Below are 115,063 nucleotides of genomic sequence, written 5' to 3'. Positions count from 1 at the left end.
GATCTGGCCGGCGCTGCTGCTGGGCCACAACGGCGCCGGTGACAAGGGCGGCGAGCCGGGGCCCTACGGCGTGCTGAACCTGCCGACCGAGATCGCCTCCAGCGAGTTCCTGAAGATGAGCGGCGCGAAGTTCTCCACCTCGCGCGGCACGGTGATCTACCTGGGCGACTTCCTGCGTGAGTTCGGCCCGGACACGCTGCGGTACTTCATCTCGGCGGCCGGCCCGGAGACCCAGGACGTCGACTTCACCTGGGACGAGTTCGTCCGGCGGATCAACTTCGAGCTGGCCAACGAGTGGGGCAACCTGGTCAACCGCGCGGTGTCGATGGCGCACAAGAACGTCGGCGCGGTGCCCCGGCCCGGCACGCCGACCGCCGAGGACGAGGCGCTCAAGCGGCAGGCGGCCGACGCGTTCGCCACGGTCGGCGAGCACCTGTCGCGTTCGCGGTTCCGTGCGGGGATCACCGAGGCGATGCGGGTGGTCGGCGCGGCGAACAAGTACATCTCCGACCAGGAGCCGTGGAAGAAGAAGGACGACGTGGAGCGGCGGGACACCATCCTGCACACCGCGTTGCAGGTCGTGCAGGACGCGAACACGCTGCTCACGCCGTTCCTGCCGCACAGTGCGCAGAAGGTGCACGAGGCGCTGGGCGGGACCGGGACCTGGGCGTCGCAGCCCGAGTTGGTCGACGTCGAGGACCTGGATGTCGCCGGCAAGGTCAACCCGATCCTGACCGGCGACTACACCGCCGAGGCCGCTCGCTGGGAGTCGACGCCGATCGAGGTCGGCCGCCCGCTGGCCAAGCCGACGCCGCTGTTCGCCAAGCTCGACCCGAAGCTCGGCGAGACCGGCCCGGAGTGGGCGCCGATCGAGCCTGCCTGAACCGACCCACTCTCGCCGCACCGGATCCTCTCCGGTGCGGCGAGCTGCTTTCTGGACGAGGAGAGGCCGTGAACAGGTCGAAACCGAAGGCGCCGGCGCCCGACGAGCCGTTGCCGGTCGAGATCGTGGACGCGCACACGCACCTGGACGCGTGCGGGGCGAAGGACGCGGCCGACGTGACCGCCATGCTGGACCGGGCGGCGGCCGTGGGCGTCGGGCGGGTCGTGACGGTCGCCAACGACCTCACGGCGGCGCGGTGGGCCGCCGAGGCGGCCACCTGGGACGAGCGGGTGTTCGCGGCCGTGGCGGTGCATCCGACGCGCACGGCGGTGTTCTCCGAGCAGGACCGGGCCGTGGTGGCGGAGCTGGCGGGGCGGGACCGGGTGGTGGCGGTCGGCGAGACCGGGCTGGACTTCTACTGGGACTACTCGCCGCCGGCCGCGCAGGAGGAGGCGTTCCGGTGGCACATCGACCTCGCCAAGCGGGTCGGCAAGCCGCTGATGATCCACGACCGGGACGCGCACGAGGACATCTGGCGGGTTCTGGAGGCCGAGGGGCCGCCGGAGACGGTGGTGTTCCACTGCTTCTCCGGGGACCTCGAGTTCGCCCGGCGGTGTGTGGACCGCGGGTACGTCCTGTCGCTCGCCGGAACCGTGACATTTCGCAACGCGCGGGCGCTGCGTGAGGCCGCGGTTCACATTCCCACTTACCAGTTGCTGGTGGAGACCGACGCGCCGTTCCTCACCCCGCACCCGTTCCGGGGCCGGCCGGGCGAGCCGTACTGCGCCGCCTACACCCTCCGCGACCTTGCGCAGCTCAGAGGCGCGGATGTCGCCGAACTCGGAGCAGCTGTCGCGGCGAACGCGCAACGGGTTTTCCGTCTGCCGGCCGTCACGGCGCGTGAACTGAGGGGTCGCGAGGGGTGAGCATTGGTATGAACAGGGGCCCCGGACTACTCCATTCGTGGACGTGAGCGGGCTCACCTCGTTCCTCGAAGTGTTTGCGCAACCTGCCCGTCGCCGTTACTGTCCCGTGACCGTAGCCAGGACGAGGCGGTCCTGGGGAACCTGAACGAGAGGTTGTCGGGTTCTCCCACGGCCATTCTCTGGAGGTAACGACCCTGTGAGCGGATACAGATCCGGCGACCACGACGGATTCGGCAACGGTTTCGCCGACACCGACTGGTTCACCCCCGTCGAGGCACCGGCGGCCACCGCGACCGCTGTCCTGGACGAGGACTTCCGGGCCTGGCGCTCGGAGTTCCCGGACTTCTACCAGCAGGGCAGCGCCGCCTACGGGCAGCTCCCCGAGGCTGATCTCGACGCCTACTCCGGCTCGATCGCCATCACCCCCGACGACGTGCGCGTCGCCCTCGGCCCCCAGGCCGACGAGCTGATGGCCGTCGCGAACGTCGACGTCGACGAGCTCATCCGGCTGATCAACGCCGAGACGACCGTCCTGCCCGTCATCCCGGACGACCTGTCCGAGGTCCCCGGGCTGCCCCGGGTCCGCCGGCTGCCCGACACCGTCGAACCGGAGGACGACCAACCGGGTCTGGCCACCGGCATCAAGCGGTGGAAGAAGACCGTTCTGAAGGCCACGCTGGCCTCGATCCTGGTCTCGATGATCGGCGGCGGTGCCGCGGCGATCACGATGAACAAGTCGGTCACCGTCGACATCGACGGCAAGTCGCACGAGGTCAACACCTACGCGGCGACCGTCGGCGAGGTGCTGGAGGACGAGGGCCTCGCTGTCGGCAGCCACGACGCGCTGTCCCCATCGCCGCAGGCCAGCATCAACGACGGCGGCACGATCGTGCTGCAGCGCGGCCGTCAGCTGCACGTGACGGTCGACGGCGAGAAGCGCGAGTTCTGGGTGCGCGCCACGACCGTCGAGGAGGCCCTCAAGGCCGCCAACGTGTCGGTCGACGGCGCGTGGATGTCCCACGAGATGAACAGCTCGGTCCCGCTGTCCGGGCTCTCGATGGAGATCAAGACCCTCAAGAACATCACCCTGTTCGACGGCGGCAACAAGCCCCGGCCGATGGAGACCACTGCGGTCACCGTCGACGAACTGCTCGCCGAGCTGAACATCAAGCTGGGCAAGGACGACACCGTCACCCCCGGCGGCAACCTCACGATCACCACCGGCGCCGAGGTGCGGATCACCCGCAACGGCGTGACCGTGGTCAACAAGACCGAGAAGGTGCCGGCGCCGGTCCAGGAGGTCGAGGACCCCAACGCCGAGAAGGGCACCGAGGTCGTCCTCGACGAGGGTGCCCCGGGCGAGCGCATTGCCACCTACCGGATCACGGTGAAGAACGGCAAGGAGATCGCCCGCGAGGAGATCGGCTCCAAGGTCACCAAGAAGCCGAAGCCGAAGATCATCCGCATCGGCACCAAGCAGCCCCCGCAGCCGGTGATCTCCGACGGCGAGGTCTGGGACGCGCTCGCGCAGTGCGAGTCGACCGGCAACTGGGCGATCAACACCGGCAACGGCTTCTACGGCGGCCTGCAGTTCAGCGACGGCACCTGGGACGCCTACGGCGGCGAGCAGTATGCCCCCTACGCCCACCAGGCCACCCGCGAGCAGCAGATCGCCATCGCCACCAAGCTGCGCGACGCCAACGGCGGCAGCTACGCCTCCTGGCCGCACTGCTCCCAGAAGCTCGGCCTGCCCCAGTAGGGCACTAAGCTCGCCCGGTGGCGCGCGGCGGAACGGACAGCAGCTCCCTGCTCGGGCCGGCTGACGTGCGCCGGTTGGCGAGCGAGCTGGACATCCGGCCGACCAAACGACTCGGCCAGAACTTCGTGCACGACCCGAACACGGTTCGCCGGATCGTGTCGAGCGCCGGGCTGGACCCGGACGACGTCGTGATCGAGGTCGGTCCCGGTCTCGGTTCGCTGACCCTGGCGCTGCTGCCGGCCTGCGCGACGGTGCTCGCGGTCGAGATCGACCCGGTGCTCGCCGCCCGCCTCCCGCGGACCGTCGCCGACCGTGCCCCTGGCCTCGCCGACCGGCTGCGGGTGGTCGAGGACGACGCCGTGCGGGTCAGCGCGCGGCGCCTGGGTGCCGCGCCGGACGCCCTGGTGGCCAACCTGCCCTACAACGTCTCGGTGCCGGTGGTGCTGCACCTGCTGGAGGAGCTGCCGAGCCTGTCCAGGGCGCTGGTGATGGTCCAGGCCGAGGTCGCCGACCGGATGGCCGCCGGCCCCGGCTCCCGCACCTATGGCGTGCCCAGCGCCAAGATCGCCTGGTACGCCTGCGCCCGCCGGGTGGCGACCGTGCCGCGTGCGGTGTTCTGGCCGGTGCCCAACGTCGACTCCGCGCTGGTCCTGCTGACCAGGCGGGAGCCGCCGCCCGGTGACCGGCGGGCGGTGTTCGCCGTGGTCGACGCGGCCTTCGCGCAGCGGCGCAAGACCCTGCGGGCGGCCCTGGCCGGCTGGGCGGGCTCGGCGGCGCGCGCGGGGGAGCTGCTGGAGGCGGCCGGCATCGACCCGTCGACCAGGGGCGAGCAGCTCACGGTGGCCGACTTCGCGCGGCTCGCGGCGGTCGCCGGCTGAGTTCCGGTGCAGCTTCGGTGTGACGCCGCACGCGATCCACCGGATGGACGTTGCGATCTGCACCCACCGTCAGGTTGACTGGGTGCGGTTATCCATCCCGAGCGGCCGAGAGACCTGGCTCACAGACGCCGCAGCAACCACTCGCCGAGAGCAGGTGCTACCGCCAGGAACGATGGAGGAGTGAGAGCGATGGTCATGCTCACGACCAGGCGGGTCATCGACCAGTGCCGGCGCACGGTCACGGGCTGTCGTCCCGGGTGCTCAACCAGCTGATTCAGCACCACCCGGACCTCCCGACATCCCCCCAGCCCTTCACCGGGCTCACCTGGCATGCGAGTTTCCGCTCGCGCCTGACTGGAGCGCATCGTGATCACCCTGGAGAACCTCAGCAAGTCCTTCCGAAGTACTTCCGGCTCGGTCGTGGCCCTCGACGACGTCACCCTCGACGTACCGGCCGGTGTCGTGGCCGGCGTGGTCGGCCCGGCCGGTGCCGGCAAGTCGACCCTCGCGCGGGTGCTGTCGCTGCGCGAACGCCCGGACAGCGGCGTGTTCCGTTTCGACGGCCGCAACACCGGCATGCTCGACGAGCGCAGCCTGCGGGTCGCGCGGTCGCGGATCGGTGTCGTGCCGACCGGCGAGTCGCTGCTGGGGCAGCGCACGGCCGCCGGCAACATCGCGGTGCCGCTGGAGCAGGCCGGCATGGACGGCCCGGCGCGCCGTGAGCGCGTCGGCAAGGTGCTGGACCTGGTCGGGCTGACCGACCGGGCGGGGACCTATCCGGCGGAGCTGAGCGCCGGCCAGCGCCAGCGGGTGGCGGTGGCGCGGGCGCTGGTCGGTGACCCGACCGTCGTGCTCGCCGACGACCCGACCGCCGGGCTGGACGCCGACGGCGCCGCCGGGGTGCTCGCGGTGCTCGACCGGGCCCGCGCGGAGCTGGGCGCGACCGTGCTGGTCGCCACCCAGGACACCAGCGTGGTGCGGCGGATCGCCGACGACGTGGCGGTGCTCGAACACGGCCGGCTGGTGGAGAGCGGGCGGCTGCTGGAGCTGGTCGGCGACCAGGACAGCCTGGTCGCGCGGGCGGTGCTGCCGGCGATCGACGAGCCGGTACCGGGCGGGTACGCGGGTGTGGCGGACGTGGTGCTGATCGGGTTCGCGGCGGTCGGTTCGCTGCTGCCCGAGGCGACCAGCCGCTACGGCACCGACATCGCGGTGGTCGGCGGCGGGGTCACCAAGATCGGTGAGACGCCGGTGGCCCGGTTCCGGCTCGGCCTGCACGGCTTCGGGGCCGACGCGGCGCTGGGCTGGCTGGCCGAGCGCGGCGCGTCGGTGCACCGGCAGTCGGTCCGGGAGCTGGCGGTCGCCTGACCTGTGGTGGCCGGGCACGGGCGCCGTAGGCTGGGCTCGTGCTCGCTGTCGTGCCTCGCCCGGTCACCGTTCGCGTCCCGTCCAAGGTGAATCTCCACCTCGCGGTCGGTGAGGTACGCAAGGACGGCTTCCACGAGCTGGCGACGATCTTCCAGTCGTTGTCGCTGACCGACGACGTGACGGTGGCGATCGCCGACGAGCCGGGGGTCGAGGTCCAGGGCGAGGGCGCGGCGGCGGTGCCGACCGACGGCGCGAACCTGGCGTGGCGGGCGGTGGAGGAGCTGGCCCGCTACGCCGGCAAGGACGCCGACGAGCCCAAGGTGCGGGTGCTGATCCGCAAGGGCATTCCGGTGTCGGGCGGTATGGCCGGCGGCAGCGCGGACGCGGCGGCGACCCTGGTCGGCCTGGCGAACCTGTGGAAGCTGGAGATCAGCCGCGACGAGCTGGGCACGGTCGCCGCGGCCCTGGGCAGCGACGTGCCGTTCATGCTGCACGGTGGCACCGCGCTGGGCACCGGCCGGGGCGAGCGGATCGTGCCGGTGCTCAGCCGGCACACCTTCCACTGGGTGCTGGCCTTCGCCAGGGGCGGGCTGGCCACGCCGAAGGTGTACGGCGAGCTGGACCGGCTGCGGGGGGCCGGCGAGCCGCCGAGGGTGGGCGCGGTCGAGCCGGTGCTGGAGGCGCTGGCCTCCGGCGACGCCCGCCAGCTGGCGTTGCTGCTGGGCAACGATCTGCAGGCGGCGGCGGTGTCGCTGCGGCCGGGGCTGCGCCGCACGCTGCGCGCCGGGGTGAGCGCCGGTGCGCTGGCCGGCATCGTGTCCGGGTCAGGGCCGACGTGTGCGTTCCTGTGCGCGGACGCCGACGACGCCGTGCGGGTGGCGGCGGAGCTGTCCGGGGCGGGCGTGTGCCGCACGGTGCGGGTGGTGCACGGGCCGGTGCCGGGTGCGCGCGTGGTGAACGACGACGAGCCGCGTCCCCTCCCGCCGCAGGTGCACGCCTGAGCCGCCGGTAGCGTGGACGCGTCATGGTCAACCTGGTCAACCTCGAAGCGGTCGGCAAGAGCTACGGCATGCGACCGCTGCTTGACGGCGTGTCACTCGGTGTCGGGGTCGGGGACCGGATCGGTGTCGTCGGGCTCAACGGCGGCGGCAAGACGACGTTGCTGGAGATCCTCGCCGGCCTCGTGCCGCCGGACAATGGCCGGGTGAGTCGCGGCCGCAACCTGCGGCAGGCCGTCGTCACCCAGCGCACCGAGCTGCCCGAGGGGTCAACCGTTCGTGGCGCGGTGCTTGACCCGTTGGGGGTGACCGCCGATCACGAGTGGGCCTCCGACGCGCGGACACGCGGAATCATGGACGGCCTGGGGATCACCGCGCTGGGCGTGGACAGCCCGGTCGGCTCGATGTCCGGCGGCGAACGGCGCCGGGTGGCGCTGGCGGCGGCCCTGGTGCGCGAGCTGGACCTGCTGATCCTCGACGAGCCGACCAACCACCTCGACCTGGAGGGCGTGCGGTGGCTCGCCGACCACCTGGTCGCGCGGCGCACGGCGCTGGTCGTGGTCACCCACGACCGCTGGTTCCTGGACACGGTCGCCACTCGCACCTGGGAGGTCGTCGGCGGCCAGGTCGAGCAGTACGAGGGCGGCTATGCCGACTGGGTCTTCGCCAGGGCCGAACGCGCCCGGCTGGCGGCGACGCTGGAGGAGAAGCGGCGCAACCTGGCCCGCAAGGAGCTGGCGTGGCTGCGGCGCGGCCCGCCGGCCCGCACGTCCAAGCCGCGGTACCGGATCGAGGCGGCCGAGACGCTGATCGCCGACGTACCGCCGCCGAGGGACTCGGTGGAGCTGCTGGCCTTCGCCAAGCGCCGCCTCGGCCGCACGGTCCTCGAACTGGAGGACGTGTCCGTCCGCCTCGGCACCCGCACCCTGATCGACGACCTGACCTGGCGGATCGGTCCCGGCGACCGGATCGGCCTGGTCGGCGTGAACGGCTCGGGCAAGACGACGCTGCTCAAGTTGCTGGCCGGCGCCCTGGAGCCCGATTCCGGCAAGCGGATCGAGGGGCAGAGCGTGCGGCTGGCGTACCTGAGCCAGGAACTGCACGACCTGCCCGGCTCGCTGCGCGTGCTGGAGGCGGTGGAGGAGGTCGCGCGGCGGGTCACGCTCGGCAAGCAGGAGATGTCGGCCTCGCAGCTGGCCGAACGGTTCGGCTTCCCGGCGGCCAAGCAGTGGACGCCGGTGTCCGACCTGTCCGGCGGTGAACGCCGCCGGTTGCAGCTGGCGCGGCTGCTGATGGCCGAGCCGAACGTGCTGCTGCTCGACGAGCCGACCAACGACCTGGACATCGACACCCTCCAGCAGTTGGAGGACCTGCTCGACGGCTGGGCCGGCACGATGGTCGTCGTCTCGCACGACCGGTACCTGGTCGAGCGGGTCTGTGACTCGGTGTACGCGCTGCTCGGCGGGGGCGGGGTCACCCACCTGCCGGGCGGCATCGACGAGTATCTCGCGCGGCGCGACGCGGCCCTGGCCGTCCCGGCCCCGCCGGCCGCCGCGCCGCCCCCGGCCACGCGGTCCTCGGCGGCGCAGCGGCGGGCCGCGCAGAAGGAACTGGCCCGGCTCGAACGGCGGCTCGACACCCTCACCAAGCAGGAGGAGTCGCTGCACGCGGCGCTGGCCGAGGCGGCCACCGACCCCGAGCGGCTGCTGAAGCTGGACGCCGAACTGCGCACGGTGCTGGCCGAGAAGGCGAGCGTGGAGGAACTCTGGCTCGACGTGGCGGATACCGCCGAGTAACTCCATCTAGAGTTGATGTCATGAGTCGTTTCGTCGACAGGCTGGTCGAAACCGCGAACGGCGGTGGTCGGCAGCGCGGCGTCACCACCGGTGAGCCGAACGAGCCCGTGCACACCACGTGGGCACAGATCCACGAACAGGCGCGGGCCATGGCGGGCGCACTGGTCGTCGGCGGCCTGGCCAGGCACGACGCGGTCGCGGTGCTGGCCGCGGAGCCGGCGGTCATCGGCCCGGCGGTGCAGGCGGTGTGGCTCGGCGGCGGCAGCGTCACGATGCTGCACCAGCCGACTCCGCGTTCGGACCTCGCGGTCTGGGCCGAGGACACCCTGCGCGTGCTGAACATGATCGGCTCGAAGCTGGTGCTGCTCGGCGCGCCGTTCGACCAGCTCGCGCCCGTGCTCGAACAGCACGGCATCGGCTACCGGCTGATCAGCGACCTGGCCGGCGGCACCCCGCTGGCGTCGATCGTCGACGTCGACGACGCGGCGCCCGCGCTGCTCCAGCTGACCAGCGGGTCCACCGCCGACCCGAAGGCCGTGCGGATCACCCACGGCAACCTGCTGGCGAACATCACCGCGATGGCGACCCGCGCGGAACTCGACGAGAGCGGCGACATCATGGTGTCGTGGCTGCCGATGTTCCACGACATGGGCATGGTCGGCTTCTACACGGTGCCGATGATGATGGGCATCGAGCTGGTGAAGGTCACGCCGGTCGACTTCCTGAGCGCGCCGCTGCTGTGGGCGCGGCTGATCTCGAAGTACGGCGGGACGATCACCGCCGCACCGAACTTCGCCTACGCGCTGCTGGGCCGGCGGCTGGGCGGGGCGAGCGAGGAGTTCGACCTGTCGACGCTGCGGATCGCGCTCAACGGCGCCGAGCCGATCGACGAGAAGGCGGTGGCGTCGTTCGTGGCGTCCGGCGCGCGGTTCGGCATGCCGGCCGAGTGCGTGTTCCCGGCGTACGGCATGGCTGAGGGCACGCTGGCGATCTCGTTCGCGCGGCCGTTCATCGGGCTGCGGCTGGACCACGTCGACGCCGAGCGGCTGGAGGGCGAGAACCGTGCGGTGCCGGTCGACCCGGCGGAGGCGACCCGCTCGTTCGCGTTACTGGGCCCGCCGCTGGACGGTTTCGAGGTGTCGATCGTGTCGGCGTCCGGTGAGGTCCTCGGTGAGCGTGAGGTCGGTGAGATCCGGGTTCGCGGCGAGTCGGTGACCCCCGGGTACCTGACGGTCGACGGTCCGCTGGCGACCCAGGACGACGCCGGCTGGCTCGCCACCGGCGACATCGGGTACACAGTGGACGGTGAGATCGTCATCTGTGGCCGGGCGAAGGACGTGATCATCCTGGCCGGCCGCAACATCTACCCGACCGACATCGAACGCGCCGCGTCCACTGTGGAAGGTGTGCGGGCGGGGAACGCGGTCGCCGTCCGGCTCGACGCCGGCACCCGCCGCGAGCGGTTCGCCGTGGTCGTCGAGTCCAAACTGGCCGGTGAGGTGGCGGCGGAGAAGGTACTGCGCAAGGACATCGGCGCCAGGGTGTTCGAGGCGGTGAACGCGCGCCCGGTGGCCGTGGTGGTGCTGCGCCCGGGGACGCTGCCCAAGACCCCGTCCGGCAAACTCCGCCGCGCGGCCGCCGGCGAGCAGGTGGCCGACCAGATCAGAGTTCGCGCCGCCGAAGCTCAGTGACCCACGCCAGCCGGATCGCCTCGACCACCCCGGCGTGCAACCCCTGGCCGATGAAGAAGGTCCTGGCCAGCCGGAACCCGGCGACCTCGTCGGCCCGGGGCCCGTCCGGGTCGGTCGCGGCCCGGGTGAGCAGGGTCATCAGCCGCTCGACGTCGCCCGGACGGTAACCCCGCTCCCCGGGCGGCGCCGGCGGCAACGGCAACGCCAGCAGATCGACGTCGAGCACCCGCCGAACGGTCCCCGACCCCTCGCTGATCACCTCGGTCCCGATCACCAGCCCGCCTTCGGAAGCGGGGACATCCGGCGGGGTGACGGTGGCCGGCGCCTCGGCAGCCGTTCCGGAGGCCGACGGTGTGGGCGCGCTGGCTACTGGGGCGGCGGCTGGTGCGCTGGGCGCGGGAGCGCCGCCGGCTGTCGCTCTGGTGTCGGTGGTGGGCGCTGACGCACCGGGTTCGGGGGCGGCGCTGGTCGGGACGGCTCGGGTCGGGGTGGCGGCGGGTGCTTCGGTTGCCGCGTGCGTCCCGGTGGTCGGTTGGGTGATGACCGGCGGCGCGCTGGAGATGGGGGCACTGCCCGGTGTGGTGTTCGGGACGGCTGGGGCTGGTGCGGTGGTGGGTGCTTCGCGTGTCGCGCCGGTTCGGGCCGCCGGTGTTGGTGCGCCGGGTGCGGTGCTTCGGGTCGCGGGTGTCGGGGCGGTGACTGGGGCTTGGGCTGCGGTGGCCGGTGGTGGGGTGCGGACCGTCGGCGCGCTGGGGCCGTGAGCGGGGATGGCTGCTGGGACTGCCGAGTTGGTGTCGACGGCCGACACTGGCGCGCTGGTGTCGGCGGCCGCGCGGGTGGTGGGCGCTGGCGCACCGGTTTCGGGGGCCGTGTTGCCTGGGGCCGGGGTGGTGACCGGTACTTCGGTCGAGGCGGTGGTTCCGGTGAACGTTGGTAGGGAGTGGACCGCTGGCGCACCGGGAGTGGGGATCGCTTCGCCCGGTGCGGTGCTGGGGATCGCCGGAGCGGTGGTTGGTGCTTGGGTGGCGCCGGCCTCGGTGGCCGGCAGGGTGGCCGGTGCGCTGGGTGCGGTGCTGGCTGGCGCGCTGGTGTCGGTGGCCGGGCGGGTGGCGGGCGCTGACGCACCAGGTGCGGGCGGGGCCGGGGCGGTGCCTGGTGCCTGGGCTGTGCCGACCGGTGGGATCGGGACCGCTGTCGTCCTGGTTCCGGCAGCGGCAGCCATTGGCGTGGCGGCTGTTGGCGTGGCCGGCGGGGCGCTTCCCGGTGCGGTGTCGCGGACCGGTTCTGCCGTCGCGCTCGTCTCGGTGACCGTTGGCGCGTCGGTTTCGATGGCGGTTGTCGCGGCGGGCGCCGCCGGCGTGGGATCGGCGGCGGGCGCCGGGCGAACGGGGAACGGGGTGGGCCGAGGCCGGGGCTCGCTCACCTCGCTCACCTCGGCCGGCGCGGCCGTGCGGGTCGGCGCGGGGACGGAGGTCGCCGTGGTGGGTTGGGCGATCGCGGGGGAGGGGCGGGTGTAGTCGACCGGCGAGGACGGGGGGCGGCGGGTCGGGGCCGGAGCGGGAGTCGGGACCGGGACCGGCTCCGGGGGGACCGGGCGCAGCAGGGGGCTGGTGGTCTCCACCCGCGAACGCCGGACCAGCTCCGCCTCCACCAGGTCCAGGAAGTTGTCGACCTGGTCCTCGTGGTACCCACGCTTGAGCAGCGGCGCGGCGTCGAACACCACCTCGCGCACGTCCTGGGCGCTCAGGGTGTCGTCACCGAGCAGGGTGGACTGGACGCGGTCCAGGAAGTCGTCGACCTGGTCCTCGTGGTAGCCGCGGCGGCCAAGCGGCGCGCGGTCGAACGTCACGCAGTCGACGACCATCGGGGTCAGCGGGACCTCGTCCGGCTGCTGCATGTGCGCCTCCCGCGTCAGCGCGTGTGGAACAGGTTCTGTGCCGCTTCCAAACCCTTGCCGACCAGCGCCTCGGTCGCGTCGGCGCAGTGGTCCACCTGGAACGCCAGATCCTTGCGCTCGGTGGGCGAGAAGTCCCGCAGCACGAAGTCGGCCGGGTCCATCCGGCCGGGCGGTCGGCCGATGCCGAACCGTACCCGCAGGTAGTCCCGGGTTCCGAGCGACTTGGTGATCGAGCGCAGACCGTTGTGGCCGTTCTCGCCACCGCCCAGCTTGAGGCGGACGCCGCCGTAGGGCAGGTCCAGCTCATCGTGCACGACGACCAGCCGCTCGGGGGGGACTTTGAAGAAACGGGCGGTGCCCACCACGGGCCCGCCGGACAGGTTCATGAACGACCTCGGCTTGGCCAGCGCCACCCGCACGCCCTCCAGCCGGCCCTCCAGCACGTCCGCGCCGGCCTTGTGGCTCTTGAACCGGCCGCCCATCCGCGCCGCCAGCTCGTCGACCACCAGGAAACCGACGTTGTGCCGGTTGCCCACGTACCGCATCCCGGGGTTGCCGAGGCCGACGACCAGCACCGGACCGTCGTCGGGCGATGACATGGGACCTCACAGGACAAGCACCGGGCGGCCCCGCGCACGGGACCGCCCGGGGACGGATCAGCTCTCGGCGGCGACGGCCTCGGCCGGCTCCTCCACGGCCGGCTCGGCGCCCTCGGCGACCTCGCCCTCCATGTCCGCGGCGGTCGGGGCGACGTTGATCGCGATGACCAGCGTCTCGGGGTCGGTCAGCAGCTCCGCGCCGGCCGACAGCGTGACGTCCGAGGCCAGGATCTGGGTGCCGCCCCCGGCGCCCTCGATCGACACCTCGAACTGCTCGGGAATGTGCAGCGCCTCGACGGCCACCTGCAGCGTCGTCGCGTCCTGGGTGACCAGGGTGCCCGGCTGGGCGTCACCGGTCAGCACCACCGGCACCTCGACGGTGACCTTCTCGCCCCGCTGCACCAGCAGCAGGTCGACGTGCTCGATGTAGTTCTTGATCGGGTGCGTGGTGACCGTCTTGGTCAGCGCGAGCTCGCTCTTGCTGTCGATGTCGAGCGTCAGCACGGCGTTCTGGCCGTGCTCGCGGACGACGCGGGCGAACTCGATGGCGGGCAGGGCCAGGTGCTTGGGCTCGGAGCCGTGGCCGTACAGCACCGCGGGGATCTTGCCGTCGCGGCGGGTGCGGCGCGCGGCGCCCTTGCCGAACTCGGTACGTGGCTCGGCGGCGAGACGGACCTCGGACACGGTAGTGCACTCCTTGCTGAAGCTAGCTTCGAAGAGAGATTGACTCGGACGGCGGCGACCAGCGGCGACGGACACGAACACGAACGCGCGGCAACATGGCCGCCGCGTCGATCACGCCAGGCGTGACGCCTGCCCTCGCCGAGGCAACCTCAACAGTTTACGTGCAGGGTCGGCCGCGCCCTTCCTGGGGGCCGGTCAGGCGTTGCCGTCGAACAGACTGGTCACCGAGCCGTCCTCGAAGACCTCCTGGATCGCGCGGGCCAGCAGCGGCGCGATCGACAGGACCGTCATCTTCGGGAAGCGCTTCTCGTCGGGGATCGGCAGTGTGTTGGTGAACACGACCTCCTTGGCGCCGCAGTCGGACAGCCGCTGCGGGGCGGGGCCGGACAGCACGCCGTGCGAGGCGGCGACCACCACGTCGGTGGCGCCCTCGGCCAGCAGCTGGTCGACGGCCTTGGCGATCGTGCCGCCGGTGTCGACCATGTCGTCGATCACCACGCACAGCCGGCCGCTGACCTCGCCGACCACCCGGTTGGCGACGACCTCGTTGGGCCGGTTGGGGTCCCTGGTCTTGTGGATGAACGCGATCGGCACGCCGCCGAGGTCGTCGGCCCATTTCTCGGCGAGCTTCGTGCGGCCGGCGTCGGGGGACACGACGGTGATGTTGTCGTTGTCGTAGGTCTCGCGGACGTAGCGGGACAGCAGCGTCTGGGCGAACAGGTGGTCCACCGGGCCGTCGAAGAAGCCCTGGATCTGCGCGGTGTGCAGGTCGACGGTCATGATCCGGTCGGCGCCGGCGGTCTTGAACAGGTCGGCGATCAGCCGGGCCGAGATCGGCTCGCGGCCCTTGTGCTTCTTGTCCTGCCGCGCGTACGGGTAGAACGGCATGATCACCGTGATCCGCTTGGCCGACGCCCGCTTCAGCGCGTCCACCATGATCAGCTGCTCCATCACCCACTGGTTGATGGGCTCGGTGTGGCTCTGGATGACGAACGCGTCGCAGCCGCGTACCGACTCCTCGAAACGCACGAAGATCTCGCCGTTGGCGAAGTCGTAGGCCGACTGCGGGGTGATGCTGATGTTGAGGTGCTTGGCCACCTCCTCGGCCAGCTCCGGGTGCGCCCTGCCGGAGAAGAACATCAGGTTCTTCTTCGGCGTGCCGGACTTCGCGTTCATGACTCCTCCTCAGGAGCTGACTCGAGCGCCCGCGCCGCGGCGTCCGCCGCCGGCGTCCCCGGCCGGCGCCGCAGCACCCAACCCTCGATGTTGCGCTGTGTGCCCGCTGACACCGCCAGTGCTCCAGGCGGAACGTCCTCGCGCACGACTGTGCCGGCCCCGCTGTACGCGCCGTCACCGACGGTCACCGGTGCCACGAACATGTTGTCCGATCCGGTCCGCACGTGTGAACCCACAACCGTGCGGTGTTTGGTCACGCCGTCGTAGTTGACGAACACGCTCGCCGCGCCGATGTTGGACTGCTCGCCGATCGTGGCGTCCCCGACGTAGGACAGGTGCGGGACCTTCGACCCCGCGCCGACCTCGGAGTTCTTCACCTCGACGAACGTGCCGATCTTCGCGCTGGTCCGGATCCGGGTGCCCGGCCGCAGGTAGGCGAACGGGCCGACGCTGGCGCCGTCACCGATCTCGGACTCGTACGCGTGCGTGCGGACCACGCTCGCGCCGGCCCCCACCGCCACGTCGGTGAGCGTGCTGTCCGGGCCGACGACGCTGCCCTCGCCGACCGAGGTCGCGCCGCGCAGCTGCACGCCGGGCTCGATGACCACGTCGCGGGCCAGCTCCACACCGGCGTCCAGCCACACCGTCGCCGGGTCGACCATCGTCACGCCGGCACGCATCCAGCGCTGGCACAGCCGCCGGTTCAGCTCGGCGCCCAGCGCCGCCAGCTGCACGCGGTCGTTGACACCCTCGACCAGCCACGGGTCGGCGCAGACCCACGCCCCGACCCGGTGCCCGTCGCCCCTGGCGATGCCCAGCACGTCGGTCAGGTACTGCTCGCCCTGGGCGTTGTCGGTCGACAGCCGGCCCAGCGCGTCGGTGAGCACGGCCGCGTCGAAGGCGTAGACCCCGGAGTTGATCTCGCGGATGGCGGCCTGCTCGGGCGTGGCGTCCTTCTGCTCGACGATCGCGGCGACCGAGCCGTCGCCCTCGCGCACGATCCGGCCGTAGCCGGTCGGGTCGCCGACCGACGCGGACAGCACGGTGACCGCGTTGCCGTGCTCGGCGTGCTCGGCGAGCAGGCGGGTGAGGGTGTCGGCGTCGAGCAGCGGCGCGTCGCCGTAGGTGACCACGACCGTGCCGGTGAGGCCGGGCAGCTCGCCCAGCGCGCAGGCCACCGCGTGCCCGGTGCCGTGCTGCTGGTCCTGCACGGCGACCGTGACCGTCGCGTCGATGGCCTTGGCGACCTCGTGCAGGTGCTCGGTGACCGCCTCGCGGCCGTGGCCGACGACCACCGCCAGGCGCGCGGGCGAGAGTCCGGCGGCGGCCCGCACGGCATGCTCGACCAGGGTGCGGCCGGCCAGCCGGTGCAGGACCTTCGGCCGCGACGAGCGCATCCTGGTGCCCTCGCCGGCGGCGAGGATGATCGTGCTGATTTCGCCGAGCCCGGTTGAGCTCTCGACCATCAGCTCCACTCCTCTGGCAGTGATCGACTTCGGCGGAGACGTACTCGATCTCCGCGGAATCGATCCTACGTTGCCTCCGGTAGAACCCACGCGGGGTCGTGCTCGTCCTCGGCTCCGGCCGACTCGTCGTCCTCGCCGCCGGTGACCGCCACGACGTCGTTCCCGCCCTGGCGTTTGGCCTGGTACATCGCGGCGTCCGCGCGGGCGAGCGCACGGGCCGCGGTCTCGTCGGCACGCAGCGACACCACACCGACCGACAGCGTCACACCGTGGGAAAGATCATGGGGCAGCGCGGCGACCGCGTCGGCCGCCCGCCGCAGCGCCGCGGCGGCGGCAGTCAGCGGGGCGCCGGGCAGCAGCGCGATGAACTCGTCGCCGCCGTAGCGGGCGACCATGTCGCTGCCGCGCAGGGTGTCCCGCACGGTGCTGGCGATGACCCGCAGCACGTCGTCGCCGTCGGCGTGCGACAGGCTGTCGTTGACGCCCTTGAACCCGTCCAGGTCGACCAGGGCGATCGCCAGCGCGCCGCCGTCGGTGGCCAGCTCGGTGGCCAGTTCGGCCAGCCGCTCGTCCAGCGCGCGCCGGTTGGGCAGCCCGGTCAGCGGGTCCTGCAGGGCCTGGCGGGCGATGGTGCCGTGCCGGCGGGCCAACCGCTCGTGCTCACGGCGGGTGTCCAGCGCCGCGACCCGGGACTCACGCATGTCCCACAGCTGGGTTTCCAGCTCGGTGACGTAGTGACGCAGCGCGCCCGCCGACTGTTCGACGTCCTCGCCGGTCTCCCGCAGCCGGGAGAACTCGCGGATCAGGCACAGTTGCAGTGACGGCTCGGTGACCGTGTCGTCCAGGCGTTGGCGGACGGTGGTCAGCGTGTCCAGGGCGTCGGTGGTCCGGCCGTCGGCCTCCAGGCAGCGGGCCAGCGCGATGGCCACGAAGAACACCTCGCGCGGCGCGGCCAGCTCCAGCAGCCTGGTCAGCCGGTCGACGTGCCGGCCGGACGGCGCGGCCAGCGCGTGCGCCGCGCCGACGACCGCCAGTTGGTCGGCGGCCAGGCGGTCGGTGCGGCGCGGGAACAGCGACTCGCGGAACGGCGCCTCCACGTCGGAGGCCATGGCCGCGGCCCGGGAGAAGCGGGAGCCGGCGTCCTCGCCGATGCGCTCCAGGCGCAGCCCCCAGTTGAGCTGCATGCGGCAGACGGTGATCAGGTGCAGGGCGATGTCGTGCGGTCCTGCGCTGCGCCGGATGTGGCGGTGGGCGCGGCGCATGACCTGGTCGCCGACCTCGTAGACCCCCAGCTCCATCAGGACCAGGCCGAGGTCCATGAGGGTGGAGGCCATCAGCACGTCCCACACCCTCGGCCCGAACAGCATGTCCGGCGGGACCTTCTCGTCGAGCATCGCCAGGCCCGTGGCGGCCTCGGTGAGCGCCAGGTCCTCGTGGCCGGCGAGCAACATCCACTTGGCCCGCAGGGCGTGCGCGTCGGCCTGCAGGACGAGCAGGTCGTGGCGCTCGGAGTGGGTGAGCAGCTCGACGATGATCTCCTCGGTCGCCTCGGCGGTGGCGTCGCTGACCCGGATCACCGCCGCGGCCCGGAGTAACTGGCCGATCAGGCGGGGCTCGCCCCGTCGTCGGACCTCGGCGAGGATCCGGTCGACCTCGTGGGTGTGCCGCGCGCGGAGGCGGCGTTCACTCACCTGGGCGATGGCGAGCAGTTCGCGTGCGCGTCCGAGGAGCCATGCGTCAGAGCGATCGTCCAACGCCGGTAGGTCGACCTCGCCGCCGTCCACTCCTGGCTGCCACCTTCGTGTTGTGAACTGCCATCCACCTCAAGGCAGCTCCGCCGCCAGGGATCGAACCTGGACCATCAGAACCAAAATCTGAGGTGCTGCCTTTACACCACGGCGGACCGGTGGGCGTTGCTCGCGCGCTGCCCACGGTTGGACATCGTGGCATGCGGGCCCCGCGAGGGGCAGTGGTACCCGGCGAACTCGTGGCAAGCGCGTCCATTCGGGTGTGAGCTGGATCACGGGTGTGGCACACCGGTCGGGGTCTGGACCGGTCGCTTCGGATGTACTTACGCTGTCGTAGGTTACGACACCGTAGGTGAGGCTGACCTTACCCATGAGTAGTATTGAGGTACGCATGACGACGACCCTCGAGGAGACCTCCGGCACCGGTGGGCCCGCGTCGAAGGGACCGAAGCCGATCATCTCGGGCCGCCGCAACGGCTGGACCCAGTTCGGCGTCTACGTGTTCATCCTGACGCCGTTCGCGGCGCTGATCGCCGCCGTGCCCCTGGCCTGGGGCTGGGGCCTGAGCTGGCTGGACGTCGCCCTCGCGGCGGTGTTCTTCTACTTCACCGGTCACGGAGTGACCGTCGGCTACCACCGGTACTTCACCCACGGCTCGTACAAGGCCAAACGCCCGCTGAAGATCTTCCTGGCGATCGCCGGCAGCATGGCCGTGCAGGGCCCGCCGATCACCTGGGTGGCCGACCACCGCCGCCACCACGCCTTCTCCGACCGCGAGGGCGACCCGCACTCGCCGTGGCTCTACGGCACGTCACCGGTCGCGATGGCCAAGGGCTTCTGGCACGCGCACATGGGCTGGGTGTTCGACCGCGACACCACCAACAAGGAGCGCTTCGCCCCCGACCTGATGGCCGACAAGGACATCGTCCGGGTGAACAACCTGTTCTGGCTGTGGACCGTGATCAGCTTCCTGCTGCCCGCGCTGATCGGTGGCCTGGCCACCTGGTCGTGGTGGGGCGCGCTGACCGCGTTCTTCTGGGCCGGCTTCGTGCGGGTCGCGATCCTGCACCACGTCACCTGGTCGACCAACTCGATCTGCCACATGATCGGCGACCGCCCGTTCGTCAGCCGCGACAAGGCGGCCAACGTGTGGCCGCTGGCCATCCTGAGCTTCGGTGAGTCGTGGCACAACCTGCACCACGCCGACCCGACCTGCGCCCGGCACGGGGTGAAGAAGGGGCAGATCGACACGTCCGCCCGGATCATCTGGTTCTTCGAGAAGTTCGGCTGGGTGCACAACGTGCGCTGGCCGACCCCCCAACGACTGGCCAAGATCAGCGCCGGAGCCGAGTAATCCGGTCACGACATGTCGGCGGTTGCCCGTAGGGTGACCGCCGACAACGTTTCTCGGAGCGGGGGCTGATGGCGGTCAGGCGGCGGGAGCGCGGCAACCGGCGGGCTGGGGCCCCGGTGCCGCGAGTACGCATGACCGGTGAGGAGCGCCGCCAGCAGTTGCTGGACGTGGCGCGGTCGCTGTTCGCCGAGAAGGGGTTCGACGGTGCGTCGGTCGAGGAGATCGCGCACCGGGCGAACGTGTCCAAGCCGGTCGTGTACGAGCACTTCGGCGGCAAGGAAGGTGTGTACGCGGTCGTCGTCGACCGGGAGATGCACTACCTGCTGTCGTCGATGACCTCCGCGTTGGCCGAGAGCGCTCACCCCCGGTTGCTGCTGGAGCGGGCGGCGGTGGCGTTGCTGGACTACGTGGAGAGTTCGGCCGACGGGTTCCGGATCCTCGTTCGGGCCTCACCGGTGGCGTCGTCCACCGGGACGTTTTCCAGTCTGCTCAACGACATCGCCTCGCAGGTGGAGAGCATTCTGGGGATGCAGTTCAGTTCCCGGGGGTACGACCCGGCCCTGGCCGCCCTGTACAGCCAGGCGCTGGTGGGGATGGTGGCGTTGACCGGGCAGTGGTGGCTCGACGTTCGTCAGCCGGGCAAGGACGAGGTCGCCGCCCATCTGGTCAACCTGTCGTGGAACGGGTTGAGTCACCTGGAGCACGAGCCCGAACTGCGTGAGGCCCACTGATTCTCAGGCGGGGGTCACCCGCAGGAGCTTGTCGTCGTCGCCGTTGGTGGTGGTGAGGTAGAGGGCCTTGTCGGGGCCGAGGCGGGCGGCGCGGATCCTGCCGTACTGGTCCTGGATCTCCGGGGGGATGCCCACCGAGGCGACGTCGCCGTTGTCCTCCAGGGTGAGGAGGAGGACCTTGGCTCCCTTGAGCGCGGTGACGACCAGGGCGCCGTCGAGGGGGCCCCACTGGTCGCCTTCGAGGAAGGTCGCCGCACAGACGGCTTCGGTGGTGTCGCCGGACTGCCAGGTGGCGGACACGGCGTCGGGGAAACGGTCAAGGTCGGTCATCGGGACGTTCTCGTCGTAGGTGTCGACGGTGCCGCCCTGGGAGGGGTCCCAGCCGTAGTTCCTGCCGGCCTCGATGAGGTTGACCTCGTCGTTCTTGTCCGGGCCGTGTTCGGCGGTGAAGATCTGGCCGTTGCCGGGGCGGATCGCGACGCCCTGGATGTTGCGGTGGCCGTAGGACAGCAGGTAGCGCTCGCGCTCGTTCTCCGAGTCGATGAACGGGTTGTCCGGCATGGGCTCGCCGGTGTCCAGGTTCAGGCGCAGGACCTTGCCGCCGAGGCTGGTGCGGTCCTGGGGGACGGCGGGGCTGGCGATGTCACCGGTGCCGACGAGCAGGCTGCCGTCGGGGGCGATGGTGGGGCGGCAGCCGGAGTGGCGGCCGCCGCCCAGCGGGATGCCGGTGAGCAGGTACTTCTCCCTGGTCGCGATCTGGCCGTCGTCGGCCAGGCGCCAGGTGACCAGGCGCACGTCCTGGTCCTGGCCGTTCTCGCTGTGGGTCTGGCAGGTGGTGAACCGGCGGGTCTTGGCGAAGTCGGGGTGCACGACCATCCCCATCAGGCCGCCCTCGCCGCGCACGACGACGTTCGACAGGTCGGCCTTCACCTCGGTGACCGTCGCGCCCGGCGCGGTGCCCGACAGCAGGGCGATCCTGGCCGGACGCTGGGTGACCAGCACTTTCCCGTCGGGCAGGAAGCCGATGTCCCAGCCGTGCCACATGCCGCCGGCGACCTCCTCGACGCGCAGCGCCGGCAGTTCGGTGTTGCTGCTCGGCGTGGCCGGCTCGGCCTCGGACCGCTGCTCACTCGGGTCGTTGCGGGGCGGTACCTCCCCGACCGAGGAGTCGGTGCACGCCGTGAGCGTGACGACGGCCAGTGCGACGACGAGAGAACTCGCCCGGATTGCCATGGGTCCAGAATGCCCGGTCGTGCGTCGCATGGGTGTGAGACCCGGCCGAGGGAGAGCGTTTCGTGAGTGACAACTGGTACACCGACTACAGCCAGAACAAGCGTCTTCGCGGTCTGGAGGAGGACCTGTCGAACGTCTCGGCGTCGCTGGCCTCCGCGCGCTCCTCGCAGCGCCGGCTGCGCGCCGAGCTGTCGAAGGTCCAGGGCTCGATGGAGCAGCGCCTCGACCGGCTCTCCCGCGCCTTCGACGCGTTCGTCGAGATCAGCGACCTGCGGGTGACCCTCGGACTGTTCGACGACCAGGGGCGTGTCCGCCACCAGGCGCGTCAGCTGTTACGTGCGGAGCAGACGAGCAGCTTCGTGTCCGACGTCCCTGGCTACTGGCTGGCGCCGGCGTACGTCGCGTTGAGCGTGGTCGTCGACGGGGTGTCCGACGTGGAGTCGCTGGCCACGGCCAGGGATCGAGACCCGCTGCGCGCCACCGTGTTCCACGTGCTCGGCGCGGGTCTGCTCGGCGGCCGCGACACGGTCACCGCGTCGATGCTGGCCGACGCGCTCCCGGCGTTCGGCCCGACGATGCCCGGCTACCAGCGGGCGGTGTGGACCCTCGCCGCCGACGGCTTCTTCGGCGAGGCCGGGTGGGAGCTGGTGCGCCGGCGCGGCATCGAGTTCCTCGCCGGGCTCGGTCCGGAGGTCGACGCGGTCAACCGGGTCCGCCAGGTCGGCACGGCTGCGGTGCGCACGACCCCGCTGCCGCGCACCATCGACGGCGCCACCGAGCTGTCGACCACTCTCGACGCCGCGGCCCGCCTGGGCACCTTGCGGACCTGGGTGGACGAGGCGCTGGGCGCGTGGACCAACGAGCCGGCGAGCGCGGTCGACCCGTCGGTCCGGCGCTGCCTGGAGTTGCTGGTCGACGAGGGCAGCCCGGAGGAGCTGCCGCTGCTGGCCCGCGAACGCGAACTGCGCGCGGTGATCGAGTCGGCGTCCGGTGAGGCCCCGGCCTGGGACGCCCCGGCCGGCGACACCCTTGACCTGTTGTTGGCCGACGCCGCCGACTCGGCACACCCGGGCCGCCGCGCGGTGGCCGTGCGGATGTGCGCGGAGCACGTACTCACGACGGCGGACCGCCTGGCCGAGACCGCGCGCCTGCCGTTCCCCCCGAGGGTCCAGGTCCGAACCCGGCGCGGCACGGTCACCCTGACCGCACGCGGCCCCGAGTCGCTGGACGCGGTGCACCGCCGCATCGACGCGGCGTCCGAGATCTCGGCCCAGGGCCGGGTCGTCTCGTCGGTGCTCGGCCTCGTCGGAATCGGCTTCCTGGTGTTGACCGTGGTCGCCGGCTGGGGCTGGGCCGTGGTGGCGATCGCCGGCCTGCTGGCGGCCGGCGTGAGCTGGTTCAAGGACCAGCAGTCCAGGGTCCGGGCCGTCGAGGACGCCCAACGAGCCCGAGTCTCCCTGTCCGAGGAGATCGACCAACGGATGTCGACTCTCGACGAATGCCGCACGACGCTGCTGGAACACCAGTCGGCGATCACCCCGAACCTGGAGGCCCTCCGAACCGCGCTCCGCTGACCCCGGCCGGCGGGCGAGAGGTCAACCTGGTCGCCCCCGGCTGAGAACAACGACCCGCCCCTGGTCCACGGCCCGAACCTGAAGCGACCCACACCGGCACCGGGTCCACATCGTGACTCCGCTCCCTGTCGCATGCTGCGACACCACTGGCAGCGGCTCGCCGTCCGGAAGCCCGCAGAACGGGCACGCGTCAACACTCATACCTCCACCCTGAAGACCCGAACCGTTTACGTCCACGTTGACTTTCCGAACGGAACTGTGAAGTATCGGCTTCATGATTGACCTGCGTCGACTGAAGGTCCTCCGCGCGGTCGCGCACTACGGCACGATCACCTCCGCCGCGAAGGTCCTGCACTTCACCACCTCCGCCGCCTCCCAGCAGATCCGCCAGCTCGGCCGCGAACTCGGCGTCACGCTGCTCGAACCGCACGGCCGGCGGGTCCGGCTCACCCCCGCCGCCCGCAGCCTGCTCGCCCACGCCGACGCCATCGAGGCCCGCTGGGAACAGGCCGAGATCGACCTGCGCGCCAGCGGCGACGACCCGGCCGGCACCGTGCGCCTGTGCGGCATCCCCACGGCCGTCGCGATGCTGCTGGCGCCGATCGTCGCCCCGCTGCGCGAACAGCATCCCCGGCTCTCGATCCGCATCCAGGAGGTCGAGCAGCAGGCCGGTTTCGACCTGCTCTTCGGCGGCGAGGCCGACCTGGCGATCATCGAGGCCAACCCGGCCAACCCCCCGGCCGGCGACCCCCGCTTCGACCAGCGGCCACTGGTCGACGACCCGCTCGACCTGGTCGTGCACGGCGACCACCGCTTCGCCGACCGCCAGGCGATCTCGCTGGTGGAGGCGCGGCACGAGGACTGGGTGCTCCAGTCGGTCACCTGCACCTGCCGCCAGCACACCCTCGCCGCCTGCGGCGCGGCCGGTTTCACCCCCAACGTCGTGCACAACGCGCTGGAGTGGAACGCCATCGCGCACCTGATCGCCAACGGGCTGGGGGTGGCGCTGGTGCCCCGCCTGGCCCACCTGCCGCCGCACCTCCCGCTGGTGCGCCTGCCGCTGGTCGAGCCGACCGGCCCGACCCGCAAGCTGCTCACCTGCACCCGCGCCGGCGGCCACGAGAACCCGGCGGTCGCCGCCGTGCTGACCGAGCTGCACACGCGGGCGGAGCACGGCGTGACGGTCACCGCTGCTTGAGCGTGGTCATAGGCAACGCCAGCTACCGTGACCGGTGTGAGCCTGACCTTGGAGTTCGACGGCGCGGTCGCCACCTTGACCATCGACCGGCCGGACAAGCGCAACGCGATGAGTTTCCAGATGTGGTCGGCGCTGCCCGGCCTGCTGGACAAGGTCGAGGCCGACGACGCGCTGCGGGTGCTGGTCGTGCGCGGCACCACCCACTTCTCCGCCGGCGCCGACATCAGCGAGTTCACCACGCTGCGCCGTGAGCCGGACGACGCGCGCCGCTACAACGCCGCCGTGCACGCCGGTGAGCGGGCGATCGCCACGCTCACCAAGCCGGTCATCGCCGCCGTCACCGGGGTCTGTGTCGGCGGCGGCTGCGAGATCGCGGTGGCCTGCGACATCCGGATCGCCGCCGACGACGCGCGGTTCGGCATCACCCCGGCCAAGCTGGGCATCGTCTACAACGCGGTGTCCACCAAGCGGCTGGTCGACGTCGTCGGGCCGGCCTGGGCCAGCCAGCTGCTGCTGTCGGCCGACCTGGTCGACGCGGCGACCGCGCTGCGGATCGGCCTGGTCAACGAGCTGCACCCGGCCGCCGACGTGTTCGCCAGGGCCACCGCGCTCGCCGCGACCATCGCCAGCCGCTCCCAGGTCTCGGTCCGCGGCTCGAAGAAGATCATCAGCCGGATCACCGAGGGTCTGCACGACGAGGACGAGGCCGTGCACGCCCTCTACGAGGACTCGGTGAACAGCGACGACTACGCCGAGGGCGTGGCCGCCTTCCTGGACAAACGCAGCCCCCAGTTCTGAGCGGTTACCCGTTCGCGGGCATGCGTAGGCTGGTGGGTGAGAACCCCGACCCGGCGGACTCGTCCCGGGCAGGGGGGTGTTCGTCGTGCTCGTCGAGGGGTTCACCACCGTGTCGAAGGCCAGCCCACTGTCCGGTCTGCTGGACGCTGTCCTGCCCGATCCCGCCCTGACCACCGTCGCCGACGCCGCCGGCTCGCCCGACCTGGAGCTGGAGGGCCCGACCGCGGCGCGTCCGCTGGTCGCCGCCACGCTCGCCGGCCGGGCCCACGTGCTGGCGATCACCGCCACCGGCCACGAGGCCGACGACCTGACCGCCGCCCTGGGCGACCTGATCGGCGCGGACGAGGTCGCGAACTTCCCGTCCTGGGAGACGCTGCCCCACGAGCGGCTCTCGCCCCGCGCGGACACCGTCGCCCGCCGCCTGGAGATCCTGCGCCGGCTGGCCACCGGCGCCGCGCCGCGCGTGGTCGTGGCGACCGTGCGCAGCCTGATCCAGCCGATGGCGCCCGGCCTGGGCCGGCTGGCCCCGGTGGAGCTGCGGGTCGGCGAGGACAGCGACTTCGAGGAGACGATCGAGCGGCTGGTCCGCCTGGCCTACACCCGCGTCGACATGGTCGAGAAGCGCGGCGAGTTCGCGGTGCGCGGCGGCATCCTGGACGTGTTCGTGCCGACCGGCGAGCACCCGTACCGCGTCGAGTTCTGGGGCGACGAGGTCAGCGAGATCCGCGCGTTCGCGGTCGCCGACCAGCGTTCGCTGCCGGTGGAGGTCACCGCGCTGACCGCGCCGCCGTGCCGGGAGCTGCTGCTGACCGACGACGTGCGGGAGCGGGCCGCCGAGCTGGCCCCCGAGCACGCCACCGACGCGCACCTCGCCGAGATGCTCACCAAGCTCGCCGACGGCATCCCCACCGAGGGCATGGAGGCCCTCATCCCGGTGCTGTGCGAGGGCGACCTGGAGCTGCTGACCGACGTCCTTCCCGAGGACGCGCACGTGCTGGTCGTCGACCCGGAGAAGGTCCGCACCCGCGCCCACGACCTGGTCCGCACCGGCCAGGAGTTCCTGGAGGCCGCATGGCTGGCCGCCGCCGGCGGCGGCGCCAGCCCGCTCGACCTGGGGGCGAGCGCCTACCGCGAGCTCGGCGAGACCGCCCAGCACGCCCGCGCCACCGGCCACCCGTGGTGGACGCTGAGCCAGCTCACCACCCCCGACGAGTCGGTGGTGCAGCTGGACATCAAACCGGTCGAGGGCTACCGGGGCGAGGTCGCCAGGGCGTTCACCGACCTGCGCGCGCACACCGCCGCCGGCGGCGCGGCCGTGCTGGTCGTGCCGGGCAGCGGCACCGCCCGGCGGGCGGTCGAGCAGCTCGCCGAGGCCGAGGTCCCGGCGACGGTCGCCGAGGACGGCCTGACCGAGCCGCCGGCGCCGAACGTGGTCACCGTGGTCCGTGGCCGGCTGGAGGAGGGGTTCATCGCGCCGGCGCGGGCGCTGGTCGTGCTCACCGAGACCGACCTGACCGGCGGCCGGCACGGCACCTCCACCCGCGACCTGTCGACGAAGATGCCGTCGCGGCGGCGCAACGCCGTCGACCCGCTGGCGCTGCGCACCGGCGACTACGTGGTGCACGAGCAGCACGGCATCGGCCGGTACGTGGAGATGGTGCAGCGCACGGTGTCCGGCGCGACCCGCGAGTATCTGGTGCTGGAGTACGCCTCGTCCAAGCGCGGTCAGCCAGGGGATCGGCTGTTCGTGCCGACCGACCAGCTCGACCAGGTCTCCCGCTACGTCGGCGGTGAGCTGCCGACGCTGAACAAGCTCGGCGGGTCGGACTGGAAGAACACCAAGTCGAAGGCCAAGCGCGCGGTCAAGCAGATCGCCGCCGAGCTGGTGCAGCTCTACGCGGCGCGCCAGTCCGCGCCGGGGCACGCGTTCGGCCCGGACACCCCGTGGCAGCGTGAGCTGGAGGACGCGTTCCCGTTCACCGAGACCCCCGACCAGCTCGCGGCGATCGACGAGGTCAAGGCCGACATGAGCCGGGGCGTCCCGATGGACCGGGTGATCTGCGGCGACGTGGGCTACGGCAAGACCGAGATCGCGGTGCGGGCGGCGTTCAAGGCGGTGCAGGACGGCAAGCAGGTCGCGGTGCTGGTGCCGACGACGTTGCTGGCCCAGCAGCACCTCAACACGTTCACCGAGCGGATGCAGGCGTTCCCGGTGACCGTGCGCGGCCTGTCGCGGTTCACCCACGGCCCGGACGCGGACCTGGTGATCGAGGGCCTGGCGGCCGGCGAGGTGGACGTCGTCATCGGCACGCACCGGTTGTTGCAGACCGGGATCCGGTACAAGGACCTTGGCCTGGTGATCGTCGACGAGGAGCAGCGCTTCGGTGTGGAGCACAAGGAGCACATCAAGGCGCTGCGCACCCACGTCGACGTGCTGACCATGTCGGCGACGCCGATTCCCCGGACGCTGGAGATGTCGCTGGCCGGCATCCGCGAGATGTCCACGATCCTCACCCCGCCCGAGGACCGCCACCCGATCCTGACCTACGTCGGCGGCTACGACGACAAGCAGGTCGGGGCCGCCATCCGCCGCGAGCTGCTGCGCGACGGGCAGGTGTTCTTCGTGCACAACCGGGTGTCCTCGATCGAGAAGGCGGCCCGTCGGCTGCGCGAGCTGGTCCCCGACGCGCGGGTGGTGACCGCCCACGGCCAGATGAACGAGGACCGCTTGGAGAAGATCATCGAAGGCTTCTGGCAACGCGAGTTCGACGTGCTGGTGTGCACGACGATCGTCGAGACGGGCCTGGACATCGCCAACGCCAACACGCTGATCGTCGAACGCGGCGACCTGCTGGGGCTGGCCCAGCTGCACCAGCTGCGCGGCCGGGTCGGCCGGGGGCGTGAGCGCGGGTACGCGTACTTCCTGTACCCGCCGGAGGCCCCGCTGACCGAGACCGCCCACGACCGCCTGGCGACCATCGCCCAGAACACCGAACTCGGCGCCGGCATGGCCGTGGCGATGAAGGACCTGGAGATCCGGGGCGCCGGCAACATCCTGGGGGCCGAGCAGTCGGGCCACATCGCCGGCGTCGGCTTCGACCTGTACGTGCGTCTGGTGGGCGAGGCCGTCGACGCGTTCCGCAAACATGCCGGCGCGGAAGGCGTCGAGGAGGAGGAAGAGCTGGCGGAGGTCCGCGTGGATCTGCCGATCGACGCCCACATCCCCCACGACTACGTCCCCGGCGAGCGGCTGCGCCTGGAGGCGTACCGCAAGATGGCCGCCGCCGCCGACCCCGAGGCCCTCGCGGCGGTCACCGAGGAGTTGCAGGACCGCTACGGCACGCCGCCGCTGCCGGTGCAGCGCCTGTTCGCGGTCGCGGCGTTCCGCCAGACCTGCCGCCGCCACGGCGTCACCGAAGTGGCCATGCAGGGCAACACGATCCGCTTCGCCCCGCTGCGTCTGCGCGACTCCCAGACCGTGCGCCTCAAGCGCCTGCACCCGAAGTCGACCTACAAGACCGTCACCAACCTGGTCACCGTCCCCCGCCCCACCGAAGGCGCGGCCGGCGGCCGGATCGGCGCCCCACCCCTACGCGACACCGCCCTGCTCGACTGGTGCGCCGCCCTCCTGAACTCCCTGGAGATCGCCCCGGCCCCGGTCGGCTAGCGACAACACCGGACGCCCCCGGCCGACCAGCACAAAGACCCAGCACAAAGACCCAGCACAAGCGTCGGCGACGTGGTGGGCGACAAGGCCGGTCACGAGGGCCAGGAAGAACCCCCCACAACACCACTCCCGGCCACCCGGGTCTGGCGGTGGGCATCACGCAGGGCAGGGCGCAGCCCTGCCCTTAAGGCCCTGCCTCAGGGCGGCGGAGGCTCACGGGTCAAGAGGCCCACGGGTGAGCACGAACCCAGACTTTGCCCAGTTCAGGGCCTCTTGAGGCGTGAGCTTGAGTTTTAACCTCGTGGTGTCCCGGTAGGGGGTGCTTGACCTGTGTTGTGGCTGGTCATCGAGTTGGTGGGGGGTGTGGTGGCCGTTGGCGGGTAATTAACGTGCGCCCACGGATGTGGGGTCTGTCCGGCGGGCGCACGTTTATTCGGTCTTGGGGGTCGGTGGCCCTCAGCAGGGGTAGCACGCGGGGGCGGACAGGGCAAACACGTGTCTGATCAGCACGAACACCGGCCAGGCAGTAGCGCGAGGGCAGTGTGGATCCGCGAGCAGGCCGGCTGAGGCACCGGCACCGGGGAAACCGGAGGTTAAAACTCAAGGTGAGTGGCCGCCCGTAAAATCCACCGCCAGACCCGGAAGACATGCTCGACCCCACCCCCCACCGCACCAACTCAGCGCACACCAACCCCAGCACACACCACTAACCCCAGACACACGTCCCGGGCCGCGTCGATGTCTCGCCCGTTGGCCTGATCACGGCGGGCCTTCTCGGCCTTGACGTCCTTCCAGGAACGGGTCATGACCACAACGGTGACATCGCGGCCGGATTCCTGCCAGGCCATCGCACTCCGTGGAGTTGTGACTCCATATCGTGATGGTCGGGTGGCTGGCGCCAGGTGCGGCGCGGTTGCCGGGAGGCCTGTGAGAGGGTAAGCAGCCGTGAGGACTGCCACGCTGCGTATGCCTGCCCTGGTCGCCGCCGTGATCTCCCTGGTCGCGACGTTGACGGCCTGTGGGTCGGGTCCAGGCCAGGTCAACTCCGCCGTGATCATCGATGGGCGGTCGGTGTCGGTCGACCAGGTTCAGGAGATGGTCGAGGACGTGGTGCGGGAGCAGCCCGCCGCCCAGTCGCTGGCCAGGGAGCGCAAGCTCGACCTGGTCGCCCGTGAGGCCGTCACCCAGCTGGTCATTCACCAGCTGATCGGGAAGGTCGCCAAGGAGGAGAACATCTCCGCCGACCCGGAGGACGTGGCGGCGTTCCTGGCGCAGAACCCGCTGGACGACGAGCTGCCGACCGACGGGTCCGTCCCGCCGGAGGCCCTGGTCCAGCAGCTGGTCTTCCGGGCGCGGGACGCCAACGAGTACGCCACCGACCAGGTGTTGCTCGCGCAGCTCGCCTCGAAGTACCTCGGGCGTACCTCCATCACCTACAACCTCGCGACGCTGCCCGACGGGGCCGCGGCGCGGGATCTGGCGGCGAAGATCGTCGCCGCGCCGGATCAGGCCGGGCAGTTGATGACCGAGGCCGGTGGGGCGACCGCGGAGCCTCGGCTGGAGCAGGAGAGTGGGCCGACGGTCGACGCGGTCTACCTGACCGCGCCGGTGGGCAGTGTCTTCGTCCTGCCGGCCGGGCAGGGCGATCAGGGCAGCGGCGGGTTCCAGGTCGTCCAGTTGCTCGACCGGCAGGTGTCCGGCCAGCTCGACCCGGGGTTCGACCCGTCCTCCATCCAGCCGCAGCAGCTGCCGAGCCTCGGCGTGTTCGCGCTGCGTGAGGCCGCGATGGACGCCGACATGGACCTCAGCCCGCGTTACGGCGTGTGGAACGACGCCATGGTCAAGGTCGTGCCCAAGCTTGAGGCGGACGCCTCGGGTTCCGTTCTGCTGCCGCGCGACCTGTCCAAGCCGTGACCGTCGGGACGGCCGTCGTACTGGTCGATCCCGCCCGTCCGGACGTTCTTCCGCTGGCCGCGTTGCCGCTCGTGCGCGCGGCCGGCGCCGTTTTCGCGACCCCCGGCCTCGGGGTCGACCTGCCGGCGCCGCCCGCACCGGAGACGCTCGCCGGGCTGGCCGACGTGGTGCTGGTCGCCGGGGACGCCGACGATCCGGGGGCGGTGGCGCTGGTCTCCGCCGGTGCTCGGGTCGTGCGCGCGGCCGGGTCCGGGCTGCTGGACGCGGTCGCGGTGATGGACCGGCTGCGGTCGCCGGGCGGCTGCCCGTGGGACGCCGAGCAGACCCACGACTCGCTGCGCCGGTACCTGCGCGAGGAGTCCTACGAACTGCTGGACGCCCTGGAGGACGGCGACCGGGCGGCGATGCGCGAGGAACTCGGCGACGTGCTCCTCCAGGTGTTGTTCCACGCCAGGGTCGCCGCCGAGGACCCTGATGACCCGTTCGACGTCGACGATGTGGCCGCCGGGCTGGTGGGCAAGCTCGTCGGACGTCATCCGCACGTGTTCGCCGGGGGTGATCCGGCGGTGCGGGACGCGGCGAGCCAGGTGCACCGCTGGGAGGAGCTCAAGCAGGCCGAGAAGCGCCGGGAGTCCAGTGTGGACGGTGTGGCGCTGGCGCAGCCGGCGTTGGCGCTGGCCGCGAAGCTGGTCGCCCGCACCCGCCGGGTCAACCTGCCGCCCGACCTGCTGCCCACCGGTTCGCGGCTGTTCCGGCTCGCGGCGGAGAGCGAGCTCGACGGGGGTGACCCGGAGGGCGAGCTGCGCACGGTCGCCAGGCGTTTCGACCGCGACGTCCGGGCGGCCGAGCGGGCGGCGCGCGACGCCGGCGTCGATCCCGGTTCGATGGACGAGCACGCGTGGCGCCGTTTCTGGCCGCGCGGTGTCGGTCAGGGTGACTAACGTGGCGTCGTGACCGACTACCTCCGCTTTCCCCATCTCCACGGCGATCGGGTGAGCTTCGTCGCCGAGGACGATGTGTGGCTCGCCCCGCTGGACGGCGGGCGAGCGTGGCGGGTGACCGCCGACCAGACGACCGTCAGCTCGCCCCGTTTCTCCCCGGACGGCGCGACCCTCGCCTGGACCAGTTGGCGCGACGTCGAACCCGAGGTGCACGTCGCGCCGGCCGGCGGCGGCCCCAGCGAGCGGCTGACCCACTGGGGTGACATCAACACCGAGGTCCTCGGCTGGCTGCCCGGCGGCAACGAGGTCGTCGCGTCCAGCAGCACCGGGGAGCACTCCATCCGCGCCACCTGGGCGCACGCGATCGCCGCCGACGGCAGCGGGAGCCGCCGGCTGCCCTACGGCCCGGTCGGCGGGCTGGCGTTCGGCCCCGGCGGCGCGGTGCTGCTGCTGTCGGCCTACTCGCGTGAGCCGGCGTGGTGGAAGCGTTACCGGGGCGGCACCACCGGCAAACTGTGGCTGGACGCGGACGGCGACGGGGAGTTCGTCCGCTTCCTGCCCGACCTGGGCGGCAACGTCGTCTCGCCGATGTGGGTGGGCGACCGGGTCGCGTTCCTGGCCGACCAGGACGGCGTCGCCGACGTGTACTCCTGCCTGCCCGACGGGTCGCAGCTGCGGCGGCACCCGGTCGAGGCGCCCGGCGGGTTCTACGCGCGCAACGCGTCCACCGACGGCACCCGGGTCGTGTTCCACCGCGCCGGGCGGCTGTGGCTGCTCGACGACCTGGCGGAGGGTTCGGTGCCGCGCGAGCTGGACATCACCCTCGGCGGCCCGCGCAACGCCCGCGCGCCGCACCCGGTGTACGCGGCGGGTGCGCTGGGCGATGTCGGCCCGGACCGCACCGGTCGTGGCAGTGCGATCGAGGTGCGGGGCACGGTGCACTGGCTGACCCACCGCGACGGCCCGGTCCGCACGCTGGCCGCGACTCCGGGGGTGCGGGCCAGGATGCCGCGTGCCCTGGGCGATGACGTGGTGTGGGTGACCGACGCGGAGGGCGAGGAGGCGCTGGAGATCGCGCCGGTCGACGGGCCGGCCGAGGGCAGCACGCCCCGGCGGATCGGCGCCGGCCGGTTGGGCCGGGTCTCGGAGGTGGTGACCGCGCCGGACGGGCGGCGGATCGCGGTCGTCACCCACGACGGGCGGCTGCTGCTGGTGGACGCCGAGAGCGGGGACCTGCACGAGGTCGCCAGCAGTGAGGACGGCGACCCGGAGGACGTGGCGTTCTCGCCCGACTCGGCGTGGCTGGCGTGGTCGCATCCCGGCCCGCACCCGTTGCGCAACATCAGGATGGCCTCGGTCACCGATCTGTCCACTGTGGACATCACGCCGGTGCGGTTCGTCGACACCGCCCCGGCGTTCACCGTCGACGGCAAGCACCTGGCGTTCCTGTCGGCGCGCAGCTTCGACCCGGTCTACGACGTGCACGTGTTCGACATGGCCTTCCCCAACGGGTCGCGCCCCTACCTGGTGCCGCTGGCCGCGACCACGCCCTCGCCGTTCTCCCCGCAGCTGCGCGGGCGCCCGGTCGGCGAGGACGGCGAGGACGACAAGGCCGGCGACACGAAGGACTCCGGCAAACCGGACTCCGACACGCCCCGCACCGAGGTCGACCTCGACGGCCTGGCCGACCGGGTGGTCCCGGTCCCGGTGACCGCCGCGCGCTACTTCTCGCTGCTGGCGGTCAAGGGCGGGCTGGTGTGGCTGCGCACCCCGCTGTCGGGCGTGCTCGGCGAGGACGACGACCTCGACGCCGCCGACGACGTCCGCCCGGTCCTGGAACGCTTCGACCTCACCAAACGCAAGCTCGACCACCTCGCCGAGGGCGTCGACGAGATCTGGGCGACCGGCGACGGCGAACGGCTCGTGGTGCGCGACGGCGCCACCCTGCGCGTGCAGCCGGCCGACCGCAAGGCCGACGGCGACGGGGACGGCGACGACGTGCGCGTGGACCTGTCCCGGGTGCGGGTCGTGGTCGACCCTGGCGCGGAGTGGCGGCAGTCGTTCGACGAGGCGTGGCGGCTGATGCGCGACCACTTCTGGCGCGCGGACATGGGCGGTGTCGACTGGTCGGCGGTGCGCGACCGCTACCGCCCGCTGGTCGACACCGTCGGCTCGCACGACGAACTCGTGGACCTGCTGTGGGAGGTCCAGGGCGAGCTCGGCACCTCCCACGCCTACGTCACCCCGCCCTCGCACGGCGTCGAGCCGGTGCGGCGCACGGGGCTGCTCGGCGCCGACCTGACCCGCGACGAGGACGGCACGTGGCGGGTCGCCCGGGTGCTGCCCGGCGAGACGTCCGACCCGCGCGCCCGCTCGCCGCTGCGCGCGCCGGGCGTCGCGATCCGCGACGGCGACGCGATCCTGGCGGTCGACGGCCGGCCGGTCACCGCCGAACACGGCCCGGCGCCGCTGCTGGCCGGCACCGCCGGCAAGCCCGTGGAGCTGACGGTCGGCCCGGCCGGGGGCGGCGCGCGGCGCGGGGTGGTCGTGGTGCCGCTGCTGGACGACATGATGGTGCGCTACCACGACTGGGTCGCCGGCCGCCGCGCGTTCGTGCACGAGGCCAGCGGCGGGCGGGTCGGCTACCTGCACGTCCCGGACATGGTCGCCACCGGCTGGGCGCAGCTGCACCGCGACCTGCGGATGGAGGTCCGGCGCGAGGCGCTGGTGGTGGACGTGCGGGAGAACCGGGGCGGGCACCTGTCGCAGCTGGTGGTGGAGAAGCTCGGCCGGCGGATCATCGGCTGGCAGGTCAGCCGGGACGGCCGGCGCCCGGAGAGCTACCCCGACGACGCGCCGCGCGGGCCGGTGGTGGCGGTGGCCAACGAGTTCTCCGGCTCCGACGGCGACATCGTCAACGCCGCGATCCGGGCGATGGGCATCGGCCCGGTCGTCGGCGTGCGCACCTGGGGCGGGGTGATCGGCATCGACATGCGCTACCACCTGGTCGACGGGACGCTGGTGACCCAGCCGAAGTACGCGACGTGGCTGCGTGGCCCGGGGTGGGGTGTGGAGAATCACGGCGTCGACCCGGACGTCGAGGTGCTGATGACCCCGCAGGACCACGCGCACGGCCGGGACCCGCAGCTGACGGAGGCGGTGCGGCTGGCGTTGGAGACGTTGGAGCGTGAGCCGGCGGCCACGCCGCCGCCGTTGCCTGTGCTGGAGTGAACGGGTTGCGGGAGGCCCTCACGGGGGCTGGCCGGGATACGTAACCTGGGGCCGTGGCCGTTTCCCCGACCCCGCCCTCGACCACGCCGCCACCAGAGGCCGACGACCGGCCGGGTCCCCCGCCGCAGCGCCGGCGGCGGGTGCTCGGTCCGCTGCTGCTGACCGTCGCCGCCCTGGTCGCGGCGACGGTCGTGGTGGTCAGCTGGCTGGACCGATCCGACCGGGCGACGCCGCCGCCGGTGCCCGGTTTCGAGGTGCCCGAGCTGGCGCCCGACCCGGGCAGCGCGGTGCCGACGGCGGCGGCCGTCGCGCCGGGTGCCGAGCGGACCGCGACCCGCCCGACGACCGCGGCGGTGCGGGACTGGGCGGCGACGCTGTCGGACCGGACCCAGATCCCGCTGCCGGTGCTGGTGGCCTACGCCGAGGCGGAGCTGGCGGTGCGCGACACCGCCCCGGACTGCAACCTGAGCTGGTCGACGCTCGCCGGCGTCGGCCGCGTCGAGTCCCACCACGGCCGCTACAACGGCTCGGACATCGGCGACGACGGCCGGCTGACGCCGCCGATCATCGGCATTCCGCTGGACGGGTCGCCGGGCGTGCGGGCCATCCCGGACACCGACGGCGGCGTCCTGGACGGCGACGTGACCTGGGACCGCGCGGTCGGCTCGATGCAGTTCCTGCCGACGACCTGGGACCGCTGGGGCACCCGGGCCAACGGCGACGGCCAGGACCCCGACCCGCAGAACGTCAACGACGCGGCGTTGGCGGCCGCCCGCTACCTGTGCGCCAGCGGCGGCGACCTGTCGACGGCCAACGGCTGGTGGCAGGCGGTGCTGACCTACAACCGCTCGGTCGACTACGGCCAGAACGTCTTCAGCGGCGCCGACGCCTACGCCAAGGCGGCCAACGCCAGCTAACGGTCCCGCTCGACCGCGATCCGCGCGCTGATCTCCCCCAACGCCTCCTGGTACTCGGGCAGCGGATGCATGGCGACGGCCAACCGCAGTTGGGTCTGTGCCTCGGTGATCCGACCCTGCCGCTGCAACGCCTTGCCGAGCGCGAACCGGGCGTAGTGATCGGTGGGGTCCAGCTCAAGGACCCGCAGGAACGCGGCCTCCGCCCGCCGCAACTGCGCCGACCCGAGGTAGGCGCGCCCAGCGAGCAGGTGCACCGAGGACTTGTCTGGCTCGGCGTCCAGCACGGGCGCCAGCGCCACCAGGGCATCAAGAGGCCGGCGTTGAGCCACCAACGCTTCCGCGCGGCGGAACGCCTCGAACGTGTCCTGCCGGTCCTCAGCCATGGTCATCACCAACGCTACTCGCCGACCGCCCAGTTCTGAACCTCCCGCCGGGCGCGACCACATCCCAGGAACGACAGGAGTGGGCAGAGCGGAGGGAGGGCGAGGCAGGGAGAGGGAGGGGAGGGGGAGCGGTGGAGAGCCAGGAAAGACGAACCACCAGACCCGAACCCACCCCCAAGCCCACAACCGAACTCCTCACCGAGAGACCCCACGACCCGAACCCACCCCCAAGCCCACAACCCAACCCCTCAGCGCGACACCCCACGAACCCCCAACCACCAGGCCCCACGACCAAACCCCACAACCAGCCAGGACCGCGCCACACTCCCAACACCAGAAACACCGCGTGCCTCCGACGGGTGCTATGGAACCCCCGCTACGCTGCCTGGTGCACAGATGCGCAACGGCGCGCGTGAGGATCGATGCCGGGTTGAGGAGCAAGCACGTGGCGGTTATCGAGCAGGTCGGTGCGCGCGAGATCCTGGATTCGCGTGGCAACCCCACCGTCGAGGTCGAGGTCGCGCTCGATGACGGGACGCTGGCCCGCGCGGCGGTGCCCTCGGGCGCGTCGACGGGGGAGCACGAGGCGGTCGAGCTGCGCGACGGTGACCCCAAGCGCTACCTGGGCAAGGGCGTGGAGAAGGCCGTGACGGCCGTGCTCGACGAGATCGGGCCGGAGTTGTCCGGCATCGACGCGGTGGACCAGCGGATCGTCGACCAGAAGCTCGTCGACCTGGACGGGACGCCGGACAAGTCGCGGCTGGGGGCCAACGCGATCCTGGGGGTGTCGCTGGCGGTGGCCAAGGCGGCCGCCGAGTCCAGCGGTCTGGAGCTGTTCCGCTACATCGGCGGGCCGAACGCGCACGTGCTGCCGGTGCCGATGCTCAACATCCTCAACGGCGGTGCGCACGCCGACACCGACGTCGACATCCAGGAGTTCATGATCGCGCCGATCGGCGCGGAGTCCTTCCGGGAGGCGCTGCGCTGGGGCGTGGAGGTCTACCACGCGCTCAAGGGCGTGTTGAAGGGCCGTGACCTGGCCACCGGCCTCGGTGACGAGGGCGGGTTCGCGCCGAGTCTGGCCAGCAACCGCGCTGCGCTGGACCTGATCGTCGAGGCGGTCGGCAAGGCCGGGTTCACCCTGGGCCGGGACATCGCGCTCGCGTTGGACGTCGCCGCCACCGAGTTCTACTCCGACGGGGCCTACGCGTTCGAGGGCACCAAGCGCAGCGCCGAGCAGATGGCCGCCTACTACACCGAGCTGTGTGACGCCTACCCGATGGTCTCCATCGAGGACCCGCTGGCCGAGGACGACTGGGACGGCTGGGTGCGGCTGACCGACGAGATCGGCGAGCGGGTGCAGCTGGTCGGCGACGACCTGTTCGTCACCAACCCCGACCGGCTGGAGGAGGGCATCGCCCGCCGTGCCGGCAACGCGCTGCTGGTGAAGGTCAACCAGATCGGCACGCTGTCGGAGACGCTGGACGCGGTCGCGTTGGCCACCTCCTACGGCTACCGCAGCATGATGAGCCACCGCTCGGGCGAGACCGAGGACACCACGATCGCCGACCTGGCGGTGGCGACCGGCGTCGGCCAGATCAAGTCCGGTGCCCCGGCGCGGGGTGAGCGGACCGCCAAGTACAACCAGCTGCTGCGCATCGAGGAGATCCTCGGTGACGCCGCGCGCTACGCCGGCGACCTGGCCTTCCCCCGGTTCAACCCGGAGTCCTAGCGGATGGCCGGACGCGAGAGCGAACGCGGCCGGCGGCGCGGCACCGGGGCCACCGGTGCCCGCGCCGACCGGTCGGGTCAACGGCCACACAGCGTCCGCCGCACCCGTCCCAAGGACGGGCGTCCCGCCCGGCCGGTGACGCCGGGGCGGGAGCGTGCGCCGGAGCGGCGCGGCCGCACGATCCGGGCGGCGGCCGCGTTCGGGTTGTCCACCACGCGCCGGGCCGCGGTGTTGGCGATCGTGGTGTGCGCGCTCGCGCTGACCGTCGCCGTCCCGTTGCGGACCTACCTGTCCCAGCGGGACGAGGTGCAGCTCCAGGAGGAGCGCCAGGCGGAGCTGCGGGCCCAGGTCGAGGCGTTGGAGCGGCGCAAGGCGCAGTTGGCGGACCCGGCGGAGGTGGTGGCCGAGGCCCGGCGTCGGCTGCGGTACGTGATGCCGGGGGAGACCCCGTACATGGTCGAGCTTCCCGGGGACTCGGCCGACAAGCAGGGCGGCGATCCGGAGCAGCCGGTCGCCGACGAGTCCTGGTACCTCACGTTGTGGAACGCGGTGTCCGATCAATGAGCCTTCCGCCCGTCACCGAGTCCGACCGGGAGGTGGTCGCCCGTCAGCTCGGCCGGCCGCCGAGGGCGGTGCGCGCGGTCGCCGCCCGCTGTCCGAGCGGGCACCCGTCGGTGGTGCAGACCAGTCCCCGGCTGGAGGACGGCACGCCGTTCCCGACGCTCTACTACCTCACGTGTCCCCGGTTGACGTCGCTGGTCAGCCGGCTGGAGGCGAGCGGGTTGATGCGGGAGATGACCGACCGGCTGGCCACCGACGAGGATCTGGCGGCGGCCTATCTGGCCGCGCACCGCTCGTATCTGGCGCAGCGGGACGCGATCGAGCCGCTGGGTACCGAGGTGAGCGCGGGTGGCATGCCGGGGCGGGTGAAGTGCCTGCACGTGCATGTCGCGCACGCGCTGGCGGTGGGGCCGGGGGTCAACCCGTTCGGCGACGAGGCGTTGGCGGCGTTGGCGGCCGACTGGCCGGCCGGCGACTGCGCGCGCTGATCCGTTCCCGTATTTCCCATTCGGCGGCCGTGTTTCGCTGAATGGCACCAGGACGATCGTCTTGACTCCACGTTGACTCTTTTATTGACATGATGTTCGTGAGACCGTGGCAGGCGGCGTACGAACACGCACCGGCTGCGATCGGTGGGGTCCGCGAACGCGTGCTCGGTCAACGAAGGGGTTCGTTCTGGTGAGTGCGGCACAGAAACGGAGATCCGTCGAGAAGGAGGAGCGCCGGGCCAACCGGCGCCGTCGCAGGGTCGCCGCGGCCACCAGTACGGTGCTGCTCGCCGCCGCCGCGGTGGCGGGCGAGCCGATGAGCTTCGCGGCCGGGATCGAGCCGGGGCAGGCGGTCGGCGGTGGCCTGTTCGGCATGACCGACCCGGACGACAGCGCCAACGGCGAACGCGGCGACGGCACGCTCGGCGACGAGGTGCTCAAGAGCGCCGACGACCTGGACCGGTTGCTCCGTCTGGCCGCCGACAACGATCTGCCCAACACCAGCCAGGGCATTCCGGGCAACATGCTGGAGGCCTACCGCAACGCCGCCGACCGGCTCGCCGCCGACCAGCCCAACTGCAAGGTGCACTGGTCGCTGCTGGCCAGCATCGGCCGCATCGAGTCGCACCACGCGCGCGGCGGCAAGGCCGACAGCCAGGGCAACACCGTCCCGCGGATCTACGGCCCGGTGCTCAACGGCGGCGGTTTCGCCGCGATCCGCGACACCGACAACGGCCGGCTCGACGGCGACGACCGCTGGGACCGCGCGGTCGGGCCGATGCAGTTCATCCCGTCGACGTGGCGCGGCTACGCCTCGGACGGCAACAACGACGGCGTGGCGAACCCGCACAACATCTGGGACGCCACCCTCGGCGCCGGCAAGTACCTGTGCTCGGGCGGCATGGACCTGTCGAACTCGCAGGACGTCGCGACGGCGGTGTTCCGCTACAACCACTCCGACACCTACGTCGCCACCGTGATCCTGTGGGCCAACGCCTACCGCAACGGCACGCCGGTGCTGCCCAACGAGCCGATCTCGCCGGACGTGCAGGCCATGGGCCCGCCCTCGACGGTCGGCGGCCCGCCGCCCCAGCAGAACCCCAAGCCGGGTGGCGGGGCGACCACCCCGGGCGGCGGCGGTGGCGGTGGCGGTGGCACGCCGGGCACGGGCGGCTCGACCACGACCACCACCACGGCCCCGGGCCGCACCGAGGTGCCCGGCAACGGTGGCTCGTCGACCACCTTGACCAGGCCGACGCAGACCACGGCGCCGTGCACGACGCCGACCACCACGACCACCACCGCCGGGCCGGACCTGACCGACGGCGCCGACAGCACGACCGGGGCGCAGACGACCGGCGCGGCGGGCTCGGGTGTGTCGTCCACGATCGCCGGTGAGCAGACCTCGGCCGGCGAGACGACCACGACCACGACCACCACGACCACCACCACGACACGGCCCTGCTGAGCGCGGTCGGTGGGCCGGCCGGGTCACTAGGCTCGTCGGCATGCCGAGGATTGCAGCGATCGACTGCGGGACGAACTCCATCCGTCTGTTGGTGGCCGACGTGACCGAGCACGACGACGGCCACCGTTCGCTGCGTGACGTGCACCGCGAGATGCGGATCGTGCGGCTGGGCGAGGGGGTCGACGCGACCGGTCGGCTCGCCCCGGCGGCGTTGGCCCGCACCAGGGACGCGCTCGCCGACTACACCGCGGTCTGCCGGCGCAAGGGTGTCGAGCGGGTGCGCATGGTCGCCACCTCGGCCACCCGCGACGCCGGCAACCGCGACGAGTTCTTCGACATGACGCGGGCCGTGCTGGGCGTGGAGGCCGAGGTGATCAGCGGTGACGAGGAGGCGCGGTTGTCGTTCACCGGCGCGGTCGGCGACCTCGAACCGCAGGACGGTCCGTTCGTGGTGACCGACATCGGCGGCGGCTCGACCGAGGTGGTCACCGGAACCTGGGACGGGCGGCGCGCGGAGGTCACCGGTGCGCTGTCGACCGACATCGGCTGTGTGCGGATCACCGAACGCTGCCTGCGCGGCGACCCGCCGACGAGCGAGGAGATCGCCGCCGGGCGGGAGTTCGCGGAGGCGACGCTGGCGCGGGCCTTCGAGCGGGTTCCGGTGGCTGGCACGCGAACCTGGATCGGGGTGGCCGGCACGATCACCACGCTCTCGGCCGTGGCACAGGATCTGCCCGCCTACGACTCCGAGCGCACCCACCTGTCCCGCTTGTCCGACAACGAGATCGCGTCGGTCGCCGGGCGGCTGCTCGGCGCCAGCCGGGCCGAACGTGGTGCCATCGGGGCGATCCATCCCGGTCGGGTGGACGTGATCGGTGGCGGGGCGCTGATCACCCAGGTGCTCGCCGACAACCTCGCCGAACGGGCCGGCATCAACGGAATACTGGTAAGTGAACACGACATCCTTGACGGGATAGCCCTTTCTCTCCTATAAGCGGGCCATTTGGTCGCGCGCGGTCACCGGGCAATTCCCCAGCGTTTCCCTGGTGCCGGAGGCGCCCGATTGTGACTGCTTTGTGACGCCCCCGGGGGTGAGATGGGTCATCCGCACCGTTAACGTCCCCTCACATTCCGGGGGCGCGCATGTCCTCGGCCACGGGTTCGACGGCGACCCGCCCAATCCGTGAAGGGTGACTGGAGGAGAGACCAGATGCGTAGACCGCGCTGGATGGCCGCTGTGGTGATGCCCGTCGCGACGGCGCTCGTCATCACGAGCTGTGGCGGTGACGACTCAGGCGATGGCGACGGTGCGGGCGGCGCCGGCAACAACAAGAACGACACCGGCACGGTCAGTGTGTTCGGCACTGAGCCGGAGAACCCGCTGGTTCCCGGCAACACCACCGAGACCGGTGGCGGCAAGATCGTCGACGCGATGTTCACCGGCCTGGTCGACTACGACCCGGTCACGAGCGAACCGCGCAACGCCCACGCCGAGGACATCGCGGTGTCCGACGACGGCAAGGAGATGACGTTCAAGCTCAAGGACGGCTGGACGTTCCACGACGGCACCCCCGTCAAGGCGAAGAACTACGTCGACGCCTGGAACTACACCGCCTACGGCCCCAACGGCCAGCAGGGCGCGAGCTTCTTCATGCAGGTCGCCGGTTTCGACCAGGTCAACCTGCCTGACCCGGACGGCGCGGAGGGCCCGAAGCCGGCCCCGACGCCCCCGGCCAAGGAGATGTCGGGTCTTGAGGTCATCGACGACCTCACCTTCAAGGTGACCTTCTCCGCGCCGCACCCGATCTTCCGGGTCAAGCTCGGCTACCCGACCTACTCGCCGCTGCCCGACTCGTTCTTCGCCGACCCGGCGAAGTTCGAGGAGACCCCGGTCGGCAACGGCCCGTGGAAGTTCGTCTCCCGCGTGCCGGGCCAGGAGGTGCTGGTCGAGCGTTTCGACGAGTACAAGGGCGACGACAAGGGCAAGGTGAAGAACGTCAAGTTCTCCTTCCCGGAGAGCGCCGACGCCGCGTACGCCATGGTCGTGGACAACAAGCTCGACTTCCTCGACACCATGCCGCCCTCGGCCCTGGCCGGCAACATCTGGCAGACCGACCTGGAGGGCCGTTCCTCCAGCGCCGAGATCCTCTCGCTCCAGTCGATGTCCTTCCCGCTCTACGACCCGAAGTACAAGAGCGTGGACTTCCGCCAGGCGATCTCGATGGCGATCAACCGCGAGGAGATCACCAAGACGATCTTCGAGGGCAACCGCAAGCCGGCCACCGGCTACGCGTCGTCGAAGGTGCCGGGCTGGGAGCCGGGTGCCTGCGGTGAGCTGTGCGAGTTCAACGCCGAGGAAGCCAAGAAGCTGTTCGACAAGTCCGGCTTCACCGGCACCGTCGAGATCACCTCGAACGCCGACGGTGGGCACAAGGAGTGGGTGGACGCCGCCTGCGGTCAGATCACCAACACCCTGGGCGTGGCGTGCAAGTTCGTTCCGGTGCAGTCCTTCGGTGAGATCCGGGAGAAGATCAACGCCCGCGAGATGACCCAGATCTACCGCTCCGGCTGGCTGGCCGACTACCCGCTGGTGGAGAACTTCCTCAACCCGATCTACCGCACCGGTGGCTCGTCGAACGACAACGGTTACAGCAACCCGGCGGTCGACGCGAAGCTGGCCGAGGCCGACAGTGCGGCCTCCGAGGAAGAGGCCTACGCGCTTTACCACGAGGCCGAGACGATGATCGCGCAGGACATGCCGGCCATCCCGCTGTGGGACAACCCCTCGCAGTTCGGCTGGTCGACCAACCTCAAGAACGTCCGGATGACGCCGGACCGTGAGCTTGACCTGTCCTACGTCGAGATCGCCTGATACGTAGCACTCTCGGGCTGGTCCACCGGAGACCCCGGTGGACCAGCCCGCTGGGCGATCAAGGGAGATTCCATCCATGGGCCGCTATGTGCTGCGGCGGCTGCTGCAGCTGATCCCGGTGTTCGTCGGGACGACCTTCCTCATCTACGTCATGGTCTGGGCGGTGCCGGGCGACCCGTTCGCCGGCATGTGCGGCGAACGGCCGTGCAACCCCGCCTTCGTCGCCATGATGACCGACAAGTACAACATGGACGAGACGGTCTTCGTCCAGTACTTCCTCTACCTGGGCAATCTGCTCCAGGGCGACTTCGGCGAGACCTTCTCCGGGCTCGCGGTCGGTGACCTCATCGCCCTGCGCTACCCGGTGTCGATCCAGCTGGCGGTCATCGCCGTGGCGATCGAGGCCGTCATCGGTATCGCCGCGGGCATCCTGACCGGCCTGCGCGGCCGGGGTTTCGTGGACAACCTGGTTCTGGTGTCCACCCTGTTCCTGATCTCCATCCCGACGTTCGTCACCGGCTTCCTGCTCCAGATCGTCTTCGGGCTCGAACTCGGCTGGTTCCCGGCGACGGTGTCCTCCGAGGCGACCTGGGGCGAGCTGATCATGCCCGGGTTCGTGCTCGGCAGTCTGTCGATGGCCTATGTCTCCAGACTGACCAGAACGTCGATCGCGGAGAACAGACGCGCGGACTTCATGCGCACCGCGCTGGCCAAGGGCCAGCCCAAACGCCGGATCGTCGGCGTGCACCTGCTGCGCAACTCCGCCATCCCGGTGCTCACGTTCCTCGGCACCGACCTGGGCAACCTGATGGGCGGCGCGATCGTCACCGAGGGCATCTTCGGCATTCCCGGGATCGGCGGCCTGATCTACGACTCCATCCTGAACAAGGAGGGCGTCACGGTCACCGGCGTCGTCGTGCTGCTGGTGATCGTCTTCCTCCTGGTGAACCTGATCATCGACCTGCTCTACGCCGTTCTCGACCCGAGGATCCGCTATGACTGACCCGACGATCGCCGCCCAGGCGGACTCCGGCGGCTCGTACGTCACGGCCCTCGAACACGCCGACGGCGGCGGCACCGGCAAGAAGGGCAAGCCGCGCAGCCTGTGGTCGGACGCGTGGGGCGACCTGCGCCGCCGGCCGCTGTTCATCATCGCGTCGGTGATCATCCTGTTCCTGATCGTGGTGGCGGTCTTCCCGGAGTGGTTCACCTCGGCCGATCCCAACCACCGCGACCTGAGCCGCTCCCGGCAGACCCCGTCCTCGGACGCGCTGTTCGGCTACGACGTGCAGGGCCAGGACATCTTCGCCCGCGCGGTCTACGGCACCCGCTGGTCGCTGCTGGTCGGTGTCGGCGCCGCGGTGTTCACCGTGGTCATCGGCGCGGTGATCGGCCTGCTCGCCGGCTACTTCGGTGGCGCGGTGGACGGGTTCCTGTCCCGGGTCGCGGAGGTCTTCTTCGGCCTGCCGTTCGTGCTCGGCGCGATCATCATCCTCAACGCGTTCCGCTCCAGCGGAGTGGACAGCGCGTTCGCCCTGGTGATGATGGTGGTCTTCGCGCTGTCGCTGCTGTCCTGGCCGGTCGCCATGCGCATCATGCGTTCGGCGGCGATCTCGGCCAAGCAGCAGGACTACGTGAAGGCGGCGCGGGCGCTGGGCGCGAGCGCGTGGCGGATCATCTTCCGGCACATGCTGCCCAACTGCCTGGCCCCGATCCTGGTGTACGCCACGATCCTGCTCGGCTCGTTCATCGCGGTCGAGGCGACGCTGTCGTTCCTGGGTATCGGGCTGCGGGACCCGGCGGTGTCCTGGGGCGTGATGATCTCCGACGCGCGCAACTACATCCGGGTCGCACCGCACCTGTTGCTGTTCCCCGCCGGCATCCTGACGATCACCGTCCTGGCGTTCGTGATGCTCGGTGACGCGGTCCGCGACGCTCTCGATCCGAAGTTGAGGTAGCCGAATGTCGGCACAGTCCATAGGTGAGACCGAGGACACCGGGGTCGTACCGGACGCGCCCCTGCTCGAGGTGGACGACCTGTACGTCGAGTTCCGCACCCGGGACGGGGTGGCCAAGGTACTCAACGGGGTCAGCTACCACGTCGACGCCGGGGAGACCCTCGCGGTGCTCGGCGAGTCCGGCTCCGGCAAGAGCGTGACGGCCCAGGCGGTCATGGGCATCCTCGACGAGCCGCCGGCGGCGGTGACCGGCGGCGAGATCCGCTACCACGGCGAGGACCTGCTGAAGGTCTCCGCCCAGCGGCGTTCCGACGTGCGCGCCGAGGGCATCGCGATGATCTTCCAGGACGCGTTGTCGGCGCTGAACCCCGTCTACACCGTGGGGTTCCAGATCGAGGAGCAGCTGCGGGTGCGGCTGGGGATGTCCCGCCAGGAGGCCCGCAAGCGCGCGATCGCGCTGCTGGACCTGGTGCGCATCCCCAACGCGGCCCGCCGGGTGCGCCAGTACCCGCACGAGTTCTCCGGGGGGATGCGCCAGCGCGCGATGATCGCGATGTCGCTGGCACTGGACCCGGAGGTGCTGATCGCCGACGAGCCGACCACGGCGCTGGACGTCACCGTGCAGGCCCAGATCATGGACCTGCTCAAGGAGATCCAGACCGAGCGGCGGATGGGGCTGATCCTGATCACCCACGACCTCGGCGTGGTCGCCGAGGTCGCCGACCGGATCGCGGTGATGTACGCGGGGCGGATCGTCGAGTACGCCGACGCCGTGTCGCTCTACCGCAGGCCCGGTCACCCGTACACCGCGGCGCTGATGGAGTCGCTGCCCCGGCTCGACCTCAAGGGCCACGAGCTCAAGACGATCAAGGGCCTGCCGCCGAGCCTGCTGGCCATCCCACCGGGTTGTCCGTTCCACCCCCGGTGCGCGATGGCGCAGGACCGGTGCCGGACCGAGGTTCCGGCCGAGTATCGGCTGGGCCTTGGCCGGACGAGCAGGTGTCACTTCGCGGAGGAGATGGTCGGCGGTGTCTGAGGCGGGAGAGCCGATCCTGGAGGTCGTCGACCTGGTCAAGCACTTCCCGGTCCGGGTCGGCGTGCTGTTCAAGCACACCGTCGGCCAGGTCAGGGCGGTGGACGGGGTGTCGTTCGACCTGCGGCGCGGCGAGACCCTGGGCGTGGTCGGCGAGTCCGGCTGCGGCAAGTCGACGCTGGCCCAGGTGCTGATGCGGCTGGAGCCGCCGACCAGTGGGACGGCGAAGTTCCAGGGCCGCGACATCTTCCGGATGCGCGGCAGCGAACTGCGCAAGCTGCGGCGCAGCATCCAGATCGTGTTGCAGGACCCGTACACCTCGCTGAACCCGAGGATGACCGTCGGCGACATCATCGGCGAGCCGTTCGAGATCCACCCGGAGGTCGCGCCCAAGGGTGAGCGGGCGACGCGGGTGCGGGAGCTGCTGGAGGTGGTCGGGCTCAACCCCGAGCACATCAACCGCTACCCGCACCAGTTCTCCGGCGGCCAGCGCCAGCGCATCGGCATCGCCCGCGCGCTCGCGCTCAAGCCCGAGGTGATCATCTGCGACGAGCCGGTGTCCGCTTTGGACGTCTCGATCCAGGCGCAGGTGATGAACCTGCTGGGCGATCTGCAGAACGAGTTCGGGCTGTCCTACGTGTTCATCGCGCACGACCTGTCGGTGGTGCGGCACCTGTCCGACCGGGTGGCCGTGATGTACCTCGGCAAGGTCGTCGAGATCGGCACCGAGGAGGAGATCTACACCCGGCCCACCCACCCGTACACCCAGGCGTTGCTCTCGGCGGTCCCGGTGGCTGATCCCACCCTGCGTGGACAGCGGCAGGTCATCCGCCTGGAGGGTGACGTGCCGAGCCCGGTCGACCCGCCGTCGGGGTGTCGGTTCCGCACGAGGTGTTGGAAGGCGCAGGATATCTGCGCCGAGGAGGAGCCTGAGTTGACGGTGCGCACGGGTGGACAGCTCAGCGCGTGCCACTTCGCGCAGGAGAAGTCGGTAGTGCCCTGATCGGGGCCATGGGGCAGTCAGGCATCAGGTAGCGAGGAGGAAAACCGCGTGAAACGCAGGACAGTGTTGGCGTTGCTCGCCGTGCCGGTGTTCGCCGGTGTCACGGCGGTGGCGACGCCGACGGCCGTCGCCCAGCCGGAGCTGAGCGGCAAGGTGGTCGAGTACAACGTGCTCGCCGCCGACGGTTCGAGTGTGGCGCAGGTGCAGAGTGCGGTGCGCGCGGCCGGCGGGAAGGTGTTGCGCAGCAACGCCGCCGCCGGGCTGCTGACCGTCTCCGCGCCGGAGAACGGGTTCACCCAGCGGCTCGCGTCCACCCAGGACGTTCTGGCCGCCAGCCGGGTCGCGGTCGTCGGCAAGGCCCCCTCCGGCCGCCAGGCGCCGAAGGACTCGGTGGTGGAGAAGGAGAACCGGAAGGGCGCGACCGGCAAGGCGCGCTCGGCCAAGGCCGCCAAGAAGACCGGTATGGACCCGCTGGACTCGCAGCTGTGGGGCCTGACCTCGGTGCGTTCGGACATGGCGCGCACCGAGCAGCCGGGCAACCGCAAGGTCAAGGTCGGCGTGCTGGACACCGGCGTCGACGGCAGCCACCCGGACATCGCGCCGAACTTCGACGCCGCGCTGTCGCGCAACTTCACCCGGGACATGCCCTACGACGAGAACGGCGAGGAGGTTGACGGGCCGTGTGAGTTCCGCGGCTGTGTCGACCCGGCCAACTGGGACGACGGCGGCCACGGCACGCACGTCGCCGGCACCATCGCCGCGGCGGCCAACGGCATGGGCGTGTCCGGTGTCGCGCCGAACGTGAGCATCGTGAACATCCGTGGCGGCCAGGACTCCGGCTACTTCTTCCTGCAGCCGGTCGTCGACGCGCTGACCTACGCCGGTGACTCCGGCCTGGACGTGGTCAACATGTCCTTCTACGTCGACCCGTGGCGCTACAACTGCCTGGACAACCCGGCCGACAGCCCCGAGCAGGCCGCCCAGCAGCGCACCATCATCACGGCGATGACCCGGGCGATGAGCTACGCGCACAGCAAGGGCGTCACCCAGATCGTGTCGCTGGGCAACGGCCACGAGGACACCGGCGACCCGCAGGACGACCTGGGCAGCCCGAACTTCCCGGCCGGCAACGCGCACCCGCGTGTGATCGACAACGACACCTGCAAGTCGATGCCGGTGGACGGCCCGAACGCGATCACTGTCGCGGCCTTCGGCCCGTCGCAGGCCAAGGCGGACTACTCCAGCTACGGCACCGAGCAGACCTCGGTGTCCGCGCCGGGCGGCTACTTCCGCGACTACTTCGGCACGCCGTGGTTCGGCGCCAACGAGAACCTGATCCTCTCGACGTACCCGAAGAACGTCGCCATCGCCGAGGGTGCCGTCGACGCCGACGGGAACATCACCCCCGACGGTGAGGCGGCGGGCGTGCAGAAGGACTGCAAGGCCGGCGTCTGCGGGTACTACCAGTTCCTGCAGGGCACCTCGATGGCCTCGCCGCACGCCTCCGGTGTGGCGGCGCTGATCGTCAGCGAGTTCGGCAAGTACCAGGGCCGCAACGTGACGATGAAGCCGGCGAAGGTGCGGGCCGTGCTGGAGGGCACCGCCCACCCGATCGCCTGCCCGGTCCCGCGCACCGTCGACTACCTGGACGAGGGTCGCGACGCGAGCTACACGGCGACGTGCGATGGCACGCCGGAGTACAACGGGTTCTACGGCAACGGCGGCGTCGACGCCTGGGCCGCGGTGACCCGTGGTGGTCAGTTCCTCCGCTGAGTTTCCTGGCAGACAATGGGGCCCCGCGCCAGCCGGCGCGGGGCCCCGTTGTCGTTGGGTCAGCTGGCGCGGCGGCGGGTCAGGCGGATGCCCGCGATGCCGACGGTCAGCGCGCCGAGCCCGAACACCAGCAGGCCGCCGACGTTCGCGCCGGTGGAGGCCAGGCCGGCCGGGGCGGGTCGCGGCCGGGGAGCCGGGGCGGCGTCGCAGTCCCGGGGCTGGGCTGGGAGCTTCGGCGCGGCCGAGGACGACCCCGGGGCGACCGACAGCCCCAGCCTGGAGGTCGCGTCGGCCTGCACCCCGAGCCGGGTCGGGTTCTGGCCCGACACCGTCCAGCCCTTCGGCGGGAAGATGTACAGCTGGTGCTCGCCGGCCGGGACCTCGGTGAAGGTGAACCGGCCCTGGGCGTCGCTGGTGGTGGTGCCCAGGATCGGGCAGCGGTCGTCGGTGACCAGCACCAGCCGCACGCCCGCGACACCCTGCTCGCCGTGGCGGACGTCGCCGGTGACGGTGCCCAGGCCGCCGGGCACCCGCGCCCAGTCGCCGTCGCTGGGGTTGTCGCCCTCGACCCCCGGGTAGGAGAAGTCGCAGGCCACGGTGACCCTGCCGGTGCCGAAGGCGGCCTGCGGGACCGTCTCGGTCACGGTGAGGTCGAGCGTTGACCGGGCGGGGATGGTGACGCCGTCCCCGGTGAGCGCGCCCCAGCCGGCGGTCCGGCCGGTGAGGGAGTGGCTGTTGCCGGCCCGGTTGCAGTTGGCGACGATGCCCACGAGGTCCCGGCCGCTCCGGTTGACCAGCGAGATCCGCACCGACGCCAGGTCACCCGGCCGGTAGGTGTCCTGGGTGAACTCCAGGGAGACCGACAGCCCGGTCAGCGGGCGGGTGGCCCGCAGCAGCAGGTCGTCGTTCTCCTCCGCGACGGTCACCATGCGGTAACCGATCTGCCAGCCGTCGGGGGCCTGCGCGGACAGGAACATCCGCACGGTCGGCAGGCCGGCGAGGCTGAACGAGCCGTCCGCGCCGGTGGTCGTGGTGTACAGGTCGTCGTTGACGTAGGAGTTCGACAGGGTCACCGTGACCCCGGCGAGGGCTTCGCCGGCGTCGAACCGGGCGTTGCCGTTCTCGTCGCCGTAGGCGATGCCGCCGAGGCGGCCGTAGGTCGGGGTGATCGGCACCTCGTGGTGGAACTCGCCGAGCTGGTCCCCGCCGCCGGACGGGAACAGGATGCCGTCCAGCACGCCGACGGTGGCGCCGGCGATGGCGGACCGGCCGGTCACGGTGACCGCGACGCTGCCGCCGGCCGGGATGTCGACGCCGTCGGTGAACCGGCCCCAGCTCTCGTAGTCGGTGCTGATCCGGTTCTCACCGGACCAGGGTTGCCAGACCGAGACGCCCTGGGGCGCCGTTCCGTGGTTGACCACCTCGAACCGGATGGACATGGTCTCGCCGGTGCGGTAGCGGTCCTGGTCGAAGTCGACCCGGACCTCCAGGTCGGCGGCCTGCTTCGGCGCGGGCGCGGCCGGCGCGCTCGTCGTCGGCTCCGGGGACTCGGACGTGGTGCCCGGCGGAGTCGACGTGTCGGTCGTCCCGGGCGGTGTCTGGGTCTCGGTCGGTGTGGTGGTCTCGGTTGGTGTGGTGGTCTCGGTCGGTGTCGGCTCGGCGGTCGCCGTGGCGACCGCCGGACCGAGCCCGATGGCCGCCGCGACGGCGACCAGGCCGATTCTGGACAGGGAGGAACCCCAGGACATCCTGTACCCCCAGGAAGTCAGGGCGGACGTACCCGGGCCTGCGGTCCCCGCGCCACGGTGGCGGCACGGGTACGCGAGCCGCCGGTCGTGTGTCGGTGAACGCTAACGTTCACCGGGCCGACGGCGGAACGACCGTGACCCGATCGTGAGCATTCACCGGTGGGACGCCGACTCGACGAACGCCCCGAGGTCGGCCGCCTGCCGGATCCGCGACGGCTCGTGCACGTACATCATGTGTCCCGCCTCGTAGTAGGCGCCCTCGATGTTGGCCCGCAGCTCGTCGGGGATGCGCAGGTGGGCCAGGGTGTGCTCGGCGGCGTAGTAGGGGGTCGCGCCGTCGTGGTAGCCGTAGGCGACGTGCACCCGCAGGTGCGGGTTGGCGCGCATGGCGGCGGCCAGCCGGTCGGTGACGGTCACCGGCGAGTTCTCGAACTCCTTGTAGGACCAGGCCTGGTGCGCCGAGGAGCTGAGGACCTCGTAGGGAAGGTCGTTGGGGTAGTCGAGTTCGGCGTGCAGGTAGTGGTTGAGCGCGGCGGTGTAGGCGCCCATGATCGCCGAGGAGGACGGGTCGTCGTCCATGTGTTCCAGGCCGGAGTCTGCGGTCCAGCCGGTGAACCGGCCGTCGAGGCGCCCGACGACCAGGCGGCGGTGGCGCAACAGTTCGGTGTAGAACCGGACGTGCTCGATCCGCAGGTCCACTCTGTCCACGTAGTCGGCAGACAGCCCGGTCAGCTCGGCGATCCTGGCCACCGTCCGCTCACGATCCTCAGTGGACAGACGGCTGCCTCGGCTGAGCGCCAGCGGGTAGTCGGCGGCGGCGAACTCCTCGGCCTCGTCGAGCACCTCGCGCAGCGGGCGGTCGCCGTGCAGACCGTGGTAGTGGGCGATGGCCGCGTAGGTCGGCAGGAACAGCGGGTAGGGCAGGTCGTTGCCGTCGGTGAAGTTCAGCGTGGCGAAGTCCAGCACCGCGGAGATCAGCATGATCCCGTTGAGGTACAGGCCGTACCGCGTCTGCAGGTGGTTGGCCAGTGCGCTGGCCCGGGTGGTGCCGTAGGACTCGCCGGCGAGGAACTTCGGCGAGAGCCACCGGCCGTTGCGCGTGGTCCACAGCCGGATCACCTCGCCGACCGACTCCAGGTCGCCCTGGAACCCGAGGAACTCGCCCGGCTTCTCGCCGTGCGCGGCCCGCGAGTACCCGGTGGCGACCGGGTCGATGAACACGAGGTCACTGTGCCGCAGCAGGGTTTCGGCGTTGTCGACGATCCCGTACGGCGGCGGTGCCAGCTCCCCGGCGTCGCCGGAGACCACGCGCCGTGGCCCGAGCAGCCCCAGGTGCAGCCACACGCTGGAGGACCCCGGCCCGCCGTTGAACGCGAACGTCACCGGTCGCGTCGTCGGGTCCGCACCGTCCACTGTGTACGCGGTGAGGAAGACCTCGGCCTTGGGCAGGTGCCCGTCGAACCGGCCGTCGGTGATCACCTCCCGGCGCAGCACGATCCGGCCGGCGGTGGCCGTGTAGTTCAGTTTCCGGCGCTTGATCGTGATGCTGTGCGAGGTGGAAACCAGGTCGTCGGTCGGCTCGGCTGGCCTGGTCTCGGCGGGCGTCTGGGGATCGGCATCCATGGGTCGGCACGATACGTGTTGAATCGGGGTCGTGTCGGAGTTGGTTTCCCTGGATCGCGCGGTCACCGAGTGTCGCCGCTGCCCTCGCCTGGTCGAGTGGCGGGAGGAGGTGGCCCGAGTGAAGCGCGCCGCTTTCGCTGACCAGACGTACTGGGGTCGCCCCGTCCCGGGCTTCGGCCCACCCGATGCGGCGATGGCGATCGTCGGCCTGGCTCCCGCCGCCCACGGCGCCAACCGCACCGGCCGCATGTTCACCGGCGACCGCTCCGGCGACGTGCTCTACGCCGCCCTGTACGAAGTGGGCCTCGCCTCCCAGCCGACGGCCACGAGCATCGACGACGGCCTGGAGCTCCACGGCGTGCGCGTGACGGCCCCGGTCAAGTGCGCGCCACCGCGGAACAAGCCCACGCCCCAGGAACGCGACAACTGCCGCCCCTGGCTGGCCCGCGAACTGGAACTGCTGGCCCCGACGCTGCGGTCGATCGTGGTGCTGGGCGCGTTCGGCTGGCAGGCCCTGCTTCCCGTGCTGGCCGCCGCCGGCTGGACCATCCCGAAACCCCGACCCAGGTTCGGCCACGGTGTCCGCGTCGACCTCGACGGGCTGTCCCTGTTCGGCTGCTTCCACGTCAGCCAACAGAACACCTTCACCGGACGACTGACCCCGGCGATGGTCGAGAACGTTCTCCGCGACGCCAAGCACGCCGCCGGCCTTCCCTAGCTCTCGGCCATGAACTCGGGCATCCTGGGGGCGATGAGGGGGTATCGAGTTCCAGCGCTGGTCGTCGTCTGCGGCCTGCTGCTGCTCGCCGTCATCTCCGCCAGGGGACTGACCGCCATCCCCACCGACCCCCGCGACCCCGAGCGCGTCGAGGCGCCGACGACCACCCGGGACCTCCCCACCTCCACCGAGACCTTCCGTCCCCCCAAGGACATCCCCGCGGACTCCGGCGCCGCCGAGACCGCGGCGGTCCTCACCCTGAGCGTGGTCGTGCTCCTGATCGTCGCCGGCCTGGCCCTGCTGGTCCTGCGTGCCCTGCCCCGCCGCCGCCCCGCCCCGGCGCCGGCCGGCGAACCGGTCTCCGGCGAGGTCGTCCGAACCCGCCTGCGCGAGGCCGCGGAACTGGCCCACCACCACCTGACCACCCGCCGGGCCGACACCCCGCCCGACGACGCCGTCATCGCCGCCTGGCTGGCCCTGGAGAAAGCCGCAGAACACGAGGGCGCGGTCCGCGGCCCCAGCCAGACCTCCACCGAGTTCACCGCGCTGCTGCTGGCCACCCTGACCCCCGACGAGACGGCCCTCAACCACCTGCGCACCCTCTACCAACGCGCGCGGTTCTCCCCGACCCCCACCCTCACCCCGGACGACGTCGACGCCGCCGGCAGGGCACTGGAACAGGTCCTCCACGACCTGCGGACCCCCACATGAGCCGGTTACGGGCGGGACTGTTGGGGGCCTTCGTCGCGTTGCTGGTCGTGGTCGGGGCGCATTTCGCGGCCGGGATGCCGGTGGTGTGGGCGGTGCTGGTGGCGTTGCCGGTGGGTGCGGTGGCGGTGGTCGTGGCCCTGGTGTCCGACGTGTTCGATGTGGACTGGACGCCCGAGCCGGATCGGCCGGGCGCCGGGGTCAGCCTGCACGCCGCGTCGCTGGCCGGCCGGCTCGCCCAGGCTGCGGGGGACCGCCACCGGTTCGACACCCGGATCCGCCCCCGGTTGCGGCGGATCGCGCTGGACATGGTGCGGCGCAAGGAGAACATCGACGACCTGGACGACCCCCTGGCGCGGGAGGTGCTCGGCGCGGACCTGCACGACCTGCTGACCGCGCCCGACGCCCGGCTACCGCACCCGACGACGTTCGCCGCCATGATGCGGCGGTTGGAGGAGACATGACCGTTCCGTCCACAGTGGACATCGAGCGCGCGGCGGCGGGGGTGCTGGACGCCGTCGGCTCGGTGGTCGTCGGTCGGGAGCGGACGGTCCGGCTGGCGATGGCGGCCGTGCTCGCCGGCGGCCACGTGCTGTTCGAGGACGTGCCAGGCCTGGGCAAGACGCTCATGGCCCGCGGCCTCGCCCAGGCACTGGGCCTGGACTTCCGCCGCGTCCAGTGCACCCCCGACCTCCAGCCAGCCGACGTCACCGGCTCGTTCGTCTACGACCCGACCGAGCGCGACTTCAGCTTCCGCCCCGGCCCGGTGTTCACCGGCCTGCTGCTCGCCGACGAGATCAACCGCACGCCGCCCAAGACCCAGGCCGCGCTGCTGGAGGCCATGCAGGAACGCCAGGTCACCGTCGAGGGCCGGACCTTCCCGCTGACCAGGCCGTTCCACGTGCTGGCCACCGCCAACCCGATCGAGTACGAGGGCACCTACCCGCTGCCCGAGGCCCAGCTGGACCGCTTCCTGCTGCGCCTGGACGTCGGCTACCCGCCGCCCGACGAGGAGGCCGAGGTCCTGCGCCGCCGCCTGGCCCGCCGCCAGGAGGACGTCGACCTCGAACCCGTCATCGACGCCACCCGGCTGGCGTCCCTGCAGGCCGGCCTGGAACACGTCCCGGTCGACGACGACGTCCTGCGCTACTGCGTGGACCTGACCAGCGCGACCCGAGCCCACCGCCTGGTCGAGGTCGGTGCGTCCCCCCGGGGTTCCCAGGCGTTGCTGCTGGTCGCCCGGGCACTGGCCGTCCTGGCCGGCCGCGACTACGTGCTGCCAGAGGACGTCAAGGACTGCGCCGTCCCCGCCCTGGCCCACCGCCTCACGCTGCGCGCCGAAACCTGGAGCACCGGCCTCACCGGCGAACAGGTGGTCACCGAACTCCTCGACACCGTCCCCGGCCCCACCACCACCCGCTCGGCCGTCCCGTGACCGCTCCCGGCGCGCGCGTGCGCCAGTGGCTGGTCGGCCGGCGCCTGGTTCGGCACACGGGCTGGCGGCCGACGGACACACTGGTCAGGGCACTGGGCGCCGGTTTCGCGCTGGTCGTGGCCGGGACCGTGTTGCACCAGCTTCCGCTCGTCCTCATCGGTGTGCCGCTGCTCGTCAGTGGGCTGATCACACCCCGCCCGTCGGGCAGCCCCACCGTCACGCCGGTCCGGCACGCGGAGACGGTCGACTCCGGGGGCACCGGAACCGTCACCGTCGAGGTCCGGCCCGGTGACGGGGCGGCGTTCACGGCCGTCCGGCTGCCGGTCACCGGGCGTTCCGGTGTCGGGCCGGTGCATCTGCTGCCGGCCGCCGCCGGGGCGTTGCGGGCGCGGATCCGCTGGGGGCACTGGGGGAGGTCGGAGTACCTGCGGGCCGACCACCTCCTGGCCAGCGACGACGGGCTGTTCGTGTACGGGCCGGTCGTCGGGCGCGTCGCGCAGCACACGGTGCTGCCCCCGATCGAGCCGCTGCCGGGGGCCTCGTTGCCGCCGCGCGCGGCCGGGCTGGTCGGGGCGCACCGGTCGCGGCGGCCGGGCGACGGCATGGAACTGCGCGACATCCGACCCTTCCAGCAGGGCGACCGGCTGCGGCGGATCGACTGGCGGGTCTCGCTGCGGGCCGCCGCCGCCCGGGGCGGCGCGCTGGTCCCCGGCACCCTGCACGTCCGCGAGCGGTACGCCGAGGCCGACGCCGACCTGGTCCTCGCCCTGGACACCACCGTCGACGTGGACACCGATCTCGCGCGCTGGTCGGAGCTCGGGCAGCGGCCGGACGCGCGACGGGGCGGCAGTCTCGACCTCGGTGTGCGGGCGGCGGCCTCGCTGGCCGCGGCGTTCCTGCGGCAGGGCGACCGGGTCAGCTACGTCGACCTGGTCAACGCCCGGCTCGGGGTGCCGGTCGGGTCGGGGCGCCGGCAGCTGGAGCTGGTCCGGCACGCCCTGGTCCGCTCCGGCGAGCGGGTCACCGGCGGCGGCGAGCCGGTGCTGCGCGCCGGGCAGGTGCCGCTGGGCGCGACGGTCATCGTGCTCTCCCCGTTCCTGGTCGACTCCCTGGTCGACCTCACCGCCAGGGCCGCCCGGCGCGGCAACCTGGTGATCGCGATCGACGTCCTGCCCGAGGGCCTGCTGGCCGACACCGCGACGCCGTGGGGCGACGCGGTGCGCACGATCCTGCTGGCCGAGCAGCGGATGCGCCTGGCCGCCCTCGCCGACCAGGGCGTCCTGGTCCTGCGCCGCGACGCCGCCGCGTCGATCGGCCTGCTCCGCCGGCACCGGGAAGCCCGCCGGGGAGTCCGCCGGTGAACCCGCCGATGAACCCCCCGGTGCCCGTCGGACGGGGTGTGTCGGCGTGGTGGCTGCGGGTGGCGGTCGCGGTCAGCGGGGCGGCGATCCTGGGGATCCCGCTGCTGGAACGTCCGGTGGTCGGCCTGGCGGTGCTCGTCGGCCTGGCCGTGGCCGGGTCGGTGTACGCGCCGGCCTCCCCGGCGCCGGCGGCGGCGATCGTCGGCGCCGCCGTGACGGTCGTGCTCTCCGGCGACGACCCGCTGCGCCCGGCGGTCCTCGCGATGATTCCGGCCGTGCACCTGTTCCACGTCAGCTGCGGCCTGGCCGGGATACTCCCGGTGCACGGCCGGCTGCACCTGGTGGCCCTGCGCCGCCCGGCGCTGCGGGTGCTGGCCGTGCAGGGTGTGACGTTCGTCCTGGCAGGGGTCGCCGCGGTCCTGCCGACGGGTCGTGTTCCGGTCGTGGTGGAGGTGTTCGCGCTGGTCGGGCTGGTGGTGATCGCGCTGGTGGCGCTGGGTCCGTGGCGCGAGCATGCTCACACCCGGGGCGACGGGCGTTCGGCCGGCCCGGGTGCCACCATGGAAGCATGGGGCGAGGGAAGACGAAGCGGATCCTGATCCTCGGCGGAGGCTACGTCGGGCTGTACACGGCGCTCGGGTTGCAGCGCAAACTGCGCGGCGGCGAGGCGTCCGTGACCGTCATCGACCCGCAGCCACACATGACCTACCAGCCGTTCCTGCCGGAGGCGGCGGCCGGCGCGATCGAACCACGGCACGTGGTGGTGCCACTGCGCAAGACGCTCAAGCGCTGCCACGTGCTGACCGCCAGGGTCACCGGCATCGACCACGCCGCGCGCACGGTCGCCATCGAGGCGCCCGACGGCCACCGCGAGACGGTCGAGTACGACGTGCTGGTCGTGGCGCTCGGGTCGGTGGCCAGGCTGATGCCCATTCCCGGGCTGGCCGAGCAGGGCATCTCGTTCAAGACGATCGGCGAGGCGATCTTCCTGCGCAACCACGTGATGTCCAGGCTGGACGCGGCGAGCAGCACGGTCGACCCGGAGCTGCGGCGCAAGTACCTGACGTTCACGTTCGTCGGCGGCGGGTTCGCCGGCATCGAGGCGCTGGCCGAGCTGGAGGACATGGCGCGTTTCGCCACGCGCTACTACGACAACATCGAGCCGGCGGACCTGCGCTGGGTGCTGGTGGAGGCGGCCGGGCGGATCCTGCCGGAGGTGCGGGAGAGCCTGGGCGTGTACACGGTGCTGCAACTGGAGCGGCGCGGCATCGAGGTGTACCTGTCCACTCTGGCCAAGTCGTTCGAGGACGGGCACGTGATGCTCTCGGACGGCACCGAGTTCGACAGCGACACGATCGTCTGGACCGCGGGCGTGAAGGCCAACCCGGTGCTCGCGTCCTCGGACCTGCCCACCGACGACCGCGGCCGCCTGCGGGCGACGGCGACGTTGCGGGTCGAGGACGTGCCGGACGCGTGGACCGCCGGTGACATCGCGGCGGTGCCGGACCTGTCGCGCACCGAGGAGGACCCGGGCGCGCTGTGCGCGCCGAACGCCCAGCACGCGGTGCGGCAGGCGAACCTGCTGGCCAGGAACATCATCGCGGTGCTGCGCGACCAGGAGCCCAAGCCGTACTACCACGAGAACGTCGGCTCGGTGGCGAGTCTTGGCCTGCACAAGGGTGTGGCGGACGTCTACAACCGCAAGGCCAAGGGTTTCCTCGCCTGGGCGATGCACCGCGGGTACCACGTGGCCAGGGTGCCGACGTTCAACCGAAAATTCCGGGTAGTAGCCGACTGGTTACTGAGTGGCCTCTTACGGCGTGAGGTCATCTCGATGGGCCAGATCAACAATCCGCGGGCCGAGTTCGACCGGGTGTCCAAGGGCTAATTCCGGGTTACGGGTCTCCAGGCGCACCCGGTAGCCTTACCGAACCCTGTCGTGGTAGAGCTAAATGGCGTATCCACGATTGGGCCAGCGGACCCAAGTTCGCGAAAACCCGTTCGTGGCCAGGTGATCGCGCTCTAGGCTGCGGCTGCCCCCGTAGCCCAACTGGCAGAGGCAGCCCCCTTAAAAGGGGTGGAGTGCCGGTTCGAATCCGGTCGGGGGCACAGAGAGCTGCTAATTGTCTGTGATCACTTCGCGACTGTTCGCACTTGATTTGATACGCAGCGTGGCGACATTTCGGACGCCATTAGCCGGCATTTACGGCGCGCCCCCGAAGCACCTTCGGGGGCGCGCCGCTGACCAGCGGGAACCATGCGCATGGTGTGCAGGCGTGGAGTTATGTGTGAATCGCGGTAACATGTAGCCTCCGGACGAGAGGCGGCACGCATGGCCATCGAGATCGCATACGACCGTCGGGGGACCGGGGAGCCGCTGGTGCTGCTGCACGGCATCGGCCACCGCTGGCAGGCGTGGCAGCCCGTGCTCGACCGGCTGGCCACCGACCACGACGTGATCGCCGTCGACCTGCCCGGCTTCGGAGCGTCGCCCGCGTTACCCCCCGGCCGGGGCTACGACATGCCCGCCGCCGTCGAAACCATCGCCGAGTTCTTCACCGAACTGGGCCTGGACCGCCCCCACGTCGCCGGCAACTCCCTGGGCGGTGTCCTGAGCCTGGAGCTGGCCTCCCGCGACCTGGTCAGGTCGGCGACGGCACTGTCCCCCGGCGGCTTCTGGACCCCCCGCGACCGGGCATGGGCCCTGCGCGTCCTGACGATGATTCGACGCGGCGGCACACTCCCCGGCGGCACCCGCCTGCTCCACTGGAAGTACCCCAGACTGGCCGGCGCCAGCCTGCTCTACGGCCACCCGTCGAAGATGTCCGAGGAGACGATGCTGGCCGACCTGGCGTCGATGGTCGCGTCCCCGGCGTTCGACGAGGTCGCCGACGCGGCCCGCGACTACGTCTATGACAGCCCGCAACCCACGGTCCCCGTGACGGTCGCGTGGGGCACCCGCGACCGGATCCTGTGGCCCCGCCAGGCCGCCAGGGCGGCGGAGCTGTTACCCCGGGCCCGACACGTGTGGCTCCACCGCTGCGGCCACGTCCCGATGGTCGACGAGCCGGAGCAGGTGGCCTCCCTGATCCTCGCGACCTGCGCCCGCGCTTCGGTGACGCCGGCTTGACCTCCACCATGCCGCATGTCGGACAATCACCGACATGGAAGATCGCCTACTGAAGGTACTGGCCGACAACCGCCACGGCGTGGTGGTGGCGCTCAAGCGTGACGGTCGCCCGCAGCTGTCGAACGTCAGCTACACCTACGACCAGGACACCCGCCGCATCCGCGTCTCCATCCGGGACGGCCTGGCCAAAACCGCCAACCTCCGCCGCGACCCGCGCGTGAGCCTGTACGCCACCGCCCCCGACTTCCGCGCCTACGTGGTCGCCGAGGGCGACGCCACCCTCAGCCCCGTGGCCGCCGCCCCCGACGACCCCGTGGTCACCGAACTGATCGACCTCTACACCGCCATCGCCGGCCCCCACCCCGACTGGGACGACTACCGAACCGCGATGGTCCGCGAGAACCGCATCGTCCTGACCATCCAGGTGAACCGCGTCTACGGCATGGCCTAGCGGAGTCGGTCAACGCTTGGCGGGAGACCTCTGGCCCCGCTGAGGAGGGACCTCCTCCTCAGCGGCGTCCGTCCCCCCGTCCCGATCAGCCGGATCCAGGATCGACGCACTCCGCTCCACCAGGTCCCGGGTCTCCCGCAGATGCTCGGACAGCTGGTTGCGAATCCCGGTCAACCGGTTGACCTGCTCGGTCACCGCGTCGACCCGCCGCGCGGCCTCCTCGTCCGCCGCCCGCAGTTTCTCGGCGATCTCGTTGTCGCACGCCGCCCGTCGCTGCGCGAGCTCACGCTCCAGCGACTCCCGTTTGGCCGCCATCAGCTCGGTGAACTCGCGGTCGATGGTGATCCGGTCGCGTTCGGCCTCGTCGTCGAGTTCGCGGCGGCGGCGTTGGGCGACGGTGGTCAACTCCTCGGCCTGGGTGTGGGCCGAGTGCATGATCGACTGGTGGGTCTCGCGCAGTTCCCGGTGCTGGCTCTCCAGTTCGCCCAACAGCGTCTGGTAGCGCTCGCGCAGCGCGGCCGACGCCTGCTCGGCCGCCGACCAGGTGTCCTCGGCCGCCGCCTTGGCGCGGGCGGTGACGTCGGCGGCCTGTGACCTCGCGATCTCCAGGGTGCGTGCGGCGTCGGCGCCGTCAGGGGAGCCGAGGGAGTCGAGGCGTTCGGTCAGGGCGGAGATCTCCCGCCGGGCGATCTCCAGTTCGCCCTGGAGCTCGGCGGTCTGGGCCCGCGCCTCGGCGCGATCGGCCTCGGCCTGGTCGGTGCGCGCGGCGAGGCCGGTGAGGTGTTGGCGGACGGCGGACCGGTCGAAGCCATGGCGCACCACGGCGAAGGTCACGTCCGCGGTGGCCGGATCACGATCATCGACGGTGCCCATGGTGGTGACCGTACTCGGCCCGCCACCGGTCGCAACAGTTCGGATTCACCCTAAAAGTCCACAGTAGACAGGTTTACCAGTGGAAGCCTCGGGTGAGGCGGGCGAGTGCGGTGGCCGCCGCGCCGAGGTGCCGATCGCCCTTTCCCAGCTTCACCCGGCCGGTACCGCCGGCGGCCGTGGAGTCGGGAAAGATCCGGTAACCCTGGTAGGCGATGGCGTCGACGAGCCCGGGCGCGACGGTGTACGCGGCGGAGATCAACTGCCCGGTCGGCGTGCCGACGTGCTTGGGTCGCCGCCGCAGCGCGGCCATCACCAGCTCGGCGGCCTGCTCCGGCGACCTGGCGGGGAACGCGTCGTAGAGCGTGGTGGGGCGGATCATCGGGGTGCGCACCAGCGGCATGTGCACGGTGGTGAACGTGATCCCGGCCCCGTGGGTCTCGGCGGCGACGATCCGGCTGAAGTAGTCCAGCGCGGCCTTGGACGCGACATAGGCGGAGAACCGGGGCGCGATGCCCTGCACCCCGATCGACGACACGTTCACCACGTGCCCGAACCGCCGTTCGATCATGTGCGGCAGCAGCGCGAGGATCATCCGCACCGCGCCGAAGTAGTTGATGGCCATCGCGCGCTCGTAGTCGTGCATCCGGTCGTAGGACAGCTGGACGGAACGTCGGATCGACCGGCCGGCGTTGTTGACCAGCATGTCCACGGCGGGCTGTTCGACCAGCATCCGTTCGACGGTCTTGGTCACCGACTCGTCGTCGGTGAGGTCGCACGGGTACTCGAACGCCTGCCCGCCGGCGGCGACGATCTCCGCCCGCACCCGCGCCAGTTCCTCGGCGCGGCGCGCCACCAGCAGCGGCACCCCACCGGCGGCCGCGACCTGGAACGCGGTGGCCCGGCCGATGCCCGACGACGCCCCGGTGATCACCACCCGCCGGCCGTCGAGCGACCCGCGCCGGCTGTCGCGGCGGGCGCGGAACGGGTCGAGGTGCTCCCGCCAGTAGCGCCACAGCACGGCGGCGTACTCGTCGAGCGGCGGCACGGCGACACCGGAGCCGGCCAGCGCGAGGCGGGTCCCGGTGGCGTCGAACCGGGGGTGGAAGGTCAGCGTCGACAGCACGATCGGCGGGATGCCGAGCCGGTCGAGCACCGCGTCCCTGGCGATCGTCACGCCCGGGACGTGTTCGGCCAGGCGCGCCAGCCCGACCAGCGGCCCGGTGAGCCGACGGTCGAGCTCGGCGGTCGCCACCGGCGCCCCGGCGGCCCTGGCGAACGCGTCGTACACCGCCCGCACCGGCTGCGGTTCGGGGTTGACCAGGTGGAACGCCCGCCCGTCCAGCCCCGGTGTGCTGATCAGCGCCGCCATGGCGGCGGCGACGTAGTCGACCGGCACGATGTTGGTGTCCCCGATGTCGGGGAACACGAACGGCACCCCCGGCAGCCGCGCGAGCCGACTCAACGCGGCGAAGAAGTAGTAGGGCCCGTCGACCTTGTCCATCTCCCCGGTCACCGAGTCCCCGACGACGACCGACGGCCGGTACACCCGCCACGGCACGTCGGTCTGGGTGCGGACCAGCCGCTCGGACTCGAACTTCGTCCGGTGGTAGGCGGTGACCAGCCGTTGCCCGGCGTCGAACATGTCCTCGGTGAACCGCCCCCGGTGGTCCCCGGCGACCGCCACGGACGACACGTGGTGCAGACACCCGGCCCCGACGGTCGCCGCGAGGTCGATGACGTGCCGTGTCCCGTCGACGTTCGCGGCGATGCTCACGTCGTCGTCGGCCGCGATGTCGTAGAGCGCGGCCAGGTGGACGAGGTGGTCGACGACCCCGGTCAGCTCCGTCAGCCGTTCCTCGTCGACCCCGGCGTTGGGCTGGCGGACGTCCCCGGTCAGCGGTGAGATCAACTCGACGTTGGGCCAGGCGAGGGCGGCGTCGGCCAGGCGTTCCCGTGACCGTTCCCTGACCAGCAGCCAGACCCGTTCGGTGTCCGCCCTGGCCAGCAACTCCCCGACGACGCGCCGACCGATGAGCCCGGTGGCCCCGGTGACGAGGTAGGTGGTCACGACGTCGTCCCCTCCCGTCGGAAAACCCGGTGCACAGCATGGCACGGCACCTCACAATCGGCCCGTGATACAGGGCGAGGGCGGCAACCGGCTCCACTGGGACCAACTGCCCGCACACGTACGGACGGCGATCAGCGACGCCGCCGGCGGCGAGGTCGTCGAGGCCCGCACCCAACCAGGCGGTTTCTCCCCGGGCCTGGCCGCCCGCCTGACCCTGGCCAACGGCGAACGGGTGTTCGCCAAGGCGGCCACCGCCACCCACAACGCCGACACGGTGGCACTGCACCGCAGGGAGGCGCGGACAGCCGCCACCCTGCCCGCGTCGACCCCGGCCCCCCGACTCCTGTGGTCGGCCACCCTGCCCGACGCCTGGACGGCCCTGCTGTTCACCGACGTCGACGGCAGCCACCCCGCTCTCCCGTGGCAGGAGCGGGAGTGGACGCGGGTCCACCAGGCGGTGGTCACCCTCGGCCACGTCCCGGCCCCACCGTCGCTGCCGCCCCTCTCTCCCTGCGCAGGCTGGCAGTTCCTGCTCGACTCCCCGGAGCTGGTCCGCCACCTCCCACCCTGGCCCCGGGAGAACCTGACCCGCCTGGCCACCCTGGAACAGCGCTGGGAGGACGCCACCCAGGGCCACCACCTGGTCCACGGCGACCTGCGCGCCGACAACATCCTCATCACCGCGGACAGGGTCGTCTTCGTCGACTGGCCCCACGCCGGCACCGGTCAGCCCTGGCTGGACCTGCTGTTCATGCTGCCCTGCCTGGCCCTGCAGGGTGGCCCGGAACCGGCGGACGTCTGGCGAACCTCTCCACTGGCGGCGACCGCCGACCCCGACGCCGTGACCGTCGCCCTGGCGGGCCTGGCCGGAATGTTCAGCTACTACGGCCTCCTGCCGGACCCTCCGGGAATTCCCACGGTAAGAGAATTCCAACGCCGCCAGGCGACAGTGGCGACAACCTGGCTGAGATCCCGCCTCACCACAACCCCGTGACCACGACCGTGAAGGCAGCGCGAACCGGGCCGTGGCTTGGCAACGCGGCCATGGCCTGGCGAAACTAACTGACCTGGGCGGCGGGCATGGACTGGAAACGGGACAACACAGCGGGATCCTGGAGCGACATCCACTCGACGACCTGCGAATAGGTGGCGCACACGGTCTCGTCCCGCCCGCAAACCTCCCCCATGAACCGCTCGGTGGCCATACTGAACGCCCCGCCGGACCAGTCGTTGAAATGCGTTCCCACGGTCAACGGCGCCCGATTGGTGTTCCGGGCGGCCTGATAGGCCGCCCGGTAGGTGTCCAACGTGATCTCAGTGAACTCGGCGTCCCGGGAGGGTTCCTCCCTGGCCCCGTTCATCGCGTACCACAGGTTGTAGTCCTGCATCACCACCGACTGTCCGTCCAGTCCGGGCACCCGCACCTCCGGCACCGGGAAGATCCAGATCCCCTTCTCCAGTGACGGCCACACGATCCCCTCGGAGGTCCGGCTGGAGTCGTAGGTCAATCCGTGGGCGGCCATGGCGGGCGCGAGGGCGGGGAACGACCCTTCGAGGCAGGGCGCCCGCCCGCCGCGGATCTCGTTCTCGGCGATGCGCAGTCCTCGCCCGGCCGCGTCCCGCACGAACCCGAAGAACTGGTCCAGTTCGGACCGCCACTGTTCGGCGGTCCACGTCCCGGCGCTGGGCTCGTTGCCCGCGCAGAAGTGCCCGTTGTAGTGCGTCCCCAGTTCGTGGCCGGCGGCGGTGGCCGCGTTGAGGTCCTCGATCCGCACGCTGACCTGGTCGTCGGACCCGCCGAAGCTGATCGCCGCCCGGCCAGGCGCACGTCCGGGGCCGGTGTACTCGCCGCGCCGGGTGTCGGGCAGCAGGTAGATCCCGGACAGGAACCCGGTGACCTTGGCGCCGGACTTCTCGGCCAGCGGCAGGATCCGTTCCCAGTGCGCGTGTGACCCGGCGCCGTCGAAGGAGAACAGCACGAACTGGGGTGGTTTCTCACCCTCCGCGAGCGGTCGCATCCACGACGGCTTGCTCACGGTGCCCCGCGCGTCGGGCCGGTCGTCGGGCTCGCCGGCGGGGTCGACGGTGCCCAGGCTGACCAGGATCAGGAACGTCACGAGCAGCGCGACCCCGAGCGTGATCGACTCCCAGCGGCGTCGCGGGCGAGGGTCCCAGTCACGCTCTGTCGCCGTGCTCATCCGTAACCTCCCGCCACCGGGTGGGCGGTGTAGCCGTCTGTGATCGCTCTGAGTAGAGGTTAGGGGAGGGTAGTAGCCGGATCGTGGGACGCGCGGCCGGGTGCGTGGTCACGATTTCGGGCGAGATACCGCCGATCGGTGCCCGAAACGTCTACTCTTGGCCAGGCCGCGAACGGGTTGGCCCCGGGGGCCGGGTAACGATGCGGCATCGGCGAGTAAAGTCCGTTTTACCCACCGGGAACTGGCCGGCATGGTTGGTCGTTGAATCCGGTGCAGGAGCCATCAGGCCCAGGAGGAACAGGTGCGTTCTACCAGTAATCCCGCGTTCCGGAACTTGCCGCAGGGCGGGTTCGGCGGCGGCTACGCGGGCTTCCAGACCCAGCCGCAGGCGGACACGTCGGGATACGGGGGCTATCCGGCGCCGCCGACCACCGGTGACCGCCCCATGACCGTGGACGACGTGGTCACCAAGACCGCGATGACCCTGGGCCTCGCCCTCATCACCGGCATCATCACGGCCGTCGCCGTGCTCAGCGAGTCCATCAGCCCGTGGCCGCCGATGATCGGCGGGATGATCGTCGGCCTGGTCCTGTCGCTGGTCATCATCTTCAAGAAGACCCCGAACGCCGCCCTCGTGCTCGCCTACTCGGCCGCCGAGGGTGTGTTCCTCGGCGCCATCACCGGCGTGTTCGAGATGTTCGTCGAGGGCATCGCCCTGCAGGCCATCCTGGGCACTGCCCTGGTGTTCATCACCATGCTCGTGGTCTACAAGACCGGCGCGGTCAAGGTCACCCCGAAGCTGACCAAGTGGATCATCGGCGCCACCGTCGGTGCCGCCGGCCTGATGCTGATCAACCTGATCATGTCGATGCTGGGTGTCAACATGGGCATCCGTGACGGTGGCGCGCTGGCGATCATCATCAGCATCGTGTTCATCGGTATCGCCGCGTTCAACTTCCTGCTCGACTTCGACATGGCGGACCAGATGATCCGCACCGGCACCCCGTCGAAGTTCGCCTGGTACATCGCGTTCGGCCTGATGACCACGCTCGTCTGGCTCTACCTGGAGATCCTGCGCCTGCTGTACTACTTGCAGAGCGAGTGACGATCGCAACCAGAACAACCCCGCGAACGGGCGTCCGGCCACCGGCCGGGCGCCCGTTCCGTGTCTCACGAACTGGCCGCCACCAGCGACTCGCCCACGGCGGTCCTCGCGTAGAGCACGTACCGGCCGGTGCGGTGCGCCGAGACCAGCCCGGCCGCGCGCAGCGTCGTCAGGTGCGCCGACACCCCGCCGGCCGCCAGGCCCGTGCGCACCGCCAGCTCCGAGGTCGACGCCGGCGTGTCCAGCTCGGCGAGCAGCCACGCCCGGGACGCGCCGAGCACCCCGGCCAGCGCCGGTGACCCGGCCGGTCGCCTGGTCTCCCACAGCGTCGCGATGCCCCGGGGCGGGTAGCGCAGCGTCGGCTGCCAGCCCGGCACGGTGATCGAGAAGATCCTCGGCCAGACGAACACCGACGGCACCAGCAGCAGCCCCTGGCCGCGCAGCCCACGCTGGCCCGACACGTGCCGGTGCGCCAGCCGCAGCCGGTCGTCGGCCCATCTGACCTGCGGTTCCAGGTCGGCGAACAGGGCCGCCGCGCCGCCGGTGGCCATCCGCCGCGCCCGGTGCAGGATGTCGCCCTCCTGCAGGGAGACGATCCTGGGCCAGAACGGCTCCAGCGCCAGCGCCCAGTACTCGGCGATCACGTCGCACAACCGGGCCAGGCCGCGCGGGTCGGTCAGCCCGGCGGTCCTGGGCGTGCGGATCTCCGGGATCCGCTCCAGCTCGGCGGCCACCACCTCGACCGGCGTGGCCAGCAGCGTCGCCAGCTCGACCGTCAGGTCCGGCACCGGGGTCGTCGGCGGGGGAGCGACGAACCCGGGGATGACCCTGGTCGGCACCGGTACGAGATCGCCGAGCAGCCCCCAGTCGAAGCCGAGCAGGCGCGGGCGCACCTGGTCGACCCACGGCTGGTGCAGCGGGTGTCCGCCGCCCTTGAGGACCCGGACCGAGGCGATCACCTCCCACAGCGGGGAGAACGCGAACCGCGTGTAACCGAGGTCCAGGGTGGTGAACTTCAGTTCCAGCACCATTGGATTCAGCCACAGTTGAATCCGTCGAGGCAACCGCCGTTCGCCGACAGCGTGTCGGCATGTCCGTTCCCATACCCGTTCTTGCCGCCAACGCCGATTTCCGTTACCTGTTCGCGGCGACCGCCGTGAGCCGGCTGGGCACCGCGATCAGCTACGTCGCCGTCCCGCTGGTGGCGATCACCTCGCTGGACGCCACCCCGGGGCAGGTCGGCCTGCTCGGCGCGCTGGCGACCGTCGCGTTCCTGCTGGTCGGGCTGCCGGCCGGGGCGTGGACCGACCGGCTGCGCCGCCGCCGCGTGCTGATCGTGGCCGACCTGGTTCGCGCGGTGCTGTTCGGTTCGGTGCCGGTGGCCTGGGCGGCGGGCGTGTTGACCATCACCCAGCTCTACGCCGTGGTTCTGCTCACGGGCGTCGGCACGGTGTTCTTCGACGTCGCCAGCCAGGCCTACCTGCCGCACCTGGTCGGCCGGGAGAACCTGGTGGCGGCCAACGCGTCGCTGGTCAGCCTGGACGGGGTGAACACGATCGCCGGGCGGGGGGTGGCCGGCTACCTGGTGGCGGCCCTGGCCGCGCCGGCGGCGGTGGCCGTGGACGCGGCGAGCTACCTGGTCTCGGCCGTGCTGATCACCCGGATGCGGCACCGCGAGGACGTCCCGGCGGTGGCGCGGGCGGGGCTGTGGCGCGAGGTCGGCGAGGGCGTGCGGTTCGTCGCGGGGCATCCGGTGTTGCGGGCGCTCGCGCTGGCCGGGGCGTTGACCAACCTGGCGCTGGCGCTGGTGGTGACGATGATGCCGGTGCTGGTGGTGACCGAGCTCGGGCTCGGCGCGTCGGTGCTGGGGCTGTGGCTGGCCGGCGGGGGAGTTGGCGCGCTGGTCGGGTCGCTGGTGGCGCGCCGGCTGGCCGCCCGGTTCGGCGGTGGCCGGGTGCTGCTGGTGGCCGGGATCACCGTCGCGCCGCTGGGTTTCTGCGTGCCGTTGGTCACGGCCGCGACGGTGTGGTGGGTGGCCGCGTGCTGGTTGGCGGTGGTGACGAAGGTCGGCGTGGACAACGTCCTGACCACCAGTTTTCGTCAGCGGGTGACGCCCGACCGGTTGCTGGGCCGGATGAACGCGACCTTCCGGTTCCTGCTGACCGGGGCGCTGGCCCTTGGCGCTGGCGGGGCGGGTCTGCTGGGGGAGGTGGCGGGGGTGCGGGCGGCGTTGTGGGCGGGGGCCGTCGGCCTGGCGCTGGTGTGGGTGCCGATCGCCTGTTCGCCGTTGCGCGGCCTGCGGGAACTGCCCACCGCGTAGGGGGATCTGCTTGGCAGGGCGTCGGCGGCGAGCCCTACACTATGCCCCGAATCTTGTGAAGCGCTTCACAAGACAGCTTGTGAAGATTTTCACAAGGCTACGGCCAGCTCAAGTTAGGTGTGCCTAACCAGCGGCCACGGGATGACCACCCCATAGGGTGCCCGACTGAGGAGCGGGAAAGGACGGCGAAGGTGTCAGTACTCGCAGCTGTCGGCACATCCGTAGCACAGGGCGACAACGTCTCATCGGGACTGGGGAGTTACCTCCCCCTGTTGCTGCTCTTCGTTCTCGCGGCCGGATTCGCGCTGTTCTCCGCGTTGCTCGGCCCCCTGGTCGGGCCGCGGCGCTACAACCGCGCGAAGTTCCAGGCCTACGAGTGCGGCATCGAACCGTCACCGCAACCGGTGGCCGGCGGTGGGCGCATCCCGGTGGCCTACTACCTGACCGCGATGCTGTTCATCCTGTTCGACATCGAGATGGTCTTCCTCTACCCGTTCGCGGTCTCCGCCGACGCGCTCGGCTTCTTCGGGCTGATCGAGATCGTCCTGTTCATCTCGACCCTCGGCTTCGCGTACGCCTACGTCTGGCGGCGCGGCGGCCTCGACTGGAACTGACGGGAGGCGAGTCGACATGGGACTTGAGGAGAAGCTCCCCAACGGAATCCTGTTGGCCAGCTTGGAGAAGCTGGTGAACTGGGGCCGGAAGAACTCACTGTGGCCGGCGACCTTCGGTCTGGCCTGTTGCGCGATCGAGATGATGACCACCGGTGGTCCGCGCTACGACCTCGCGCGGTTCGGCATGGAACGGTTCTCCGCGACCCCCCGGCAGGCCGACCTGATGATCGTCGCCGGCCGGGTGACCAACAAGATGGCCCCGGTCCTGCGCCAGATCTACGACCAGATGGCCGAGCCCAAGTGGGTGCTCGCCATGGGCGTGTGCGCCTCCTCCGGCGGCATGTTCAACAACTACGCGGTGGTCCAGGGCGTCGACCACGTCGTGCCGGTCGACATGTACCTGCCCGGCTGCCCGCCCCGCCCGGAGATGCTGCTCGACGCCATCCTCAAGCTGCACGCGAAGATCTCCGACGAGCCGATCAACGCCCGGCGCGCCGCGCTGCGGGCCGAGCGCGGTGACCGCACCGAGATGATCGCGTCCTCCATCAAGTTCGCGAAGAAGTGACCGACATGGCTGACGAGAACAAGCCCAGCGAGCCGACCCCCACCGAGCCGACCCCCACCGAGCCGACCCCCACGGAGCCGATCACCGTGCCGGAGCCGGGCGGCGAAGGCTCCAGCGCGGAACGGCCGGGCGAGGTCGAGCAGCGCCCGGGCACCGAGCCCGAGGCCGCGCGGCAGCCGGAGCGGCCCACCGAGCCGGTGGTCGCCGGCAAGCAGCGCCGGGGCATGTTCGGTGTCTCCGGCTCCGGTGACACCTCCGGCTTCGGCGGCCTGCGCCTGGCCGCGCACGTCGCCCCGCCCGCCGAACGGCCCTACGGCGGCTGGTTCGACGAGTTCACCGACCAGGTGCTCGCCTCCATGCGCGAGCAGGGCGTCTCACCCGAGGCGATCCAGCAGGTCACCGTGGACCGGGGCGAGATCACCTACTACGTCCGCCCGGAACACCTCGTGGCGCTGTGCCAACTGCTGCGCGACGACCCGGCGCTGCGCTTCGAGATGTGCACGTCGGTGTCCGGAGTGGACTACGGCGAGGACGTCGCCCAGCGGATCCACTCCGTCTACCACCTGACGTCGATGACCTACCGCCGGCGCATCCGCCTCGAGGTCGCCTGCGACTGGTCCGCTCAGGACGGTGGCCACCCGCACTGCCCGTCGGTCGTCGCGGTCTACCCGACCGCCGACTGGCAGGAGCGTGAGGCCTGGGACATGTTCGGCATCATCTACGACGGCCACCCGGCGCTCACCAGGATCCTCATGCCCGACGACTGGGACGGCTTCCCGCAGCGCAAGGACTACCCGCTGGGCGGCATCCCGGTGGAGTACAAGGGCGCGGAGATTCCGCCACCAGACCAGCGGAGGGCGTACTCATGACCACCCCGGACGTGTCGGTGTTCGGGCCGGACATCGTGGCCAAGGCGGGCGAGCTCATCGGCCGCTACCCCGAGTCCCGCTCGGCGCTGCTGCCGATGCTGCACCTCGTGCAGTCGGTCGAGGGGCACGTCAGCCAGGCCGGCGTCCAGTTCTGCGCCGAGCAGCTGAGCCTGTCCAACGCCGAGGTCAGCGCGGTCGTGACGTTCTACACGATGTACAAGCGCAAGCCCTGCGGCGAGCACCTGGTCAGCGTGTGCACCAACACCCTGTGCGCGGTCCTCGGCGGCGACGCGATCTACCGCCGGCTCGCCGAGCACCTCGGCGAGGAGGGCGCGCCGCTCAAGCACGAGGACACCGCCGGCACCCCCGGCGAGCAGGGCTCGATCACCCTGGAGCACGCCGAGTGCCTCGCCGCCTGCGACCTCGGCCCGGTGCTCCAGGTCAACTACGAGTACTACGACAACCAGACGCCCGAGTCGGCGGTGGAGCTGGTGGACGCGCTGCGCCGGGGCGAGAAGCCGGCCCCCACCCGGGGCGCCCCGCTGACCAGCCTGCGTGACGTCGAGCTGGAGCTGGCCGGGTTCTTCCCCGAGGACGAGGCCACCTACCGCGCCGGCGTGGACGGCCCGTCGGCGGCGGTGGAGACCCTGCGCGGCGCCCAGCTGGCGGCCGACAACGGCTGGACCGCCCCGACGATGCCGGAGACCCCGCCGGCGCTTCCGGAGGTCGAGAAGAAGTGACCACGACCGAACCACAGCCGACCGACCCGGTGACCCCGGTGCTGACCAAGCGCTGGCTCTCGCCGAACTCCTGGCGCCTGGCGACCTACGAGCAGCTCGAGGGCTACACCGCGCTGCGCAGGGCACTGACCGGGACCCCCGAGCAGCTCGTCGCGCTGGTCAAGGACGCCGGCCTGCGCGGGCGCGGCGGCGCGGGCTTCCCGGCCGGCGTGAAGTGGTCGTTCATGCCGCCCAACGAGGACAAGCCGCACTACCTGGTGATCAACGCCGACGAGGGCGAGCCGGGGACCTGCAAGGACATCCCGCTGATGATGGCCGACCCGCACTCGCTGATCGAGGGCTGCGTGATCGCCGCCTACGCGATGCGCGCGCACCGGTGCTTCATCTACGTGCGCGGCGAGGCGCTGCACTGCATCCGCCGGCTCAACGCCGCCGTGCGTGAGGCCCGCGAGGCCGGCTACCTCGGCGAGAACATCCTCGACTCCGGGTTCGACCTGGAGATCACGGTGCACGCCGGCGCCGGCGCCTACATCTGCGGCGAGGAGACCGCGCTGCTCGACTCGCTGGAGGGCCGTCGCGGCCAGCCGCGGCTCAAGCCGCCGTTCCCGGCCGCCGCCGGTCTCTACGCCGCGCCGACCACGGTGAACAACGTCGAGACCATCGCCAGCGTGCCGTTCATCGTCAACGGCGGGTCGGACTGGTTCCGCGCCATGGGTTCCGAGCGCTCGCCCGGCCCGAAGATCTACTCGATCTCCGGCCACGTCGAGAAGCCAGGCCAGTACGAGGCGCCGCTGGGCACCACGCTGCGCGAGCTGCTGGAGCTGGCCGGTGGCATGAAGGACGGCGTCCCGCTGAAGTTCTGGACGCCGGGCGGCTCGTCGACGCCGCTGTTCACCGCCGAGCACCTGGACGTCCCGCTGGACTTCGAGGGCGCCGCCGAGGCCGGCTCGATGCTGGGCACGACGGCGGTCATGGTGTTCAACGAGACCGTGTCGGTCCCGTGGGCCGTGATGAAGTGGACCCAGTTCTACGAGCACGAGTCCTGCGGCAAGTGCACTCCCTGCCGGGAGGGCACCTACTGGCTCGCGGGAATCCTGGAGCGGATGGTCGACGGGCACGGCACCGAGTCCGACATCGACACGCTGCTCGACATCTGCGACAACGTCCTCGGCCGGGCGTTCTGCGCGCTGGGCGACGGCGCGGTGAGCCCGATCGTCAGCGGCATCCAGTACTTCCGGGACGAGTTCCTCGCCCTGTGCGACCGCAACGCCGGTCGCGACGGCGCGGCGAAGCCAGCACTTGCGGGAGCGCACGCATGACAGCGATCGAAGAAAAGCCGGAGGCGGCCCCCGTACCCGAGGGGCACGTCCGGCTGACCATCGACGGGGTCGAGGTCATCGCCCCCAAGGGCGAGCTGCTGATCCGCACCGCGGAGCGGCTCGGCACGGTCATCCCCCGGTTCTGCGACCACCCGCTGCTCGACCCGGCCGGCGCCTGCCGCCAGTGCCTGGTCGAGGTCGAGATGGGTGGCCGGCCGATGCCCAAGCCGCAGGCCTCCTGCACGATGACCGTCGCCGACGGCATGGTGGTGAAGACCCAGCGGACCTCGCCGGTGGCCGACAAGGCCCAGCAGGGTGTGATGGAGCTGCTGCTCATCAACCACCCGCTGGACTGCCCGGTCTGCGACAAGGGCGGCGAGTGCCCGCTGCAGAACCAGGCGATGGCCCACGGCCGGACCGACTCCCGGTTCGTCGAGGCCAAGCGGACCTTCCCCAAGCCGATCCCGGTGTCCACGCAGGTGCTGCTGGACCGCGAGCGGTGCGTGCTCTGCCAGCGCTGCACCCGCTTCTCCGACCAGATCGCCGGTGACCCGTTCATCGACCTGCTGGAGCGCGGCGCGCAGCAGCAGATCGGCATCGCGCAGGACTCGCCGTTCCAGAGCTACTTCTCCGGCAACACCATCCAGATCTGCCCGGTCGGCGCGCTGACCAGCGCCGCCTACCGGTTCCGGTCGCGCCCGTTCGACCTGGTGTCCACCCCGGGGGTGTGCGAGCACTGCTCGTCGGGCTGCGCGGAGCGCACCGACTGGCGGCGCGGCAAGGTGATGCGCAAGCTCGCCGCCGAGGACCCCGAGGTCAACGAGGAGTGGATCTGCGACAAGGGCCGGTTCGCCTTCCGGTACGTGACCTCCGGCGAGCGGATCACCCGCCCGCTGGTCCGGGACACCGACACCGGTGAGCTGGTCGAGACGTCGTGGACCAACGCGCTGCGCGTGGCCGCCGAGGGCCTGGCGAAGGCCCGCGACAGCAAGGGCGTCGGCGTGCTGACCGGCGGCCGGCTGACCGTCGAGGACGCCTACGCCTACGCCAAGTTCGCCCGGCTCGCGTTGCGCACCAACGACATCGACTTCCGGGCCCGGCCGCACTCTGCCGAGGAGCTGGACTTCCTCACCACCTCGGTCGTGGGCACCACCCCGGAGACGGGGGTGACGTTCCGGGCGATCGAGTCGGCGCCGGCGGTGCTCTGCGTCGCCCTCGACCCCGAGGAGGAGTCGCCGATCGTGTTCCTGCGGCTGCGCAAGGCGGCCCGCCGGGGCAGGACCCAGGTGTTCCACATCGGACAGTGGACGACACCCGCGGTGCACAAGACGATCCGGCCCAACGGCGTGGACAAGCCGGCCGTGGGCACGCTGCTGGCCTGCCCGCCCGGTGCGGAGGCGGCGGCGGTGGACGGCCTGGCCGGCCACGCGCCCGACGTCACCACCGCCCTGGGCAACCCGGGCGCGGTGATCCTGGTCGGCGAGCGCGCCGCCGGGATCCCCGGCCTGTTCACCGCGCTGACCAAGCTCGCCGAGACCACCGGGGCGCGGATCGCCTGGATCCCGCGCCGGGCCGGTGAGCGCGGCGCGCTGGAGGCCGGCGCGGTGCCGACGTTGCTGCCCGGCGGCCGGATGGTCGTCGACGCCAACGCCCGCGCCGAGGTGGAGCGCACCTGGGGGCTGGAGGCCGGCGCGCTGCCGGCGGCCACCGGCCGGGACACCGCCGGGATCGTCGCCGCGGCCGCCGCCGGTGGGCTTTCCGGCCTGCTGGTCGGTGGGGTGGACCCGGGCGACCTGCCCGACCCGGACCTGGCCGTCAAGGCGATCGAGCAGGCCGGGTTCGTGGTCAGCCTGGAGCAGCGGACGAGCCTGGTGACCGAGCGCGCCGACGTGGTGCTCCCGGTGGCCCCGGTCGTCGAGAAGGCCGGCAGCTTCCTCAACTGGGAGGGTCGCCGCCGCGAGTTCGGCGAGACCATCGAGAGCCCGGGGTCGCTGTCGGACTGCCGGGTGCTGGACACCCTCGGCGTCGAGATGGACGTCGACCTGTTCACCCAGACCCCGGCCGCCGCCGCCGGTGACCTGGCCCGGCTGCCGGTGACCAGGCCGGCCTCGCTGGCGCCGGACGTCCCGGTGCCGCCGGCGACCACGCCCGAGGACGGCCAGGCACTGCTCGCGACCTGGCACCAGCTGCTGGACAACGGCACGTTGCAGGCCGACGAGCCGAACCTGGCCGGCACCGCTCGCGCGGTCGTGGCCCGCCTGTCGGCCTCGACGGCGGCCAGCGCCGGACTCAACGGGCTCGTCACGGTCAGGACCGAGCGCGGTGCGATCACCCTGCCGGTCGAGCACGCGGACCTGCCGGACGGCGTCGTCTGGCTGCCCGCCAACTCCGGCGAGTCGACGGTGAGCGCCACACTCGGCGCCGGCCACGGGTCCGTGGTCACCGTCGAGCCGGGCGATTCCGGGGAGGCGCAACAATGACGCGGGCCGAGCTCCTGGCGGATGACCCGCTCTGGCTGATCCTGATCAAGGTCGTGGTGCTGCTCCTGATGGGGCCCATCCTGACCGTGTTCATGATCGTCTGGGAGCGCAAGCTGATCGGCCGCTTCCAGCAGCGGCCCGGCCCCAACCGGGTCGGCCCCGGCGGCTACCTCCAGTCCGTCGCCGACGCGATCAAGCTCCCGTTCAAGGAGCAGATCATCCCGGAGGGCGCGGACCGGAAGGTGTACTTCCTGGCCCCGGTCATCGTGGTGATCCCGGCGATGCTGTCGTTCTCGGTGATGCCCTTCGGGCCCGAGGTGTCGATCTTCGGTGAGCGCACGGTCCTGCAACTGGTCGACCTGCCGGTCGGCGTGCTGCTGGTGCTGGCCGGCGCCGGCTTCGGGATCTACGGCATCGTGCTCGCCGGCTGGTCCTCCGGCTCGCCCTACCCGCTGCTGGGCGGTCTGCGCTCGGCCGCGCAGATGATCTCCTACGAGATCGCGATGGGTCTGTCGATCGTCGGCGTCGTGCTCTACGCGCAGTCGCTGTCCACCGGGGACATCGTGGCGGCCCAGGAAACAGGATGGTTCTTCTACCTGTTGCCGTTCAGCTTCCTGATCTACATGGTGTCCATGGTCGGTGAGACCAACCGGGCGCCGTTCGACCTTCCCGAGGCCGAGTCCGAGCTGGTCGGCGGGTTCCACACCGAGTACAGCTCGATGAAGTTCGCGCTGTTCTTCCTCGCCGAGTACGTGAACATGGTCATCGTCTCCATGTTCGCCACCACGCTGTTCCTCGGCGGCTACATGGCCCCGTGGCCGATCTCGCTGATCGGGGACAACTACTTCAACAGCGGCTGGTGGCCGGTCCTCTGGTTCTTCGCCAAGACCTTCGCGGTGCTGTTCTGCTTCATCTGGCTGCGCTCCACGCTGCCCCGGTTCCGCTACGACCAGTTCATGCGGATCGGCTGGAAGGTCCTGGTCCCGCTGAACCTGGTGTGGATCGTGCTGATCGCCGGACTGCGCGCGATCCGCACCGACTCCGAGGTCAGCACCGGCCAGATCCTCACCTACGGCGGCATCGTCATCCTCGTGCTCATCGGCATCAGCTTCGTGTTCGACCGGGGCCGCAGCGTCGAGGAGCCCGACCAGGTGACGCTCACCGGCAGCGGCTACCCGGTCCCACCGCTGGACCTGGAAGTACCGTCCGCGCCCAAGCGCAAGGCGGTGCGCGCCCGGGGCTCCCGCCGCCGGCCGGCCAGGGTCGGCGCGGGCGCCGAGGAACCCAACTCCGAGAAGGAGTCCACCGATGGGGATGTTTGATCCGTTCAAGGGCTTCGGGCTCACCTTCTCGACGATGTTCCGCAAGGTCGTCACCGAGGAGTACCCGGAGGCCGGGGCGCCGGCCGCGCCCAGGTACCACGGCCGCCACCAGCTCAACCGGCACCCGGACGGGCTGGAGAAGTGCGTCGGCTGCGAACTGTGCGCGTGGGCCTGCCCGGCGGACGCGATCTTCGTGGAGGGCGGCGACAACACCGAGGAGGCCCGCTACTCCCCGGGTGAGCGCTACGGCGCGGACTACCAGATCAACTACCTGCGCTGCATCGGCTGCGGCCTGTGCATCGAGGCCTGCCCGACCCGCTCGTTGACGATGATCCACGAGTACGAGATCGCCAACGACAACCGGCAGGACCTGATCTGGACCAAGGAGGACCTGCTCGCCCCGCTGCTCAAGGGCATGGAGCAGCCGCCGCACCCCATGCGCCTGGGTGACGACGAGCAGGACTACTACGTCGACGCGCCGCGCCTGGCCAGGAAGTGGGGCTACCCCGACCCGGTCAAGGGGGAGGTCAAGTGAACAGCGCACTGGTACTCGCGCAGGGCGTGGAGAACACCATGTCCACCGGCGAGGCCATCTCGTTCTGGGTCCTCGGCCCGCTCGCGCTGCTCGGCGCCCTGGGCATGATCTTCGCCAAGAACGCCGTGCACTCGGCACTGTTCCTGGTGCTGACGATGCTCAGCCTCGGCGTGACGTACATGGTCCAGCAGGCGCCGTTCCTCGGCTTCGTGCAGATCATCGTCTACACCGGCGCGATCATGATGCTGTTCCTGTTCGTGCTGATGCTCGTCGGTCGTGACTCCTCCGACTCGGTCGTCGAGGTGCTGCGCGGCCAGCGGCTGGCCGCCACGATCCTCGGGATCGGCCTGGCCGTCCTGTTCGTCGGCGCGCTCTACCGCTCGCTGTCCGACGTCACCCCGGTCGGCCTGCAGGGCAGCGACGCCAACGGCGGCCCTGGCAACGTGGAGAACATCGGCCGGTCGATCTTCACCGACTGGCTGTTCGCCTTCGAGCTGACCTCCGCACTGCTGATCACCGCCGCCGTCGGCGCGATGCTGCTCGGCTACGTCGACCGGCAGACCAGGGGCCGCAAGACCCAGCGCGAGATGGTCGAGGCCCGCTTCCGCGGCGAGTACGCCCGGCCCTCGCCGCTGCCCGGCCCCGGTGTGTTCGCCACCGCCAGCTCGGTGGCCACCCCGGCCCTGCTGCCCGACGGCTCGGTCGCGCCCGAGTCGCTCTCGCGGCTCATCGACTCGGCCGCCGTCGACGAGTTCGAGGAGGAGCGCAGGGCCGTCGCCGGCACCACGCCGGGCGCCGACTCCCGCGCGCTCAATCCCTCCGCCAGCGAAGGGGACCAGTCATGACGCCGACCGTCTACCTACTCCTGTCCGCGCTGCTGTTCACGATCGGCGCGGTCGGGGTTCTGGTGCGGCGCAACGCCATCGTGGTGTTCATGTGCATCGAGCTGATGCTCAACGCGGTGAACCTGACGCTGGTCACGTTCGCGCGGATCAACGGCTCGCTCGACGGGCAGATCATGGCGTTCTTCGTGATGGTCGTCGCCGCGGCGGAGGTCGTCGTCGGCCTCGCGATCATCATGGCGATCTTCCGTACCCGCCGTTCGGCCTCGGTCGACGACTCCAACCTGCTGAAGTACTGAGGGGAAGGCCGTGACTGCTACTCACTTGGCGGCGCAGCAGGTCGCCGAGGTAACCGAGGTGTCCGGTGGCCTCGCCGGTTCGGCCTGGCTGCTGGTCCTGTTCCCGCTGGCCGGCGCCGCCGTGCTGCTGCTCGGCGGGAAGGCCACCAACGCGTGGGGGCACCTGCTCGGCACCCTGACCGTGGTGGCGTCGTTCGTCTACGGCCTGATGCTGTTCTTCTCCTCCACCGGCATGGCCGAGGGCGAGCGCGTACAGAACGTGTCGCTGTTCGACTGGATCCCGGTCGAGCAGCTCCAGGTCGAGTTCGGGCTGCGGATCGACCCGCTGTCGATCAGCTTCGTGCTGCTGATCACCGGTGTCGGCGCGCTGATCCACATCTACTCGATCGGCTACATGGCCGACGACCCCGACCGCCGGCGCTTCTTCGGGTACTTCAACCTGTTCGTCGCCGCGATGCTGATCCTGGTGCTGGGCAACGGGTTCGTGACCCTGTACCTGGGCTGGGAGGGCGTCGGTCTCGCCTCGTACCTGCTGATCGGGTGGTACACCAACCGCCCGTCGGCGGCGACCGCGGCCAAGAAGGCCTTCCTGATGAACCGGGTCGGCGACGTCGGCCTGGCACTGGCGATCTTCATCATGTTCGCCGAGCTGGGCACGACCCAGTACACCGAGGTCTTCGCCGGCATCGACCAGCTCTCCGGCGCCACGATCACCGCGCTGACGCTGTTGCTGCTGCTCGGCGCGTGCGGCAAGTCCGGCCAGTTCCCGCTCCAGGCGTGGTTGCCCGACGCAATGGAGGGCCCGACCCCGGTCTCGGCCCTGATCCACGCGGCGACGATGGTCACCGCCGGCGTGTACCTGGTCGCCCGGTCCAACCCGATCTACATGGCCAGCGAGGACGGCCGGCTGGTCGTGGTCATCATCGGCGCGCTGACGCTGCTCATCGGGGCGATCATCGGCTGCGCCTACGACGACATCAAGAAAGTGCTCGCGTACTCCACGGTCAGCCAGATCGGCTACATGATGCTGGCCGTGGGTCTCGGACCGTTCGGGTTCGCGCTGGGCATCATGCACCTGCTCACCCACGGCTTCTTCAAGGCCGGGTTGTTCCTCGGCGCCGGGTCGGTCATGCACGCCATGAACGACGAGGTCGACATGCGCAAGTACGGCGGACTGGCCAAGATCATGCCGGTCACGTTCGCCACCTTCGGCCTGGGCTACCTGGCGCTGATCGGCATCCCGCCGTTCTCCGGCTTCTTCTCCAAGGACGCGATCATCGAGGCGGCCTTCGGCGAGGAGGGCTGGCGCGGCTGGGTCTTCGGCGGCGCGGCACTGATCGCGGCTGGGCTGACCGCGTTCTACATGACCAGGCTGATGCTGATGACCTTCTTCGGCAAGCAGCGCTGGAAGGAGCTCAAGAGCGAGGACGGCCGGGACTTCCACCCGCACGAGTCGCCGGTGGTGATGACCGCGCCGATGGTCGTCCTGGCGATCGGTTCGGTGGCCGCCGGCTGGTTCTTCGCCAGCGGCGACACCCTCGCCGAATGGCTCTCGCCCTCGCTGGGCACGCTCGCCGAGGCCGAGCACACGGTCATCCCGCACTCGCTGGTGCCGTGGTTGACGGTGGCGCTGTCGCTGCTGGGCGTGCTGATCGCCTGGCTGGTCGTCGGCCGGCGCGACGTGCCGGTGGTCAAGCCCGACCCGGTGTCCTTCCCGGTCCGCGCGGCCAGGAAGGACCTGTACGGCAACGCCCTCAACGAGGCCCTGGTCGCCAAGCCGGGCACCTGGCTCGCGCGGGCGCTGGTCTACGTGGACAACAAGGGAGTTGACGGGCTGGTGAACGGCATCGCCGCCGCGCTCGGCGGCAGCTCCGGGAGGCTGCGCCGGATGCAGACCGGCTTCGTCCGCTCCTACGCGGCCTCCATCCTCGGCGGCACGGTCCTGATCCTGGTCGCATTCCTTGCAGTGAGGTACGCCTGATGACCTCGAGTTCCGGCGCGGCGCTGCTCGTCGCGCTTCTGCTGATCCCGCTGGCCGGCGCCATCGTGGTGGCGCTGCTGCGTGACAACGACAAGCTCGCCAAGCAGACGGCGTTGGGTTTCGCGCTGGTCGAGCTGGCGGTCGCGGTCGTGGCGTGGATCGACTACGACCCGTCGGCCGAGCGGTTCCAGCAGCACTTCTCGCTGGACTGGATCCCGGCCTTCGGCGTGCACATCGCCTTCGGCGTGGACGGCATCGCGCTGGTGATGGTGGCGGTCACCGCGCTGCTGGTGCCGCTGGTGATCGGCTTCGGCTGGGCGGAGAAGCTGCCGGCGCAGCGCACCGCCGGCGGGTTCCTGTCGCTGATCCTGCTCCAGCAGGCGATCACCATCGGCGTGTTCGCCGCGACCGACGTGTTCCTGTTCTACGTGCTGTTCGAGATCATGCTGATCCCGATGTACTTCCTGATCGGGAACTACGGCGGGGCCCGGCGGCAGTACGCGGCGGTCAAGTTCTTCCTGTACTCGTTCCTCGGCGGCCTGATCATGCTGGCCTCCGCGATCGGCGCGTACTCGCTGGCCTCCGACGAGCTGGGCAAGGGCACCTTCGACTGGGCGACGCTGGTCGAGGTCGTGTCGAACGCGCCGCTGTCCAACCAGATCTGGATCTTCCTCGGCTTCTTCCTCGCGTTTGCGGTGAAGGCGCCGCTGGTGCCGCTGCACACGTGGCTGCCCGACGCCGCCGCCGAGGCGCCGATCGGTGTCGCGGTGCTGCTGGTCGGCATCCTGGACAAGGTCGGCACGTTCGGTTTCCTGCGCTACCTGCTGCCGATGACCCCCGACGCGGCCGTCGAGCTGGCGCCGCTGGTGCTGGTGATGGGTGTCGCGGGCGTGCTCTACGGCGCGCTGCTGGCGACCATGCAGCGGGACATGAAGCGGTTCATCGCCTACGTCTCGATCGCGCACTTCGGCTTCATCGCGATCGGCGTGTTCGCGTTCACCGCCCAGGCCGAGGTCGGCGCGGTGACCTACATGGTCAACCACTCGATCTCGACCGGCATGCTGATCCTGGTGATCGGCATGGTCATCGCCCGCGGCGGCTCCTCGCTGATCTCGGACTACGGCGGCCTGGCCAAGATCACCCCGGCGCTGGCCGGCGTGTTCCTGCTCGCCGGGCTGTCCACGCTGTCGCTCCCCGGCACCAACTCGTTCATCAGCGAGTTCCTGGTGCTGATCGGCGCCTACGGCCCGGAGCCGGTGTACACGATCCTGGCCACGATCGGCATGGTCCTCGCCGCGCTCTACGTGCTGTGGCTCTACCAGCGGATCTTCCACGGCCCGGTGCGTGGCAGCGCGCTGGTCAACGTGGCCGGCGGGCCGGGTACCGCGCTCGCCCCGGAGGTCGGCGCGCGCAAGGCGATCTTCGACCTGAACGGCAGGGAGAAGTTGGTGTTGGCCCCGCTGGTGGTCCTGGTCATCGGGCTCGGGTTCTACCCGGCGCCGGTGATCGACGTGGTCACCCCGTCGGTCGACGCAACACTCCAGTCGGTCGGTATCTCGGACGGAGGCAACTGAGTTGTCCGCACTGACGTCGGTCCTCCTGCTCGCGCAGGACCCGCCCGACAAGGAGACGCTGGCGCCGATCAACTACGGCGCGATCATGCCGCTGCTGATCATCATCGGCGCGGCCTGCATCGGCGTGCTGCTGGAGGCGTTCCTGCCCCGGCACCAGCGGTGGAGCGCCCAGGTGTTCCTCACGCTGCTGGCCGTGGTCGGCGCCGGTGCGGCGATGGCGCTGTACCTGTCCGACGCGCCGGCCGAGGGTGAGCTGACCCTGTCCGACTCGCTGGCCATCGACCGGCCGGCGCTGTTCCTGTGGGGCACGCTGCTGGCGCTCGCGCTGGGCGCGGTGCTGATGATCGCCGACCGTTCGGTCGAGCCGGGCGGCGCGCTGGTCGCCCAGGCCGCCGTGCGCCCCGGCACCAAGCAGGACCGCGAGCAGCGGCTCGGCGCCCAGCCGCACCGCCGCGACGCGGCCCGCTTCCAGATGCAGACCGAGGTCTTCCCGCTGACGCTGTTCGCGCTCGGCGGCATGATGACCTTCTGCGCGGCCAACGACCTGCTGACGATGTTCGTCGCGCTCGAGGTGCTGAGCCTGCCGCTGTACCTGATGTGTGGCCTGGCCCGCCGGCGCCGGCTGCTCTCCCAGGAGGCGGCGGTCAAGTACTTCCTGCTCGGTGCGTTCGCCTCGGCGTTCTTCCTCTACGGCCTGGCCCTGCTCTACGGCTACGCCGGCTCGGTGCGCCTGGCCGACATCGCCAACGCCGCCGCCGGCTCGGACCGCTCGGACACGCTGCTGTTCGCCGGCATGGCACTGCTGATCGTCGGCCTGCTGTTCAAGGGCTCGGTCGGCCCGTTCCACGCCTGGACACCGGACGTCTACCAGGGCGCGCCGACCCCGATCACGGCGTTCATGGCGGCCTGTACGAAGGTCGCCGCGTTCGGCGCGATCCTGCGGGTGCTCCAGGTCGGCCTGGAGTCGACGCAGTGGGAGTGGCGCGGCGTGCTGTGGGGTGTGGCGATCGTGTCGATGGTCATCGGCGCGGTGCTCGGCCTGACCCAGACCGACATCAAGCGGATGATCGCCTACTCGTCGATCGCGCACGCCGGCTTCATGATGGTCGGCGCGATCGTGCTCAACGAGGACGGCCTGTCCTCGACGCTGTTCTACCTGCTGACCTACGGCTTCACCACGCTCGCCGCGTTCGGCGTGGTCTCGCTGGTCCGCGACGCCGACGGCGAGGCGACCCATCTGTCGCAGTGGGCGGGGCTGGCGAAACGCTCGCCGCTGGTGGCCGGGGTGTTCGCGTTCCTGCTGCTCGCGATGGCCGGCATACCGTTGACGTCCGGGTTCATCGGCAAGTTCGTGGTGTTCTCGGCGGCGCTGTCCGACGGCATGGCCCCGCTGGTGGTCGTGGCGCTGATCGCCTCGGCGGTGGCGGCGTTCTTCTACCTGCGGGTGATCGTGCTGATGTACTTCAGCGAGCCGGCCCCCGACGGCCCGACGGTGACCGTGCCCGGCGCGTTCACCACCGCGGCGATCACCCTGGGCGTCGTGGTGACGCTGCTGCTGGGCCTGGTCCCGGCCTTCGCCCTCGACTGGGCCGACGCCGGCACGTTCGCGCTGCGGTAACGAGGATCTTCCGCACAGGGCGGCCCCGGGTGAGCATCGCCACCCGGGGCCGCCCTACGTGGGGTGTGTTCACCGAACGGACATTAGGCTTGGTATCCAGGGGAGTTCGAGTGGGGAGCGATGCCGACGTGATACCAGACCAGGCCCTGCCACGGCTGCCCGCCTCGCTCGGCCTCGACAACGCCGACCCCGCTCTCGTCGCGGACGTCACCGACGGGCTGGCCCGGGTCGAGGGCATGCTCACCCAGGTCGTGCACAGCGACATCGCGTTCGTCAACGACGCGGCGACCCACCTGGTCAAGGCGGGTGGCAAACGCTTCCGGCCGCTGTTCACGCTGCTGGCGGCCAAGGTCGGTGGCGAGGTCACCGAGCACGTGATCACCGCGGCCGCGTCGGTGGAGCTGGTGCACCTGGCCACGCTCTACCACGACGACGTGATGGACGAGGCGACCATGCGGCGCGGCTCGGCGAGCGTGAACGCCCGCTGGGACAACACGATCGCGATCCTCACCGGCGACTTCCTGTTCGCCCACGCGTCGGGTCTGGTCGCCGATCTGGGCATGGACGCCGCCCGGATCATCGCCGAGACGATGAGCGTGCTGGTCACCGGGCAGATGCGGGAGAGTGTCGGCCCGCTGTCCGGCGACGACCCGGTCGACCACTACCTGACGGTCATCGGCCAGAAGACCGGGTCGCTGATCGCCACCGCCGGCCGCTACGGCGGCATGTTCTCCGGCGCGTCCGAGGAGTGCACGTCCGCGTTGCAGCGCTACGGCGATCTGATCGGCACCGCGTTCCAGATCTCCGACGACATCATCGACATCGCCTCCCCGGCCGACGAGTCCGGCAAGACCCCGGGCACCGACCTGCGCGAGGGCGTGCTGACCCTGCCGATGCTCTACGCGCTGTCCCCCGACCACACCCACGACCCGGATCCCCGGCTGCGTGAGCTGCTCGGCGGCCCGATCGGCGACGACGCCGCCGTCGAGGAGGCGTTGACGCTGCTGCGCAAGTCGCCGGCGTTGGAGCAGGCGGTGCAGACGCTCACCGGGTACGCCGACCGGGCGCGGGCGGAGCTGGTGTCGGTGCCGGACTGTCCGGCGCGCGACGCCCTGGACATGCTGGCACGCTTCGTTGTCGACCGGACACATTGAGCGAATTCACCCTGCTGGGCACGGTGGCGGGCCGGTCGCAGTAGCCTGAGCACCCTGGAAATGCGCCCGGGGTGCGCGCGCGGAGGGAGACGGCCCATGCCGATCTTTGGGCAGGTCTGGTTGTGGAGTTCGCTGGCCTTCCTGCTCGGGGCCGTGCTGTGCTGGGCGCTGGTCGCCCTGCCCGCCCGGCGGCGGGTCGGTGAGCTGGAGGCGGAGCTGACCGCGCGGGCGCGCCGGCAGTCGCCGGCCTCCTCGGGGCAGTCCTCGTCCCGGTCGCTCTCGCCGGTCGGGTCGCGCCGCCAGCACGACGAGGAGGACTTCGACCCGCGTCGCCTGCTCGTCGGCAACGACCGTGAGCTGGAGCCGGCCGAGTCCGACGAGGCTCCGCTGACGAGGGCCTACGCCATGGCCGGGTCGCGGTCGGGGACCGTGACGGCGCCGCCGGAGATCGACACCGAGCTGTCCGACGGCCCCCGGGCGACGGCCACCCAGTACATCAACGTGTCCGGCACGTCCACGCTGGAGGCGCCGCCGGAGGTGCCGGCCGGCAAGAAGGACCGCGGCTGGTTCGACGACCCGCAGCGCCGCGACGAGAACTCCCCGGCGGCGACGACCGTGCTGCCGCAGGTGCCGGCGGAACCGGTCGACTCGCGTCTGGTCGACGACATCGAGCCGGCGACCGAACTGGTCGCCCCCGAGGCCGCCCGGGACGCCGACCGGGGCACTGACAGGGACGGTGACAGGGACACTGACAGGGACGGTGACAACGGCGGCACGGTGTTCTCCCAGCGCACCCACCCGATCCCCGGTGAGCTGATCCGTCAGCTGGACGAGTCGGACACGTCGGGGCCGGCCCACGCGCTGGTCGACGACCTTGACGACAGCGACGGCGGCGTCGACGAACGCGGCATTCTCGCAGAACTTGACGCTTCCGGCGAGTCGAAGCACCAGTTGAGCCAGGACCCGGAGGTAACCTCCGTGCTGGCACCGACCCCCGCGCCACCGGCGACCGGGTCGGACCACGGCGCGCACGACCGGACTGAGGTCGTGCCCGCACACACCGCCGAGACCACCGACGATGTCCAGGACGAGGCGGTGTCCGCGAGCGGGCGGCATGGCGCCGCCGGCGATCACAGCACACCGGGTGCCGAGGAGCCCAAGAACATGCCGGGGGTCACCGTCCAAGCCGAGCCGCCAAAGAACACGTTGCCCAAGCGCGTGCCGTCCAAGCCGCCGAGCCGAACGCCGTTCGGGGTGCAGACCTCGACCCCGGCGTCCGCGCCGGGCCCGGCCGCGTCCACCACGACCGTCGAGCCGGCGGCTGCCCAGAGCGCGAACGAGGCGCCCCGGGCGCTGTTCGAGCCGATCGTGCCGGCCGGCGACGGGCCGCCGGTTCCGCCGCCCCCGCACCGGGTGCGCACGGCGACCCCAGCCCCTGCTCGGGCTTCGGCCCAGGCCCCGGCCCCCACCGCCGGCCGTGGCCCGTTCGGCCCGGGTTCGGCGATGCCGGGCCCCGGCGGGACCGCGCCGTCGCCGGAGTACACGGTCAAGGCGAGCGCCAGCGCGATGCGCTACTGCACCCAGGAGTCGGACAGTTACGAGCGGACGATGGCCGAGGTCTGGTTCCTCTCGGCGGCCGACGCGGAGCGGGCCGGTTTCCGGCAGGTGGGTTAAGTGTGACGCCGGAGACCGGGGCGGTTGGTCGTTGCCCTATTGTTCTCGCCAATCCGGTGATCCCTACCCATAGCCTTGAGACCGTTACTCGCTAGGAGGCAGACGCCGTGAAGTGGTTCAAGCGGCTGTTCGGCACGCGCACGAAGCAGGAATCGCAGGTCACGTCGCCAACGAGGACGGCAGAGCCGGCGGTGACGCCGGCCGAGGCAACGGAGGCGCCTGCCGACGAGCCTACCGAGAAGTCGGCGGACGAGCCTGTCGACAAGCCGGTGACCGAGGCGTCCGCCGAGGCAACGGCCGAAAAGTCATCCGAGTCCCCGGCCGAGCCGGCCACCGAGCCCGAGCCCGCGAAGGCCGAGGTCGCGAAGGCCGAGGTCGCCGACGAGCCCGTGGTCGAGTCGGACGGCAAGGCGTCGGATCCGGCGATGAACCGGCTGGACGACGAGAAGGCCACGGCCGACCTCGCCGCCGCCGACGAGCCGGCCACCGAGGTCGCTGAGGTCGCCGTCGAGAAGCCCGCTGTCGAGAAGCCCGCCGCGGCGGAGAAGCCGGCCGCTGAGGCGACGAAGGCGGAGCCGGCCGCGGCGTCGGCGGACGAGGGCCCGTTCGGTCCTGGTTCGGCCAAGCCGTTGGCTGACGGCGCCGCCCCTGGCGATGAGTACACCGTCAAGGGCAAGCGCTCGTCGAAGCTGTTCCACACGGCCGAGTCGCCCTACTTCGGGCGGACGAAGGCCGACGTCTGGTTCAAGACCCCGGCCGATGCCGAGAACGCCGGCTTCGCCGCCTGGAACCACAAGAAGAAGGCTGCGGCCAAGTAGCCGCTAACCGACCGTCCAGGTGTCGCTCCCGTTGAGCAGCGCCTGGAGGTTCGGTGTCTTCGCCGCCACCGCCGTGTCCACCTGCTGTCGTGCTTGGTCGTCGTAGGTGGGGCGGGTGGTGTCGCGGTAGATGCCGGTGACGACGTGGTCGAGGTTCTGGGTGGAGAGTCGGGTGAGGGCGAAGGCGTAGGACGGGTCGTCGATGGTGGCGTCGTGGACGACGACGTCTTCCGGGCTGACCTGGTCGGCCTTGGCGATGTCGAGCCCGTGGGCGGTGCGGATGACGGCCTGGTCGCCGAACACGATGGGTTTCCCGTGTTCGAGGGGGATGAGTCGCTGTTCGGCCTGGCCTGGTTCCTTGAGGACGTCGAAGGCGCCGTCGTTGAAGATGGGGCAGTTCTGGTAGATCTCGACCAGTGCCGAGCCGCGGTGTTGGGCGGCGGCGGTGAGGATGCTGGTCAGCTGCGCGCGGTCGTTGTCCAGTGTCCGCGCGACGAAGGTGGCTTCGGCGCCGATCGCCAGTGACAGCGGGTTGAACGGGTGGTCCAGCGATCCGACGGGCGTGGACTTGGTGACCTTCCCGGGTTCGCTGGTGGGCGAGTACTGGCCTTTGGTCAGGCCGTAGATCCGGTTGTTGAACAGCAGGATCTTGAGGTTCACGTTTCGGCGCAGGGCGTGGATGAGGTGGTTCCCGCCGATGGACAGGGCGTCCCCGTCACCGGTGACGACCCAGACGGACAGGTCGGGTCGGGTGACCGCCAGGCCGGTGGCGATGGCCGGGGCGCGGCCGTGGATGGAGTGCATGCCGTAGGTGTTCATGTAGTACGGGAACCGCGACGAACACCCGATCCCCGAGATGAACACGATGTTCTCGCGTCGCAGTCCCAGCGACGGCAGGAACGACTGCATGGCGTTGAGCACCACGTAGTCACCACAGCCAGGGCACCACCGGACTTCTTGGTCCGACTTGAAGTCCTTGGCCTTCTGCGGGCCCTCAGCGCCCGGGACACCGTCCAGGCCACCCAACGACGGCAGCCCAAGGTCCACGGCGGTCATGCCGGGACTCCTTCCAGTTCGTTCAGGTGTGTGGTGAGGACGTGCTGGAGCTCCTCGGCCTTGAACGGGAGACCGGCGACCTTGTTGTAGGACACCGCGTCCACCAGGAACCGGCCGCGCAGCAACAGCGCCAGCTGCCCCAGGTTCATCTCCGGGATGACGACCCGGTCGTAGGACCGCAGCACGTCACCCAGGTTGGCCGGGAACGGGTTGAGGTGGCGCAGGTGCGCCTGGGCGACCTTGTGCCCCTGCGCCCGGACCCGACGGCACGCGGCGCCGATCGGCCCGAACGTCGAACCCCACCCCAGCACCAGCAGCCGCGCGTCGCCCGACGGGTCGTCGACGACCATGTCGTCGACCGTGATCCCGTCGACCTTGGCCTGGCGGATGCGGGTCATCCGGTCGTGGTTGTCGGGGTCGTAGGAGATGTTGCCCTTGCCGTCGGCCTTCTCCAGCCCGCCGATCCGGTGTTGCAGCCCGGCGGTGCCCGGGATGGCCCACTGCCGGGCCAGCGTCTCGGTGTCCCGCACATAGGGCCAGTGCTCGTCGGACCCGTCGAGCGCGTTGGGTTCGGTGGCGAAGGTGACCCGCAGGTCGGGCAGGTCGTCGGCGTTGGGGATCAGCCACGGTTCGGAGCCGTTGGCGATCGCGCCGTCGGACAGCAGCAGCACCGGCGTGCGGTAGGTCAGCGCGATCCTGGTCGCCTCCAGCACCGCGGCGAAGCAGTCGCCGGGGGACTGGGGGGCGATGATCGGCACCGGCGACTCGCCGTTGCGCCCGTACATGGCCTGCAGCAGGTCGGCCTGCTCGGTCTTGGTCGGCAGCCCGGTCGACGGACCGCCGCGCTGCACGTCGATCACCAGCAGCGGCAGCTCCGACATGACCGCGAGCCCGATCGTCTCGGACTTGAGCGCGATGCCCGGCCCGGACGTCGTGGTCACGCCGAGTGACCCGCCGTAGGCGGCGCCGAGGGCGGCGCCGACGCCGGCGATCTCGTCCTCGGCCTGCATGGTCGTGATGTTGAAGTTCTTGTGCCGGGACAGCTCGTGCAGGATGTCCGAGGCCGGGGTGATCGGGTAGCTGCCCAGCAGGATCGGCAGCCCGGAGCACTGGCCGGCGGCGACGATCCCGTAGGCCAGCGCGGCGTTGCCGGTGATCTGCCGGTAGTTGCCGGGCGGGAACGCGGCCGGCGGCACCTCGTAGGTCGTGGCGAACGCCTCGGTGGTCTCGCCGTAGTTCCAGCCGGCGCGGAAGGCCAGCACGTTCGCCTCGGCGATGTCGGGTTTGCGGGCGAACTTCTCCCGCAGGAACCGCTCGGTGCCCTCGGTCGGCCGGTGGTACATCCACGACAGCAGACCGAGCGCGAACATGTTCTTGCAGCGCTCGGCGTCCTTCTTCGACAGCCCGGTCTCCTTGAGCGCGCCCTGGGTGAGGGTGGCCATCTGGACGTCGAAGACCTGGAAGCTGGCGAGCGAGTCGTCCTCCAGCGGGTTGACCTCGTACCCGACCTTGGTGAGGTTCCGCTTGGAGAACTCGTCGGTGTTGACGATGACCGTGCCGCCGACGGGCAGGTCGGCGATGTTGGCCTTGAGCGCCGCCGGGTTCATCGCGACCAGCACGTCCGGCCGGTCACCCGGCGTGAGGATGTCGTAGTCCGCGAAGTGCAGCTGGAAGCTGGAGACACCCGGCAGGGTGCCCGCTGGCGCGCGGATCTCGGCCGGGAAGTTCGGCAACGTCGCCAGGTCGTTCCCGAACGCCGCCGCCTCCGAGGTGAACCGGTCACCGGTCAACTGCATACCGTCACCGGAGTCCCCGGCGAACCTGATCACGACCCGGTCGAGCTTCGTGACCTGGGTCGGCCTGGAACTCCCCGGTTGGCCGTTGCCCCCGTTCACGCTGGTGTCCATGGTGTGGTGATCCCTCTCTCGCACGGCTACGTGCCCCCCAATCGAGCCTAGCTGTGCCGCTGGTGGAGTTTCCCTGGTCTACAGCGTATTCGCGTCCCACATCACAGTCAGATCTCCCAGAGTCTGAGAGGGGAGGGATGGGGTGGCGCGCACCACGGCTTCGCCGACGCAACAGATCGTAGGTCAGGCGACCTCGGGGGCCGGCGGCCGGTCGAGCAGCCGCGAAAGCACCACGGTCGACACCGTCCGGTCGATCATGTCGACGGCCCGCAGCCGCTCCAACGCGTCCTCCAGGTGGTGGATGCTGGCGGCCCGCAGATGCACGATCGCGTCGGCCGCCCCTGTGACGCTGTAGGCCGCCACGACCTCGGGTAACGGGATCAGCCGCGCCCGGATCCGGTCGGGGGTGACATTGCCCATACAGTGCACCTCGACGAACGCCTCCGTGCCCCAGCCGAGGGCCTCCGGATCGACCACCGCGGTGAACCCGCGCAGGACGCCGGTGTCCAGCAGCCGGTCGACCCGCCGCTTGACCGCCGGGGCGGACAAACCGACCGCCTTCCCGATCTCGGAGTACGAAGAACGTGCGTCGGCGACGAGTCGCGAAATGATTCGCTGATCCAAGGTGTCCATACGCAACATAATGCCGCCGTTGAGGTGCCTGTACGACATTGATCGCTGGTCCCATCGAGATTTACCGTTGAATCATGACGGAAGCCCGCGTGTCAACCAGGCGCCACTACCTGATGTGCGAGCCGAGGTACTTCGCTGTCGAGTACGCCATCAACCCGTGGATGGACCCGACCCAGCCGGTGAACGCCGAGGTCGCGGTCAAGGAGTGGACCGAACTGGCCGACACCTACCGCCGGTGGGGCCACCGGGTGGACTTCGTCGAGCCGGTGCCCGGCCTGCCGGACATGGTGTTCGCCGCCAACTCGGGCACCGTCGTCGGCGGCCGCGTCCTGGGCGCCCGCTTCCGGGCGCCGCAACGGGCACCCGAGGCCGACCACTACCGCCGCTGGTTCGTCGACCACGGCTTCCGCGACGTGTTCATGCCCACCCGAACCAACGAGGCCGAGGGCGATTTCACCTGGACGGGTGAGGTCCTGCTGGCCGGCACCGGTTTCCGCACCGACCCGGCCGCGCACGCCGAGGCCCAGGAGATCCTGGGCGTCCCGGTGGTCTCGTTGCAGCTGGTCGACCCCCGCTACTACCACCTCGACACGGCCCTGTGCGTCCTGTCACCGGGCCACGTCGCCTACTACCCGGAGGCGTTCAGCCCCGGCTCCCAGCAGGTCCTGCGCCACCTGTTCCCCGACGCGATCATCGCCACCCAGGCCGACGCCGAGTGCTTCGCCCTCAACGCCGTGTCCGACGGCCGCAACGTCGTGCTGCCGCTGGAAGCCACCCACCTGGCCGACCGCCTCATCGCCGACGGCTACGAGCCGACATTCCTGGACATCGCCGAGCTGCGCAAGGCCGGCGGCGGCCCGAAGTGCTGCACGCTCGAGATCAGGAACCAGGTCGACAACTCCGTGTGACCGGCGACGACGTCCCGCTGAGACCGTGCCGACGGGTCGCTTCACCTCCCGCAGCCGGTTCGCCTCAGCCGGACAGGCGGGTAACCTGCGGCGCGTGACCCGGGGGCAGCCCGCCGAGCGCGACGAGATCGTCTTCCTGTCGCGGCTGCTGCCCACCGCGCACGTCGGTGATCCGGTGGACTACTGGGACCACGCGGAGCAGGGCCTGGCGATCGAGATCCTGTCCAGCGTCCTGTCCGACCGACACGTTCCCGTGGCGGGAAAGGACCGGGACCGCCTCATGGCCCTCGCGAGAGCCTGGGGTGTGGTCGACCGGGTCCGCGGGGACCTGCGTTGGTGCCCCGACCCCGACCTGGAGGACCAGCCGTGGCGAGTGATCGAGGGCACCGACTTCAGCCGCGTCGTGGAACGTGAACTGGCGGCCGAGATCAGCTCTGGCCATCCGCTTCACGGGAAGGACCTCACCGCCTGGCTCGCCTGCGAAGCCTGCGACGACGTCCTGGTCCGAGTGGACGACCAGGCCGCGCAAGCAGGGAAGGCCCCGTACCTGTGTGCTGTCACGCACCCGACGTGGAGCGAGGTACCCGAGACGCCACCCTGGCCGCGCGCCACACTGTTGACCACCTCTGGGGCGGCCCTGGACCTGTTACTGCGCTGCTGGGCCTGACCGTGGCAGACCAGGCCACGAATCGCAGGAGACTGCCGCGGGAAGGGGCGACTCGGGTGGTCGCGGTGCAGCATGGCGATCGTCGAGCGGGCGACCGTGCGGAGCGGGATTGAGGTGAGGTCGGCAGGCGGGGTGCTGGTTGCCGGGCTGGCGTTGATCTGGGGATCCAACTTTCTGTGGATCAAAGTGGCGTTGGGGGCGTTCAGCCCGGTTCAGCTGACCGTGGCGCGGATGGTGCTCGGCGCGCTGGTGCTGCTGGTCGTGGTGGCGGTGCGGCGGGAGCGGTTGCCGCGCGGGGTGGGGGTCTGGGGGCACCTGGTGGTCGCGGCGCTGGTGGCCAACGCCGTGCCGTACCTGCTGTTCGCCGTGGGGGAGACGCGGGTGGACTCGGGGGTGGCGGGGGCGCTGAACGCGACCACCCCGTTGTGGACGCTGCTGTTCGGCCGGGTGCGCCTCGCGGGTCGGCGGGTCGCCGGTCTGGTGTTGGGGTTCGGCGGCGCCCTGGCGATCTTCGCGCCGTGGTCGGCCGGGGCGATCGACACGCTCGGGGCCCTGTACTGCCTGCTCGCCGCGGTCAGCTACGGCCTGAGCTACCAGTACCTGAGCCGGTTCCTCGCGCCTCGGGACCTCAGCCCCACGGTGCTGTCGGCGGGCCAGCTCGTGGCGGCCAGTGGGCTCACGGCGCTGGCGTTGCCGCTGGACACGGCCGGGGTGCCGGGCTGGGCGCCGGGGCCGTGGGCGGCGCTGGCGGTGCTCGGCGTGGTCGGGACCGGGCTGGCGTTCGTGGTCAACTACGCGCTGATCAGGTCCGAGGGCGCGGTGGGGGCGTCGGTCGTCACCTATCTGGTGCCGGTGGCGTCGGTGGGGCTGGGGTTCGTGGTGTTGGGGGAGACGCTGCCGGCGTGGACGGTCGCCGGGGTCGCGGGCGTGTTGGCGGGGGTGTGGCTGTCGCGGTCACGTCGCCTGGGCGAGTGAGAGGCTGTTGCCGTCCGGGTCGAGGATGTCGACGTGGCGCACACCGTTGCCGTAGGTCTCGACCGGGTCGTGGGTGATGCCGGCGGCGGCCAGGCGCCCCAGGATGTCGTCGAGGTCGGTGACCCCGAGGGTGAGGGTCGCGCGCCCGGTGCGGCGGTCGTCGATGACGACGTAGGCGTTCTCGCCGACGTGCCACAGGTGTTCCTCGCCGATGACCTCGTCGGCGGGCCGGCCGAAGAACACGCCGTACCAGTCGAGGGCCCGCTGGCGGTCGCTCACCGTGATGACGGTGTACAGGTCCACAGGAATCACCTCCCGGTCGTCGGTGGGAAGATAGCGGCGATGAGTACCAACGCAGTGCGCAGGCGATCCCGCCGCCAGGAGACCGGGCTCTGGCGCGTGCCGGTCCTGCGCGTCGACCAGGTCACGCCCCGGCTCACCCGGGTCACCGTCGGCGGCGACACGCTCGCCGGGTTCGACTACGCCGGCACCGACCAGAACGTGATGCTCTACTTCTACCCCGAGGGCGTCACCCTGCCAGACACGCTGGCCGACGCACGCGCCCGCTGGTCCACGGTGAGGCCGCTGACCAGGACGTACACCGTCCGCCGGTACGACGCCGACACCCACGAGCTCGACGTCGACTTCGTCCTGCACGACGCGCCCGGCCCGGCGTCGGACTGGGCCAAACACGCCGCGCCCGGCGACGAGCTGATCCTCGTGGGCCCGTCCCCCGCCTACCAGCCGGACCCGACCGCCGACTGGTACCTGCTCGCCGGCGACGAGACCGCGCTGCCCGCCATCGCCGCGATCCTCGACGCCCTCCCCGGCGACGCCGTCACCAGGGTGTTCGTCGAGGTCGACGACGCCACCGAGGAACAGCCGCTGCCGGTCCCGGTCACCTGGGTCCACCGCGCCCAGGGCGTCACCCTGGCCGCCGCCGTGGCCGCCGCCGACCTGCCCGACGGCCGAGTCGACGCCTGGCTGGCCGGCGAACGCACCGCGATGGTCACCCTCCGTGCCCACCTGCTCGACGACCGAGGCCTCGACCGCCGCCAGGTCCGCCCCACCACGTACTGGCGACGCGGCGAAACCGGCATCTGACCTGCGCATTCAGCCCAAAGTGGAACTCCGGACGGCCCAAGGACGTTGTAGGCCAAGGGAGTTGTTCGCTGGAGCTGACGGAGGGCACCAGGGTGCACAAGCACTACAACGGGCTGAAGACGGCCTTACTGCTGGGCGGGATGAGTGCGCTGATCATCCTGATCAGCTCCCTGTTCGGTCGCACCGCACTGTTCGTCGGCCTCGGCCTGGCGCTGCTGATGAACGGCTACGCCTACTTCAACTCCGACAAACTCGCCCTGCGGGCGATGCACGCGCGCCCGGTGTCGCAGGCCGAGCAGCCGGAGATGTACCGGATCGTGCGTGAGCTGGCCACCTCGGCCCGCCAGCCCATGCCCAGGCTGTACGTCAGTCCGACCCAGGCCCCGAACGCGTTCGCCACCGGCCGCAACCCGCGCAACGCCGCGGTCTGCTGCACGACAGGCATCCTGGAACTCCTGGACCACCGGGAACTGCGGGCCGTGCTGGGCCACGAGCTGTCCCACGTCTACAACCGCGACATCCTGATCTCGTGCGTCGCCGGCGCGCTGGCCAGCGTCATCAGCGTCCTGGCCAACATGGCCATGTTCGCCGGCATGTTCGGCGGCTCCGGCGAGAACCGCCCCAACCCCCTGGCGATGTTGCTGCTGGCGCTGCTCGGCCCGATCGCCGCCGGCGTGGTCCAGATGGCCGTCAGCCGCTCCCGCGAGTACCAGGCCGACCAGTCCGGCGCCGAACTCACCGGCGACCCCATCGGTTTGGCCTCGGCCCTACGCAAACTCGAGTACGGCACGGCCCGAGCCCCACTGGCCCCCGAACCGAAGGTCGTCTCCCAGTCCCACCTGATGATCGCCAACCCGTTCCGCCCCGGCGAGCGCGTGGCCAGAATGTTCTCGACCCACCCGCCCATGGCCGACCGCATCCGCCGCCTGGAGGAAATGGCCCGCCGAGGCTTCTGACCACGCCGTCGCCCCGGCTCCCGCCCCCGCCCACCGGGACGTCCTCACACCGACGACTCCGGCCTCCCCCAGCGCCCCAGCGGATCTCGGCCGGCGCCGGCAGCAGATGCACCGGCCCGACACCGAACCTCACGCCCACGGGATGCCAACCCCGGGATGTCACCCCCGGGACGCCAGGCTGGAATGTCACCCCCGGGAGGCCAACCCCGGGACGCCAGGCTGGGATGTCACCCCCGGGAGGCCAACCGGAATGCCAGGCTGGGATGTCAGGCCTGGGACGCCAGGCCCGGCAGTTCCACGGTTTCGCCTGGTCAGGCCCCGGGGGATCCCCCCGTTTTCCAGTCTACCGAGCACCACCGACAGTTCTGGGCGACGAGCGGGGTGGCTGTGGACAACCGGGCGTTACCCGGTGGCCCCAGCGGCCTTGGCTATGGCCATCACGTAGTCCCCGTACCCGGACTTCGCCAGTTTGCGGCCCAGGGCGAAGCACTGGTCCGCGTCGATGAACCCACGGTCGAGCGCGATTTCTTCGAGGCAGGCGATCCGGACCCCGGTCCGGTGTTCGAGAACTTGGACGAACTGTCCGGCTTCGAGCAGCGAGTCGTGTGTTCCGGTGTCCAGCCAGGCGAATCCGCGCCCGAGGTCGAGGAGCCGGGCGCGTCCTTGCCGCAGGTAGTGCAGGTTGACGTCGGTGATCTCCAGTTCACCCCGAGGTGACGGCTTGAGCTCCTTGGCGATCTTGACGACGTTGTTGTCGTAGAAGTAGAGCCCGGTGATGGCCCGGTTGGAGCGTGGTTTGACCGGTTTTTCCTCGATGGACACGAGTCGTCCGGTGGCGTCGACCTCGCCGACGCCGTAGCGCTGGGGGTCCTTGACGGGGTAGCCGAACAGCACGGCCCCGTCGATGCCGTGCACGTATTCCTGCATGACCGCGCCGAAGTCGGCGCCGAAGAAGATGTTGTCGCCGAGTACGAGCGCGACGTCGTCGTCCCCGACGAAGCTTTCGCCGATGATGAAGGCTTCGGCGAGCCCGTTGGGTTGTGGCTGTTCGGCGTAGGAGAGTTCGACGCCGAACTGGTTGCCGCTGCCCAGCAGGCGCTGGAAGTTGGGCAGGTCGTTGGGCGTGGAGATGATGAGGATCTCCCGGATGCCGGCCAGCATGAGCACCGACATCGGGTAGTAGATCATCGGCTTGTCGTAGACGGGCAGCAGCTGCTTGGACACGGCCTGGGTGATCGGGTGCAGCCGGGTGCCGCTCCCGCCCGCGAGGATGATCCCTTTCATCAGCCTTCCAACCCGGCGCAGGACGCCGTTACTAGACGGTTACGACCCGCACACGCTAACCGCACGCGCTCAACGATAGTTCGTGAACTGCAGAGCGATCCCGAAGTCGGACCCCTTGAGCAGGGCGATCACGTCCTGCAGGTGGTCCTTCTTCTTGCCGGAGACGCGCAGCTGGTCCCCTTGGATCTGCGCCTGGACGCCCTTGGGTGCCTCGTCCCGGATCTTCTTCGCGATCTCCTTGGCCTTCTCCGAGGAGATCCCCTGGACGATCGTCCCGGTGACCTTGTAGACCTTGCCGGAGGCGGCCGGGTCGCCCACGTCGAACGCCTTGAGCGAGATCTGCCGCTTGACCAGCTTGTCCTTGAAGACGTCGATGGCCGCCCGGCACCGCTCCTCGGTCTCGGCCTCGACCGTCACGGCTTCCTCGCCGGCCCACTTGACCGACGCGTTGGTCCCCCGGAAGTCGAACCGCGTGGACAGCTCCTTGGCCGCCTGGTTGAGCGCGTTGTCGACCTCCTGCCGGTCAACCTTGCTCACCACGTCGAACGACGGATCCGCCACCTGACTCGCACCTCCACGTCGAAGCCCATGCCTCCCCGCCGGGATGCTACCTCCGCCCCGCCACCGCCAGAGGAGTACCGGTTGGCCAACGCCCAGAAGCGTTGGGTATGGTTTCGCCTCGACCGGCCACGGCAGGTCACTCCCGGCGGGTTGCCCGAGCGGTCAAAGGGAGCAGACTGTAAATCTGTCGCGAAAGCTACGAAGGTTCGAACCCTTCACCCGCCACACCAGCGCCAACGGCCCGGTGACCAGCAAGAACAGGTCACCGGGCCGTTCGCTTGCGTCCAGCTGCGTCCGACCATGACCGGCGTTCTACGGCTGGTTGTGCCTAATACGTGCCCAAGTTCAGCTGGTCATGGCCTGGTCGGCCTTGGCGGAATTATTGACAAACGACGATGTTCGGCCGACGTGCATGCACAACGCCTTCGAGACCAGTTCCCCGAGGGAGATGTAGGCGTGCTGGTGACGGTCCCACGTTCGACGCCAGCGCAGGAGCGTCGATGTCTGGCCAATCATGACCACAGCATCGACCACGCCGACCAGGGAAAACACCGCCTGATACCAGTCAGTCGAGTGGCATCGGAGGCCGTTCCCTGCCCGAGAAGCACAGATGCGCCAGCGTCGACGCTAGGTAGCCTCAATGGGACGTTTCGACAGCAGAGGAGCGCTGTACGTGGCCGAGTTGGAGCTACTGCCGCACGACGAGTACGTGCGCCAGTTGCCGCAGAAGCGCATGTCCGCCGGTGTGGTGATCCGCGATGCCTCCGGGCGGGTGTTGCTGGTGGAGCCGTCGTACAAGGCCGGGTGGGAGATCCCCGGCGGTGTGGTCGAGGACGACGAGGCGCCGTGGGTGACCGCTGTCCGTGAGACCCGGGAGGAGATCGGGCTCGTCCGGGACGTCGGTCGGCTGCTGGTCGTCGACCACGTGCCGGCCGAGAGCGACAGCCTGCCCGAGCGGATGGCGTTCCTGTTCGACGCCGGCACCATCGACCCCGCCGACGTCGGCCGGCTCACCTTCGGGGCCGAGATCGTGTCAGCCGCACTGTGCGAGCCCTCGGAGGTGCGGGCGAAGGTCGCGCCCGTGCTCGCCGACCGGCTCACCGCCGCCCTCCACGCTCTGGCCGCAGGCGGAACCGCGTTGTGCGTTCGCGGGAAACCCACCGGCTGATGTCCGACACGTGGTCGCTGCCCGACAACCTCGCCAGGTTTCGCAAGGCGCGGAATTTGTCACAGGAGCAGTTGTCCGCCGCCGGGGTCGCCGTCGACACGGTCGCCCGCATCGAGCGCGCCGAACGACAGACCACGAGGCCTGCCACGGTGCGCAAATTGGCCGCCGCCCTGCACATCAGCCCTTCAGCACTGAACGAATGTACCGTAGTTTCCGTGGAAGGACTATGTCAAAAATAAGAACTGTTCTGATCGGAGAATGGCCAGGGAAACTCAACCGGTCGGTTCGTTGATTTGGCGAAGGAGTGCGCTTCGGTTGGGTGAACGCTGACGACTTCGAGAGTTGCGAACCACATTCATCCTGCTAGGAAATATCGCGACAGGACTGTTCGTGTGTCAAGAGAGTATCTGGATTCGCGAGTTGAAAGGCTTAGCGCCTTTTGTCGAGCCACAGGCGCAATGCGTACAGTAGGGCAGCCTGCGCGACGCCCGCGATCAACAACAGGGCGTAGGCGGACGGTCCTGTGTCGCCGAGGTCAATCTCCATCAGAAGAAGTGATGTTGGCAAGGTCGCTACGATCAGCCAAATTCCACCAAGGTTGGCGCCGATCACAGGACCGCGAAGCAAAAGGAAGGTAGTCGCGGCCACGACGAATACCAGCAACAGATATGTGACCGCAATCCACCGGAATCGCCAGGGGGCTCTCTCCGGTGTCATGTGGGACAGTTTGACCCAACGTTGTGCGTGAATGCAAGGGCTGGCGACGTTTCGTTGCGTTCGCGAGCGTGGAAACTGGTGTCAGCGCTGTGCGGTTGTTGGCGGCGGTTGTCGATGGCAGAGGTATCCTCTTGGATTGTTGGACCGGTTGGATTGAAACGCGTGGCACGCAACTGTTCCGGATCTTCAGGATAAAACCGTCATTCTGGAGGTCGCTGAAACCGGCTTCGCCGTAGTCGCGTGTGGCGCCAGTTCGTCGAGGAAGTGCCTGTCCGAGGGTAATCATTCGCGATCCGGCAGGACGTGTGCTGCTCGTCGAGTCGCCGTGGCGACCGCTGTTCATGAAATGGGGAGGAGATCGGTCTGGTTCGGGGCTTGTTCGATCGCATCGGGGGGTGCGATGGCTGTCGGCGAGACGGTGAGGTGTGTGCGCGGGTCCCTGTCGGGTGGGTGTGGGTTGGGGTCCACCGGTCAAGTGAGCGACTGGACGACAAAGATCGCCCCGGTAAGGGTCGCGCTGGACAGTGCGAGCAGCCAGTTTCGTCGGGCGTTGCCGCGGAAACTTAACAAGGCGCAGACGAAACCCGCGAAACCCATTGCCAGGCAGGCGATTCCGAGGGCGGTTCGGTGGAGGCCCTCGGCCAGTACCGCGACCGTGCCGAGGAGTGAACCGGCCAGGCCGATTCCGGCGATCAAGTCCCGGACGGTGTCGGTCAGGGCTTTTCTGATCTTGCGGGATTTCTCCCCCATAGCGGGGAGGAATGCTACCGGAATGCGGCTACGCTGAGCAGTCGGCTTGGCTTTGGGATCGGGCGGCATGATCGACGTTCTGGCGGTACTCGTGGACGCCCTGCGGCGTCTTGTCCCGGTGGCGGAGCGGCCGGCGCGGTTGGGGTACGACCTGGTCGTCGCCTACGCGACGGTCAACCGGTGTCTGATGGTCGCGGGCGATGTCGTAGGGAAGGTCGAGAGCATCGCGGGGCGGGCGCGCGACCCTGTGTGGGTCGCCGGGAAGGGGCCGGGCGGTGAACTCAGCGACCTGGAGTACCTGCTCAAGGCTCAGTTGCGGGACCTCAACCAGGTCGAGACGATGCTCGGCGGGCGATATCGGGACGCGCTGACCGACGGCGACCTGGTCGGGCTGTGGCAGCGGCTGGGCAATCGGGAGACCATCCTCGGCGTGCTGCTGGCGCGTCTGCGCCACAACCAGCTTCCGCTGGAGGGGCTGCCGTTGTTGGCGGGAGCGAGGGCTGGGCCGATGGTGGTCGACCTCGGCCGGAGTCGGGCGGCGATCGTGGCGGGGATGACGGCCTACCTCGCGTTGTGGCGGCCCCGCGAGCGGGTCGGGGAGGTCACGGCGCGGGTGGGGGAGTTGCGCGACGCCCTGCTGTGCGGGTTCGCGTTGGGGGACGTGTTGCCGGGGGTTGGGGACGGGCGGTTTCGTTAGGGTCGCGGGCATGGTGGGAGACGATCAGGTGCGGTGGGCGCGGGTCGTCAGGCAAGGGCTTGCTTCACCCGGTGGGTCGGTGGTGGATGCCGTTGCGCGGGTGGTGGGGGTGCAGGCGCAGGATCTGCGGGCCAGTCGGCTCGCGGTGCGGGTGCGGACCGTCGGGTTGACCTCGGCCGACGTCGACGTGGCTGTTCGGGAACGGGCCGTGGTGCGGACGTGGGCCATGCGCGGCACGTTGCACATGGTCGACGCGGCCGACTACTTCTGGGTCAACGACGCCCTGGGGGCGTACTTCGCGCAGCGGGGGGCCGGGCGGCGGCGGCAGTTGGGGCTGGACGACGCGCTGCTGGAGCGAGCAGCCGGGCGGCTGGAGGTCGAACTGCGGAAGCCGTTGACCCGGCCCGAACTCGTCGAGCGGCTCGAACTGCCGATCGACCCGACCGGGCAGGCGCCGGCGCATCTGTTGGCCTGGGCGGCCAACGTCGGGCTGGTGTGTCGGGGGCCGGAGGGGCCGGGGGACGAGCCGACCTACGTGTTGGTGCGGGAGTGGTTGGGGCCTCGGCCCGACGTCCGCGACTCGCTCGTCACCCTCGCGCGGCGCTATCTCGCGGCGTACGGGCCGGCGACGGCCGAGGATCTCGCGGCGTGGTCGGGGCTTCCGGTGACCCGTGTGCGGCCGGGGTTGGACGCCGTGGGGGTGCGCACCGCCGACGGGGTCTACGCCACGGGCGACGATCGAACCCCGCTGGACGACGGGTCGAGCCGGGTGCGACTGTTGGGGCACTTCGACGCCTACCTGCTCGGATATCGGGGGCGGGACCTCGCCGTGCCGGCCGAACTGCGCCGGCGGGTGCAGACCGGCGGTGGATTCGTCATGCCGACCGTCCTGGTCGACGGGCAGGTCGTGGGCACCTGGCGGCCGGTCTCCACGAAGAACGGGCTGCTCATCGACGTCACCGGGGAAACGCCCGGCGGGATCGGTAACGAGGTGGCCGACATCGGACGATTCCTCGGCGTACACACTGCCCTGACCACCACGGCTGGGTGACAGTCCGGTTACCGAATCCTCTTAGCACAGTCGGAATCTTCGCCCAGACGGGGTACAGTTACGCGACCGTGACGTAGCTCGTTCGAGCATCTCGTCACTGTGCGGCGGTTATCTGACCTGGTTGTCACCCGGACGGCCGAGGAGAGTGCATGCCCGACACGGCACACGAGCGCGCCACCGAGTTCCCCACCGACCCGACGACCGACCGCCGGTTCGGGGTGTTCTCCGTGCTCGTCCTGATCGCGGGGGTCATCGCCGCCGCGTTGGTCTCCTGGTGGCTCCCGCTCGAACCATCGGCCGACCTCATCGGGATCGGCCTGCTGCTCGTCCTCGCCTTCCTGGTGGTCGAGCAGGTCTCGGTCAACATCGACGTCCGGGGCGGTGTCTCCTGGACGATCTCGTTCACCGAGATCCCCCTGGCCATCGGGCTGTTCGTCGCCCCCTTCCAGGTCGTGCTCGCCGCGCACCTGATCGCCGGGGTCGGCACGCTGCTCGCCCGGCGCGTCCAGGACCGCGTCCTCTACAACACCGGCGCCGAGATCCTCGAGATCACCACCGCCTTCACCGTCTTCACCGTCGTCGGCGACCTGCTGCGCGGCGCCGGGCCCGAGTGGCTGGCCGCGCTCACCGGAGCCGTCAGCGCACCGATCTCCAGCACGCTGCTCGCCCTCGTCGCCGTGCACATCCTCGGCCGGCGGATGCGGGTCGCCGCGGCCACCAAACTCGTCTCGCGCACGCTCGTCCTCGGGCTGGTCAACGCGTCGGTCGGCGTCGTCGGCTACGAGGTCGCCACCAACGCCCACGACGGGTGGCTGCTGGTGGCCGCCATGCTCGTCGGCGTGTGGGCCCTCTACTTCGCCTACGCCGGGCTGCTGCGCGAACAACGCGACCTCGAGGCCCTCTCCGAGGTCAGCCTCATCGTCGCCCGCTCGGGCCGGCGCGCGGCCGCCCGCCCGGCCCTGGGGCAGGACACCGCCGCCGCCGTGCGTTCCGACGACTGGCTAGGCGTCGCCCACCGGATCAAGGACCAGCTCGGCGCGGCGCGGGTCGTGCTGCGGCTGCGGTTCGACCCGCAGTCGCCGATGCACACCGTCGTCGCCGGGGACGCGTTACCCGACGACATGGTCGACCTGGAGGCCACCGGCAGCCGCTCCGACGGGCTGCTGCGGCTGCCCGGCTCCCACGTGCGGCACTTCCGCCGGCCCGACGCCCTGCCCGAGATCCGCGAGTCGCTCGTCCGCCGAGGCGCCCAGGAAGCGCTGGTCGTGCCGCTGCGCAGCGCCAGCCACCTGCTCGGCGTCGTCGAGGCGCACGACAAGCTCTCCCGCTGGCGCGGCTTCGGCCAGGCCGACCTGCGGATGATCGGCACCACCGCCAGCCACCTGGCCACCGCGCTGGACAACCGGCGCCTGCTCGCCACCCTGCGCCACGACGCCTACCACGATCCGCTGACCGGCCTGCACAACCGGCCCGGCTTCCGCCAGGTCGCCTCCGAACTGCTCGGCAGCTCGCCCGACTCCGTCATGCTGCGCGTCGACCTGGAGGTCCAGCCGGCGATCAGCGACGCCCTGGGCTACGCCTGGAGCGACCGGATCACCATCGCCGCCGGGCGCCGGCTGCGTGACGTCCTCGGCCCGGACGTCCCGCTGGCCAGGCTCGAAGGCGGCGCGTTCGCCGCGCTGCTCGTCGACGCCGACTTCGACCTGGCGCGCGAGGTCGCCGAGAAACTGCTGGCCAGCCTCGCCGCGCCCTACCCGGTCGACCGGCTGACCGTCGAGGCCGGCGTGGTCGTCGGCTTCTCCTCCTCCACGATGTCCGAGGGCGTGCTGTTCACCGACGCCGCCGGTGTGCCGCGCGAGGGCGGCGGCTCCGTGCCCGACGTCGACGAACTGCTCAAACGCGCCGACGTCGCGCTGCGGGCCGCGCGCAGCAGCGGGGAGAAGTACAAGGCCTACGTGCCGAGCATGGGCCAGATGTTCCTGCGCCGCTTCCAGCTCGTCACCCAGTTCCGTCAGGCGCTGGAGTCCGACCAGGTCAGCGTGCACTACCAGCCGAAGGTCGCGCTGCCGAGCCGCGCGGTGCTCGGCGTGGAGGCGCTGGTGCGCTGGGTGCACCCCGAGTTCGGCCGGCTCGACCCCGACGAGTTCGTGCCGGCCGTCGAGGCCGCCGGCCTGGTCGACGCGCTCACCGACTTCGTGCTGGACAAGGCGCTGGTCAAGATCCGGGCGTGGCTCGACCGCGGCCTGCGGATCGGCGTCGCGGTCAACCTGTCGGTGCGCAGCCTCGCCAACCAGGACTTCCCCGACCAGGTCGCCGCCGCGCTGGAACGCCACGGGGTGCCGCCGGAGCTGCTGACGCTGGAGCTGACCGAGTCCGGGGTGATGGCCGACCCGGCCAGGGCGCTGCCGGTGCTGCGCGGGCTGCACACCCTGGGCGTCGTGCTGGCCGTCGACGACTTCGGCACCGGCTACTCCTCGCTGGCCTACCTGCGGCAGTTGCCGGTCGACGAGGTGAAGATCGACAAGAGCTTCGTGTTCGGCATGGGCAGCGACCTCGGTGACCTGGCGGTCGTGCGCTCGATCGTCGAGCTGGGGCACTCGCTGGGCCTGGTCGTGGTGGCCGAGGGCGTCGAGGAGGACGCCGCCCGTGACCAGCTGGCGGCCATGGGCTGCGACGTCGCCCAGGGCTACCTGATCTCCCGGCCGCTGTCCGAGGAGCGGCTGGAGGCGTGGTTGCAGGCCCGCACGACCAAGGTCCGCGGCCTGCGCGACGAGACGGTCCTGACCCTGCTGTCGTAAAGGGGGATCCCCGTTTCAACCCCGCCTGTGGCCGGTGTACAGTCGTCACGGCTCAAGCAAGAAGGCCGAGCACGCCCCAATAGCTCAGTCGGCAGAGCGTCTCCATGGTAAGGAGAAGGTCTACGGTTCGATTCCGTATTGGGGCTCGCAGTTGTCCTGGGGAGCAGATCGTCCAGGTCCCAGGGTTTGCGCCGGGTTCCGGTGTAGGGCGGTGTAGCTCAGTCGGTAGAGCAAGCGGCTCATAATCGCTGTGTCGCCGGTTCAAGTCCGGCCACCGCTACGCGTTGAGGAGAGAGAGGCAAGGCCGTGGCTGGCAGCGACGTGCGACCGAAGATCACGATGGCGTGCGAGGAGTGCAAGCACCGCAACTACATCACCAAGAAGAACCGGCGCAACGACCCGGACCGCTTGGAGATGAAGAAGTTCTGCCCGAACTGCGGTACGCACCGGATGCACAAGGAAACCCGCTAGGGTGCTGGACCCGTCCCACGCCGGGCACGCTTATCCGCGCTCGGAGATCTACGAGGTGGGCAGGGCCAAGATCCAGGAGTTCGCGGACGCCATCGGCGACCCGAACCCGGCCTACCGTGACGTCGAGGCCGCCAAGGCACTCGGTCATCCCGATGTGATCGCCCCGCCGACGTTTCCCACGATCCTGTTCGGCCGGTACTCGATGCACTCACTGGTCGAGGACGAACGCCTCGGGCTCGACTACGACCGGATGGTCCACGGCGACATGTCGTTCCGCTACGAACGTCCCGTGCGTGCCGGTGACCGGTTGACCGTCGTCACCCGCATCGACCGGATCATGGCGCGCGCCGGCAACGACTTCCTCGACCTGTCCGTCGAGGTCGACACCGCCGACGGCGAACGGGTCGTGGTCGCCGGGGCGCAGCTGGTCGTGCGGGGCGAGCCGTGATCGGCCCGGACGTCACCGCCGGCACCGAGCTGCCGCCGACGTCGATCCGGATCACCCGCGCGGACCTCGTCCGCTACGCGGGCGCCTCGCTGGACTTCAACCCGATCCACTGGAACGAGCGGGTGGCCGCCGACGTCGGGCTGCCCGGCGTCGTGGCGCACGGCATGCTGACCATGGCCGTCGCCGGCCGGGTCGTCACCGACTGGCTCGGCGACCCCGGCGCGCTGGTCGAGTACGGCGCCCGTTTCGTCCGCCCGGTCGTGGTGCCCAACGACGAGGACGGCGCCCTGGTCGAGCTGACCGGCAAGGTCCGGGACGTCCGCGAGGACGGCACCGCGCGGGTCGACATCACCGCGAAGTTCGACGGTCGGGCCGTGCTCGGCAAGGCCGTGGCCATCGTCCGGGTCCCGGCCTCCTAGACCTCAGATCGCGACCGCCAGGTCCTGCGCCGCGCGCTGCGTGTGCCAGACGACCTCCGGCGGAACCTCGTCCGCGCGGGTCGATGACACCACCGCCCACGGGTCGTCCGGGCGGTTGACCAGTGCGCCGACGCAGGACACGCCATCGCGGAACTGGCCGTGCTCCAGGATCGGGCCGCCGGCCGCCCCGGCCAGCTCCACCTCCAGCGCCTCGGTGTCGATCAGCGTGCGGGCGGTGAACCGGCGCATTCCCTGCGCGGACAGGTACGCGGCGCGGCGGGCGCGGGGCAGCGACGCCAGCAGGACCTTGCCGATGACCGTGGCGTGCGCGGCGACCTCCAGACCGGCCTCCAGGTCCTCCAGGTAGGGCGACTCCGGCCCCTCGACCACGTCGGTGACCACGATCCGGCCGGACACGAACCGGCCGAGGTAGGCCGTGCGGCGGGTGGTCGCGGACAGCTGCCGCAGGACCGCGTGCACCCCCGGGCGGCGCGCGAAGGAGGCCAGCAGGTCCTGGTAGAGCCGGGCGACCGACGAGCCGAGCACGTAGCGGCCGTCGGTGTCCCTGGCCAGGTAGCCCTCGTAGGTCAGCGTGCGGACCAGGTGGTAGGCCGTGGAGAGGTTCAGCTCACAGCGCCGCGCGATCGCCTTGACGGTCAGCGGGGCCCGGCTCGCCCCGACCTCCTCCAACACGCGCAGGGCCCTGGACACCGACCGGATGCGGTCCACGGGCTCGCGGTTGTCGCGCATGGTCACCGCCCCCACAGGTGAGCACCGACAGAGCCATTGTGCGTCACCTGACCAGCGCACACCACCGCACGCGTTGTCGCCATCTGAAAACTCGGGGCTTCCTCGACGGGGGCGCCGCTGTCAGCCTCAGGAGAGCCCGGCCGGGACCCCGCCGGTGACCGACCTGGACGGTGCCGTGTGCACCGTCCAGGTGGGCGGCCTACTTCGCCTCGCGCAGCAGCTCACCCATTCGGGTGACGCCGGTGACCAGGTCGTCGTCGCCGAGGGCGTAGGAGAGCCGGAAGTAACCGGGGGTGCCGAACGCCTCACCGGGGACGACGGCCACCTCGGCGTGCTCAAGGACCAGCGCCGCCAGCTCGACGCTGGTGTTGGCGCGGGTGCCCCGGATCTCCTTGCCGAGCAGGCCCTTGACCGACGGGTAGGCGTAGAACGCGCCCTGCGGGGTCGGCACCTCGACGCCGGGGATCTCGCCGAGCAGCGTGACGATCGTGCGCCGGCGGCGGTCGAAGGCCGCGCGCATCTCGTGCACGGCGTCCAGCGGCCCGGACACCGCGGCCAGCGCCGCCCGCTGCGACACGTTCGCCACGTTCGACGTCAGGTGGGACTGCAGGTTGGCGGCGGCCTTGGTCACGTCCGCCGGGCTGATCATCCAGCCGACCCGCCAGCCGGTCATGGCGTAGGTCTTGGCCACGCCGTTGACCACGATGCAGGTGTCGGCCAGCTCAGGGACCACGACCGGCATGGACTCCGCCGTCACGCCGTCGTAGGTCAGGTGCTCGTAGATCTCGTCGGCGATCACCCAGATGCCGTGCTCGGCGGCCCAGCGGCCGATGGCCTCGACCTGCTCGCGCGGGTAGACCGCGCCGGTCGGGTTGGACGGGCTGCAGTAGAGCAGCGCCTTGGTCCGGGGCGTGCGGGCCGCCTCCAGCTGCTCGACGGTGGCCAGGTAGCCGCTGGACTCGTCGGTCACCACCGGCACCGGGACACCGCCGGCGAGCGCGATCGACTCGGGGTAGGTGGTCCAGAACGGGGCGGGCAGGATGACCTCGTCGCCGGGGTCGAGGACGGTGGCGAAGGCCTGGTAGACGGCCTGCTTGCCACCGTTGGTGATCAGGACCTGGTTGGCGCCGACCTGGTAGCCGCTGTCCCGCGCGGTCTTGGCGGCGACGGCCTCACGCAGCTCGGGCAGGCCGGCGGCGGGCGTGTAGCGGTGGTTGCGCGGGTCCTTCGCGGCCTCGATGGCGGCCTCGACGATGGCCGGCGGCGTCGGGAAGTCCGGCTCGCCGGCGCCGAAGCCGATGACCGGCCGGCCGGCCGCCTTGAGGGCCTTGGCCTTGGCGTCCACGGCCAGGGTGGCGGACTCGGCGATGCCGCCGATCCGGGCGGAGATCCTGCTGACGGTGCTGTTTACGGCCATACCGGCATCGTCCCAGACCGGCCCTTCGGGGTGGCCGCTGCCCTGGTTGACGGGCGCGGTTGCGGAGCTCGCCAGGCGTTGTCGTACACTCTGGAACTTGGAAGTTGACGACCGAACCCCACGTTGCACAGTGGGGTAGGTTCAATGCGTCCGAACACCGCGGGAACGAGTGATCGGTTTCGCGAAGGGGTGTAGCTCAATTGGCAGAGCAGCGGTCTCCAAAACCGCAGGTTGCAGGTTCAAGTCCTGTCACCCCTGCGTCAGGCGCAAGGTGTGGATCCATCGAGCGGAGGAACTGGCGTGGTTGACGACCGGGACAAGGAGCGGGACAAGGGGCAGGAGCGCCCATCTCGTCCGGTCACCGCCGCGGCGCGACGTGAGCGCCGTGCTTCCGCACGCCCTGCCGCGCGGAAGGACGCGTCCGCCGACGACGCCAAGTCGGCCAAGGCGGACGACAAGGCCGGTGACAAGCGACCGCGCGCGAAGAGCAAGTCCGCGCAGAGCAAGACCGGTGAGCACAAGGGACGGCCCACTCCGACCAGGGACCGCAAGGAGAGCCCGGGCTTCTTCGCCCGGATCTTCCGGTTCCTGCGTGAGGTCGTCGCCGAGCTCCGCAAGGTCATCTGGCCGACCCGCAAGCAGATGATCACGTACACGGCTGTCGTGTTGGTTTTCGTGGCCTTCATGGTTGCCCTGATCGCGGGGCTGGACCTCGCGCTCGGCCAGGGCGTGTCCGCACTGTTCGGCTGAGCCGAACAGGACACGTGATCTATGAAAGGAAGCGAGACCCAACAGTGAGCTCCGAGAACGGCGCGACCGGCAGCCAGGAGCCGACCAGCTTCGACGAGGCCGAGGCGGCGTTGTCAGTCGAGGACACGATGGGGCAGGCCGAGCAGGCCGCCGAGACCAGTGTCGCGACGGACGAGGGCATCCAGGACGACACCGCCGACGACCTCGACTCCGACCTCGACTCCGACCTTGACTCCGCCGACACGGAGGACGAGGACGCGGACGAGGAAGAAGAGGACGGCGAGGCCGAGGTCGAGGAGGCCGCCGATCCCGCCGCCGAGATGCGTGACGCGCTGCGTCGCGCGCCCGGCGAGTGGTACGTCGTGCACTCGTACGCCGGTTACGAGAACAAGGTCAAGACCAACCTGGAGACCCGGATCCAGACCCTGGACATGGAGGACTACATCTTCCAGGTCGAGGTGCCGACCGAAGAGGTCACCGAGATCAAGAACGGGCAGCGCAAGCAGGTCCAGCGCAAGGTGCTGCCCGGGTACATCCTCGTCCGGATGGAGCTCAACGACCCGTCGTGGTCGGCGGTGCGCAACACCCCCGGGGTCACCGGTTTCGTCGGCGCGACGTCCAAGCCGTCGCCGCTGTCGATCGACGAGGTGCTGAAGTTCCTCCTTCCGCAGGTGGAGGAGGCCAAGCCGGCCACCGCGGGCAAGGGTGCGGCGGCGACGCCGGCCAAGGGCCCTGCCGTGGAGGTCGACTTCGAGGTCGGCGAGTCGGTCACCGTCATGGACGGCCCGTTCGCCACGCTGCCCGCGACGATCAGCGAGGTCAACGCGGACGGGCAGAAGCTGAAGGTCCTGGTGTCGATCTTCGGCCGGGAGACGCCGGTCGAGCTGTCGTTCAGCCAGGTCTCCAAGATCTGACCGCAGATCCGGACGCGGTAGCCGAGACAAGAAACAAGCAGGGAAGAAATGCCACCCAAGAAGAAGAAGCTGTCCGCGATCATCAAGTTGCAGATCACCGCGGGCCAGGCCAACCCGGCGCCCCCGGTGGGTCCCGCGCTCGGCCAGCACGGCGTCAACATCATGGAGTTCTGCAAGCAGTACAACGCAGCGACCGAGGCGCAGCGGGGCACCGTGGTGCCGGTCGAGATCTCCGTGTACGAGGACCGGTCGTTCGACTTCAAGCTCAAGACCCCGCCGGCGGCGAAGCTGCTGCTCAAGGCCGCGGGCGTCGACAAGGGCAGCGGCGAGCCGCACCGCCTCAAGGTCGCCAAGGTGACCTGGGACCAGGTGCGCGAGATCGCCGAGACGAAGAAGGCCGACCTCAACGCCAACGACATCGACCAGGCGGCCAAGATCATCGCTGGCACCGCCCGGTCCATGGGCATCACGGTCGAGTAAGCAACGACATCGACCAGGCGGCGCAGTGCCCATCAGGGCAATCGCTGGCACCGCCAGGTCCATGGGCATCACGGTCGAGTAATAACCAGATTTCGTGGGAGAGCCGAGCGCGGCTCGTGACCACTGACTTTCGTGAGGAAGATGTATGGCTAAGCGCAGTAAGGCCTACCGCCAGGCCGCCGAGATGATCGACCGGGAGCGGCTGTACTCGCCGCTGGAGGCCGCGAAGCTCGCCAAGGAGACCACCAAGGTGAAGCTGGACGCGACCGTCGAGGTCGCCATCCGGCTGGGCGTGGACCCCCGCAAGGCGGACCAGATGGTGCGCGGCACCGTCAACCTGCCGCACGGCACCGGCAAGACCGCCCGGGTCATCGTGTTCGCCACGGGTGACAAGGCCAACGAGGCCATCGCCGCCGGTGCGGACGAGGTCGGCGCCGAGGACCTGATCGAGCGCATCCAGGGTGGCTGGCTCGACTTCGACGCCGCGATCGCGACCCCCGACCAGATGGCGAAGGTCGGCCGCATCGCCCGCATCCTCGGCCCCCGTGGCCTGATGCCCAACCCGAAGACCGGCACGGTGACCCCGGACGTCACCAAGGCCGTCGCGGACATCAAGGGCGGCAAGATCAACTTCCGGGTGGACAAGCAGTCCAACCTGCACCTGGTCATCGGCAAGGCCTCGTTCGACGAGGACAAGCTGGTGGAGAACTACGCCGCCGCGCTCGACGAGGTCCTGCGGGCCAAGCCGTCGGCCGCCAAGGGCCGGTACCTGAAGAAGGTCACCTTCTCCACGACCATGGGCCCCGGCATCCCGGTCGACCCGGCGCGCACCCGCAACATGCTCGCCGACGAGCCGGCCGTCTGAGACACCGACACACGAGAACGGCGCCCCCGCGAGGGGGCGCCGTTCTTCGTTGTCCCACCAGTACTTACTCGGCCCCTCCGATCTCGGCGTTCACCGCCGCCAGCGCGGTGGTCACCGGCTGGAAGAACGTCACGCCACCGTTGGTGCAGTCGCCGCTGCCGCCCGAGGTCAGGCCAACGGCCGTGCCCTGCTCGGTGAACAGCGGCCCGCCGCTGTCGCCCGGCTCGGCGCACACCGTGGTCTGGATCAGCCCGGTGACCGTGCCCTCCGGGTAGTTCACCGTGGCCTCCAGGCCGGTGACCTCGCCGTCGAACAGACCGGTCGTGCTGCCCATGCGGAACACCGGCAGGCCGATCTCGGCCTCGGCCGGCCCCTCGATTTCGAACAGCTGGCCGTCGCCGACGTCGACCGCGCTCGGCGCGTCGGCGGCCGGGTCGTCGTAGGTGAGCAGCGCGAAGTCGCCCTCGCCGGGGAACACCGCCTCGGTGACGGTGGCGATCGGCTCGCCGCCGGCCTGTTCGGACCACTGCTCGGCGATCACGCCGCAGTGCCCGGCGGTCAGGAAGGCGGGGGCGCCGTCGGCGGTGACCACGTTGAAGCCCAGCGAGCAGCGGCCACCGCCGGCGAAGATCGCGTCGCCGCCCTCGGCGAACAGGCTGATCTCACCGGTGGTGCGCCGCAGCGTCGCCACGTCGGTGCCCACATCGTCGACCGTGGACTCCAGGCGGTCCCAGGTTCTGCCGGTGACGGTCTCGTCGGCCGTGACGACCATCGTGTCGGTGCGCGGGTCCATCGCCCAGGCCGTGCCGGGGATGTGCGCCTGCCGCAGCTGGGTGAGCCGGTCCATCGCGGTCTCCGGCGTGCGGTCAGGGTCGGCTCTCTCGGCCTGCGCCTGCGGTAGCAGAACGGCGACGACGCTGGCCGCGGCCAGTGCACCAGCCCCCGCTATCAGGGCTTTTCTGGTGGCCGGCCGGTGTTTGGCTCCCAATTCGCGACCTCCTCGGTAGTGGAATCGGGCGAACTGTGTCCGATTCCCAATACGGGGAGAACGCGGCGGCGGTTCACGACGTCGGCGGACTGGCCGGTTCGCCGGAGCAGGTTTCCTGCTCGTAGGCGGTGACGATCCACTGCCCGTCGAGCGACTCCTCGATCACGCCGAGGGTGAACCGGCCGAGTCGGGGACCGCCCTCGACGTCCAGGTCGCACGAGCTGACCGTGGCCGTCTGGCCGGTGGGGGTGGCGGCGGACGCCGGGATCCACGGGTTGGCGTACTCGTCCTTCATGCCCTCGGTGACCTGCGCCTTCAACGTGTCGACGACGGTCTCGCAGGAGTCGCCGCCGAAGGCGTTGGTGAACTGGGTGCGAGCCTGCGGGGTGAAACGGTCGCAGGTGCCGCGCTGGTCGCCCATCGCGATGTTCTCGTAGACCCGGCGTACGGCGCTGCGCGGGTTCTTCTCGAACAGCAGGCGGTCCTTGGTCTTGTTGCCGCCGATCTGGGAGGCCGGGGCCTGGGAGGGTGGGCCGCCGAAGAAGTAGTCGATGGCGAACCAGCCGGCGCCGATCAGCAGCAGCACCACGACGACCGCCGTGACGATCTTGCTGACGGCCGCGCCCAGCGCCCGGCGGATCGGTCCGCGCCGTGGCTGCTGTGGCCCCCACGGTTGCAGGAACCCCGGCGGCGGCGGTTCGCCCTGCGGGAAGCCGCGGTCGCGCTGCTGGCGCATCAGCTCCTGGAACTGCTGGAACTGCTGGAACTCGCGCACCTGCTCGGGGTCGATCACCGTCGGCTCGCGGGGAGCCGGCGGTGGCGCAGGGTCCGACGGTGGGGTCGGCGGCATGATCAGCTCGCCGCGGGGCGGGGTCGGCGCGTCGCCGGGGTCCTGGGCAGCCGGCGGTGGGCCGGGCTGGCCCGGGACCTCGTGCTCGTTGTCTGCCACGGCCCCCATCATGCCGTGCCGCGCCGGCCACGGACGGTACAAGGGGGGAGGCGATGCCAGAACGGTTACCGCGGGGGCGTACTGTTGTCGACGGTTCTACCGAAGACCGCTGGTCTCCGCGTCCGGGCAACCGGGAGCGGACGAAGGTCCTGGCTCGTCCGGGCGGCCCGCGCAGGTGAACGAGGTTACCGAGCGCGCGAGCGCTCGTTCACGCCCCGTGCCCTGCGCCGGGGCGTTCGTCGTTTTCCAGGGTCTTCTCCCAGGCTGGCGGTACCAAAGCCAAGAGAGGAGGCGACCATGGCGAAGGCAGACAAGGTTGAGGCCGTCGCTGAGATCGCGGACCGGTTCCGCAACAGCTCGGCTGCCGTTGTCACCGAGTACAGCGGTCTCACCGTGTCCCAGCTGACCACCCTGCGTCGCGCTCTCGGCACGGGCACGACCTACCGGGTCGCGAAGAACACCCTGGTCAAGCGGGCCGCGGAAAAGGCAGAGGTGGAGGGTCTTGACGACCTGTTCCTCGGGCCGACCGCGATCGCGTTCGTCGAGGGTGAGCCGGTGGACGCCGCGAAGGCGCTTCGCGAGTTCGCCAAGGAGCACAAGGGCCTGGTCATCAAGGGCGGCTACATGGATGGCCGCCCGCTCACGGTCGACGAGGTCGACAAGATCGCCGACCTCGACTCCCGCGAGGTGCTGCTCGCCAAGCTGGCGGGCGCCATGAAGGGCAACCTGTCGAAGGCGGCCGGCCTGTTCGCCGCGCCGACCACGAAGGCCGCTCGCCTGGTCGCGGCTCTGCAGGACAAGAAGGCGTCAGCCGAGCAAGCGGCCCCCGCCGAGAGCTGAACACCCCCACCACTTTCGAGAAAGGACATGCCGCTATGGCGAAGCTGAGCAACGACGAGCTGCTCGACGTGTTCAAGGAGATGACCCTCCTGGAGCTGTCGGGCTTCCTCAAGGAGTTCGAGGAGACCTTCGACGTCACCGCCGCCGCTCCGGTGGCCATGGCCGTCGGCCCGGTCGCCACCGGTGACGGTGGTGGCGGCGCCGCCGAGGAGCAGGACGAGTTCGACGTCGTCCTGGAGTCGGCCGGTGACAAGAAGATCCAGGTCATCAAGGTCGTGCGCGAGGTCGTGTCCGGCCTGGGCCTCAAGGAGGCCAAGGAGCTGGTCGAGTCCGCTCCCAAGGCCGTCCTGGAGAAGGTCACCAAGGAGGCCGCCGAGGCCGCCAAGGAGAAGCTCGAGGGCGCGGGCGCGACCGTCAACCTCAAGTGACCCTTCCCTAAACGGGCTGCTCAGGGCCGGTACCCCTTCGGGGTGCCGGCCCTGAGCGTTTCCAACTGGGCAGTAACCTCCGCGCGGCCCGCTCGTTGCACCTGGATGAAAACCGGGTGAGAACGCGGGAGGTTCGATGGGCGCCGAGGTCGTCGTCGAGGGCCTGACGAAGTCCTTCGGCCGGCAGACGATCTGGCGGGACGTCACGCTGACGCTGCCGCCGGGTGAGGTCAGCGTGCTGCTCGGACCGTCGGGCACCGGCAAGTCGGTCTTCCTCAAGTCGATGATCGGCCTGCTCAAACCCGACCGGGGCCGCTGCGAGATCAACGGCGTCGACATCGTCACCTGCTCGGAGCGCAAGCTCTACGAGATCCGCAAGATGTTCGGCGTGCTGTTCCAGGACGGCGCCCTGTTCGGCTCGATGAGCCTCTACGACAACGTCGCCTTCCCGCTGCGGGAGCACACCCGCAAGTCCGAGTCCGAGATCCGCCGGCTGGTGCTGGAGAAGCTCGACATGACCGGGCTGTCCGGCGCGGAGGGCAAGCTGCCCGGCGAGATCTCCGGCGGCATGCGCAAACGCGCCGGCCTGGCCCGCGCGCTGATGCTCGACCCGGAGATCATCCTGTGCGACGAGCCGGACTCCGGTCTGGACCCCGTCCGCACCTCCTACATCTCCCAGCTACTGATCGACCTCAACGCGCAGATCGACGCGACGGTCCTGATCGTCACGCACAACATCCACGTCGCGCGCACCATCCCGGACAACATCGGCATGCTGTTCCGCCGCGAGCTGGTCATGTTCGGTCCCCGCGAGGTGCTGCTGACCAGCGAGGAGCCGGCGGTCAAGCAGTTCCTCAACGGCAGTCGCATCGGGCCGATCGGGATGAGCGAGGAGAAGGACGAGGCGACGATGGCCGCCGAGCAGGCGCACGTCGACGCCGGCCACCACGACGGCGGCACCGAGGAGGTGCGCGGCATCGGCCCGCAGGCCGAACCCACGCCCGGCCTGCCGCAGCGCCAGGCGGTGCGCCGCCGCAAGGACCGCGTCATGCGGATCCTGCACACGCTGCCCGCCGGCGCCCAGCGGGCCATCGTCGACTCGCTCACCCCGGCCGAGCGCGCCGACTACGGCGTCGACACCGGCGGGCGGCCCAGCCCGTATCCGAGACCGGCCAGGCACGGCAGCCTCGCCGAGGAGATCGCGAAGCTGCCCGGGTCGAGCTGGCAGACCGGGCCGCCGGGATCCGGGGCATGACCACGGGGACGGTACGA

The 115,063-nt window shown here is 70.8% G+C and carries 106 protein-coding genes, 6 tRNA genes and 1 riboswitch (2 of these 113 cut by a window edge); of the genes, 83 read left to right on the top strand and 29 right to left on the bottom strand.

Annotation, left to right across the window (positions count from 1 at the left end; genetic code table 11):
- The 8 genes from metG to BLA60_RS13860 form a co-directional block, all read left to right on the top strand.
- Positions 1–883, top strand: the final stretch of a protein-coding gene (gene metG / locus BLA60_RS13895; protein ID WP_075133249.1) for a methionine--tRNA ligase. The gene continues 914 nt to the left of window position 1, outside the view; only the last 883 of its 1,797 coding nucleotides appear in the window; its start codon lies beyond the left edge, outside the window; its stop codon occupies positions 881–883.
- Between the two features lie 68 nt (positions 884–951).
- Complete coding sequence (locus BLA60_RS13890) at positions 952–1,809, top strand: TatD family hydrolase (RefSeq protein ID WP_075133248.1); 858 nt, start codon at positions 952–954, stop codon at positions 1,807–1,809.
- A gap of 196 nt (positions 1,810–2,005) precedes the next feature.
- Entirely contained in the window at positions 2,006–3,568 is a 1,563-nt protein-coding gene (locus BLA60_RS13885) for a resuscitation-promoting factor (protein ID WP_084734900.1), read from the top strand.
- Positions 3,569–3,585: 17 nt separating this feature from the next.
- The gene (gene rsmA / locus BLA60_RS13880) at positions 3,586–4,446 is read left to right on the top strand and encodes a 16S rRNA (adenine(1518)-N(6)/adenine(1519)-N(6))-dimethyltransferase RsmA (RefSeq protein ID WP_245811969.1); all 861 of its coding nucleotides are present in this window, start codon (positions 3,586–3,588) and stop codon (positions 4,444–4,446) included.
- A gap of 89 nt (positions 4,447–4,535) precedes the next feature.
- A riboswitch (SAM riboswitch) is annotated at positions 4,536–4,625 on the top strand.
- Between the two features lie 187 nt (positions 4,626–4,812).
- The gene (locus tag BLA60_RS13875) at positions 4,813–5,814 is read left to right on the top strand and encodes a methionine ABC transporter ATP-binding protein (protein WP_075133247.1); all 1,002 of its coding nucleotides are present in this window, start codon (positions 4,813–4,815) and stop codon (positions 5,812–5,814) included.
- Between the two features lie 38 nt (positions 5,815–5,852).
- A complete protein-coding gene (locus tag BLA60_RS13870) occupies positions 5,853–6,815 on the top strand; it encodes a 4-(cytidine 5'-diphospho)-2-C-methyl-D-erythritol kinase (protein WP_075133246.1) in 963 nt (320 codons plus the stop codon).
- Between the two features lie 23 nt (positions 6,816–6,838).
- Entirely contained in the window at positions 6,839–8,608 is a 1,770-nt protein-coding gene (locus tag BLA60_RS13865; protein WP_075133245.1) for an ABC-F family ATP-binding cassette domain-containing protein, read from the top strand.
- Between the two features lie 20 nt (positions 8,609–8,628).
- Positions 8,629–10,299, top strand: coding sequence for a fatty acyl-AMP ligase (locus BLA60_RS13860; protein WP_075133244.1), 1,671 nt, complete (start codon positions 8,629–8,631; stop codon positions 10,297–10,299).
- Here BLA60_RS13860 and BLA60_RS45480 read toward each other — a convergent pair.
- From BLA60_RS45480 to BLA60_RS13825, 7 genes are all read right to left on the bottom strand, one after another.
- Positions 10,271–12,196, bottom strand: a complete 1,926-nt coding sequence (locus tag BLA60_RS45480; RefSeq protein WP_075133243.1) for a DivIVA domain-containing protein — start codon at positions 12,194–12,196, stop codon at positions 10,271–10,273. The two genes, BLA60_RS13860 and BLA60_RS45480, sit on opposite strands and share 29 nt — an antisense overlap.
- Before the next feature lie 14 nt (positions 12,197–12,210).
- Positions 12,211–12,795, bottom strand: a complete 585-nt coding sequence (pth, locus tag BLA60_RS13850; protein WP_075133242.1) for an aminoacyl-tRNA hydrolase — start codon at positions 12,793–12,795, stop codon at positions 12,211–12,213.
- A 57-nt stretch (positions 12,796–12,852) separates the two neighbouring features.
- Positions 12,853–13,479, bottom strand: a complete 627-nt coding sequence (locus BLA60_RS13845) for a 50S ribosomal protein L25/general stress protein Ctc (RefSeq protein ID WP_075133241.1) — start codon at positions 13,477–13,479, stop codon at positions 12,853–12,855.
- A 195-nt stretch (positions 13,480–13,674) separates the two neighbouring features.
- On the bottom strand, positions 13,675–14,655 hold the full coding sequence (locus BLA60_RS13840) for a ribose-phosphate diphosphokinase (protein WP_075133240.1): 981 nt from the start codon (positions 14,653–14,655) through the stop codon (positions 13,675–13,677).
- On the bottom strand, positions 14,652–16,121 hold the full coding sequence (gene glmU, locus BLA60_RS13835) for a bifunctional UDP-N-acetylglucosamine diphosphorylase/glucosamine-1-phosphate N-acetyltransferase GlmU (RefSeq protein ID WP_075133397.1): 1,470 nt from the start codon (positions 16,119–16,121) through the stop codon (positions 14,652–14,654). Before glmU ends, BLA60_RS13840 begins: the two co-directional genes overlap by 4 nt.
- 65 nt (positions 16,122–16,186) lie before the next feature.
- The gene (locus tag BLA60_RS13830; protein WP_075133239.1) at positions 16,187–17,905 is read right to left on the bottom strand and encodes a GGDEF domain-containing protein; all 1,719 of its coding nucleotides are present in this window, start codon (positions 17,903–17,905) and stop codon (positions 16,187–16,189) included.
- A 48-nt stretch (positions 17,906–17,953) separates the two neighbouring features.
- Positions 17,954–18,024, bottom strand: a tRNA-Gln gene (locus BLA60_RS13825).
- 236 nt (positions 18,025–18,260) lie between these two features.
- Here BLA60_RS13825 and BLA60_RS13820 point away from each other — a divergent pair.
- Both BLA60_RS13820 and BLA60_RS13815 read left to right on the top strand, forming a co-directional pair.
- The gene (locus tag BLA60_RS13820) at positions 18,261–19,223 is read left to right on the top strand and encodes an acyl-CoA desaturase (protein WP_075133238.1); all 963 of its coding nucleotides are present in this window, start codon (positions 18,261–18,263) and stop codon (positions 19,221–19,223) included.
- A gap of 131 nt (positions 19,224–19,354) precedes the next feature.
- On the top strand, positions 19,355–19,954 hold the full coding sequence (locus tag BLA60_RS13815) for a TetR/AcrR family transcriptional regulator (protein ID WP_154814332.1): 600 nt from the start codon (positions 19,355–19,357) through the stop codon (positions 19,952–19,954).
- A gap of 3 nt (positions 19,955–19,957) precedes the next feature.
- On the opposite strand, the gene BLA60_RS13810 is transcribed toward BLA60_RS13815, so the two are convergent.
- Positions 19,958–21,187, bottom strand: coding sequence for a PQQ-dependent sugar dehydrogenase (locus BLA60_RS13810; RefSeq protein WP_075133236.1), 1,230 nt, complete (start codon positions 21,185–21,187; stop codon positions 19,958–19,960).
- 62 nt (positions 21,188–21,249) lie between these two features.
- Between BLA60_RS13810 and BLA60_RS13805 the strand changes: the two genes are divergently transcribed.
- The 4 genes from BLA60_RS13805 (at position 21,250) to mfd (ending at position 28,424) form a co-directional block, all read left to right on the top strand.
- Positions 21,250–22,761 carry a hypothetical protein gene (locus tag BLA60_RS13805; RefSeq protein ID WP_075133235.1) on the top strand — a complete coding sequence of 504 codons (1,512 nt, stop codon included), beginning with the start codon at positions 21,250–21,252 and terminating at the stop codon, positions 22,759–22,761.
- Between the two features lie 274 nt (positions 22,762–23,035).
- A complete protein-coding gene (locus BLA60_RS13795) occupies positions 23,036–23,959 on the top strand; it encodes a LysR family transcriptional regulator (protein WP_075133233.1) in 924 nt (307 codons plus the stop codon).
- A 36-nt stretch (positions 23,960–23,995) separates the two neighbouring features.
- Complete coding sequence (locus BLA60_RS13790) at positions 23,996–24,757, top strand: enoyl-CoA hydratase/isomerase family protein (protein ID WP_075133396.1); 762 nt, start codon at positions 23,996–23,998, stop codon at positions 24,755–24,757.
- A gap of 127 nt (positions 24,758–24,884) precedes the next feature.
- On the top strand, positions 24,885–28,424 hold the full coding sequence (gene mfd / locus BLA60_RS13785) for a transcription-repair coupling factor (RefSeq protein ID WP_075133395.1): 3,540 nt from the start codon (positions 24,885–24,887) through the stop codon (positions 28,422–28,424).
- Positions 28,425–29,101: 677 nt separating this feature from the next.
- Here the strand turns inward: mfd and BLA60_RS44800 are convergent.
- Complete coding sequence (locus BLA60_RS44800; protein WP_211288718.1) at positions 29,102–29,272, bottom strand: hypothetical protein; 171 nt, start codon at positions 29,270–29,272, stop codon at positions 29,102–29,104.
- A gap of 97 nt (positions 29,273–29,369) precedes the next feature.
- Between BLA60_RS44800 and BLA60_RS13780 the strand changes: the two genes are divergently transcribed.
- From BLA60_RS13780 to BLA60_RS13765, 4 genes are read left to right on the top strand one after another with little or no spacing between them, the layout of a single operon-like run.
- Positions 29,370–30,338: a SurA N-terminal domain-containing protein gene (locus BLA60_RS13780; RefSeq protein ID WP_162292957.1), complete on the top strand. Its 969-nt coding sequence runs from the start codon at positions 29,370–29,372 to the stop codon at positions 30,336–30,338.
- Positions 30,335–31,279 (top strand): nucleoside triphosphate pyrophosphohydrolase, encoded by a 945-nt coding sequence (locus BLA60_RS13775; RefSeq protein ID WP_075133231.1) that lies wholly within the window; start codon positions 30,335–30,337, stop codon positions 31,277–31,279. Before BLA60_RS13780 ends, BLA60_RS13775 begins: the two co-directional genes overlap by 4 nt.
- A gap of 9 nt (positions 31,280–31,288) precedes the next feature.
- Positions 31,289–34,510 (top strand): S41 family peptidase, encoded by a 3,222-nt coding sequence (locus BLA60_RS13770; RefSeq protein ID WP_075133230.1) that lies wholly within the window; start codon positions 31,289–31,291, stop codon positions 34,508–34,510.
- A gap of 53 nt (positions 34,511–34,563) precedes the next feature.
- Positions 34,564–35,427, top strand: coding sequence for a lytic transglycosylase domain-containing protein (locus BLA60_RS13765; protein WP_084734899.1), 864 nt, complete (start codon positions 34,564–34,566; stop codon positions 35,425–35,427).
- On the opposite strand, the gene BLA60_RS13760 is transcribed toward BLA60_RS13765, so the two are convergent.
- A complete protein-coding gene (locus tag BLA60_RS13760) occupies positions 35,424–35,810 on the bottom strand; it encodes a tetratricopeptide repeat protein (protein ID WP_075133394.1) in 387 nt (128 codons plus the stop codon). The genes BLA60_RS13765 and BLA60_RS13760 overlap by 4 nt on opposite strands.
- Before the next feature lie 445 nt (positions 35,811–36,255).
- Between BLA60_RS13760 and eno the strand changes: the two genes are divergently transcribed.
- The 11 genes from eno to BLA60_RS13705 all read left to right on the top strand — a co-directional run bounded on the left by eno (position 36,256) and on the right by BLA60_RS13705 (position 48,698).
- Entirely contained in the window at positions 36,256–37,542 is a 1,287-nt protein-coding gene (gene eno, locus BLA60_RS13755; protein WP_075133228.1) for a phosphopyruvate hydratase, read from the top strand.
- Between the two features lie 3 nt (positions 37,543–37,545).
- Positions 37,546–38,106, top strand: a complete 561-nt coding sequence (locus BLA60_RS13750) for an FtsB family cell division protein (RefSeq protein ID WP_075133227.1) — start codon at positions 37,546–37,548, stop codon at positions 38,104–38,106.
- Entirely contained in the window at positions 38,103–38,591 is a 489-nt protein-coding gene (locus BLA60_RS13745; RefSeq protein ID WP_075133226.1) for a DUF501 domain-containing protein, read from the top strand. The genes BLA60_RS13750 and BLA60_RS13745 overlap by 4 nt, the downstream gene beginning before the upstream one ends.
- A gap of 190 nt (positions 38,592–38,781) precedes the next feature.
- On the top strand, positions 38,782–40,059 hold the full coding sequence (locus BLA60_RS13740; protein WP_075133225.1) for a lytic transglycosylase domain-containing protein: 1,278 nt from the start codon (positions 38,782–38,784) through the stop codon (positions 40,057–40,059).
- A 40-nt stretch (positions 40,060–40,099) separates the two neighbouring features.
- On the top strand, positions 40,100–41,053 hold the full coding sequence (locus tag BLA60_RS13735) for a Ppx/GppA phosphatase family protein (RefSeq protein ID WP_075133224.1): 954 nt from the start codon (positions 40,100–40,102) through the stop codon (positions 41,051–41,053).
- Between the two features lie 216 nt (positions 41,054–41,269).
- On the top strand, positions 41,270–42,931 hold the full coding sequence (locus tag BLA60_RS13730; RefSeq protein WP_154814331.1) for a peptide ABC transporter substrate-binding protein: 1,662 nt from the start codon (positions 41,270–41,272) through the stop codon (positions 42,929–42,931).
- 76 nt (positions 42,932–43,007) lie between these two features.
- Positions 43,008–43,934, top strand: coding sequence for an ABC transporter permease (locus tag BLA60_RS13725; protein ID WP_075133222.1), 927 nt, complete (start codon positions 43,008–43,010; stop codon positions 43,932–43,934).
- Positions 43,927–44,889 (top strand): ABC transporter permease, encoded by a 963-nt coding sequence (locus BLA60_RS13720; RefSeq protein WP_075133221.1) that lies wholly within the window; start codon positions 43,927–43,929, stop codon positions 44,887–44,889. The genes BLA60_RS13725 and BLA60_RS13720 overlap by 8 nt, the downstream gene beginning before the upstream one ends.
- Positions 44,890–44,893: 4 nt before the next feature.
- Entirely contained in the window at positions 44,894–45,925 is a 1,032-nt protein-coding gene (locus BLA60_RS13715) for an ABC transporter ATP-binding protein (RefSeq protein ID WP_075133220.1), read from the top strand.
- Positions 45,918–46,925, top strand: coding sequence for an ABC transporter ATP-binding protein (locus BLA60_RS13710; protein ID WP_075133219.1), 1,008 nt, complete (start codon positions 45,918–45,920; stop codon positions 46,923–46,925). The genes BLA60_RS13715 and BLA60_RS13710 overlap by 8 nt, the downstream gene beginning before the upstream one ends.
- A gap of 48 nt (positions 46,926–46,973) precedes the next feature.
- Positions 46,974–48,698 (top strand): S8 family peptidase, encoded by a 1,725-nt coding sequence (locus tag BLA60_RS13705; RefSeq protein WP_075133218.1) that lies wholly within the window; start codon positions 46,974–46,976, stop codon positions 48,696–48,698.
- Positions 48,699–48,757: 59 nt separating this feature from the next.
- Here BLA60_RS13705 and BLA60_RS13700 read toward each other — a convergent pair whose 3' ends face one another.
- Both BLA60_RS13700 and BLA60_RS13695 read right to left on the bottom strand, forming a co-directional pair.
- On the bottom strand, positions 48,758–50,446 hold the full coding sequence (locus BLA60_RS13700) for an SdrD B-like domain-containing protein (protein ID WP_154814329.1): 1,689 nt from the start codon (positions 50,444–50,446) through the stop codon (positions 48,758–48,760).
- Between the two features lie 153 nt (positions 50,447–50,599).
- Positions 50,600–52,069 carry a S10 family peptidase gene (locus BLA60_RS13695; protein ID WP_075133217.1) on the bottom strand — a complete coding sequence of 490 codons (1,470 nt, stop codon included), beginning with the start codon at positions 52,067–52,069 and terminating at the stop codon, positions 50,600–50,602.
- A gap of 31 nt (positions 52,070–52,100) precedes the next feature.
- Between BLA60_RS13695 and BLA60_RS13690 the strand changes: the two genes are divergently transcribed.
- The 10 genes from BLA60_RS13690 to BLA60_RS13645 all read left to right on the top strand — a co-directional run bounded on the left by BLA60_RS13690 (position 52,101) and on the right by BLA60_RS13645 (position 59,872).
- Positions 52,101–52,787, top strand: a complete 687-nt coding sequence (locus BLA60_RS13690) for a uracil-DNA glycosylase (protein WP_084734896.1) — start codon at positions 52,101–52,103, stop codon at positions 52,785–52,787.
- A 33-nt stretch (positions 52,788–52,820) separates the two neighbouring features.
- Positions 52,821–53,498: a DUF4129 domain-containing protein gene (locus tag BLA60_RS13685; protein WP_075133215.1), complete on the top strand. Its 678-nt coding sequence runs from the start codon at positions 52,821–52,823 to the stop codon at positions 53,496–53,498.
- Positions 53,495–53,959, top strand: coding sequence for a hypothetical protein (locus BLA60_RS13680; protein ID WP_075133214.1), 465 nt, complete (start codon positions 53,495–53,497; stop codon positions 53,957–53,959). The genes BLA60_RS13685 and BLA60_RS13680 overlap by 4 nt, the downstream gene beginning before the upstream one ends.
- Positions 53,956–54,930, top strand: a complete 975-nt coding sequence (locus BLA60_RS13675) for an AAA family ATPase (protein ID WP_075133213.1) — start codon at positions 53,956–53,958, stop codon at positions 54,928–54,930. Before BLA60_RS13680 ends, BLA60_RS13675 begins: the two co-directional genes overlap by 4 nt.
- Positions 54,927–56,291, top strand: coding sequence for a DUF58 domain-containing protein (locus BLA60_RS13670; protein ID WP_245811967.1), 1,365 nt, complete (start codon positions 54,927–54,929; stop codon positions 56,289–56,291). Before BLA60_RS13675 ends, BLA60_RS13670 begins: the two co-directional genes overlap by 4 nt.
- Entirely contained in the window at positions 56,288–56,890 is a 603-nt protein-coding gene (locus tag BLA60_RS13665; protein ID WP_075133212.1) for a hypothetical protein, read from the top strand. The genes BLA60_RS13670 and BLA60_RS13665 overlap by 4 nt, the downstream gene beginning before the upstream one ends.
- A complete protein-coding gene (locus BLA60_RS13660; RefSeq protein ID WP_075133211.1) occupies positions 56,860–58,179 on the top strand; it encodes an NAD(P)/FAD-dependent oxidoreductase in 1,320 nt (439 codons plus the stop codon). Before BLA60_RS13665 ends, BLA60_RS13660 begins: the two co-directional genes overlap by 31 nt.
- Before the next feature lie 147 nt (positions 58,180–58,326).
- Positions 58,327–58,400: transfer RNA gene (locus BLA60_RS13655), tRNA-Leu, on the top strand.
- Between the two features lie 223 nt (positions 58,401–58,623).
- Positions 58,624–59,421 carry an alpha/beta fold hydrolase gene (locus BLA60_RS13650; RefSeq protein ID WP_075133210.1) on the top strand — a complete coding sequence of 266 codons (798 nt, stop codon included), beginning with the start codon at positions 58,624–58,626 and terminating at the stop codon, positions 59,419–59,421.
- Between the two features lie 34 nt (positions 59,422–59,455).
- A complete protein-coding gene (locus BLA60_RS13645) occupies positions 59,456–59,872 on the top strand; it encodes a PPOX class F420-dependent oxidoreductase (RefSeq protein ID WP_075133209.1) in 417 nt (138 codons plus the stop codon).
- Positions 59,873–59,881: 9 nt separating this feature from the next.
- Here BLA60_RS13645 and BLA60_RS13640 read toward each other — a convergent pair whose 3' ends face one another.
- Together BLA60_RS13640 and BLA60_RS13635 are read right to left on the bottom strand one after the other, a co-directional pair.
- The gene (locus tag BLA60_RS13640) at positions 59,882–60,745 is read right to left on the bottom strand and encodes a coiled-coil domain-containing protein (RefSeq protein WP_075133208.1); all 864 of its coding nucleotides are present in this window, start codon (positions 60,743–60,745) and stop codon (positions 59,882–59,884) included.
- Positions 60,746–60,818: 73 nt separating this feature from the next.
- A complete protein-coding gene (locus BLA60_RS13635; RefSeq protein ID WP_075133207.1) occupies positions 60,819–62,813 on the bottom strand; it encodes an SDR family oxidoreductase in 1,995 nt (664 codons plus the stop codon).
- Between the two features lie 64 nt (positions 62,814–62,877).
- On the opposite strand from BLA60_RS13635, the gene BLA60_RS13630 reads away from it, so the two are divergent.
- A complete protein-coding gene (locus BLA60_RS13630) occupies positions 62,878–63,807 on the top strand; it encodes a phosphotransferase (RefSeq protein ID WP_075133206.1) in 930 nt (309 codons plus the stop codon).
- A gap of 64 nt (positions 63,808–63,871) precedes the next feature.
- Here the strand turns inward: BLA60_RS13630 and BLA60_RS13625 are convergent, their stop codons facing one another.
- Positions 63,872–65,011, bottom strand: a complete 1,140-nt coding sequence (locus BLA60_RS13625; protein WP_075133205.1) for a polysaccharide deacetylase family protein — start codon at positions 65,009–65,011, stop codon at positions 63,872–63,874.
- Positions 65,012–65,312: 301 nt separating this feature from the next.
- Between BLA60_RS13625 and BLA60_RS13620 the strand changes: the two genes are divergently transcribed.
- A complete protein-coding gene (locus tag BLA60_RS13620; RefSeq protein ID WP_075133204.1) occupies positions 65,313–66,116 on the top strand; it encodes a Bax inhibitor-1/YccA family protein in 804 nt (267 codons plus the stop codon).
- A gap of 65 nt (positions 66,117–66,181) precedes the next feature.
- Here the strand turns inward: BLA60_RS13620 and BLA60_RS13615 are convergent, their stop codons facing one another.
- Entirely contained in the window at positions 66,182–67,147 is a 966-nt protein-coding gene (locus BLA60_RS13615) for an ArsR/SmtB family transcription factor (RefSeq protein ID WP_154814328.1), read from the bottom strand.
- A 59-nt stretch (positions 67,148–67,206) separates the two neighbouring features.
- Here BLA60_RS13615 and BLA60_RS13610 point away from each other — a divergent pair, with 59 nt between their 5' ends.
- The 17 genes from BLA60_RS13610 to BLA60_RS13530 all read left to right on the top strand — a co-directional run bounded on the left by BLA60_RS13610 (position 67,207) and on the right by BLA60_RS13530 (position 86,840).
- The gene (locus BLA60_RS13610) at positions 67,207–68,436 is read left to right on the top strand and encodes an MFS transporter (RefSeq protein WP_075133203.1); all 1,230 of its coding nucleotides are present in this window, start codon (positions 67,207–67,209) and stop codon (positions 68,434–68,436) included.
- Between the two features lie 191 nt (positions 68,437–68,627).
- Positions 68,628–69,050, top strand: a complete 423-nt coding sequence (locus BLA60_RS13605) for an NADH-quinone oxidoreductase subunit A (protein WP_084734895.1) — start codon at positions 68,628–68,630, stop codon at positions 69,048–69,050.
- Positions 69,051–69,066: 16 nt separating this feature from the next.
- Entirely contained in the window at positions 69,067–69,615 is a 549-nt protein-coding gene (locus tag BLA60_RS13600) for a NuoB/complex I 20 kDa subunit family protein (protein ID WP_075133202.1), read from the top strand.
- A 5-nt stretch (positions 69,616–69,620) separates the two neighbouring features.
- Positions 69,621–70,484 (top strand): NADH-quinone oxidoreductase subunit C, encoded by an 864-nt coding sequence (locus tag BLA60_RS13595; RefSeq protein WP_084734926.1) that lies wholly within the window; start codon positions 69,621–69,623, stop codon positions 70,482–70,484.
- Positions 70,481–71,224, top strand: a complete 744-nt coding sequence (gene nuoE, locus BLA60_RS13590; protein WP_075133201.1) for an NADH-quinone oxidoreductase subunit NuoE — start codon at positions 70,481–70,483, stop codon at positions 71,222–71,224. Before BLA60_RS13595 ends, nuoE begins: the two co-directional genes overlap by 4 nt.
- Positions 71,221–72,543 carry an NADH-quinone oxidoreductase subunit NuoF gene (gene nuoF, locus BLA60_RS13585; protein ID WP_245811966.1) on the top strand — a complete coding sequence of 441 codons (1,323 nt, stop codon included), beginning with the start codon at positions 71,221–71,223 and terminating at the stop codon, positions 72,541–72,543. The genes nuoE and nuoF overlap by 4 nt, the downstream gene beginning before the upstream one ends.
- Positions 72,540–75,023, top strand: coding sequence for an NADH-quinone oxidoreductase subunit G (locus tag BLA60_RS13580; protein ID WP_075133200.1), 2,484 nt, complete (start codon positions 72,540–72,542; stop codon positions 75,021–75,023). The genes nuoF and BLA60_RS13580 overlap by 4 nt, the downstream gene beginning before the upstream one ends.
- Entirely contained in the window at positions 75,020–76,345 is a 1,326-nt protein-coding gene (gene nuoH / locus BLA60_RS13575) for an NADH-quinone oxidoreductase subunit NuoH (protein ID WP_075133199.1), read from the top strand. Before BLA60_RS13580 ends, nuoH begins: the two co-directional genes overlap by 4 nt.
- Positions 76,332–76,880: an NADH-quinone oxidoreductase subunit NuoI gene (gene nuoI / locus BLA60_RS13570; protein ID WP_075133198.1), complete on the top strand. Its 549-nt coding sequence runs from the start codon at positions 76,332–76,334 to the stop codon at positions 76,878–76,880. Before nuoH ends, nuoI begins: the two co-directional genes overlap by 14 nt.
- Complete coding sequence (locus BLA60_RS13565; RefSeq protein ID WP_281257438.1) at positions 76,877–77,725, top strand: NADH-quinone oxidoreductase subunit J; 849 nt, start codon at positions 76,877–76,879, stop codon at positions 77,723–77,725. Before nuoI ends, BLA60_RS13565 begins: the two co-directional genes overlap by 4 nt.
- The gene (gene nuoK, locus BLA60_RS13560; protein WP_075133197.1) at positions 77,722–78,021 is read left to right on the top strand and encodes an NADH-quinone oxidoreductase subunit NuoK; all 300 of its coding nucleotides are present in this window, start codon (positions 77,722–77,724) and stop codon (positions 78,019–78,021) included. Before BLA60_RS13565 ends, nuoK begins: the two co-directional genes overlap by 4 nt.
- Positions 78,022–78,079: 58 nt before the next feature.
- Positions 78,080–80,002 carry an NADH-quinone oxidoreductase subunit L gene (gene nuoL / locus BLA60_RS13555; RefSeq protein WP_075133386.1) on the top strand — a complete coding sequence of 641 codons (1,923 nt, stop codon included), beginning with the start codon at positions 78,080–78,082 and terminating at the stop codon, positions 80,000–80,002.
- Positions 80,002–81,576 (top strand): NADH-quinone oxidoreductase subunit M, encoded by a 1,575-nt coding sequence (locus BLA60_RS13550; protein ID WP_075133196.1) that lies wholly within the window; start codon positions 80,002–80,004, stop codon positions 81,574–81,576. Before nuoL ends, BLA60_RS13550 begins: the two co-directional genes overlap by 1 nt.
- A 10-nt stretch (positions 81,577–81,586) precedes the next feature.
- Positions 81,587–83,194, top strand: a complete 1,608-nt coding sequence (nuoN, locus tag BLA60_RS13545) for an NADH-quinone oxidoreductase subunit NuoN (protein WP_075133385.1) — start codon at positions 81,587–81,589, stop codon at positions 83,192–83,194.
- A 131-nt stretch (positions 83,195–83,325) separates the two neighbouring features.
- Positions 83,326–84,348, top strand: a complete 1,023-nt coding sequence (locus tag BLA60_RS13540; RefSeq protein ID WP_425427058.1) for a polyprenyl synthetase family protein — start codon at positions 83,326–83,328, stop codon at positions 84,346–84,348.
- Positions 84,349–84,444: 96 nt separating this feature from the next.
- Positions 84,445–86,022: a sunset domain-containing protein gene (locus BLA60_RS13535; RefSeq protein WP_075133194.1), complete on the top strand. Its 1,578-nt coding sequence runs from the start codon at positions 84,445–84,447 to the stop codon at positions 86,020–86,022.
- Between the two features lie 107 nt (positions 86,023–86,129).
- Positions 86,130–86,840 carry a sunset domain-containing protein gene (locus tag BLA60_RS13530; protein ID WP_075133193.1) on the top strand — a complete coding sequence of 237 codons (711 nt, stop codon included), beginning with the start codon at positions 86,130–86,132 and terminating at the stop codon, positions 86,838–86,840.
- A gap of 3 nt (positions 86,841–86,843) precedes the next feature.
- On the opposite strand, the gene BLA60_RS13525 is transcribed toward BLA60_RS13530, so the two are convergent.
- From BLA60_RS13525 to BLA60_RS13515, 3 genes are all read right to left on the bottom strand, one after another.
- Positions 86,844–87,896, bottom strand: coding sequence for a 2-oxoacid:ferredoxin oxidoreductase subunit beta (locus tag BLA60_RS13525; RefSeq protein ID WP_075133192.1), 1,053 nt, complete (start codon positions 87,894–87,896; stop codon positions 86,844–86,846).
- Entirely contained in the window at positions 87,893–89,803 is a 1,911-nt protein-coding gene (locus BLA60_RS13520) for a 2-oxoacid:acceptor oxidoreductase subunit alpha (protein WP_075133191.1), read from the bottom strand. Before BLA60_RS13520 ends, BLA60_RS13525 begins: the two co-directional genes overlap by 4 nt.
- 183 nt (positions 89,804–89,986) lie before the next feature.
- Positions 89,987–90,436, bottom strand: a complete 450-nt coding sequence (locus BLA60_RS13515) for an Lrp/AsnC family transcriptional regulator (protein ID WP_075133190.1) — start codon at positions 90,434–90,436, stop codon at positions 89,987–89,989.
- Positions 90,437–90,510: 74 nt separating this feature from the next.
- Here BLA60_RS13515 and ddaH point away from each other — a divergent pair, with 74 nt between their 5' ends.
- From ddaH to BLA60_RS13500, 3 genes are all read left to right on the top strand, one after another.
- On the top strand, positions 90,511–91,344 hold the full coding sequence (gene ddaH / locus BLA60_RS13510) for a dimethylargininase (RefSeq protein WP_075133189.1): 834 nt from the start codon (positions 90,511–90,513) through the stop codon (positions 91,342–91,344).
- Between the two features lie 94 nt (positions 91,345–91,438).
- Entirely contained in the window at positions 91,439–92,011 is a 573-nt protein-coding gene (locus BLA60_RS13505; RefSeq protein WP_154814326.1) for a hypothetical protein, read from the top strand.
- A 72-nt stretch (positions 92,012–92,083) separates the two neighbouring features.
- Positions 92,084–92,986 (top strand): DMT family transporter, encoded by a 903-nt coding sequence (locus BLA60_RS13500; protein ID WP_075133187.1) that lies wholly within the window; start codon positions 92,084–92,086, stop codon positions 92,984–92,986.
- On the opposite strand, the gene BLA60_RS13495 is transcribed toward BLA60_RS13500, so the two are convergent.
- Positions 92,966–93,289, bottom strand: a complete 324-nt coding sequence (locus tag BLA60_RS13495; protein WP_075133186.1) for a VOC family protein — start codon at positions 93,287–93,289, stop codon at positions 92,966–92,968. The two genes, BLA60_RS13500 and BLA60_RS13495, sit on opposite strands and share 21 nt — an antisense overlap.
- Positions 93,290–93,328: 39 nt before the next feature.
- Here BLA60_RS13495 and BLA60_RS13490 point away from each other — a divergent pair, with 39 nt between their 5' ends.
- Both BLA60_RS13490 and htpX read left to right on the top strand, forming a co-directional pair.
- On the top strand, positions 93,329–94,090 hold the full coding sequence (locus BLA60_RS13490; RefSeq protein ID WP_075133185.1) for a siderophore-interacting protein: 762 nt from the start codon (positions 93,329–93,331) through the stop codon (positions 94,088–94,090).
- 92 nt (positions 94,091–94,182) lie between these two features.
- Entirely contained in the window at positions 94,183–95,046 is an 864-nt protein-coding gene (gene htpX, locus BLA60_RS13485; protein WP_075133184.1) for a zinc metalloprotease HtpX, read from the top strand.
- A 402-nt stretch (positions 95,047–95,448) separates the two neighbouring features.
- Here htpX and rfbA read toward each other — a convergent pair whose 3' ends face one another.
- Both rfbA and BLA60_RS13475 read right to left on the bottom strand, forming a co-directional pair.
- Positions 95,449–96,330, bottom strand: coding sequence for a glucose-1-phosphate thymidylyltransferase RfbA (rfbA, locus tag BLA60_RS13480; protein ID WP_075133183.1), 882 nt, complete (start codon positions 96,328–96,330; stop codon positions 95,449–95,451).
- Positions 96,331–96,399: 69 nt separating this feature from the next.
- The gene (locus tag BLA60_RS13475) at positions 96,400–96,891 is read right to left on the bottom strand and encodes a YajQ family cyclic di-GMP-binding protein (protein WP_075133182.1); all 492 of its coding nucleotides are present in this window, start codon (positions 96,889–96,891) and stop codon (positions 96,400–96,402) included.
- A 144-nt stretch (positions 96,892–97,035) separates the two neighbouring features.
- On the opposite strand from BLA60_RS13475, the gene BLA60_RS13470 reads away from it, so the two are divergent.
- A tRNA-Tyr gene (locus tag BLA60_RS13470) sits at positions 97,036–97,116 on the top strand.
- 120 nt (positions 97,117–97,236) lie between these two features.
- On the opposite strand, the gene BLA60_RS13465 is transcribed toward BLA60_RS13470, so the two are convergent.
- A complete protein-coding gene (locus tag BLA60_RS13465) occupies positions 97,237–97,443 on the bottom strand; it encodes a hypothetical protein (protein WP_075133181.1) in 207 nt (68 codons plus the stop codon).
- Between the two features lie 121 nt (positions 97,444–97,564).
- Between BLA60_RS13465 and BLA60_RS13460 the strand changes: the two genes are divergently transcribed.
- Together BLA60_RS13460 and BLA60_RS13455 are read left to right on the top strand one after the other, a co-directional pair.
- Positions 97,565–98,059 (top strand): NUDIX domain-containing protein, encoded by a 495-nt coding sequence (locus BLA60_RS13460; RefSeq protein ID WP_245811965.1) that lies wholly within the window; start codon positions 97,565–97,567, stop codon positions 98,057–98,059.
- Positions 98,059–98,298 (top strand): helix-turn-helix domain-containing protein, encoded by a 240-nt coding sequence (locus BLA60_RS13455; protein WP_075133180.1) that lies wholly within the window; start codon positions 98,059–98,061, stop codon positions 98,296–98,298. Before BLA60_RS13460 ends, BLA60_RS13455 begins: the two co-directional genes overlap by 1 nt.
- Before the next feature lie 190 nt (positions 98,299–98,488).
- On the opposite strand, the gene BLA60_RS43165 is transcribed toward BLA60_RS13455, so the two are convergent.
- Together BLA60_RS43165 and BLA60_RS13450 are read right to left on the bottom strand one after the other, a co-directional pair.
- Positions 98,489–98,776: an SCO4225 family membrane protein gene (locus tag BLA60_RS43165; RefSeq protein WP_154814325.1), complete on the bottom strand. Its 288-nt coding sequence runs from the start codon at positions 98,774–98,776 to the stop codon at positions 98,489–98,491.
- Positions 98,777–99,247: 471 nt separating this feature from the next.
- Positions 99,248–99,595, bottom strand: coding sequence for a hypothetical protein (locus BLA60_RS13450; protein ID WP_154814324.1), 348 nt, complete (start codon positions 99,593–99,595; stop codon positions 99,248–99,250).
- Here BLA60_RS13450 and BLA60_RS13445 point away from each other — a divergent pair.
- From BLA60_RS13445 to BLA60_RS13410, 8 genes are all read left to right on the top strand, one after another.
- On the top strand, positions 99,594–100,223 hold the full coding sequence (locus tag BLA60_RS13445; protein ID WP_075133178.1) for a hypothetical protein: 630 nt from the start codon (positions 99,594–99,596) through the stop codon (positions 100,221–100,223). The genes BLA60_RS13450 and BLA60_RS13445 overlap by 2 nt on opposite strands.
- A gap of 79 nt (positions 100,224–100,302) precedes the next feature.
- Positions 100,303–101,274, top strand: coding sequence for a winged helix DNA-binding domain-containing protein (locus tag BLA60_RS13440; protein ID WP_162292956.1), 972 nt, complete (start codon positions 100,303–100,305; stop codon positions 101,272–101,274).
- Positions 101,275–101,423: 149 nt separating this feature from the next.
- On the top strand, positions 101,424–104,072 hold the full coding sequence (locus tag BLA60_RS13435) for a putative bifunctional diguanylate cyclase/phosphodiesterase (protein ID WP_075133176.1): 2,649 nt from the start codon (positions 101,424–101,426) through the stop codon (positions 104,070–104,072).
- Positions 104,073–104,145: 73 nt separating this feature from the next.
- Positions 104,146–104,218: transfer RNA gene (locus BLA60_RS13430), tRNA-Thr, on the top strand.
- Positions 104,219–104,279: 61 nt separating this feature from the next.
- Positions 104,280–104,352 (top strand) — tRNA-Met (locus tag BLA60_RS13425).
- A gap of 26 nt (positions 104,353–104,378) precedes the next feature.
- Entirely contained in the window at positions 104,379–104,543 is a 165-nt protein-coding gene (gene rpmG / locus BLA60_RS13420; protein ID WP_075133175.1) for a 50S ribosomal protein L33, read from the top strand.
- 4 nt (positions 104,544–104,547) lie between these two features.
- Positions 104,548–104,991 (top strand): MaoC family dehydratase N-terminal domain-containing protein, encoded by a 444-nt coding sequence (locus tag BLA60_RS13415; RefSeq protein WP_075133383.1) that lies wholly within the window; start codon positions 104,548–104,550, stop codon positions 104,989–104,991.
- The gene (locus BLA60_RS13410) at positions 104,988–105,410 is read left to right on the top strand and encodes a MaoC family dehydratase (protein ID WP_075133174.1); all 423 of its coding nucleotides are present in this window, start codon (positions 104,988–104,990) and stop codon (positions 105,408–105,410) included. Before BLA60_RS13415 ends, BLA60_RS13410 begins: the two co-directional genes overlap by 4 nt.
- Before the next feature lie 3 nt (positions 105,411–105,413).
- Here the strand turns inward: BLA60_RS13410 and BLA60_RS13405 are convergent, their stop codons facing one another.
- Together BLA60_RS13405 and BLA60_RS13400 are read right to left on the bottom strand one after the other, a co-directional pair.
- A complete protein-coding gene (locus BLA60_RS13405) occupies positions 105,414–106,160 on the bottom strand; it encodes an IclR family transcriptional regulator (RefSeq protein WP_154814323.1) in 747 nt (248 codons plus the stop codon).
- Positions 106,161–106,359: 199 nt separating this feature from the next.
- Positions 106,360–107,577, bottom strand: a complete 1,218-nt coding sequence (locus tag BLA60_RS13400; RefSeq protein ID WP_075133172.1) for a pyridoxal phosphate-dependent aminotransferase — start codon at positions 107,575–107,577, stop codon at positions 106,360–106,362.
- A gap of 185 nt (positions 107,578–107,762) precedes the next feature.
- On the opposite strand from BLA60_RS13400, the gene BLA60_RS13395 reads away from it, so the two are divergent.
- The 5 genes from BLA60_RS13395 to rplA all read left to right on the top strand — a co-directional run bounded on the left by BLA60_RS13395 (position 107,763) and on the right by rplA (position 110,586).
- Positions 107,763–107,835, top strand: a tRNA-Trp gene (locus BLA60_RS13395).
- Between the two features lie 42 nt (positions 107,836–107,877).
- Positions 107,878–108,327 (top strand): preprotein translocase subunit SecE, encoded by a 450-nt coding sequence (gene secE / locus BLA60_RS13390; RefSeq protein WP_075133171.1) that lies wholly within the window; start codon positions 107,878–107,880, stop codon positions 108,325–108,327.
- 44 nt (positions 108,328–108,371) lie between these two features.
- Positions 108,372–109,241, top strand: a complete 870-nt coding sequence (nusG, locus tag BLA60_RS13385; protein ID WP_075133170.1) for a transcription termination/antitermination protein NusG — start codon at positions 108,372–108,374, stop codon at positions 109,239–109,241.
- Positions 109,242–109,289: 48 nt separating this feature from the next.
- Positions 109,290–109,721, top strand: a complete 432-nt coding sequence (gene rplK, locus BLA60_RS13380; RefSeq protein WP_075133169.1) for a 50S ribosomal protein L11 — start codon at positions 109,290–109,292, stop codon at positions 109,719–109,721.
- A 145-nt stretch (positions 109,722–109,866) separates the two neighbouring features.
- On the top strand, positions 109,867–110,586 hold the full coding sequence (rplA, locus tag BLA60_RS13375) for a 50S ribosomal protein L1 (protein WP_075133168.1): 720 nt from the start codon (positions 109,867–109,869) through the stop codon (positions 110,584–110,586).
- Positions 110,587–110,650: 64 nt separating this feature from the next.
- Here rplA and BLA60_RS13370 read toward each other — a convergent pair whose 3' ends face one another.
- Positions 110,651–111,433 carry a S1 family peptidase gene (locus tag BLA60_RS13370; RefSeq protein WP_084734893.1) on the bottom strand — a complete coding sequence of 261 codons (783 nt, stop codon included), beginning with the start codon at positions 111,431–111,433 and terminating at the stop codon, positions 110,651–110,653.
- Between the two features lie 214 nt (positions 111,434–111,647).
- Positions 111,648–112,523: a hypothetical protein gene (locus BLA60_RS13365; protein WP_075133167.1), complete on the bottom strand. Its 876-nt coding sequence runs from the start codon at positions 112,521–112,523 to the stop codon at positions 111,648–111,650.
- 297 nt (positions 112,524–112,820) lie between these two features.
- Here BLA60_RS13365 and rplJ point away from each other — a divergent pair, with 297 nt between their 5' ends.
- From rplJ to BLA60_RS13345, 4 genes are all read left to right on the top strand, one after another.
- A complete protein-coding gene (rplJ, locus tag BLA60_RS13360; RefSeq protein ID WP_075133166.1) occupies positions 112,821–113,363 on the top strand; it encodes a 50S ribosomal protein L10 in 543 nt (180 codons plus the stop codon).
- Positions 113,364–113,398: 35 nt separating this feature from the next.
- A complete protein-coding gene (gene rplL, locus BLA60_RS13355; RefSeq protein ID WP_075133165.1) occupies positions 113,399–113,791 on the top strand; it encodes a 50S ribosomal protein L7/L12 in 393 nt (130 codons plus the stop codon).
- Positions 113,792–113,927: 136 nt separating this feature from the next.
- Entirely contained in the window at positions 113,928–115,046 is a 1,119-nt protein-coding gene (locus BLA60_RS13350) for an ABC transporter ATP-binding protein (protein WP_075133164.1), read from the top strand.
- A protein-coding gene (locus BLA60_RS13345; protein ID WP_075133163.1) for an MlaE family ABC transporter permease crosses the window boundary here: on the top strand, positions 115,043–115,063 show its 5' portion. 771 nt of this gene lie beyond the right edge of the window; 21 of the gene's 792 nt are visible here — the first part of the coding sequence; it begins with the start codon at positions 115,043–115,045; its stop codon lies off the right edge, out of view. Before BLA60_RS13350 ends, BLA60_RS13345 begins: the two co-directional genes overlap by 4 nt.

The sequence above is a fragment of the Actinophytocola xinjiangensis genome, from assembly GCF_001921215.1.
In the GTDB taxonomy this organism is placed as follows: domain Bacteria; phylum Actinomycetota; class Actinomycetes; order Mycobacteriales; family Pseudonocardiaceae; genus Actinophytocola; species Actinophytocola xinjiangensis.
This window is presented reverse-complemented; position numbering and strand designations above follow the sequence as displayed.

Bases quoted from the DNA above. Each gene is read 5' to 3' on its own strand.
- BLA60_RS13675 (WP_075133213.1), top strand. From the start codon at position 53,956: ATGACCGTTCCGTCCACAGTGGACATCGAGCGCGCGGCGGCGGGGGTG.
- BLA60_RS43165 (WP_154814325.1), bottom strand. From the start codon at position 98,776: ATGACACCGGAGAGAGCCCCCTGGCGATTCCGGTGGATTGCGGTCACA.
- glmU (WP_075133397.1), bottom strand. From the start codon at position 16,121: ATGGTCGAGAGCTCAACCGGGCTCGGCGAAATCAGCACGATCATCCTC.
- BLA60_RS13725 (WP_075133222.1), top strand. From the start codon at position 43,008: ATGGGCCGCTATGTGCTGCGGCGGCTGCTGCAGCTGATCCCGGTGTTC.
- nuoI (WP_075133198.1), top strand. From the start codon at position 76,332: ATGGGGATGTTTGATCCGTTCAAGGGCTTCGGGCTCACCTTCTCGACG.
- ddaH (WP_075133189.1), top strand. From the start codon at position 90,511: ATGACGGAAGCCCGCGTGTCAACCAGGCGCCACTACCTGATGTGCGAG.
- BLA60_RS13745 (WP_075133226.1), top strand. From the start codon at position 38,103: ATGAGCCTTCCGCCCGTCACCGAGTCCGACCGGGAGGTGGTCGCCCGT.
- BLA60_RS13600 (WP_075133202.1), top strand. From the start codon at position 69,067: ATGGGACTTGAGGAGAAGCTCCCCAACGGAATCCTGTTGGCCAGCTTG.
- BLA60_RS13700 (WP_154814329.1), bottom strand. From the start codon at position 50,446: ATGTCCTGGGGTTCCTCCCTGTCCAGAATCGGCCTGGTCGCCGTCGCG.
- rplL (WP_075133165.1), top strand. From the start codon at position 113,399: ATGGCGAAGCTGAGCAACGACGAGCTGCTCGACGTGTTCAAGGAGATG.
- BLA60_RS13695 (WP_075133217.1), bottom strand. From the start codon at position 52,069: ATGGATGCCGATCCCCAGACGCCCGCCGAGACCAGGCCAGCCGAGCCG.
- BLA60_RS13795 (WP_075133233.1), top strand. From the start codon at position 23,036: ATGATTGACCTGCGTCGACTGAAGGTCCTCCGCGCGGTCGCGCACTAC.
- BLA60_RS13810 (WP_075133236.1), bottom strand. From the start codon at position 21,187: ATGGCAATCCGGGCGAGTTCTCTCGTCGTCGCACTGGCCGTCGTCACG.
- BLA60_RS13455 (WP_075133180.1), top strand. From the start codon at position 98,059: ATGTCCGACACGTGGTCGCTGCCCGACAACCTCGCCAGGTTTCGCAAG.
- BLA60_RS13650 (WP_075133210.1), top strand. From the start codon at position 58,624: ATGGCCATCGAGATCGCATACGACCGTCGGGGGACCGGGGAGCCGCTG.
- BLA60_RS13645 (WP_075133209.1), top strand. From the start codon at position 59,456: ATGGAAGATCGCCTACTGAAGGTACTGGCCGACAACCGCCACGGCGTG.
- BLA60_RS13520 (WP_075133191.1), bottom strand. From the start codon at position 89,803: ATGGACACCAGCGTGAACGGGGGCAACGGCCAACCGGGGAGTTCCAGG.
- nuoE (WP_075133201.1), top strand. From the start codon at position 70,481: ATGACCACCCCGGACGTGTCGGTGTTCGGGCCGGACATCGTGGCCAAG.
- BLA60_RS13350 (WP_075133164.1), top strand. From the start codon at position 113,928: ATGGGCGCCGAGGTCGTCGTCGAGGGCCTGACGAAGTCCTTCGGCCGG.
- nuoH (WP_075133199.1), top strand. From the start codon at position 75,020: ATGACGCGGGCCGAGCTCCTGGCGGATGACCCGCTCTGGCTGATCCTG.
- BLA60_RS13445 (WP_075133178.1), top strand. From the start codon at position 99,594: ATGATCGACGTTCTGGCGGTACTCGTGGACGCCCTGCGGCGTCTTGTC.
- rplK (WP_075133169.1), top strand. From the start codon at position 109,290: ATGCCACCCAAGAAGAAGAAGCTGTCCGCGATCATCAAGTTGCAGATC.
- BLA60_RS13750 (WP_075133227.1), top strand. From the start codon at position 37,546: ATGGCCGGACGCGAGAGCGAACGCGGCCGGCGGCGCGGCACCGGGGCC.
- BLA60_RS44800 (WP_211288718.1), bottom strand. From the start codon at position 29,272: ATGGCCTGGCAGGAATCCGGCCGCGATGTCACCGTTGTGGTCATGACC.
- BLA60_RS13580 (WP_075133200.1), top strand. From the start codon at position 72,540: ATGACAGCGATCGAAGAAAAGCCGGAGGCGGCCCCCGTACCCGAGGGG.
- BLA60_RS13860 (WP_075133244.1), top strand. From the start codon at position 8,629: ATGAGTCGTTTCGTCGACAGGCTGGTCGAAACCGCGAACGGCGGTGGT.
- BLA60_RS13615 (WP_154814328.1), bottom strand. From the start codon at position 67,147: ATGGTGCTGGAACTGAAGTTCACCACCCTGGACCTCGGTTACACGCGG.
- BLA60_RS13550 (WP_075133196.1), top strand. From the start codon at position 80,002: ATGACCTCGAGTTCCGGCGCGGCGCTGCTCGTCGCGCTTCTGCTGATC.
- BLA60_RS13735 (WP_075133224.1), top strand. From the start codon at position 40,100: ATGCCGAGGATTGCAGCGATCGACTGCGGGACGAACTCCATCCGTCTG.
- BLA60_RS13535 (WP_075133194.1), top strand. From the start codon at position 84,445: ATGCCGATCTTTGGGCAGGTCTGGTTGTGGAGTTCGCTGGCCTTCCTG.
- BLA60_RS13370 (WP_084734893.1), bottom strand. From the start codon at position 111,433: ATGGACCGGCTCACCCAGCTGCGGCAGGCGCACATCCCCGGCACGGCC.
- BLA60_RS13400 (WP_075133172.1), bottom strand. From the start codon at position 107,577: ATGGCCGTAAACAGCACCGTCAGCAGGATCTCCGCCCGGATCGGCGGC.
- BLA60_RS13490 (WP_075133185.1), top strand. From the start codon at position 93,329: ATGAGTACCAACGCAGTGCGCAGGCGATCCCGCCGCCAGGAGACCGGG.
- BLA60_RS13640 (WP_075133208.1), bottom strand. From the start codon at position 60,745: ATGGGCACCGTCGATGATCGTGATCCGGCCACCGCGGACGTGACCTTC.
- BLA60_RS13715 (WP_075133220.1), top strand. From the start codon at position 44,894: ATGTCGGCACAGTCCATAGGTGAGACCGAGGACACCGGGGTCGTACCG.
- rplA (WP_075133168.1), top strand. From the start codon at position 109,867: ATGGCTAAGCGCAGTAAGGCCTACCGCCAGGCCGCCGAGATGATCGAC.
- BLA60_RS45480 (WP_075133243.1), bottom strand. From the start codon at position 12,196: ATGCAGCAGCCGGACGAGGTCCCGCTGACCCCGATGGTCGTCGACTGC.
- BLA60_RS13435 (WP_075133176.1), top strand. From the start codon at position 101,424: ATGCCCGACACGGCACACGAGCGCGCCACCGAGTTCCCCACCGACCCG.
- BLA60_RS13625 (WP_075133205.1), bottom strand. From the start codon at position 65,011: ATGAGCACGGCGACAGAGCGTGACTGGGACCCTCGCCCGCGACGCCGC.
- BLA60_RS13515 (WP_075133190.1), bottom strand. From the start codon at position 90,436: ATGGACACCTTGGATCAGCGAATCATTTCGCGACTCGTCGCCGACGCA.
- BLA60_RS13820 (WP_075133238.1), top strand. From the start codon at position 18,261: ATGACGACGACCCTCGAGGAGACCTCCGGCACCGGTGGGCCCGCGTCG.
- BLA60_RS13450 (WP_154814324.1), bottom strand. From the start codon at position 99,595: ATGCCGCCCGATCCCAAAGCCAAGCCGACTGCTCAGCGTAGCCGCATT.
- BLA60_RS13815 (WP_154814332.1), top strand. From the start codon at position 19,355: ATGACCGGTGAGGAGCGCCGCCAGCAGTTGCTGGACGTGGCGCGGTCG.
- BLA60_RS13760 (WP_075133394.1), bottom strand. From the start codon at position 35,810: ATGGCTGAGGACCGGCAGGACACGTTCGAGGCGTTCCGCCGCGCGGAA.
- BLA60_RS13865 (WP_075133245.1), top strand. From the start codon at position 6,839: ATGGTCAACCTGGTCAACCTCGAAGCGGTCGGCAAGAGCTACGGCATG.
- pth (WP_075133242.1), bottom strand. From the start codon at position 12,795: ATGTCATCGCCCGACGACGGTCCGGTGCTGGTCGTCGGCCTCGGCAAC.
- BLA60_RS13685 (WP_075133215.1), top strand. From the start codon at position 52,821: ATGAGGGGGTATCGAGTTCCAGCGCTGGTCGTCGTCTGCGGCCTGCTG.
- rfbA (WP_075133183.1), bottom strand. From the start codon at position 96,330: ATGAAAGGGATCATCCTCGCGGGCGGGAGCGGCACCCGGCTGCACCCG.
- BLA60_RS13680 (WP_075133214.1), top strand. From the start codon at position 53,495: ATGAGCCGGTTACGGGCGGGACTGTTGGGGGCCTTCGTCGCGTTGCTG.
- BLA60_RS13840 (WP_075133240.1), bottom strand. From the start codon at position 14,655: ATGAACGCGAAGTCCGGCACGCCGAAGAAGAACCTGATGTTCTTCTCC.
- BLA60_RS13595 (WP_084734926.1), top strand. From the start codon at position 69,621: ATGGCTGACGAGAACAAGCCCAGCGAGCCGACCCCCACCGAGCCGACC.
- BLA60_RS13610 (WP_075133203.1), top strand. From the start codon at position 67,207: ATGTCCGTTCCCATACCCGTTCTTGCCGCCAACGCCGATTTCCGTTAC.
- BLA60_RS13500 (WP_075133187.1), top strand. From the start codon at position 92,084: ATGGCGATCGTCGAGCGGGCGACCGTGCGGAGCGGGATTGAGGTGAGG.
- BLA60_RS13730 (WP_154814331.1), top strand. From the start codon at position 41,270: ATGCGTAGACCGCGCTGGATGGCCGCTGTGGTGATGCCCGTCGCGACG.
- rplJ (WP_075133166.1), top strand. From the start codon at position 112,821: ATGGCGAAGGCAGACAAGGTTGAGGCCGTCGCTGAGATCGCGGACCGG.
- BLA60_RS13405 (WP_154814323.1), bottom strand. From the start codon at position 106,160: ATGCGCGACAACCGCGAGCCCGTGGACCGCATCCGGTCGGTGTCCAGG.
- nuoK (WP_075133197.1), top strand. From the start codon at position 77,722: ATGACGCCGACCGTCTACCTACTCCTGTCCGCGCTGCTGTTCACGATC.
- BLA60_RS13525 (WP_075133192.1), bottom strand. From the start codon at position 87,896: ATGACCGCCGTGGACCTTGGGCTGCCGTCGTTGGGTGGCCTGGACGGT.
- BLA60_RS13720 (WP_075133221.1), top strand. From the start codon at position 43,927: ATGACTGACCCGACGATCGCCGCCCAGGCGGACTCCGGCGGCTCGTAC.
- BLA60_RS13660 (WP_075133211.1), top strand. From the start codon at position 56,860: ATGGGGCGAGGGAAGACGAAGCGGATCCTGATCCTCGGCGGAGGCTAC.